This window comes from Methylophilus sp. 14, from assembly GCF_015354345.1.
Lineage (GTDB): Bacteria > Pseudomonadota > Gammaproteobacteria > Burkholderiales > Methylophilaceae > Methylophilus.
This window is the reverse complement of the sequence record NZ_JADKYS010000003.1, coordinates 1-115,343: the sequence shown is the minus strand read 5'-3', so window position 1 is coordinate 115,343 and position 115,343 is coordinate 1. Positions and strand designations below refer to the sequence as shown.

General features: G+C 48.7%; 115 protein-coding genes, 1 other RNA gene and 1 pseudogene (1 of these 117 running past the window's edge). 36 read left to right on the top strand and 81 right to left on the bottom strand.

Going from position 1 to position 115,343, the window contains the following annotated elements:
- Positions 1 to 311, top strand: the 3' end of a protein-coding gene (gene pgi / locus INP78_RS08910; protein WP_194741864.1) for a glucose-6-phosphate isomerase. It extends 1,342 nt beyond the left edge of the window; only the last 311 of its 1,653 coding nucleotides appear in the window; the start codon falls outside the window, past its left edge; the stop codon is at positions 309 to 311.
- A 60-nt stretch (positions 312 to 371) separates the two neighbouring features.
- On the opposite strand, the gene INP78_RS08905 is transcribed toward pgi, so the two are convergent.
- The 3 genes from INP78_RS08905 to INP78_RS08895 all read right to left on the bottom strand — a co-directional run bounded on the left by INP78_RS08905 (position 372) and on the right by INP78_RS08895 (position 4,122).
- A complete protein-coding gene (locus tag INP78_RS08905) occupies positions 372 to 1,010 on the bottom strand; it encodes a response regulator transcription factor (protein WP_194741863.1) in 639 nt (212 codons plus the stop codon).
- A 74-nt stretch (positions 1,011 to 1,084) separates the two neighbouring features.
- Complete coding sequence (locus INP78_RS14715; RefSeq protein WP_194741862.1) at positions 1,085 to 2,221, bottom strand: sensor histidine kinase; 1,137 nt, start codon at positions 2,219 to 2,221, stop codon at positions 1,085 to 1,087.
- Positions 2,222 to 2,313: 92 nt separating this feature from the next.
- Positions 2,314 to 4,122, bottom strand: coding sequence for a GGDEF domain-containing protein (locus INP78_RS08895; RefSeq protein ID WP_228522766.1), 1,809 nt, complete (start codon positions 4,120 to 4,122; stop codon positions 2,314 to 2,316).
- 183 nt (positions 4,123 to 4,305) lie between these two features.
- On the opposite strand from INP78_RS08895, the gene ffs reads away from it, so the two are divergent.
- The 5 genes from ffs to INP78_RS08870 all read left to right on the top strand — a co-directional run bounded on the left by ffs (position 4,306) and on the right by INP78_RS08870 (position 9,989).
- Positions 4,306 to 4,402: signal recognition particle sRNA small type (gene ffs, locus INP78_RS08890), an RNA gene on the top strand.
- Between the two features lie 132 nt (positions 4,403 to 4,534).
- Positions 4,535 to 6,397: a DNA polymerase III subunit gamma/tau gene (gene dnaX / locus INP78_RS08885; protein WP_194741861.1), complete on the top strand. Its 1,863-nt coding sequence runs from the start codon at positions 4,535 to 4,537 to the stop codon at positions 6,395 to 6,397.
- Between the two features lie 24 nt (positions 6,398 to 6,421).
- Complete coding sequence (locus INP78_RS08880) at positions 6,422 to 6,730, top strand: YbaB/EbfC family nucleoid-associated protein (protein ID WP_194741860.1); 309 nt, start codon at positions 6,422 to 6,424, stop codon at positions 6,728 to 6,730.
- A gap of 14 nt (positions 6,731 to 6,744) precedes the next feature.
- Complete coding sequence (gene recR, locus INP78_RS08875) at positions 6,745 to 7,344, top strand: recombination mediator RecR (RefSeq protein ID WP_194741859.1); 600 nt, start codon at positions 6,745 to 6,747, stop codon at positions 7,342 to 7,344.
- Between the two features lie 263 nt (positions 7,345 to 7,607).
- Positions 7,608 to 9,989 carry an EAL domain-containing protein gene (locus INP78_RS08870; RefSeq protein ID WP_194741858.1) on the top strand — a complete coding sequence of 794 codons (2,382 nt, stop codon included), beginning with the start codon at positions 7,608 to 7,610 and terminating at the stop codon, positions 9,987 to 9,989.
- A 15-nt stretch (positions 9,990 to 10,004) separates the two neighbouring features.
- Here the strand turns inward: INP78_RS08870 and INP78_RS08865 are convergent, their stop codons facing one another.
- The 16 genes from INP78_RS08865 to gltX form a co-directional block, all read right to left on the bottom strand.
- The gene (locus INP78_RS08865; protein ID WP_194741857.1) at positions 10,005 to 10,649 is read right to left on the bottom strand and encodes an HAD family hydrolase; all 645 of its coding nucleotides are present in this window, start codon (positions 10,647 to 10,649) and stop codon (positions 10,005 to 10,007) included.
- A gap of 11 nt (positions 10,650 to 10,660) precedes the next feature.
- Positions 10,661 to 11,359 (bottom strand): bifunctional 2-polyprenyl-6-hydroxyphenol methylase/3-demethylubiquinol 3-O-methyltransferase UbiG, encoded by a 699-nt coding sequence (gene ubiG / locus INP78_RS08860; protein WP_194741856.1) that lies wholly within the window; start codon positions 11,357 to 11,359, stop codon positions 10,661 to 10,663.
- 37 nt (positions 11,360 to 11,396) lie between these two features.
- Positions 11,397 to 12,734, bottom strand: a complete 1,338-nt coding sequence (locus tag INP78_RS08855; protein WP_194741855.1) for a TRZ/ATZ family hydrolase — start codon at positions 12,732 to 12,734, stop codon at positions 11,397 to 11,399.
- Between the two features lie 104 nt (positions 12,735 to 12,838).
- Positions 12,839 to 13,939 (bottom strand): OmpA family protein, encoded by a 1,101-nt coding sequence (locus INP78_RS08850; RefSeq protein ID WP_194741854.1) that lies wholly within the window; start codon positions 13,937 to 13,939, stop codon positions 12,839 to 12,841.
- 138 nt (positions 13,940 to 14,077) lie between these two features.
- A complete protein-coding gene (locus INP78_RS08845; RefSeq protein ID WP_194741853.1) occupies positions 14,078 to 14,785 on the bottom strand; it encodes a (5-formylfuran-3-yl)methyl phosphate synthase in 708 nt (235 codons plus the stop codon).
- An 8-nt stretch (positions 14,786 to 14,793) separates the two neighbouring features.
- Complete coding sequence (locus INP78_RS08840) at positions 14,794 to 15,369, bottom strand: DUF447 domain-containing protein (protein ID WP_194741852.1); 576 nt, start codon at positions 15,367 to 15,369, stop codon at positions 14,794 to 14,796.
- A 5-nt stretch (positions 15,370 to 15,374) separates the two neighbouring features.
- Positions 15,375 to 16,832 carry a DUF6513 domain-containing protein gene (locus INP78_RS08835; protein WP_194741851.1) on the bottom strand — a complete coding sequence of 486 codons (1,458 nt, stop codon included), beginning with the start codon at positions 16,830 to 16,832 and terminating at the stop codon, positions 15,375 to 15,377.
- A gap of 4 nt (positions 16,833 to 16,836) precedes the next feature.
- Positions 16,837 to 17,424, bottom strand: coding sequence for a flavoprotein (locus tag INP78_RS08830; RefSeq protein ID WP_194741850.1), 588 nt, complete (start codon positions 17,422 to 17,424; stop codon positions 16,837 to 16,839).
- A gap of 18 nt (positions 17,425 to 17,442) precedes the next feature.
- Positions 17,443 to 18,777, bottom strand: coding sequence for an adenylosuccinate synthase (locus INP78_RS08825; protein WP_194741849.1), 1,335 nt, complete (start codon positions 18,775 to 18,777; stop codon positions 17,443 to 17,445).
- 41 nt (positions 18,778 to 18,818) lie between these two features.
- Positions 18,819 to 19,973 carry an ATP phosphoribosyltransferase regulatory subunit gene (locus INP78_RS08820; RefSeq protein WP_194741848.1) on the bottom strand — a complete coding sequence of 385 codons (1,155 nt, stop codon included), beginning with the start codon at positions 19,971 to 19,973 and terminating at the stop codon, positions 18,819 to 18,821.
- 123 nt (positions 19,974 to 20,096) lie between these two features.
- A complete protein-coding gene (locus INP78_RS08815; RefSeq protein ID WP_194741847.1) occupies positions 20,097 to 20,276 on the bottom strand; it encodes a DUF2065 domain-containing protein in 180 nt (59 codons plus the stop codon).
- Positions 20,277 to 20,292: 16 nt separating this feature from the next.
- Positions 20,293 to 21,162 carry a protease modulator HflC gene (hflC, locus tag INP78_RS08810; RefSeq protein WP_194741846.1) on the bottom strand — a complete coding sequence of 290 codons (870 nt, stop codon included), beginning with the start codon at positions 21,160 to 21,162 and terminating at the stop codon, positions 20,293 to 20,295.
- 23 nt (positions 21,163 to 21,185) lie between these two features.
- The gene (gene hflK / locus INP78_RS08805) at positions 21,186 to 22,379 is read right to left on the bottom strand and encodes an FtsH protease activity modulator HflK (RefSeq protein ID WP_194741845.1); all 1,194 of its coding nucleotides are present in this window, start codon (positions 22,377 to 22,379) and stop codon (positions 21,186 to 21,188) included.
- A gap of 26 nt (positions 22,380 to 22,405) precedes the next feature.
- Complete coding sequence (gene hflX / locus INP78_RS08800; RefSeq protein ID WP_194741844.1) at positions 22,406 to 23,533, bottom strand: GTPase HflX; 1,128 nt, start codon at positions 23,531 to 23,533, stop codon at positions 22,406 to 22,408.
- 3 nt (positions 23,534 to 23,536) lie between these two features.
- On the bottom strand, positions 23,537 to 23,779 hold the full coding sequence (gene hfq, locus INP78_RS08795) for an RNA chaperone Hfq (RefSeq protein WP_019882148.1): 243 nt from the start codon (positions 23,777 to 23,779) through the stop codon (positions 23,537 to 23,539).
- A gap of 111 nt (positions 23,780 to 23,890) precedes the next feature.
- The gene (gene gltX, locus INP78_RS08790) at positions 23,891 to 25,297 is read right to left on the bottom strand and encodes a glutamate--tRNA ligase (protein WP_194741843.1); all 1,407 of its coding nucleotides are present in this window, start codon (positions 25,295 to 25,297) and stop codon (positions 23,891 to 23,893) included.
- A gap of 68 nt (positions 25,298 to 25,365) precedes the next feature.
- Here gltX and INP78_RS08785 point away from each other — a divergent pair, with 68 nt between their 5' ends.
- Positions 25,366 to 25,761: a hypothetical protein gene (locus tag INP78_RS08785; protein WP_228522765.1), complete on the top strand. Its 396-nt coding sequence runs from the start codon at positions 25,366 to 25,368 to the stop codon at positions 25,759 to 25,761.
- 64 nt (positions 25,762 to 25,825) lie between these two features.
- Here INP78_RS08785 and rimO read toward each other — a convergent pair whose 3' ends face one another.
- The 6 genes from rimO to rluD form a co-directional block, all read right to left on the bottom strand.
- Positions 25,826 to 27,160, bottom strand: a complete 1,335-nt coding sequence (gene rimO / locus INP78_RS08780; RefSeq protein WP_194741842.1) for a 30S ribosomal protein S12 methylthiotransferase RimO — start codon at positions 27,158 to 27,160, stop codon at positions 25,826 to 25,828.
- A 12-nt stretch (positions 27,161 to 27,172) separates the two neighbouring features.
- Entirely contained in the window at positions 27,173 to 28,090 is a 918-nt protein-coding gene (locus INP78_RS08775) for a ZIP family metal transporter (protein WP_194741841.1), read from the bottom strand.
- A 110-nt stretch (positions 28,091 to 28,200) separates the two neighbouring features.
- On the bottom strand, positions 28,201 to 28,626 hold the full coding sequence (locus INP78_RS08770) for a hypothetical protein (protein WP_194741840.1): 426 nt from the start codon (positions 28,624 to 28,626) through the stop codon (positions 28,201 to 28,203).
- Positions 28,627 to 28,637: 11 nt separating this feature from the next.
- A complete protein-coding gene (locus tag INP78_RS08765) occupies positions 28,638 to 29,285 on the bottom strand; it encodes an HAD family hydrolase (protein WP_194741839.1) in 648 nt (215 codons plus the stop codon).
- A 117-nt stretch (positions 29,286 to 29,402) separates the two neighbouring features.
- A complete protein-coding gene (pgeF, locus tag INP78_RS08760; protein WP_194741838.1) occupies positions 29,403 to 30,131 on the bottom strand; it encodes a peptidoglycan editing factor PgeF in 729 nt (242 codons plus the stop codon).
- On the bottom strand, positions 30,131 to 31,240 hold the full coding sequence (rluD, locus tag INP78_RS08755; protein ID WP_194741837.1) for a 23S rRNA pseudouridine(1911/1915/1917) synthase RluD: 1,110 nt from the start codon (positions 31,238 to 31,240) through the stop codon (positions 30,131 to 30,133). The genes pgeF and rluD overlap by 1 nt, the downstream gene beginning before the upstream one ends.
- A 47-nt stretch (positions 31,241 to 31,287) precedes the next feature.
- On the opposite strand from rluD, the gene INP78_RS08750 reads away from it, so the two are divergent.
- On the top strand, positions 31,288 to 32,121 hold the full coding sequence (locus INP78_RS08750) for an outer membrane protein assembly factor BamD (RefSeq protein ID WP_194741836.1): 834 nt from the start codon (positions 31,288 to 31,290) through the stop codon (positions 32,119 to 32,121).
- Positions 32,122 to 32,175: 54 nt separating this feature from the next.
- Here INP78_RS08750 and INP78_RS08745 read toward each other — a convergent pair whose 3' ends face one another.
- From INP78_RS08745 to aqpZ, 9 genes are all read right to left on the bottom strand, one after another.
- Positions 32,176 to 32,589: a hypothetical protein gene (locus INP78_RS08745; RefSeq protein ID WP_228522764.1), complete on the bottom strand. Its 414-nt coding sequence runs from the start codon at positions 32,587 to 32,589 to the stop codon at positions 32,176 to 32,178.
- A gap of 1 nt (position 32,590) precedes the next feature.
- Positions 32,591 to 32,908, bottom strand: coding sequence for an MliC family protein (locus tag INP78_RS08740; RefSeq protein WP_194741835.1), 318 nt, complete (start codon positions 32,906 to 32,908; stop codon positions 32,591 to 32,593).
- Complete coding sequence (locus INP78_RS08735; RefSeq protein WP_368667984.1) at positions 32,905 to 33,237, bottom strand: YnfA family protein; 333 nt, start codon at positions 33,235 to 33,237, stop codon at positions 32,905 to 32,907. The genes INP78_RS08740 and INP78_RS08735 overlap by 4 nt, the downstream gene beginning before the upstream one ends.
- Positions 33,238 to 33,318: 81 nt before the next feature.
- Entirely contained in the window at positions 33,319 to 33,705 is a 387-nt protein-coding gene (locus tag INP78_RS08730) for a hypothetical protein (protein ID WP_228522763.1), read from the bottom strand.
- 3 nt (positions 33,706 to 33,708) lie between these two features.
- Entirely contained in the window at positions 33,709 to 34,014 is a 306-nt protein-coding gene (locus tag INP78_RS08725; RefSeq protein ID WP_194741833.1) for a hypothetical protein, read from the bottom strand.
- 108 nt (positions 34,015 to 34,122) lie between these two features.
- Entirely contained in the window at positions 34,123 to 35,322 is a 1,200-nt protein-coding gene (locus tag INP78_RS08720) for a PQQ-dependent sugar dehydrogenase (RefSeq protein WP_194741832.1), read from the bottom strand.
- Positions 35,323 to 35,506: 184 nt separating this feature from the next.
- Positions 35,507 to 35,734: a hypothetical protein gene (locus tag INP78_RS08715; RefSeq protein ID WP_228522762.1), complete on the bottom strand. Its 228-nt coding sequence runs from the start codon at positions 35,732 to 35,734 to the stop codon at positions 35,507 to 35,509.
- Between the two features lie 71 nt (positions 35,735 to 35,805).
- A complete protein-coding gene (locus INP78_RS08710; RefSeq protein ID WP_228522761.1) occupies positions 35,806 to 36,438 on the bottom strand; it encodes a hypothetical protein in 633 nt (210 codons plus the stop codon).
- A gap of 274 nt (positions 36,439 to 36,712) precedes the next feature.
- A complete protein-coding gene (aqpZ, locus tag INP78_RS08705) occupies positions 36,713 to 37,402 on the bottom strand; it encodes an aquaporin Z (RefSeq protein WP_194741830.1) in 690 nt (229 codons plus the stop codon).
- A gap of 299 nt (positions 37,403 to 37,701) precedes the next feature.
- Between aqpZ and INP78_RS08700 the strand changes: the two genes are divergently transcribed.
- Positions 37,702 to 38,187, top strand: coding sequence for a helix-turn-helix domain-containing protein (locus INP78_RS08700; RefSeq protein ID WP_194741829.1), 486 nt, complete (start codon positions 37,702 to 37,704; stop codon positions 38,185 to 38,187).
- Complete coding sequence (locus INP78_RS08695; protein ID WP_194741828.1) at positions 38,180 to 38,845, top strand: nucleotidyl transferase AbiEii/AbiGii toxin family protein; 666 nt, start codon at positions 38,180 to 38,182, stop codon at positions 38,843 to 38,845. The genes INP78_RS08700 and INP78_RS08695 overlap by 8 nt, the downstream gene beginning before the upstream one ends.
- Before the next feature lie 92 nt (positions 38,846 to 38,937).
- Here the strand turns inward: INP78_RS08695 and INP78_RS08690 are convergent, their stop codons facing one another.
- From INP78_RS08690 to INP78_RS08635, 12 genes are all read right to left on the bottom strand, one after another.
- The gene (locus INP78_RS08690; RefSeq protein WP_194741827.1) at positions 38,938 to 39,306 is read right to left on the bottom strand and encodes a VOC family protein; all 369 of its coding nucleotides are present in this window, start codon (positions 39,304 to 39,306) and stop codon (positions 38,938 to 38,940) included.
- A 29-nt stretch (positions 39,307 to 39,335) separates the two neighbouring features.
- Positions 39,336 to 39,668 (bottom strand): hypothetical protein, encoded by a 333-nt coding sequence (locus INP78_RS08685; protein ID WP_194741826.1) that lies wholly within the window; start codon positions 39,666 to 39,668, stop codon positions 39,336 to 39,338.
- A 147-nt stretch (positions 39,669 to 39,815) separates the two neighbouring features.
- Entirely contained in the window at positions 39,816 to 40,199 is a 384-nt protein-coding gene (locus INP78_RS08680; RefSeq protein ID WP_194741825.1) for a DUF2306 domain-containing protein, read from the bottom strand.
- 49 nt (positions 40,200 to 40,248) lie between these two features.
- Positions 40,249 to 40,620: a hypothetical protein gene (locus INP78_RS08675; RefSeq protein ID WP_194741824.1), complete on the bottom strand. Its 372-nt coding sequence runs from the start codon at positions 40,618 to 40,620 to the stop codon at positions 40,249 to 40,251.
- A gap of 57 nt (positions 40,621 to 40,677) precedes the next feature.
- On the bottom strand, positions 40,678 to 41,046 hold the full coding sequence (locus INP78_RS08670) for a hypothetical protein (RefSeq protein WP_194741823.1): 369 nt from the start codon (positions 41,044 to 41,046) through the stop codon (positions 40,678 to 40,680).
- 213 nt (positions 41,047 to 41,259) lie between these two features.
- A complete protein-coding gene (locus INP78_RS08665; RefSeq protein WP_194741822.1) occupies positions 41,260 to 41,844 on the bottom strand; it encodes a hypothetical protein in 585 nt (194 codons plus the stop codon).
- Between the two features lie 83 nt (positions 41,845 to 41,927).
- Complete coding sequence (locus INP78_RS08660) at positions 41,928 to 42,278, bottom strand: DUF2185 domain-containing protein (RefSeq protein ID WP_194741821.1); 351 nt, start codon at positions 42,276 to 42,278, stop codon at positions 41,928 to 41,930.
- A 441-nt stretch (positions 42,279 to 42,719) separates the two neighbouring features.
- Positions 42,720 to 43,340, bottom strand: coding sequence for a hypothetical protein (locus tag INP78_RS08655; protein ID WP_194741820.1), 621 nt, complete (start codon positions 43,338 to 43,340; stop codon positions 42,720 to 42,722).
- Between the two features lie 124 nt (positions 43,341 to 43,464).
- Positions 43,465 to 44,040 carry a hypothetical protein gene (locus tag INP78_RS08650; RefSeq protein ID WP_194741819.1) on the bottom strand — a complete coding sequence of 192 codons (576 nt, stop codon included), beginning with the start codon at positions 44,038 to 44,040 and terminating at the stop codon, positions 43,465 to 43,467.
- A gap of 58 nt (positions 44,041 to 44,098) precedes the next feature.
- Positions 44,099 to 44,479, bottom strand: a complete 381-nt coding sequence (locus tag INP78_RS08645) for a hypothetical protein (RefSeq protein ID WP_194741818.1) — start codon at positions 44,477 to 44,479, stop codon at positions 44,099 to 44,101.
- A 428-nt stretch (positions 44,480 to 44,907) separates the two neighbouring features.
- On the bottom strand, positions 44,908 to 45,519 hold the full coding sequence (locus INP78_RS08640; protein WP_194741817.1) for a hypothetical protein: 612 nt from the start codon (positions 45,517 to 45,519) through the stop codon (positions 44,908 to 44,910).
- Positions 45,520 to 45,665: 146 nt separating this feature from the next.
- Positions 45,666 to 45,908: a hypothetical protein gene (locus tag INP78_RS08635; protein ID WP_194741816.1), complete on the bottom strand. Its 243-nt coding sequence runs from the start codon at positions 45,906 to 45,908 to the stop codon at positions 45,666 to 45,668.
- Positions 45,909 to 46,053: 145 nt separating this feature from the next.
- Between INP78_RS08635 and INP78_RS08630 the strand changes: the two genes are divergently transcribed.
- Complete coding sequence (locus tag INP78_RS08630) at positions 46,054 to 47,037, top strand: integron integrase (RefSeq protein WP_194741815.1); 984 nt, start codon at positions 46,054 to 46,056, stop codon at positions 47,035 to 47,037.
- Positions 47,038 to 47,047: 10 nt separating this feature from the next.
- Here INP78_RS08630 and INP78_RS08625 read toward each other — a convergent pair whose 3' ends face one another.
- From INP78_RS08625 to INP78_RS08600, 6 genes are all read right to left on the bottom strand, one after another.
- The gene (locus INP78_RS08625) at positions 47,048 to 49,231 is read right to left on the bottom strand and encodes a bifunctional diguanylate cyclase/phosphodiesterase (protein WP_194741814.1); all 2,184 of its coding nucleotides are present in this window, start codon (positions 49,229 to 49,231) and stop codon (positions 47,048 to 47,050) included.
- Positions 49,232 to 49,362: 131 nt separating this feature from the next.
- Positions 49,363 to 50,289: a rhodanese-related sulfurtransferase gene (locus INP78_RS08620; RefSeq protein WP_194741813.1), complete on the bottom strand. Its 927-nt coding sequence runs from the start codon at positions 50,287 to 50,289 to the stop codon at positions 49,363 to 49,365.
- A 108-nt stretch (positions 50,290 to 50,397) separates the two neighbouring features.
- On the bottom strand, positions 50,398 to 51,069 hold the full coding sequence (locus INP78_RS08615) for a formylmethanofuran dehydrogenase subunit C (protein WP_194741812.1): 672 nt from the start codon (positions 51,067 to 51,069) through the stop codon (positions 50,398 to 50,400).
- Positions 51,066 to 51,992 carry a formylmethanofuran--tetrahydromethanopterin N-formyltransferase gene (gene fhcD, locus INP78_RS08610; RefSeq protein WP_194741811.1) on the bottom strand — a complete coding sequence of 309 codons (927 nt, stop codon included), beginning with the start codon at positions 51,990 to 51,992 and terminating at the stop codon, positions 51,066 to 51,068. The genes INP78_RS08615 and fhcD overlap by 4 nt, the downstream gene beginning before the upstream one ends.
- A 2-nt stretch (positions 51,993 to 51,994) precedes the next feature.
- Entirely contained in the window at positions 51,995 to 53,659 is a 1,665-nt protein-coding gene (locus tag INP78_RS08605; RefSeq protein WP_194741810.1) for a formylmethanofuran dehydrogenase subunit A, read from the bottom strand.
- Positions 53,656 to 54,864, bottom strand: a complete 1,209-nt coding sequence (locus INP78_RS08600) for a formylmethanofuran dehydrogenase (protein WP_194741809.1) — start codon at positions 54,862 to 54,864, stop codon at positions 53,656 to 53,658. The genes INP78_RS08605 and INP78_RS08600 overlap by 4 nt, the downstream gene beginning before the upstream one ends.
- Before the next feature lie 248 nt (positions 54,865 to 55,112).
- Here INP78_RS08600 and ndk point away from each other — a divergent pair, with 248 nt between their 5' ends.
- The 12 genes from ndk to der all read left to right on the top strand — a co-directional run bounded on the left by ndk (position 55,113) and on the right by der (position 67,135).
- Entirely contained in the window at positions 55,113 to 55,517 is a 405-nt protein-coding gene (gene ndk / locus INP78_RS08595; protein WP_055825381.1) for a nucleoside-diphosphate kinase, read from the top strand.
- A 133-nt stretch (positions 55,518 to 55,650) separates the two neighbouring features.
- The gene (gene rlmN / locus INP78_RS08590) at positions 55,651 to 56,775 is read left to right on the top strand and encodes a 23S rRNA (adenine(2503)-C(2))-methyltransferase RlmN (protein ID WP_194741808.1); all 1,125 of its coding nucleotides are present in this window, start codon (positions 55,651 to 55,653) and stop codon (positions 56,773 to 56,775) included.
- Positions 56,776 to 56,778: 3 nt separating this feature from the next.
- Positions 56,779 to 57,579, top strand: coding sequence for a type IV pilus biogenesis/stability protein PilW (gene pilW, locus INP78_RS08585; RefSeq protein ID WP_194741807.1), 801 nt, complete (start codon positions 56,779 to 56,781; stop codon positions 57,577 to 57,579).
- Complete coding sequence (locus tag INP78_RS08580) at positions 57,580 to 58,833, top strand: RodZ domain-containing protein (RefSeq protein WP_194741806.1); 1,254 nt, start codon at positions 57,580 to 57,582, stop codon at positions 58,831 to 58,833.
- A gap of 2 nt (positions 58,834 to 58,835) precedes the next feature.
- Complete coding sequence (ispG, locus tag INP78_RS08575; RefSeq protein WP_194741805.1) at positions 58,836 to 60,116, top strand: flavodoxin-dependent (E)-4-hydroxy-3-methylbut-2-enyl-diphosphate synthase; 1,281 nt, start codon at positions 58,836 to 58,838, stop codon at positions 60,114 to 60,116.
- 3 nt (positions 60,117 to 60,119) lie between these two features.
- Positions 60,120 to 61,379, top strand: a complete 1,260-nt coding sequence (gene hisS, locus INP78_RS08570; RefSeq protein WP_194741804.1) for a histidine--tRNA ligase — start codon at positions 60,120 to 60,122, stop codon at positions 61,377 to 61,379.
- Positions 61,380 to 61,403: 24 nt separating this feature from the next.
- Positions 61,404 to 62,159, top strand: a complete 756-nt coding sequence (locus INP78_RS08565; protein WP_194741803.1) for an SIMPL domain-containing protein — start codon at positions 61,404 to 61,406, stop codon at positions 62,157 to 62,159.
- On the top strand, positions 62,156 to 62,980 hold the full coding sequence (locus INP78_RS08560) for an ABC transporter ATP-binding protein (protein ID WP_194741802.1): 825 nt from the start codon (positions 62,156 to 62,158) through the stop codon (positions 62,978 to 62,980). The genes INP78_RS08565 and INP78_RS08560 overlap by 4 nt, the downstream gene beginning before the upstream one ends.
- Positions 62,981 to 62,990: 10 nt before the next feature.
- A complete protein-coding gene (locus tag INP78_RS08555; protein ID WP_194741801.1) occupies positions 62,991 to 63,800 on the top strand; it encodes an ATP-binding cassette domain-containing protein in 810 nt (269 codons plus the stop codon).
- Positions 63,801 to 63,839: 39 nt separating this feature from the next.
- Complete coding sequence (locus INP78_RS08550; protein ID WP_194741800.1) at positions 63,840 to 64,478, top strand: tetratricopeptide repeat protein; 639 nt, start codon at positions 63,840 to 63,842, stop codon at positions 64,476 to 64,478.
- 6 nt (positions 64,479 to 64,484) lie between these two features.
- Complete coding sequence (gene bamB / locus INP78_RS08545) at positions 64,485 to 65,699, top strand: outer membrane protein assembly factor BamB (RefSeq protein ID WP_194741799.1); 1,215 nt, start codon at positions 64,485 to 64,487, stop codon at positions 65,697 to 65,699.
- Complete coding sequence (gene der / locus INP78_RS08540; RefSeq protein WP_194741798.1) at positions 65,699 to 67,135, top strand: ribosome biogenesis GTPase Der; 1,437 nt, start codon at positions 65,699 to 65,701, stop codon at positions 67,133 to 67,135. The genes bamB and der overlap by 1 nt, the downstream gene beginning before the upstream one ends.
- A gap of 95 nt (positions 67,136 to 67,230) precedes the next feature.
- Here der and INP78_RS08535 read toward each other — a convergent pair whose 3' ends face one another.
- The 5 genes from INP78_RS08535 to INP78_RS08515 all read right to left on the bottom strand — a co-directional run bounded on the left by INP78_RS08535 (position 67,231) and on the right by INP78_RS08515 (position 70,984).
- Entirely contained in the window at positions 67,231 to 67,689 is a 459-nt protein-coding gene (locus INP78_RS08535) for a GNAT family N-acetyltransferase (protein ID WP_194741797.1), read from the bottom strand.
- A gap of 77 nt (positions 67,690 to 67,766) precedes the next feature.
- A complete protein-coding gene (locus INP78_RS08530) occupies positions 67,767 to 68,747 on the bottom strand; it encodes a S49 family peptidase (RefSeq protein WP_194741796.1) in 981 nt (326 codons plus the stop codon).
- Positions 68,748 to 68,833: 86 nt separating this feature from the next.
- The gene (locus INP78_RS08525; protein ID WP_194741795.1) at positions 68,834 to 69,184 is read right to left on the bottom strand and encodes a Rieske 2Fe-2S domain-containing protein; all 351 of its coding nucleotides are present in this window, start codon (positions 69,182 to 69,184) and stop codon (positions 68,834 to 68,836) included.
- Complete coding sequence (locus INP78_RS08520) at positions 69,181 to 69,834, bottom strand: HAD-IA family hydrolase (RefSeq protein ID WP_194741794.1); 654 nt, start codon at positions 69,832 to 69,834, stop codon at positions 69,181 to 69,183. The genes INP78_RS08525 and INP78_RS08520 overlap by 4 nt, the downstream gene beginning before the upstream one ends.
- 31 nt (positions 69,835 to 69,865) lie before the next feature.
- Positions 69,866 to 70,984 (bottom strand): pseudouridine synthase, encoded by a 1,119-nt coding sequence (locus INP78_RS08515; RefSeq protein WP_194741793.1) that lies wholly within the window; start codon positions 70,982 to 70,984, stop codon positions 69,866 to 69,868.
- A 617-nt stretch (positions 70,985 to 71,601) separates the two neighbouring features.
- On the opposite strand from INP78_RS08515, the gene INP78_RS08510 reads away from it, so the two are divergent.
- Entirely contained in the window at positions 71,602 to 74,349 is a 2,748-nt protein-coding gene (locus INP78_RS08510) for an Rne/Rng family ribonuclease (RefSeq protein WP_194741792.1), read from the top strand.
- Between the two features lie 86 nt (positions 74,350 to 74,435).
- On the opposite strand, the gene crcB is transcribed toward INP78_RS08510, so the two are convergent.
- The gene (gene crcB / locus INP78_RS08505; protein WP_194741791.1) at positions 74,436 to 74,813 is read right to left on the bottom strand and encodes a fluoride efflux transporter CrcB; all 378 of its coding nucleotides are present in this window, start codon (positions 74,811 to 74,813) and stop codon (positions 74,436 to 74,438) included.
- Between the two features lie 89 nt (positions 74,814 to 74,902).
- Here crcB and glgA point away from each other — a divergent pair, with 89 nt between their 5' ends.
- Positions 74,903 to 76,354 carry a glycogen synthase GlgA gene (gene glgA / locus INP78_RS08500; RefSeq protein WP_194741790.1) on the top strand — a complete coding sequence of 484 codons (1,452 nt, stop codon included), beginning with the start codon at positions 74,903 to 74,905 and terminating at the stop codon, positions 76,352 to 76,354.
- A gap of 147 nt (positions 76,355 to 76,501) precedes the next feature.
- Here the strand turns inward: glgA and orn are convergent, their stop codons facing one another.
- Positions 76,502 to 77,086 (bottom strand): oligoribonuclease, encoded by a 585-nt coding sequence (gene orn, locus INP78_RS08495; protein WP_019882075.1) that lies wholly within the window; start codon positions 77,084 to 77,086, stop codon positions 76,502 to 76,504.
- Positions 77,087 to 77,187: 101 nt separating this feature from the next.
- On the opposite strand from orn, the gene INP78_RS08490 reads away from it, so the two are divergent.
- Genes INP78_RS08490 through rsgA form a run of 3 tightly spaced genes read left to right on the top strand, consistent with a single transcriptional unit; the run spans position 77,188 to position 79,608 of the window.
- Positions 77,188 to 78,435, top strand: a complete 1,248-nt coding sequence (locus INP78_RS08490; RefSeq protein ID WP_194741789.1) for a M48 family metallopeptidase — start codon at positions 77,188 to 77,190, stop codon at positions 78,433 to 78,435.
- Positions 78,432 to 78,731, top strand: coding sequence for a cytochrome c (locus INP78_RS08485; RefSeq protein WP_194741788.1), 300 nt, complete (start codon positions 78,432 to 78,434; stop codon positions 78,729 to 78,731). The genes INP78_RS08490 and INP78_RS08485 overlap by 4 nt, the downstream gene beginning before the upstream one ends.
- A 1-nt stretch (position 78,732) precedes the next feature.
- Positions 78,733 to 79,608, top strand: a complete 876-nt coding sequence (gene rsgA / locus INP78_RS08480; protein WP_194741787.1) for a ribosome small subunit-dependent GTPase A — start codon at positions 78,733 to 78,735, stop codon at positions 79,606 to 79,608.
- Positions 79,609 to 79,709: 101 nt separating this feature from the next.
- On the opposite strand, the gene INP78_RS08475 is transcribed toward rsgA, so the two are convergent.
- Positions 79,710 to 81,581 carry a PQQ-binding-like beta-propeller repeat protein gene (locus tag INP78_RS08475; protein WP_194741786.1) on the bottom strand — a complete coding sequence of 624 codons (1,872 nt, stop codon included), beginning with the start codon at positions 81,579 to 81,581 and terminating at the stop codon, positions 79,710 to 79,712.
- A gap of 365 nt (positions 81,582 to 81,946) precedes the next feature.
- Between INP78_RS08475 and INP78_RS08470 the strand changes: the two genes are divergently transcribed.
- Complete coding sequence (locus INP78_RS08470; protein ID WP_368667980.1) at positions 81,947 to 83,065, top strand: GntR family transcriptional regulator; 1,119 nt, start codon at positions 81,947 to 81,949, stop codon at positions 83,063 to 83,065.
- Positions 83,066 to 83,400: 335 nt separating this feature from the next.
- Here the strand turns inward: INP78_RS08470 and INP78_RS08465 are convergent, their stop codons facing one another.
- On the bottom strand, positions 83,401 to 83,928 hold the full coding sequence (locus tag INP78_RS08465; RefSeq protein ID WP_194741785.1) for a PepSY domain-containing protein: 528 nt from the start codon (positions 83,926 to 83,928) through the stop codon (positions 83,401 to 83,403).
- A 178-nt stretch (positions 83,929 to 84,106) separates the two neighbouring features.
- A pseudogene (thyA, locus tag INP78_RS08460) lies at positions 84,107 to 84,391 on the bottom strand (thymidylate synthase); the annotation flags it as partial.
- Positions 84,392 to 84,631: 240 nt separating this feature from the next.
- Here thyA and INP78_RS08455 point away from each other — a divergent pair.
- Positions 84,632 to 85,483, top strand: coding sequence for a thymidylate synthase (locus INP78_RS08455; RefSeq protein ID WP_194741784.1), 852 nt, complete (start codon positions 84,632 to 84,634; stop codon positions 85,481 to 85,483).
- A gap of 380 nt (positions 85,484 to 85,863) precedes the next feature.
- Here the strand turns inward: INP78_RS08455 and INP78_RS08450 are convergent, their stop codons facing one another.
- Together INP78_RS08450 and INP78_RS08445 are read right to left on the bottom strand one after the other, a co-directional pair.
- Complete coding sequence (locus INP78_RS08450) at positions 85,864 to 87,777, bottom strand: UvrD-helicase domain-containing protein (RefSeq protein ID WP_194741783.1); 1,914 nt, start codon at positions 87,775 to 87,777, stop codon at positions 85,864 to 85,866.
- Between the two features lie 3 nt (positions 87,778 to 87,780).
- On the bottom strand, positions 87,781 to 89,742 hold the full coding sequence (locus INP78_RS08445) for an ATP-dependent endonuclease (protein WP_194741782.1): 1,962 nt from the start codon (positions 89,740 to 89,742) through the stop codon (positions 87,781 to 87,783).
- Positions 89,743 to 90,254: 512 nt separating this feature from the next.
- Between INP78_RS08445 and INP78_RS08440 the strand changes: the two genes are divergently transcribed.
- The 4 genes from INP78_RS08440 to INP78_RS08425 all read left to right on the top strand — a co-directional run bounded on the left by INP78_RS08440 (position 90,255) and on the right by INP78_RS08425 (position 93,822).
- Positions 90,255 to 91,763, top strand: coding sequence for an LA2681 family HEPN domain-containing protein (locus INP78_RS08440; protein ID WP_194741781.1), 1,509 nt, complete (start codon positions 90,255 to 90,257; stop codon positions 91,761 to 91,763).
- Between the two features lie 450 nt (positions 91,764 to 92,213).
- Positions 92,214 to 93,302 (top strand): DUF4238 domain-containing protein, encoded by a 1,089-nt coding sequence (locus INP78_RS08435; RefSeq protein WP_194741780.1) that lies wholly within the window; start codon positions 92,214 to 92,216, stop codon positions 93,300 to 93,302.
- A gap of 208 nt (positions 93,303 to 93,510) precedes the next feature.
- On the top strand, positions 93,511 to 93,633 hold the full coding sequence (locus INP78_RS14710; RefSeq protein ID WP_194741779.1) for a YHYH domain-containing protein: 123 nt from the start codon (positions 93,511 to 93,513) through the stop codon (positions 93,631 to 93,633).
- 12 nt (positions 93,634 to 93,645) lie between these two features.
- The gene (locus tag INP78_RS08425) at positions 93,646 to 93,822 is read left to right on the top strand and encodes a hypothetical protein (protein ID WP_194741778.1); all 177 of its coding nucleotides are present in this window, start codon (positions 93,646 to 93,648) and stop codon (positions 93,820 to 93,822) included.
- A gap of 65 nt (positions 93,823 to 93,887) precedes the next feature.
- Here the strand turns inward: INP78_RS08425 and INP78_RS08420 are convergent, their stop codons facing one another.
- The 15 genes from INP78_RS08420 to INP78_RS08350 all read right to left on the bottom strand — a co-directional run bounded on the left by INP78_RS08420 (position 93,888) and on the right by INP78_RS08350 (position 113,297).
- Positions 93,888 to 95,282: a multicopper oxidase family protein gene (locus INP78_RS08420; protein WP_194741777.1), complete on the bottom strand. Its 1,395-nt coding sequence runs from the start codon at positions 95,280 to 95,282 to the stop codon at positions 93,888 to 93,890.
- Between the two features lies 1 nt (position 95,283).
- Positions 95,284 to 96,663 (bottom strand): TolC family protein, encoded by a 1,380-nt coding sequence (locus INP78_RS08415; RefSeq protein ID WP_194741776.1) that lies wholly within the window; start codon positions 96,661 to 96,663, stop codon positions 95,284 to 95,286.
- Positions 96,653 to 97,918 carry a DUF2231 domain-containing protein gene (locus INP78_RS08410; protein ID WP_194741775.1) on the bottom strand — a complete coding sequence of 422 codons (1,266 nt, stop codon included), beginning with the start codon at positions 97,916 to 97,918 and terminating at the stop codon, positions 96,653 to 96,655. Before INP78_RS08410 ends, INP78_RS08415 begins: the two co-directional genes overlap by 11 nt.
- A gap of 120 nt (positions 97,919 to 98,038) precedes the next feature.
- Positions 98,039 to 98,419 (bottom strand): hypothetical protein, encoded by a 381-nt coding sequence (locus INP78_RS08405; protein WP_194741774.1) that lies wholly within the window; start codon positions 98,417 to 98,419, stop codon positions 98,039 to 98,041.
- Positions 98,420 to 98,490: 71 nt separating this feature from the next.
- A complete protein-coding gene (gene cueR / locus INP78_RS08400; protein ID WP_194741773.1) occupies positions 98,491 to 98,895 on the bottom strand; it encodes a Cu(I)-responsive transcriptional regulator in 405 nt (134 codons plus the stop codon).
- A gap of 61 nt (positions 98,896 to 98,956) precedes the next feature.
- On the bottom strand, positions 98,957 to 99,151 hold the full coding sequence (locus INP78_RS08395) for a heavy-metal-associated domain-containing protein (RefSeq protein WP_194741772.1): 195 nt from the start codon (positions 99,149 to 99,151) through the stop codon (positions 98,957 to 98,959).
- 86 nt (positions 99,152 to 99,237) lie between these two features.
- On the bottom strand, positions 99,238 to 101,724 hold the full coding sequence (locus INP78_RS08390) for a heavy metal translocating P-type ATPase (RefSeq protein WP_228522760.1): 2,487 nt from the start codon (positions 101,722 to 101,724) through the stop codon (positions 99,238 to 99,240).
- Positions 101,725 to 102,164: 440 nt separating this feature from the next.
- Positions 102,165 to 103,238: a DMT family transporter gene (locus INP78_RS08385; RefSeq protein ID WP_194741770.1), complete on the bottom strand. Its 1,074-nt coding sequence runs from the start codon at positions 103,236 to 103,238 to the stop codon at positions 102,165 to 102,167.
- A gap of 36 nt (positions 103,239 to 103,274) precedes the next feature.
- The gene (gene flgB / locus INP78_RS08380) at positions 103,275 to 103,703 is read right to left on the bottom strand and encodes a flagellar basal body rod protein FlgB (RefSeq protein WP_194741769.1); all 429 of its coding nucleotides are present in this window, start codon (positions 103,701 to 103,703) and stop codon (positions 103,275 to 103,277) included.
- Positions 103,704 to 103,770: 67 nt separating this feature from the next.
- On the bottom strand, positions 103,771 to 106,020 hold the full coding sequence (locus INP78_RS08375; RefSeq protein ID WP_368667978.1) for a heavy metal translocating P-type ATPase: 2,250 nt from the start codon (positions 106,018 to 106,020) through the stop codon (positions 103,771 to 103,773).
- 98 nt (positions 106,021 to 106,118) lie between these two features.
- Positions 106,119 to 109,208, bottom strand: a complete 3,090-nt coding sequence (locus tag INP78_RS08370; protein WP_194741768.1) for an efflux RND transporter permease subunit — start codon at positions 109,206 to 109,208, stop codon at positions 106,119 to 106,121.
- 9 nt (positions 109,209 to 109,217) lie between these two features.
- Positions 109,218 to 110,399: an efflux RND transporter periplasmic adaptor subunit gene (locus tag INP78_RS08365; protein ID WP_194741767.1), complete on the bottom strand. Its 1,182-nt coding sequence runs from the start codon at positions 110,397 to 110,399 to the stop codon at positions 109,218 to 109,220.
- Positions 110,400 to 110,408: 9 nt separating this feature from the next.
- Complete coding sequence (locus tag INP78_RS08360; RefSeq protein ID WP_368667977.1) at positions 110,409 to 111,686, bottom strand: TolC family protein; 1,278 nt, start codon at positions 111,684 to 111,686, stop codon at positions 110,409 to 110,411.
- A 66-nt stretch (positions 111,687 to 111,752) separates the two neighbouring features.
- Positions 111,753 to 112,118, bottom strand: a complete 366-nt coding sequence (locus INP78_RS08355) for a hypothetical protein (RefSeq protein ID WP_194741766.1) — start codon at positions 112,116 to 112,118, stop codon at positions 111,753 to 111,755.
- Between the two features lie 729 nt (positions 112,119 to 112,847).
- Complete coding sequence (locus tag INP78_RS08350) at positions 112,848 to 113,297, bottom strand: hypothetical protein (RefSeq protein WP_194741765.1); 450 nt, start codon at positions 113,295 to 113,297, stop codon at positions 112,848 to 112,850.
- A 107-nt stretch (positions 113,298 to 113,404) separates the two neighbouring features.
- Between INP78_RS08350 and INP78_RS08345 the strand changes: the two genes are divergently transcribed.
- Both INP78_RS08345 and INP78_RS08340 read left to right on the top strand, forming a co-directional pair.
- Positions 113,405 to 113,686 (top strand): helix-turn-helix domain-containing protein, encoded by a 282-nt coding sequence (locus tag INP78_RS08345; RefSeq protein ID WP_194741764.1) that lies wholly within the window; start codon positions 113,405 to 113,407, stop codon positions 113,684 to 113,686.
- A gap of 21 nt (positions 113,687 to 113,707) precedes the next feature.
- Entirely contained in the window at positions 113,708 to 114,097 is a 390-nt protein-coding gene (locus INP78_RS08340) for a hypothetical protein (protein ID WP_194741763.1), read from the top strand.
- 1 nt (position 114,098) lies between these two features.
- Here INP78_RS08340 and INP78_RS08335 read toward each other — a convergent pair whose 3' ends face one another.
- Positions 114,099 to 114,596 carry a hypothetical protein gene (locus tag INP78_RS08335; protein WP_194741762.1) on the bottom strand — a complete coding sequence of 166 codons (498 nt, stop codon included), beginning with the start codon at positions 114,594 to 114,596 and terminating at the stop codon, positions 114,099 to 114,101.
- Positions 114,583 to 115,158 carry a hypothetical protein gene (locus INP78_RS08330; protein WP_194741761.1) on the bottom strand — a complete coding sequence of 192 codons (576 nt, stop codon included), beginning with the start codon at positions 115,156 to 115,158 and terminating at the stop codon, positions 114,583 to 114,585. The genes INP78_RS08335 and INP78_RS08330 overlap by 14 nt, the downstream gene beginning before the upstream one ends.
- Positions 115,159 to 115,343 lie beyond the last annotated feature (185 nt).

The window sequence follows — 115,343 nt, the reverse complement described above, 5'->3', positions numbered from 1 at the left end:
AACAAGGCATGAGCGGTGCAGCACTGGAAGACCTGCTGCCACACAAAGTATTTGAAGGTAATCGCCCGACCACCTCTATCGTGTTCAAGCAATTGACGCCTTACACCTTGGGTAAGCTGATCGCGCTGTATGAACATAAAATCTTCGTACAAGGCATCATCTGGGACATCAACAGCTACGACCAGTGGGGCGTGGAATACGGTAAACAAATTGCCAGCCAGATTCTGCCACAGCTGACCACGCCTGATGCCGTCACCAGCTTCGACAGCTCAACCAATGGCTTAATCAATTACGCGAAGAAAATCTCCTAGTAAATTGATTAATAAATAAAAAGGCCTCTTATAGAGGCCTTTTTATTGTGTTTTCAATGATTATACCAACTGGTTTTTAATCGCATAATGCGTGATATCCGCATTGTGTTTCAATTGCATTTTTTCCAGCAAGCGTGCGCGATACATGCTGACAGTCTTCACCGACAAGGCCAGTTTATCGGCAATTTCACTCACCGAATTTCCTGAAGCAATTAACCGCATGACCTGGAACTCGCGATCAGACAACGCCTCGTGTGGCGCCACAGCATGGTCGTTACCGACCTGCTCGGCCAGAATCTCTGCCACATTAGGCGTAATGTATTTTTTGCCTTTGGCCAGTGTGTGAATCGCCGTGAGCAACTCTTCTGACGCCGTATGCTTGCACAGATAGCCAGAGGCACCAGAACGGATGGAACGTACGGCATATTGCTCTTCCATATACATGGACAGCATGAGGATGTTCAACGCCGCATTTTCACGTTTAATCAATTTAAGCGCTTCAATACCGGTTTTGTCCGGCAAGGAAATATCCAGCAGCATGACGTCGGCAGGTGTCTCACGCACGCATTTAATGGCCTGCGCCACATTTTCCGCCTCCCCTACCACTTCAATATCACCACTGGCGATCAATATCTGCTTGATGCCAGAGCGTAAAATGGCGTGGTCATCGACAATAATGACTTTAATTTTTGTATCCAAGCTATTCCCTCAACGTTGCCAATGTGACATTGGTCATTTTATGACTGCGATTGTAAAACGCATCTGCATTTCTGTCACGACGCGATCGCCATGAATGGCGCACGCACATGTATACAAGTACCAGGTCCACTTGATGAGGCCTCTATATGACATTCACCACCCAACGCAGCCGCACGCTCCTGCATGCCGCGCAAACCAAACGAATTAGGTTTGATCTTATCCGCAGGGGCGATGCCCACGCCATTATCAGAAATCGTCATGAACAAGGCTTGGTCCACCAGTGACAACTCGACAGACACCTGGTCCGCCTGCGCATATTTGGCAATATTGGATAGTGCTTCCTGGCAGATACGGAACAGCGCCATAGACTGGTCTGGATCACACTCCAGATCGTGGCAATTGGTCACAAACCTGGCAGTAATGCCTAATTGCTTTTTGAACTGGCTCACCTGCCATTCCAACGCATCCACTAATCCCAGGTCGAGGATATTGGGGCGCAGGTTGCCAGAGATACGATGTACAGCATCAAACGTTTGATTGATGATGGCTTGCAGCATGGTAGCCTGCTCCATGTTGACCTGCTGGCTATCTTCGATTTGCTGAATAATGGTCGACAAACCCAGCTTCATGGCGGTGAGGTTACCGCCCAGGTCATCATGAATCTCACGCGCAATACTGACACGCTCCTGCTCTTTGACCTGGTGAATATGGGCGGTTAGCGCCTGCAAGTCACGCCTGGCCTGCTCGATTTCCTGCTTTTCTTGCTTGCTCTGGCTGATGTTGAGCATAATGCCATCCCACTGCACAGCACCTTGTCCTAAATCCTGCACAGTGGCACGGATATTGACCCATTTCATGTCCTGCCAGTCAGCAATCCAGATTTTACCTTCCCAATCCAGCCGCTTATGCTGCCGGGCCGATTTTTGCAAATTGTGCCTGAACTGGCTGGCGGAGTGCTCCTCCATCGCATTGAACAGCGTTTGCGCATCCTTGAGCAAGGCCGCGGCTGGAATCCCCAATAACGCTTCACAGCCTTCGCTCAAGTAGGTAAAGACTACTTGCGCATCTGCCGTCATATGCATCTGGAACACCAGGCCGGGAATACTGGAAACAATGGCGGAAAACCGGCGTTCGCTTTCGTGTAACGCGTCTTTGACGCTATCCGCCGGCGAGCCCGCAGTGGGAGGAGTATGGAGAACAGGAGTGGTCACATGGCACCTCGATCAAGATGCCGCTTAGCATATCATGACCAGGCGCGACTGGGTATGCCTGCCAGCGCCCGGGTTGACACCTCTTGCCTAACCTAAGGGTTGGCCTGCAGGTCAACCTCAGTCATGACACGGTTTTTACCACGTTTTTTGGCCAGGTACATGGCCTGGTCAGCGCGTGACAGAATGGAATTGACGTCATCTTCAGTCTTGAACAAGGCCACCCCGGCGCTAAAGGTAATCAGCAGCTTCTGGTTATTGCCGAGAAAATACTCCTTGGTCAGCGCACGTTGTAAACGGCTCATCGTCACCACAGCTTCTTCAAGGTTAGTATTCGGCAAGATGACCACAAACTCTTCCCCGCCCATCCTGGTGACGATATCGGTCGGCCGGACAGCACGTTTCACCACACCAGCCAGGTGTTTAAGTGCAGAGTCGCCAGCCGCATGCCCATGCTGGTCATTCAGCATTTTAAAATTATCGATATCCAACAAAGCAATACTCAACAATTCACCACTGCGGCGATAACGGGCAATCTCCGTGCTAAACGCTTCGTCCATGCCTCGGCGGTTGAGCACGCCCGTCAACTGGTCGATACGTACCACTTCACTCAACTGCTGCAACTCTTCCTGCAGTTTTTCCATGCGTTGCTGAGTATCCACTGCCACGCGTTGCTGATTGAGCAAATCATCATGTGAGCGCATGATATCGGTCTGCATCACCGAGGTATCACGCATCAAATGATTGACCAGTTCGTTGATTTTAATCAGGTCATCTGTCTGCGACAGCTCCTGGGCATAGCTCTCAATCTTGCCGCTGTAGAGCTCACTCGCTTCACCCATGTATTTCAGCTTATCAATAAAGGTACTGATCAAGGTTTTAAACGAGTTTCTGGCCTCAACCAGGCTATGTTTGACCAGGCCCTGCTTGTAAACCACTTCTTTCAGGCTTTTTTCCGCCTGTTTGAGTTTGGCGCGATCAAGCGGGCCGCTGATAATCGATTGCACAGCATAGACCTGGCCACTCAACCAACTGTCTTCAGCCACCAGTTCGCCAATATTCGATAGCAGCAAATGCAGCAAATCAATAATGTCCCCACGGACATCGTCTTCTTTGGCACCAATCACTTCCACGCGCATCAACAAAGCCTTGAGTGCTTTGGCCAAGGCCTCCCACTCTTTCAACTTTTTGGCGCGCTCAGTACTTTCCTGCAGAGCGACGGCCTCTGTTTGCAAGTCAGGGTAGCCCTCCAGGCGTGGGATTAACCCCAACTGCAAGGTCTGTTTGAGCAAGGTTTGTAAAATGGTAAACGCACCATGAAACTGCTGCACATCCGCCGGCAATGTCTCTGTATTGGTCGATTCAACGGCTGCGGCTGGTGTGGCGGCATCAGAAATATCTGTTAACTGAATGCCATCACCACCTCCGCCACCCGGCAACCAGTGATTGGCCATGCCGATCAGCTTGTCAGACAAAGATTCATCATTACCAAAATTAATCAGCACGCGCTCCAGCGTTTCGCGCTTTCTGGCAACATCGACACCACTGCGTTTGTCATCCCAGGCCTGTAACAAGGTGCGGATCGCTTTGGGCCATTTGGTAGAATGACTTAACTGCTGCTGCATGGATTCCGTCAGCAACTCACCCAAGCCCTGCCAGTTATCCTGTTTGAGCAGTTTTTCCCAGCGGTTAATCCAGTTGGTCTGCTCCAGCGTATCATGTGGTAGTTGCTTGAGTGCTTTGCGTAATGCGCTGGCCGCATCTTCTTTGGCCGGTTTACCCGCAATCTCAAAATAAATTTGCGTGTAATTATCCGGCGTCGGCTCTACACGGCGAACAGCCATTTGTTTAATGGTTTCACGTGCAATTTCCGAAGCGGTCATCGAAGGTTTATTCGCTGCCATAGTCAGTCAAGTCATTCACAGTTGGAAAATATGGCTTATTATGCAGCGAAAAATAGAGGCCTGATGCCACTATAAGAAGGTAGATTATTGGTCATTTCCGGCACTTGAAAGTAGCGGCTTGCTACGCCAGCCAGATTGCAAAAAGAAAGCGATAGAAAATGCTTTTTGCGTTACAATATCGACCGCGGGCCTCCCCGCATTGTAAGGTAGCCAACCTGGTCAGGTGCGGAAGCAAGCAGCCACAACTATCAAGCAAGTGCCGGGGGTTGGGCTCGCCCCTCCCCATTCCTGCCCTCTCGGTTGACAAGCTGCCACACACGTCTCAATTAAGTTGGCATTGAGTCAAGCATGAGCAGGTAATTTAAGCTAAAGTACGGGTTTGCCTTATAGCATTTAATCAGTAGAGTGCGCGATGTCTTACCAAGTATTGGCGCGTAAATGGCGCCCAAAATCCTTTAGTAGCCTGGTCGGACAAGACCATGTGGTTCAAGCATTAAGCAATGCGCTGAGCCAGCAACGGCTGCACCATGCCTATTTATTTACGGGTACGCGCGGTGTCGGTAAAACCACCCTGTCGCGTATTCTGGCCAAATCACTCAACTGTGCCACCGGCATTACCGCCACCCCTTGTGGTGAATGCGAAGCCTGCCGTGCCATTGATATTGGCCGCTATGTCGACTATGTAGAAATGGATGCGGCCTCTAACCGCGGTATTGCCGATATGGTCAGCCTGCTCGAGCAGGCGATTTATGCACCGTCTTCCGGCCGTTTCAAGGTCTACATGATTGACGAAGTGCATATGCTGACCAAGGAAGCGTTTAACGCCATGCTGAAAACGCTGGAAGAACCGCCTGCACACGTCAAATTCATTCTGGCCACGACTGACCCACAAAAAGTACCGGTTACTATCCTCTCGCGCTGCCTGCAATTTAACTTACGCCAAATGGCTAGTAGTACGATCACGGCGCATTTGCAGGATATCCTCGGGCAGGAACGGATCGCATTCGAACCGCCCGCGTTGCAATTGATCGCCCGTGCCGCCAGCGGCAGTATGCGCGATGCCTTGTCACTCACAGACCAGGCGATTGCCTATGGCAACCAGTCTGTGCGCGAAAGCGATGTACGCAGCATGCTGGGCGCGATTGACCAGAGTTATCTATACGAATTATTGCGTGCACTGATTGCCAATGATGCGGCCACCCTGCTCAATATTGCGCAGCAAATGGAATCTCGCAGCATAGGCTTTGAAAGCGCATTGAATGACCTGGCAGCCTTGCTGCATTTGCTGGCCGTGGCGCAATATAGCCCGCAAGCCATTGCTGATGATCACCCGGAGCGCCAGACACTGCTGGACTTGGCCTCGCAACTCACTGCTGAAATGCTGCAACTGTATTACCAGATCTGTATTTTAGGTCACCGTGACATTGGCCTGGCACCCGATGCTTATGCAGGCTTCACCATGACCCTGTTGCGCCTGCTGGCATTTAAAGCAGATGCCATGACACCATCCGCAGCGCCAGCGACTGGCGGTAGTAGCCCCACAGAAGGCACGCCGCGTGGCAATGCTGGTGGCAACGCCCGTGCAGCGCTGGCACAAAGCCGCCAGATGAGTGCTGCGAGCGAGCCTATCCCGGCAATGCCTACGCCACCAGACACGCCTGCCACACCGAATGTAACCGCATCACTGAAAACAACATCATTCACACCTTCAGCGCCTGTGGCTGAATCAGCACCAATGGCGGCGCCTATCGTTAACCCAGCTAATCCAGCGGTCATGGCTGATCAAGGTTCAGACCGGGCGATAGCAGACCAAGCAATGCCCGCCCTTGAACACATTCCACAACAGGCCTTTTCACAGCCGGTGGTGAGCAGTGGTGAGTCAGCCCCGTTGGTTTGGGACGGCAACTGGCGTGCACTGGTTGAAAACCACCTGAGCAAGCTGGGGTTGGTGCGCGCACTGGCACAAAACTGCGAATTGGTCAGCTACGATGACGATACCATGACCTTGCGTATCAGCGAGGCACATAAACACTTAGCCAGTGCCAATTACCTGGAAAAACTGAACGGTGCATTGAGCAGCCATTTTGGCCGCCGCTTAAAACTGAATATTGTCACTGGGCAAGAAGCCAACACGCCTGCCAGGCAGTTAGCGGTTGAGCGCGCTGAATTACAAGATCAGGCAACACAAGCGATTATGGATGACCGTTTTGTGCAAGGCCTGATGCAGGAAATGGGTGCAACCATTGTGCCCAACTCGATTAAACCCTTACATTAACCACAATAATTTTAGGAGCAGACGATGATGAAAGGTGGCATGGGCAATATGATGAAGCAGGCCCAGATGATGCAGGCCAATATGCAGAAAGCACAAGCCGAACTCGCAAACACTGAGGTCGAAGGTGTTGCCAGCAATGGCATGGTTAAAATCACCATGACCTGTAACAATGATGTCAAACGCGTACAGATTGACGATGCCGCCATGGACGACAAAGAAACCCTGGAAGACCTGCTACTGATTGCGCTTAAAGATGCCAGAGCCAAGGCCGAAGCAACCAGCGCAGCCAAAATGGGCAACGTGATGCCCGCTGGCTTCAAACTGCCGTTCTAATTTCAGGAAATCGCTTGAGCAATCCCGCCGTCCTCGAACAGTTGATTAGCGCCCTACGCTGCTTGCCGGGCGTTGGCCCCAAGTCGTCTACGCGCATGGCTTATCACCTGTTACAGCGCGATCGGGAAGGCGCGCAAAAACTGGCCGCCAGTTTGCAGCAAGCCCTGGACAAACTGGCCCATTGCGACTACTGCAACAACTTTAGCGAACACAGCGTGTGCGGCCTGTGCCAGGATACTGGCCGCGACAAATCCATCTTGTGCGTGGTAGAAATGCCGACCGACCTCATGATGCTGGAAAACACACGCAGCTACCAAGGCCAGTATTTTGTATTAATGGGCAAACTATCGCCCATGGATGGCATAGGCCCCAAAGACATTCACCTCGACACCTTGCTCAAACGCGCACAAGACCGCGCGATTCACGAAGTCATCGTCGCCACCAACTTCACCTCAGAAGGCGAAGCCACTGCCCACTACATTGGCCAGATGCTCAAGTCGCGTGGCATCCGCGTCAGCCGTATCGCCCGCGGCTTGCCCATGGGGGGTGAAATCGAGTATGTAGACAGCGGCACGTTATCCACGGCATTGCTGGAACGTAAGTCAGTCACTTAAGCATCCGGGCCGCTGTTTTTCACCCCCGAAAGATCACCCTCTCAGCGTCGTGCTCGATGGACGTGCTCTTTCCGCACCAAATTGATGCAGACAATTAGCTTGTTTCATGGCTTTTATGCCCGCTCTTCGCATAAACAAACACCTTCCTTAGTCGTTATAGTAGTCATGCGATCGGTCACAGAACCAGCGCAGCAGTTGCCAGGTTCTGTGAGCTAGCGCCATAAGCAAGCCTGCACTCAACCTCACAAGCAAAGTGATTTCTCATGGAACTATTTCTGCATATTTTCGATGCCAACAGCCATGCCAATATGGAAAGCCCGCGCTTTTCAGGGCTGAATCAGACATCATTACGCTACCAGACTGAAGCCGAACTACTGCAGATATTAGACCAGATGATTGCCGAAGAGTCCGCGCATACGCTTAAGGATACCTGGGTACTGGTTTCTGAGGATCAGCAGCCCATGAATCCCCTGGCGGCTCTACAGGCGACCATGCCTTTTAATACCTTTTACGCACGTCACAAATATCCCTGGCTATTGTCTGAGCTTGAACCGCATGTACAAATGCATTACCAGCCGATTGTCGATTTTGGCCAAGGCGGCAAGGTGTTTGGTTTTGAGGCCTTGTGCCGCTTAAAAACGCCTGAAGGCAAATGGCTGAACGGCATGGAGGCATTTGCACTGGCAGCCGAAGTCAAACGCACCCACGAATTGGATTTGGCCTGCCAGCACCTGGCCTTGATCGGTAAATCGCAATCGATTTCTGCGGATAAACCCATCTTTATCAACGTCTTGCCACAAACCATCATGAGTCCTGGCTGGCTGGATTTTATTTTAAAAATCCTGCTCCAGCACAACATTGATAAACGCGACGTTGTGATAGAAATCGTGGAAAGCGAGAAAACTAATCCGGAAGTCCTGGCACGCTACTGCGACGAAATCCGCATGCATGGCTTACGTATTGCGCTCGATGATATGGGATCTGGTTTTAACGGGCTGCGTATTCTGGCCGAGGTGCGTGCAGACTTTATCAAAATTGACCGCGCAATTGTGCATGAAGCACAAGGTAGCCGCGTCAGAACCGTGCTGCTGGAAGCGATTATCTCCATGGCGCAGCGCCTGGGCTGCACCATTATTGCCGAAGGCCTGGAGCGGGTGGAAGATATTACCTACTGTCAGGACTTAGGCTTGCATTATGCACAAGGCCATTATTTTGCCCATCCGCAAAGCAGCCCCAGCGACCAGGTTACTGCGCTACCTGCGCGTGATGAGTCCCACCGCTCACATGTGCCGGATGACTTTCATATCGGCGAATTTATCAGCCACGGCCTGACCATTGATGTCAGCAGCTCCATCGCAGAAGCCAGAAGCTTATTTAATACACATATTGATGTCGCCATCGCCGTTGTTCTCGATGGTAAAACGCCGCTGGGCGTGTTGCGACGTGGCAAGGCGTTTTCGAAAAAAGTCACCGGCCTGGGCGCATGCTGCGACCCATTGCCCAAGGTGATCAATCACCTGATGCCCTCCTCTGTGCTGGCACGTTTATTTTACCTGGACCGTGCGAATACCGATATCTGGATTACCGTCAATGAAGAAGGCGCTTATGTCGGCATTCTGCAACCGATGGAAATCATGGCACAGTTGATCAGCCGTAAAGCCTCTACAGGCAATTTACATCCGCTAAGCCATCTCACCACCGGGCCAACCTTAAGGCAGACGTTGGACAACAGTTTGCGTAACAACCCGAATACGCAACTGGTGTATATCGACCTCGATCACTTTAAGGCCTACAACGACCGCTACGGTTTTATCCGTGGCGATGCCATGATCAGGCTATTGTCTGAAATCATCCGCCAGGAGTTTCAGGACAAAACCGGCGTGATGGTCGGCCATATTGGCGGCGATGACTTTGTGCTGATTTACGACCACAATGCCCCAACGCTCACCGACATACTGCTACACATTATTAGCCAGTTCCAGGCGCTGGCAGTTCACCTGTATGACGCGACTGATCTGGAACGCGGCTTCTTCACGACCGAAGATGGTAAAGACCACCCTGTCGCCAGCGTCTCTATCGCGGTAGTGAATGGTAAACAAGGCTTGCTGGAGAATAGTGTCATGGCAGCTGAACGGGCGGCCGTGCTTAAGAAAATTGGCAAAGCCAATATCGGCAGTATCGTGGTGGTAGAAGATACGCCACCACAAACCATCTTACCTAAAAAAGAATTCTACTCTGACTGGCAACACAGGGCGTTATCTGCCCTGCAATCATTGCTGAAAATCCAGCGTTCAACAGGGTCGCATGACCTGGATAGCTGCTTTGCAGAATTCCCTTATTTTGAAGTCATCTTCGAGCTTGAACCCAATGGCGTACAGCGCTACGCTAACTGGATCAACCCGAACATGTATGGAAAAATCAAGGCAGGTGGCGCTGGTATAGACCGCAGCCAGCAAGCCTATTACCAACGGGTGGCAGAATCACATGCGCCGTATATTTCCACCATCTACCTGTCTACGGCGACCGAGGATTTCTGCCTCACCGTGTCCTTGCCGATTCTGAATGAACAAGGTGCACTGGAAAGCATCCTCGTTGCAGACATTAATATTGCAGCCATGGCTGTACTCAGTAGTGCACGCAAGTAATGCGCTGACCAGCGGTTATAAATACGCGAGCAATTCCTGAGGCTGCTGGATGCAGCCATCAGCGCCCCATGCCTGAGGGTTGTCTGTGGCAGACAAATAGCCGAACAAAGCCACCAGCGTTTTCATACCAGCGGCTTTGCCCGCCTGTATATCACGCTCGGCATCCCCAATATAAAGCACGGTTTGCGGGTCTATCGCCATACGCTCGCAAGCGAGTAGCAAGGTTTGTGGCGAGGGCTTGGGCTGTGGTGCATCATCGCCACTGATCACGGCACCGGCACGTACATCCAGGCCCATATGCTCCACCATCGGCATGGTAAAGCGGCGCGGTTTGTTAGTGACGATGCCCCAACGCAAACCGCGTTGCTCAATCGACTGCAAGGCCTCTGCCATCCCGTGAAACAAGACAGGTTGGCGCGTCATCACCTGTGTGTACAAGTCCAGATATTCGGTGCGCATGGCTTCAAAACTGGCATCGGTCGGCAACAAGCCAAACCCGATTTCCAGCAAGCCGCGTGAGCCATGTGACGCATATGGACGGATAGTCTCTTCTGGCAAAAATGCCAGGCCATGACGCTCGCGTTGCAAATTAAGGGCATAGCCTAAATCGGGGGCAGTATCGACCAGCGTTCCGTCTAAATCAAACAATACAGCTTGCATTTCACTTCCTGTTAGACTTCTTTAATCGCATGCAACATGTAATTCACGCTGGTATCTACCGTCAGCGCATACTGTTTACTGAAGGGATGATAGGTCAAGCCAGTTTGATGCTGCAACTCCAGCCCCGATTGACGCATCCATGCTGCCAGTTCAGAAGGCTTGATAAACTTGCTGTAATCATGCGTGCCTTTAGGCAGCAAATTCAGCACATACTCCGCGCCCACCACCGCCATCAGATAAGCCTTGGCATTACGATTTAACGTGGAAAAGAAAACATGGCCACCCGGTTTCACCAGGGCGGCACAAGCGCGCACGACACTGGCCGGGTCAGGCACATGCTCCAGCATTTCCATGCAGGTCACCACATCAAAGGCCTGTGGTTTTTCTTGCGCCAAGGCCTCGACAGCCACACAACGATAATCTACTTGTACATTGGCTTCCAGTGCGTGTAATTGTGCGACCTGCAAAGACTTTTCTGCCAGGTCTATGCCCGTCACCTGCGCGCCACGTTGCGCCATGGACTCACTCAAAATTCCGCCGCCACAACCCACATCCAACACCTGCTTGCCCGCGAGTGATGCTCGGCTGTCAATATAGTTGAGGCGCAAAGGATTCAACTGATGCAAAGGTTTAAACACCCCCTGTTGATCCCACCACTGGTGCGCCAACTCAGCAAACTTGTTCACCTCTGCGACTTCCACATTCGCCATGATCGCTCCTTTTACTTGATCTTTAATTGCTCACGCATTAGCTATTGGCAGATTGCAGTTTAAGTTGCCACTGCAACGCAATAGAGCGTAATTCTTCTGTTTCCATGCCTGCAAACTGGCTTTGTCCATCAACAGTGCGCTGATAACGTAACTCACCATCCACCCAGGTATGGGTGACCTGCTCGCGCCCGGCAACGTAAACCAGATGCGAAACAGGGTCAAAGCAAGGCAAACTGTTTAAATCATCCAGTTTTACTGCCACCATGTCAGCCTGCTTGCCGACTTCAAGGCTACCGACTTTGTCTTGCAATCCCAAAGCACGTGCGCCATGTAGCGTGGCCATTTCCAATGCCTGATAGGCAGGCAATGCTTCCGCATTCTGGTCGGCCACTTTAGCCAGCAATGCCGCAGTGCGCATTTCTTGCCACATATCGACACGGTTATTACTAGCAGCGCCGTCTGTGCCCAGCCCCACATTAACGCCTGCCCTTAACGCAGCGGCCACTGGCGCAATACCACTGGCCAGTTTTAAATTTGAAGACGGACAATGCGCGAGATGCGCGCCCTGGGTTGATAACGTTTCCAATTCCTGCGCGTCCAGATGCACGCCATGCGCCAATACGGTGGCGGGGCCAATGATGCCCAGCGCGAGTAAACGCTGCAAGGGGCGAACGCCGTATTGTTCCAGGCTTTGCGAAATTTCGGCCTGTGTCTCGTGCAAATGGGTATGAATGCCCAAATTCAACTGTTCAGATAAGGTAGAAATTTGCTCAAAAGTCTGGTCACTGACGGTATAAGGCGCATGTGGCGCAAATGAAAAACTGATCTGTGGATCAGATTTATATTGGTCCCGCACCTCAGTACCTAGCCGGATGTAATCATTGGCCGTAGCTGCATAATTGGTCGGGAAATCCAATACCGTCAGGCCGATATGCGCGCGCATACCAGCACGTTTCACCGCCTCAATCGTGGCTTGCGGAAAAAAATACATATCATTGAAAGTGGTCACGCCACCACTCAACATTTCTGCACTGGCCAGCAAACTGCCATCATGCACAAACGCTCTGGACACCCAGCGTTTTTCTGCTGGCCATATATGGTCATTCAACCACGGCATCAATGCATAATCGTCCGCATAACCTTTCAACAGGTTCATGCTGCTATGTGCATGCAGATTAATCATGCCTGGAATCAAGGCATGTTGAGAACAATCTACCACAGGCCAATCGGCCGCCCATGCCGGAATGTCGGCTTTGGGCACTATGGCTTTAATTTGACCCGCTTCCACCAACACTGCATGTTGCTCTAACAGGGTATGGTTCGCATCTACGGGAATCACCCAGCGCGCTTTAATAATAAATTGTGTGTCAACCATAGCTGAATTATAACTGAGCCAGGCAGACAAAATGCTGACGCAACACAACAGGTATAAAAAAAGCCACGCTGACGCGTGGCTTTTTTATTCAGACTTAAATCTGATTATTGGCAACCAACTTGTTTAGTGCCTTCAGCGCGGATATCAACGCGGCGGTTAGGTTGCAAGCAAGAAATCAGTTTTTTGCTTACTTTTTTACCTTCGCATTGAACCACTGGCTCAGTTTTACCTTTACCTTCAGAAGTGATGATATTGCTATCAACACCTTGAGCAATCAGGTAGTCAGCAACCATTTTAGCGCGACGCTCAGACAACTTCTGGTTGTAAGCATCAGAACCAATACGGTCTGTGTGGCCGGTTACGATCACAGCAGTAATTTCTGGGTTAGCTTTGATCTTAGCAGCTGTTTCTTCCAGAACTTTACGGCCTTCTTCACGCAGGTTAGCTTTGTCGAAACCAAACAGTTTTTCAGCACTTACTGTCACTGTTTCGTTTTGTGGCTTACACACTGGTGCTGGTGCTACTGGAGCAGGTGCTGGTGCCGGTGCTGGCTCAGCCGCTGCCAATGGTGCTGGTGTTGGCTCTGGTGTTGGCTCTTCAACCACTGGTGCTGGTGCACCAAAGCGGAAGATACCGCCGATGTTGAACAGTGTGTTGCCAATTGTTTCGTCAGCATCTACTGTACGAGCAGCGTTACGTGCATCCGCACGGCTCCATTGGTGACGCAAATCAGCCTGAACACCGAACTTGTCGCTAAACAAGTATTGTGCACCCAGACCTACGTTAGCCATCCAGGAAGTATTTGATTTGTCTGACAGACCAACGTTGCTGTAGTCAACGTTGTTACGCGCTGCGCCAATACCTGCCAACAGGAATGGACGGAATTTTTCGCGGCTGAACATATACAATGCATCCAGACCTAAAGCAGTTTGCTTGTATTTGCCACTTGCGCCAGCAATGCCAGTGTCTTCGTCAGCACGGTTGTAACCCAAACGGCCTTGAATGTCCCAGTGCTCGCTCAGCTCTTTACCAATAGACAGAAAACCGCCACGGCCATTGTCAGCTTCGAGATCATTGTCAGTGTTCATGTAGGTTGCACCTGGAACAACATACCAAGCGCCACGGTACATGTCTTCAGCCTGCGCAACTTGCGATGCAAATACAAATGCAGAAGCAATTGCCAAGCCTAAAAAACTTTTTTTCATTCATTGACTCCTTTGTTATTGGGCATTTTCGCCACATCTTTGAAAATACTTACAAGTTGAACTATACGCAAAGCGTTGGGCTGGTGCAACCCTAACGGGCATTTCATTCACGTATTTATTAGCTTGGAGACCAATTATTCAACAAATTTCAGACACTCGCGCAACGAGCTGTTGCACCTTGCTTGTTAACAATCCTTGTGCTCTTTGCCCATCAATACACAAACCACTGCGGTAGCCGACATAATCAGCGCCCAGTGCAGCCAATGGCTCCACATGTGATAATGAGAGACCTCCAGCAAGGCCGACAAACAATTGCGCTGCTTTTGCCGCCTGTACAAAATGAGCGAGCACTAAGGGAGATACCATTTCTGTTAAAGGGCTGGATTTCAGCGTGGTGTCTACCATTGCCCCCCAATAACCCTGTTGCGCCAGAAACTGCACTCGCCCAGCCATACGCGCCTCAGACAGACTGGCTGGCGTCAGAACGGCAATAAGCCTAATACCCTGCTCAAGAAATGCCGCTATCGTAGGTTGATAGGAAGGATCGTCCCAAATAGTTTCTGGCAGCTTAATCACCTCGACACCAAGATTGAGGCGGCTTTCAATGCGTTGAATTAAATCCGCCACAGAAGTACAGTGATCACCGACGGTAGCACTGATAATAATCCCGGTTGCAGCGAACTGCTGGCGATACGCATTTACGGTATCCACAATGGCTTTTGAAACATCCAGGTCTAACGCGGCCAGCGCGCCGTGACTGGTGTCCTTCAAATCAATTAATGACACGCCTGCAGAGAGCACCAGTTGCGCCTCTGGCACTGAGTTGACACTGACTAATACTTGCATAGCCTGACTCACGCTTGCTGCAGGCCGCTTTGTTGCGCCAGGTGATTATTAACGCAATCCACCAGCCATTGCCAGGCCTCTTGTTCGCGTGGCCCGGCTGTTTTATCGATGGCGATTTGCAGGTATTGCATTTCCTGGGTGATTTTTTCAGCAGGCAACATATGCAAACGACTGACCAGTACTGCCAACTCAATCACCGCCGCCTGCGCACGGTTAAAGCCCATAAATGGCGCGTGCGATGCACTTTCGACCACTTGCATCCATAACCTGGGACGCATTTCATCTTCCTCGACCTGCTGCAAACGTAATACATGATGCGCCAAGCAATCTTTCAGCCTGACGCCTTGCCCGGTGGCGATAGGCTCAGTGGCAAACGCCGCCTTCTTGGCAATCGCCGCGGCAAATACGCGAACATCATCCGTGAGGTTTAATACCGCAAAACCGGTTTGCAAAATATTCTGCAAGGTCGTCGATGGTTTGAAAGGCATGATCAGCACCCTGCCCTCGTGCCATTGAATACCAAATGGCGCGACATGCACATCCCCATCCGTCGAACTGGTCGTCACTATCGTTTCGTAAATCATGAAAATTATTCCGTGCCTGGTGAAGAACTACCAGGCATTGTGTTGTCATTAGATTTGGTGCGTGCGTTTTCCAAACGCTCCTGAATAGAAGCCTCGCGATGGGCTACTTTAGCCTGTTTGTTTTGCTGCACCGAAGCCACACCCCACTCCAGCAACTCGTCTTGTACATAGCGTTTTTTCAGTTGCCAGGCAATTTGCGCACGCGCCAGCTCCACACCGAGGTAAAACGCATGCGATGCGTCATCTTGTACATTAAGTGTTGGATAAAAACGGTAAGGATCCGTGTCGTGCTGGATACCATCCCGATTATAAACATGCACACCTTGCTCGCTGACCATGATCCTAAAACTCGGGTCTTTAATCTGGCTGGCCATGGTCATGATTTCTTCGGCGCTATAAGGGAAAGGCTTACGATCATGCAAGCCTAACAGCCCATTAGAATACCCGCGTGGCAGGCGCTTATCCTGGCTGGCGCGATACATCACACGTCGCGCGATATCTGCCTCAGCCACAGCTTCACTGGCGTGTGGGCTGACAGACGTTGCCAGCACGGCATTGATATTCAACTCACTGATCATGCCAAACAGCATGGCATTGACACCAGTGGTATCCGCATCGGTCAATTCAGTCAGGTTGCCTACCCCCATCATAATGGCAATATCAGGATACTTTTTGCGCAACTTGTGATAACGCACAATGGAGTCGGTCAGACCAAAATGAATAGGATCCAGAATCGGGTCGGCGATAAAACGACGCCCCCGCTTTAAACAATGCTCAATGGCGCGTTGCAAGCTGGCAAAACTCCCCGGTTTGGCTGGAATCAAAATAGGCGTAGATGCCACTTCATCGGCAATCCACAGGCTTTTTTCATGCAGGCTCAGCAAATAATCTGCTCCCGCCTTACCCGCAGCCAGCAAATCCTCTTCGCGCATGGAGTCTACGCTGACCTGAAAGCCTTCGGCTTTAAGCGCCTGCACGGCGTCTGTCATATGCGCAAAGGCTTTGCTTGGCAGGCAACCTAGGTCGATGACATCAGCCCCCTGCTGCCGGAAATGCTCAGCTCTGGCAACAATTTGTGGGATGGTCAGATCAGGCGCATCGACAATTTCGGCAAAAATAGTGACGCTATGTTGGGTCAGGTCAGGTGCTTTACCTTGTTGACCAAAATATTGCGGCAAATCTTTCAAGTCTTTTGGCCCCCGCTCCACTGGCACGCCCCACTGCGCCTCCAGGGGCGCCAGATCCCCTTGGCATAAACCGGGCAAAATCACCTTATCTATATTTTCCACCTTTGCCAGACGGCGCGCAATTAAAGGCGGTGTCATCAAAGCGGCAACAGAGACGCCGATTTGCTTGACCTCATATTCAAACGGAGACTGTTTACTGTCAGCCTGGATAGACTGCAATATCTGACGCAGACTGTGCTCTGCCAGTTTTCCGGTGAGAAACAGCAGCCGAGTCATCGCGTTAGTCGGTGACTTGATCTAACACCTGTACGCCATCGTGCAAATGCAGGTCATGCAATGCAGCCAGACGCTGCATGATGGCATCTTGCAAGGCAGCCATGTCTTCTACGACGCTAGTGTCGGCAAACTGCTTCAGCCTGGCCACGTTTTCAAGGTCAATCTGGCGCGGGAATACTTTAACAACATTATCCCGTGGCGCTTCCGACTCTAACTCTGGCGCCGTATCACAAGCGAATAAAATGCTGTGCACGCGCGTTTTACCGGCTTGTGCAAACAGGTTAGTCACCAGGCTATCAGAAAAACCATAAGCCATTTTGGCAATTGTATTAGACGTGGCAGGCGAAATGACCAGCGTATGGTAGACGCCTTCATAAAAGCGTTCAACTGGCACACTACTGGCGGTCTTATCCTGGTACACCTTGTGGCCTGTGGCTTCGAGGGCTGCCTGAAAACCATATTGCTGGATAATTTCGGCCGCTGCGCGGCTCAGGTAGATATCGACATCCTGCAAGGTTTGCAGGATAGCCAAAGACTCACGCAGATAATGCCCGGAACCAGTAATTGCCCAGGCTAGCCGTTGTGCACGCATGTCAAACTACTCTGACGATTAAGCAAAAGGATGTTGCAAGACGATGGTTTCGTCACGCTCTGGGCCGGTAGACACAATCGCAATTGGCACACCGCACACTGCCTCCAGGCGCTTGAGATAGTGCTGCGCATTTTTAGGCAGCGCGTCCCAGGTTTTGACACCAAAAGTGGTTTCAGTCCAGCCAGGTACGGTTTCGTAAATAGGCTCACAACGCGCCACATCATCCGCGCCCACTGGCAACATATCAACGATTTTGCCATCCAGCTTGTAACCGGTACAAATATCCAGCGACTCAATGCCGTCCAGCACATCCAGTTTGGTGATGCACAGACCGGTTAAGCCATTGATACGCGCGGAACGACGCAAAGCAGCCGCATCAAACCAGCCACAACGACGCTTACGGCGTGTCACGGTACCGATTTCCTGGCCTTTGTTAGACATCTGGTGACCAGGTGCGCCTTCGGTGTCGATATCCAGTTCGCTCGGGAACGGCCCGCCACCCACACGTGTGGTGTAAGCCTTGGTGATACCCAATACATAGTGCAGCATATTGGCGCCGACACCGGTACCCGCAGAAGCCTGGCCTGCGATACAGTTACTGGAAGTCACGTAAGGATAAGTACCGTGATCGACATCCAGCAAAGTGCCTTGTGCACCTTCAAATAACAGGTGTTCGCCACGCGCATTCGCTTCATACAGGGCAGCAGAAATATCGGCCACCATAGGTTTCAAGGCCACTGCGTGCTGCATGCTGGCATCGTATTGCTGCTGGAAATCCACTGCAGCCGCGCCCAAGTAGTTGGTCAGCACAAAGTTGTGGTAATCCATGACTTCGCGCAGTTTTTCAGCAAAGCGCTCAGGGTGGAACAAGTCATAGACACGCAAAGCACGTCTGGCCACTTTGTCTTCATAAGCAGGGCCGATGCCCTTGCCTGTGGTGCCGATTTTTTTCTCGGCGCTACGCTTGGCTTCACGCGCCAAATCCACAGCCACGTGATGGGACAGAATCAATGGACAGCCTGGGCTGACTTTCAGGCGGTTTTTAACATCCAGGCCGCCTTGTTCCAAGGTGGAAATCTCATGCAGCAAATGCGTGGTATCCAGCACAACGCCGTTACCGATGTAACAGTTAACGCCATCACGCACGATGCCCGAAGGCACCAGGTTCAGCTTGTACACTTTTTGTGCCGCACCCTGACCAACCACCAAGGTATGACCAGCGTTATGGCCGCCCTGAAAGCGCACCACGCCCTGGGCGTGATCCGTCAGCCAGTCTACAATTTTACCTTTACCTTCGTCGCCCCATTGGGTGCCAATCACAACGACGTTTTTTGCTTGCTTAGATTGTGTCATGTTCAATTAATATCTTGTAAAAACAAAAATAGCGGGCTGACTTATACAGCCACCACTTGCCAGCGACCATCGATCTTTTGCAGAGTGCGGTCACAAGCCAATTCAGAATAGTTCACAGGCATATCTGGCAATGCTTCCACCACAATCTGCCCTTGTGAACGCAAGGTGTCGATCAAAGACAATAGTTCTGGTTCTGCCGCCACCGGCGCCAGAATCCCTTTATTCAGTGTTGCCGGACCCAATGCCTGCAACGCGCCACGCAAATCCAGGCTAAAGCCGGTTGCCGGACGTGCACGGCCAAACGCTGCACCGACTTCATCGTAACGTCCGCCCAATGCAATCGGGCCTGCATAGCCTTTGGCATAAGCGGCAAACACCATGCCACTGTGATAGTGATAACCGCGCAGCTCGCTCAAATCAATAGTCACGGTGACATCATCCGTGGTCAGTGTATTTGCCACGGTTTCCAGTTCTCGTAACGCCTGTGCTATCTCTTCAGATTCCGGCAAAATATCATGCGCTTGATCCAACACTTCTACGCCACCATTCAGCTGGGTGAGTGCGACAAAGGCCTGGCGGGATTTTTCCGGCAGATTCGCTACCAGTTGCTCTACCAGCGTAATGTCTTTTGCCTGCAACGCAGCTTGCAGTGCCTGCTCCTGCTGTACGCCCAACTGCGCCATATGTGACAAGCTGGCAAAAATAGTCGCGTGGCTCAGGTCAACGAACAATGTGCGCATACCTAATAACTGCAATGCTTTGACCATCAGGCGCTGCACTTCGATATCACTCTCAATGCCCGCGTGGCCATACAATTCAGCGCCCAGTTGCAAAGGCTCGCGCGTACGCGCTAATCCATCCGGCTTGGTGCGCAACACCGTGCCTGCATAACACAGGCGTGAAACACCCTGGTGGTTCAACATGTGTGCATCAATGCGTGCTGCTTGTGGCGTCGTATCTGCGCGCAAACCCATCAGGCGCCCGGTCAACTGATCTACCACTTTAAACGTCGCAATATCCAGGTCATGCCCGGTGCCAGTCAACAATGACTCCACATACTCCATCATGGGTGGCATCACATATTGATAGCCATGCACGCGGAACAGGTCCAGCAGTTGTCGGCGGTAAGATTCAAGACGCGCCGCATCTGCGGGCAATACATCTTCAATATATTCAGGAAGTAACCAATTATGCATCCTGCCATTATACCCGCAAACCCCTACCTAAGGCACGGCTTTAGCAGTCGTGATGACACGGCATGGTGAGTGACAATAAAAAAGCACGCAGGGTTGCGTGCTTTTTTAACTCCAACCAGTGGCTCAACGGTTCAGCCACAACACCAGCAATCCGGCGACCACTGAAGCAAATCCCACAAAACGGATCTGCCCATCGCGCAATTGCAGCAGTTTTTCAAAGGTCTGACGCCATGCCCGGGTAAACAGCAGTGGCATCAAACCTTCAACCAACAGCACACCACCGATCAGCCACCACCAGTTCATACGGCATCAGGCAAAATTACTTCTTGCCACTGCTACGCATGTATTTAAAGAACTCCGAGCTTTGGTCAAGCACCATCACGTCAGATTTACTTTTGAAGCTGTTTTTATAAGCTTCCTGGCTGCGGTAAAACGCATAAAATTCCGGGTTTTTACCAAACGCCTGTGCAGAAACCTCAGCCGCTTTGGCATCGCCCTCACCCTTTACCTTTTGTGCATCACGGTAAGCTTCGGCAATAATCACTTCGCGTTGCTTATCCGCATCGGCGCGAATTTTTTCCGCGGCCGCTGCACCTTGTGAGCGCAGTTCGTTCGCCACAGATTTACGCTCAGCTTCCATACGCTGATACACCGATTCGCTGACTTCTTTTGGCAAATCGACACGACGCAGACGCACATCCAGAATCTGGATACCCATCTGACGGCTTTCCTTATCGGCACGCTGGCGCAGGATTTCCATGATCTCGGAACGCTCGCCTGACACCACATCATGAATCGTGCGTTTACCAAACTCGGCGCGCAAACCATCGTTCACCATTTGCGACAAACGTCGCTCAGCCTGTACCTCGTCACCACGGACTGATACATAGTACTTGGACGGGTCAACAATACGCCATTTTACAAAAGAATCCACCAGCACGTTTTTCTTTTCACTGGTGATAAAACGGTCTGGCTCTTCCCAGTTCAGGGTCAGGATACGCTTATCGTAATAGCGGATGTTTTCCACCATAGGCATCTTGAAATACAGCCCAGGCTCGCTCTTAACCGACACAATTTCACCCAGACGGAACACCAGTGCGTATTCGCGCTGGTCTACGGTATAGGCCGAAGAGGTAATGATCACCAGTAGAACAAACACCCCGATTAACAGACTTCCAATATTTCTCATAATGTATTTTCCTTCAGGGCAATCTAGCGGTATTCGCGATCACGGTTACGCATCGCATCACGCGAGCGATCCGAGGTGCTTGAGTCGGCTTGCGTCTCCTGCACAGGCTTGTCAGCCACTGCCGCAGGGGCAGATGCCGCATTACCGGCTGCACCGCTCATGCTCATGAGTTTATCCAGTGGTAAATACAGCAGGCTGTTACCGCCCTTTTGGTCCACCAGCACTTTGCTGGTATTCGCCAGCACATGTTCTTGCGCATCCAGATACAGGCGTTGACGGGTCACTTCTGGTGCCTTGTTATATTGCGCCAGAATCTGCTCGAAACGGTCAGCGTTACCCTTGGCTTCGTTTTCTACACGCAACTTATAACCTGCAGCCTCTTCAGACAAGCGGGCGGCGGTACCGCGCGCCTTAGGAATCACGTCATTCGCGTAAGCCTGGCCTTCATTTTTCTGGCGTTCCAGATCCTGCTTGGCTTTGACTGCATCGTCAAACGCCGCTTGCACCTGTTCTGGCGGCTGCGCATTCTGCATGGTCACGTTGACAATATTGATACCGGACTTATACCTGTCCAGCATTTCCTGCATGAGTTTTTTCGCTTTGGCAGCCACGTCATCACGGCCTTCATACAGCACAAAGTCCATTTTGCTCTTACCGACGATTTCGCGAATCGCAGTTTCTGCCACGCCACGCACACTCTCTTCGGTAGAACGATTGCTAAACTGGTAATCCTCCACCGACTTCAGGTTGTATTGCACCGCCACCTGCAAGTCGATGATGTTTTCATCATCTGTCAACATGAGTGATTCCCTGAGCTCTTTGCTGCGGCCAGACTCACTGTCAAACGAACGGTAGCCCATTTCTATGGTACGCACCTGCTCCAGGTTGACGTTTTCTATGGTTTCAATCGGGAACGGCAAATGCCAGCGCGGACCAGGCATGGTGGTTTCCACATGCTGGCCAAAGCGCAATACCACGCCACGTGAACCCTGGTCGACAATATAGAAGCCTGAACCTAACCAGATCAAGGCGACTAAACCAAGAATCGGCGCTACTGGCAATGGTTGTGGTGCAGGCGAACTGCCTCTAGGGCCGCCACCCTGGCCGCCTTTGTTGCCAAACAAACGATTCAGCTTTTGATTCAAATCCTTGAATACCTCATCCAGGTCAGGCGGGCCTTCGTTATTCTTATTCCAAAAGCCGGGGAATTTTCTCATGCTAGTACTCCGTGTTTTTTGATTTTTTAAACATAAGCACTTTCTTCCGTGCTCAGTTTTTTCAAATATTGCTGATGTTGTAACAGCGCCTGGCGCAAATCCTCAATACCAGTACCCTCTCGTGCCGAGACACGCACCGTACGGATGTTACCATATTCGTCCAGGTCGACTCCGGGCGCCATGCCCATGCGGTCAATCTGGTTCAACACCAGAATCTGTGGGACATTAGCAGCGCCAATCTCGTTCAGCACAATATTGACCTGCTCAATCTGATTGTCGCGATTCGGGCTGGCCACATCGACAATATGCAGCAACAAGTCGGCCTGCGCCGCTTCTTCCAGCGTAGCACCAAAGGCTTCAATCAAGGTGGTAGGCAAATGCTTGATAAATCCAACGGTGTCAGACAACACCACAGGGTAGCCATCAGGCAAGTGCATTTTTCGCGAGGTGGTATCCAGCGTGGCGAACAGCTGATCCGCCGCATAGACGCCAGAGTGCGTCAATCGGTTAAACAAGGTAGATTTTCCGGCGTTGGTGTAGCCAACCAGCGACACCGTCATTAGGTTAGAGCGCTTGCGCGCACGCCGCTGCATACCGCGCTGCTGTTTAAGCTTATCCAGCTTTTCACGCAACTGCTTGACGCGTACGCGCAGCATACGTCTATCCAGCTCCAGCTGTGTTTCACCTGGGCCGCCACGCACACCGATACCACCTTTTTGCCGCTCAAGGTGGGTCCAGCCACGCACCAGCCGTGTTGACAAGTGCTCCAGTTGCGCCAGCTCGACCTGCAATTTACCTTCGTGCGACTGCGCGCGCTGGGCAAAAATATCCAGAATCAGGCCGGTGCGGTCAACCACACGCGCTTCGAGCAGTTTTTCGAGGTTGCGTTGTTGCGACGGGCTCAAGTCATGATTAAAGGCAGCCACCTTGCTATCATGTGCTGCCAATAAGGCCTTGAGCTCATCAGCCTTACCAGAACCGATGAAGTATTTGGGATCGGGAGCCTGACGCTTGCCTTCCAGCGTCGCTGAGATATTCAATCCGGCAGTGCCGGCGAGGTGGCGGAGTTCTTGCAAACTTTCTTCGTAGTCAGCATCACCAAAGTTGACGCTGACCAGAACGACGGCATCTCCGCCGCTTGGTCTATCAAACATGCATTAAGATTCTTGTGCTGTTTCGTGTGGCGCCAGACTCACTGGACGCGCTGGAACAATGGTTGAAATCGCGTGTTTGTATACCATCTGGGTCACTGTATTTTTTAACAAAATCACATACTGGTCGAAAGAGTCGACTTGACCTTGCAGCTTGATACCATTAACCAGATAAATAGACACTTGCACGTGTTCTTTTCTTAAGGCGTTCAGAAAAGGGTCTTGTAACATTTGGCCTTTATTATTCATAGAATTGCTCCTTGTTTGTTTTAATCGTATTGGAGTTTTTATTATCTTGAACACCAATCCATCATAATGACTATGATTGTACTAATTTGTTCCAATTTCAATCCCCGCACCTTATTTTTTTGGAAATAATGCGCGAATACGCTGCAAACAGGCCTCTTTACCCAGAATAGACATCACCTGATCAATACTGGGTGACTGCGCGATACCGATTAAAGCGACCCGCAATGGCATGGCCAGTTTGGGGAACTTGATCTGTTGCTCAGCCACGACCTGATTTAGCGCATCGTGTAATTTATCGGCAGCCCAGTCGGAATCTTGAGTCTTCTCCAAGAAACTTTCTATATATGCAGCCGTTTCTTCCTGGATATGCTTGGCGGCATCAGCCTCATTGATGGTAGGCGCCTGGTAGAAGAACGCAATTTCTTTCGCCAGTTGATTGAGGTTATTGGCGCGCTCACGGTATAAATTCAGCACCGCCAGCAAGTCTGGGGACTGCGTCTCCGTCACGCCCAGGGCAGCCAGGCGTGGCTTCACTTCATCCGCGATGCGCTCTAATGGCAACGTTTTAATATAGTGTGCATTGAGCCAGTTGAGTTTTTCGGTATTAAACTGCGCAGCAGAAGGCGTGATATGGTCGAGGTCAAACCAGGCACAGAACTGCTCCATGCTGAATACCTCATCATCACCATGTGACCAGCCCAGACGCGCCAGGTAATTGAGCACCGCTTCACGCAAGTAACCGTCTTCGTGATACTGCATCACACTCACGGCACCATGGCGTTTGGAGAGTTTTTGGCCGTCATCGCCCAGAATCATGGACAAATGCGCATATTGCGGCACTTGCGCCCCCAGGGCTTGCAACATATTGATCTGGCGCGGCGTATTATTCACATGGTCATCACCACGAATCACCTGCGTCACGCCCATTTCCCAGTCATCAACAACAACACAGAAGTTATAGGTTGGCGTGCCATCGGCGCGCGCAATAATCAGGTCATCCAGCTCGGCATTGGCAATTTCAATGCGGCCTTTGACCATATCATCCCAGGCCACCACACCAGTGGTTGGGTTTTTGAAACGCACGACTGGCGGGATATCTTTGGGCGCGTCAGGCAAGGTCTTGCCTGTTTCCGGGCGCCAGCGGCCATCATAGCGTGGCTTGATCCCCTGCTGCATTTGCGTTTCACGCAAGGCGTCCAGCTCTTCTTTGCTGCAATAGCAATAGTAGGCATGGCCGTCATCCAGCATTTTCTGAATGATTTTTTTGTATGTATCCATACGCTGCATCTGGTAAAACGGGCCTTCGTCATGGTCCAGTTGCAACCATGCCATGCCATCCAGAATCGCCTGTACCGCCTCTGGCGTTGAACGTGCGACATCGGTATCTTCAATCCGCAAGATAAACTGTCCGCCATGGCGCTTGGCATACGCCCATGAGAACAAAGCAGTACGTGCGCCGCCAATATGAAGATAACCGGTTGGACTAGGGGCAAAACGGGTTTTAACAGGGTGTGACATGAATAACTTTCTGAACGCTCAAGCCCGCCATTTTAACATGGCAGCCGCACTCCTGCCTGCATCCACCTTTGCGGCAAAATGGCGGCGGCCAGATTGAAGCCAGCGCGCAAACGCGATATGATGCAGCCATGACGCAACTCCCCTCTTCCAACAGCGATATTCATGTCGGCGAGCTTTATGGCAAACCGGCTGCACCAGGCCAAACCAGCGCGATTTACCATGTGGTTGCCGTGCACAAGCTAGGCATTACCTTGCAAAATATGGATAACCCGCTGAGTCAGTTTGAGACCACCGCCAGCAAATTGCTGCAATCAGGGTATGTGCGTTTAAGCCAAACCCCTTATGTCAACCTGCAACAAACAGGCAAACGCAAATCAGCGCAACAAAAACTCAAACGCTGTCCGTTTACGCTGGATGTGTTTGCCGAGCGCGCCGACTGTGAACGACCGGCAGTGACCGCCTAAGCGAAATGAGCAATAAAAAATGCCGCGATTGCGGCATTTTTTACGTGTTTTATATCCAGCTGGCTTAAAACTCAGGCGGCGCGCCAATCAAGTCGTGACCTTGCGAGTCAACGATTTGCACATCGACAAAATCACCCGGATTTAAGCCATCTGCATCTTGCAGGTAGACGATACCGTCAATTTCCGGCGCATCGCTTTTGGTCCGCGCAATGGCGATCACGTTGCCGTCATCATCTTCAGTCAGTTCATCCACCAGCACGGTTTGCAGGCTACCAATCTTGGCCGCCACTTTAGCCGCACTGATGCGCTCCTGCACCTCCATAAAGCGGCTTAAACGCTCTTGCTTGATTTCTTCTGCCACTGGGTCAGGCAAGGCATTGGCCGCTGCACCATCGACTGCTGAATAAGCAAAACAGCCTACGCGGTCCAACTGTGCTTCTTCCATAAAGTCGAGCAACATTTTAAAGTCATCTTCGGTTTCACCCGGGAAGCCAACAATAAAAGTACTGCGGATCGCAATCTCAGGGCAGATATCACGCCAGGCCTTGATACGCGCCAGGTTGTTTTCACTGCTGGCCGGGCGTTTCATGGACTTGAGGATACGTGGGCTGGCGTGCTGCAATGGCACATCCAGATAAGGCAAAATCGCCCCCTCTGCCATCAGCGGAATCACATCATCCACATGCGGGTAAGGATACACATAATGCAAACGCACCCACACACCTAACTCACCCAGCGATTTACTGAGTTCCGTCATATGTGTTTTCACCGGACGGCCATTCCAGAAACCTTTGCGGAACTTCATGTCCACGCCATAAGCAGACGTATCTTGTGAAATCACCAGGATTTCTGACACACCGGCATTGACCAGACTTTCGGCCTCATTAAGCACATCACCAATCGGGCGGCTGACCAGGTCGCCGCGCATGCTAGGGATAATGCAGAAGCTGCAACGGTGGTTACAGCCCTCTGAAATTTTGAGGTAAGCATAATGCTTGGGCGTCAGACGAATCCCTTGTGGCGGAACCAGGTCTGCAAATGGATCATGCGGCTTGGGCAAATGCGTATGCACATGGCCCATCACCTCTTCCAGCGCATGCGGGCCGGTCACGGCCAATACGCTAGGGTGCGCGCCAGTCACTACGTCTTTTTTGGCCCCCAGGCAGCCAGTGACAATTACTTTGCCGTTTTTATTAAGCGCTTCACCAATCGCATCCAGCGATTCCTGCACGGCCGAGTCAATAAAGCCGCAGGTATTAACGACCACCAGGTCTGACTGCTCGTAGCTGTTGCTGATTTCATAGCCCTCAGCACGCAGCTGGGTCAAAATACGCTCGGAATCCGACCCCGCTTTGGGGCAACCCAAGGAAACAAACCCGACTTTAGGCGAACTTTGCATAGTGATTCTCTCTTAACCTTCTACCAACCATTTGGTCAGGGCGACCGATGCCACGCCCAACACAATTAACAATATCTGACTCAGGGTATCGCGCAGTGCCGTGCGTTTATGCAAGCCAGGAATCAAATCAGCCACCGCCACATACAGCATGCTCGCCGCTGCCAGGCTTAAAATGTACGGCACCCACTGCTCAACCAGATTCAACGCCAGATAGGCAATCAGCCCACCCGCCAGCGTCGCCAGGCTGGACGCAATATTAAACAAGAATGCTTTTTTCTTGCTGTAGCCGGAGTGCAGCAAAATCAGGAAATCACCCACTTCTTGTGGGATTTCGTGCGCAATAATCGCTAATGCCGTGACCAAGCCAACTTGCATATCGACCATAAAGGCTGCACAAATCAGGATGCCATCGACAAAGTTATGGAAAGTATCACCGACCATAATCATCAAGCCACTACGGCCACCATCGTGTGCATGCGCATGATGATGCCCCACCACCTGCGCTGGCGCAGCCTGCGGCAATTTGAACTTGATCGCGCCTTGCGGCTTTTTAGTTGCCTGCTGTTCCGGATGTAACTCAGGGCAATGCGCCTCATCATGCATGGCATGCATTTCACAATGCTCACCGTGGCAATGCCGCCACAACACCAGTTTTTCCAGGGTAAAAAACAGCAACACGCCGAACAGCATGGTGGCGGTCATGGCCTCGATATTGGGGCTGGTTTCAATCGCATGCGGCAAGATTTCGAGAAACACCGCGGCCAGCAAGGCGCCAATGGCATAGCTCACCAACAAAGGTACCCAATGCTTTTTGGCATTGAGCGCAAACACCGCCGCCACACAGACGCTTAAGACACCGCCCAGCAAACAAGCCAGCACCATGCCGGTAAGCGGTGAAATCGTTGAAAATAATAAAGACAAATGAGCCATGCCGTGTTTATTGCGGGAAGCCGCGCATTATACGTGAGTTATCAAAAAAACAAAGCATAAACAAACAGTTATGCTTTATCAGTCGCCAGGGACTATCAGGCGATTAAGCCTTAAATAAACTGTGCCACAATATAACCGATGACAATGCCGATCAACAAAGCCATGGTCAGCCCGCGATACGTCAGCACATCACGCGAATAACCGCGGCGGATGGCGATATAGGACACCAGGTAGCCCATAGCATTGAGCAACCAGATAAAACCGAAACTGAGCACTTTAACGATAATGGGACCGATGAGTGGCACCAGGCCGATAATGCCGACCAGCCAGACAAATAGTCCTGTCACCAAACCAACCAGCACGGTCACACCTGCTAATACGCGGGCATCCCAATCCAGATACATGCCTGCAGCGATTAATGCCGTCAAGCCTACTACCAGCAAGATATTCGGCCAGACCCGTTGACCACTCAACAAAGGGTCGACACCTGTACTAAAGCTTGCCGGATGGCGTCGAACACGTAATCGCTTGAGCATAATAAAAGAATCTATAAAGTTGAGATTAAACCAGCAAGGTCCTGCACCTTGGTGCAGCTATGCCAATGCGGTTTGCGCATGGCAACATCACCGGCATAGCCCCAACTGACCAGGGCAAAATCCATCTGGTTGGCATCGGCCGACATCCCGTCTTCCAGGCGATCACCAATATACAAACAATCCTGTACGGTTAGCGCGTTATCAGCCACCACGCGACCTATCATCTCGGCTTTGGATTTGAGTGGCGGATTAAAATAATCCAACGCATAGACCCCGGTAAAAAACGCCTGCCAGCCCAAATGCGTCATGATTCTTTCAGTCGGGTAAAAACGCTTGTTGGTCGCAATATACAACTGGTAGCCTAGGTCTTTGAGTTGCTGCAGCATGGCTGACACGCCATCAAAGACGACAGACTGCAGGCAACCTGTACTGTCATAATGCTGTTTGAATGCCGCGGCCAGCGTGTTCAATACCGTGGTATCTTCGCTCCCGGAAAGCCGTTTCAGCGTTTCCATCAACGGCGGGCCAATGACATCCTGCGTCAGCGGTGCCGCCAATGGCGTATTGGTGGTGCTAAATGCCAGACCAAAACAATGCAAAATGCTGGGTGCAGAATCGATTAATGTGCCGTCTAAATCAAAAATTAAATGCTGTTTCATAAGAGTGTTTAGGTTTGTTTTTATTTAACCGCCGATAAACGCCGATGCACGCCGATAAAAAATCCGTTAGCAGTATCGGCGTGCATCTGCGTTTATCGGCGGTCAATTAGAATTTGTTTATTCCAGCCAGATAAAACACCCCATGCGGCCTGTATCGCCATCGCGCCTGAAGCTGAAAAAGGTCTCAGGTTCATTAAATGTGCAGCGGCCGCCACCATACACCTGCGTGATACCGAGTGTTTGCAGGCGCTGGCTGGCAATCGCATATAAATCACCTAGCCATTTGTCACCCTTGGCTTTAAAGGCGAGCTCAGCCTGAGCGTCTTGCGCGATAAACTGCGCCCTCACCTCGCCACCAACTTCAAACGCCTCAGGGCCAATGGCAGGCCCCAGCCAGGCCATCAATTGATCAGCCTGCACAGGCATAGCGTTGACAGTCGCTTCAATGACGCCGTCACACAAACTGCGCCAACCAGCATGAATCGCCGCCACAGCCGTGCCAGCCTGATTACACAACAACACGGGCAAACAATCCGCGGTCATGGTCACGCACACCACCTGCTTACGCGTAGCAAAACTGGCATCTGCACTTTCCAGGCAAGACGACAAAGCCGCGTCGATCACACGCACGCCATGCACCTGGTTGAGCCATATCGGCTCACTGGGCATGTAGCCGCTCAGTAATTGCCGATTAGCAGCGACGTGCTGCGGATGGTCTTTGACATGATCACCCAAGTTCAAGCTGGCATACACGCCCGTACTCACGCCACCATTGCGCGTGGTCTGCATGGCTTTCACATTGGCAGGCGCAGGCCAGTCAGGGGTGATGAATGTCAGGCCTGCCATCACTCGTCCTCATCGCCCCAATCTTCGTCCAGATCGTCCTCGGACTCATCAAAGTCGTCGTCGCCCCAGTCTTCGTCATCATCACCGATAAACAGGCCATTTTCATCGACATTAAAATCAGGTGGCGGCAATTCCTCTACCGGCTTGACCACGCGCATGGCTTCCAGCAGCTCACGCATATCGTCGGCCAATTCAATCTGCCATTCCATAGGCTCATTGGTCACCGGGTGGATCAAGCCCAATTTAATAGCGTGTAACGCCTGGCGTTTAAAGTTACCAATCACCTCACGCAGCTCTGGCGTCATCATCTTGTGCGGAATAATATTGCCGATGCCATACATCGGGTCACCGACCATAGGCGCTTTTAAATGCTGCAAATGCACGCGGATCTGGTGTGTACGGCCAGTTTCGAGGTTACAGCGCAGGTAAGTATTGGTGCCAAAGCGCTCCAGAATCTCATAATGCGTGATGGCCGGGCGACCACGGCGAATCACTGCCATCTTGGTGCGGTGATGCGGGTGGCGGCCAACAGGCTGGTCGACCTTGCCGTTACGCCACAACTGGCCCCACACAATCGCGCGGTACTCACGTTTCACCGTACGTGCCTGTAACTGGCGCACTAGGCTGGTTTGCGCCTCCAGCGTTTTGGCCACCACCAGCAAACCGCTGGTATCTTTGTCCAACCGATGCACAATACCCGCACGCGGCACTTCTTTTAAAGCAGGCCAATGGAACAGCAAAGCGTTGAGCAAGGTGCCGCTCCAGTTACCAGCGGCCGGATGCACCACCAGCCCGGCAGGCTTATTAATAATGATCAGGGCGTCGTCTTCGTAAACAACGTCCAAAGGGATATCTTCAGGTTCAAACGCGTTTTCCTGCGCATTTTTAGGCGGCGTGATGTCCAGTTTTTCACCGCCCCAAACCTTGGTTTTGGCGGTGGTAGCCTTGCCATCCAGCAAGACAAGTTCCTCTTTGATCCATGCCTGCAATCGGCTACGGGAATGGTCGGGCAACATTTGCTGCAAAGCCAGATCGAGACGCTGCCCGCCGAGATTGCCAGGAACGACCAGATGTAAGGAGGCGCTTTCTTTCATATTTTCAAACGGCATCAGTTATAATGCCCTGAGTTTCCTTTGATAAAACAACATTAAACAACATGCTTCGCATTTTACCGCTTAACACCCTGTTCACGCGTGCTTTTATTTTAATCACCGCGCTGGCTTTGAGTGCTTGTGCCATTTTCGGCAACCCGAATCCACCGGATGAGACCAAAGGCTGGGCAGAACAACGCCTCTACGCTGCAGGCCAGGAAAAGATGGCCGACAAGAACTACGACAAGGCGATTGAGTATTTCCAGAAGCTTGAAGCGCGTTATCCGCATGGGGCTTATGCCACGCAAGCGCAGCTCGAAGTCGCCTATGCCTACTATAAAAAAACTGAACCGGTGTTGTGTTTATCTGCCGTTGACCGTTTTATCAAGCTGCATCCTAACCACCCTAACCTCGATTACGCCTACTATCTCAAAGGCCTAGCCACCTTTAACGAGCGTGGCATCATGGAGAAATATACCAAGCAGGAAATCAACGACCGCGACCCAAAAACCTTACGCGTGTCATTTAACGCATTCAAAGAGTTGGTCGAGCGCTTTCCTACCAGCCGTTATGCCAAAGACTCGACCCAACGCATGGTCTACCTGGTCAATACGCTGGCCATGCACGAAATGCACGTTGCGCGTTACTACATGCAACGTAAAGCCTATGTCGCAGCCCTTAACCGCACCAGATACGTGTTGGAAACTTACCCGAACTCCAGTTCTGTTGAGGATGCGTTAGTCACGATGATCAGCGCCTATGACGCCATGGATATGGCTGACCTGAAAGCCGATACATTGCGCATCCTGAAAACCAACTACCCTGAAAATCCAATGATTACCGGCAAGATCAATGAAGATGAAAAGGTTTGGTGGAAGTTCTGGGAAAGCCTGTACTAAGCCTAGCATTACAACAAAAACGCCAGCATTGCTGGCGTTTTTTATTGCCTCTGTTTAAGGCCGAGTATCACACTCCTTGGCCGACTGCGCCTCAGCGGCAAACGCCTCTCGCTCAAACGGATTGTCATAATACGCATGTCGTCCACAAATGGCTTGCCAGGCACCCGCCAACAGATAGGCCGGAATAAACAATATCCCCCAGCGCTCAGCCTGACGGACATGCACATGTTCATGCGCACGCAACTGTTGCAAGCAATCAACAGAATGCCCGAGTACCACATGCCCCAAGGTTAACGCAGAAAAGCTGCTGAGATGCGTCAGTTTGCTTGCCAGCCAACCGCCAGATACCTCCAGCACACCATCCACTGTACGCGCACCAGCACCGGTGACCAATAACAAGCTAGCGCATAACAGCCCCAACAAACTGGTGGGCGATGCCCAGGCATAACGCAAGTAACGTTTCAGCAAACTACGACCTTGCCTGGCACTGAATAGGCAGCATACGGCCAATTTCCACCGTCAAGGCATCGCCTTTACCACGGATGGTATTCGGCCCGTTGCTGTAGATAAATCCAGAGCCACTAGGCTGCTGTGGCAAGCTGATTTCACTTTGTGCGCGCATCAGCACCGCGCTGGCAGGTTCGGCCACAAAGCGTACGCGCAAGACTTCCCCATTCTGGCAATCAAACACCACGGCCTCTGGTCTTGCCAGCGGCGGCTTGGCAACACAGCCTGCAAGCATCACAGCCAAACACGCATGGATACCAACAACCATCGCCCTACTCATGCTGGCCTCGGTGCACACATAATAATGGCCATGCCCAACATGGCCACTGCCACCCCCAGCATATCCCAGCCAGTCGGTTTAATGCCGTCTACCAGCCATAACCAGATGATGGCCACGCCGATATACACGCCTCCATAAGCAGCATAGACACGGCCAGCCGCCGTCGGGTGCAAAGTCAGCAACCAGGCGAACAATGCCAAGCTCAGCGCGGCAGGCACCAATAGCCAGGCACTTTTACCGGCTTTGAGCCATAGATAAGGCAGGTAGCAACCGACAATCTCGGCCACGGCTGTCAGTGCAAATAAAAACAGTGTTTTAAGCAAAAGAATCCCTTTTATAAAGTAGCAAGCAATGGTGGATGCCACGGACGAGCAAAGCTGGTGATATGCGAAATTGGCAGCGAAATCTGCTTAAGGCTGTTGCTTTAATCGATGCTGCAACCAATACAATACGACCCCCACTACCAGGTTCAGGCTGGACTGTAACAAGGGCAGAAACAGAAAAATCAGGCTTCCCTGCGCATCTGGATACATGACCAGGGTTTGCATATAAATCCACGCCACCACACATACCTGGAAGAGGCTGAAGTTGCGCCATCGTTTCTGGATTTCACTGCGGTCAAAGAAATAGCGGCCTGCGAACATAATCACATAGGGCATCACTGTCCATAATGTCATCAGCAACCCAGTACGGTAGCTGAGAAACTGCAAGCCACTGGCGGCATAGATCTCAAAACCAATGGCGGCTAATGCCCCAGCCAGGGCGGTCAGGGTGATGGACAGGTTAATACGCATCATGACTCAAGAAAGTTGTACCCAACGATAGTTTTTTATTTTACCTGGCGGCAAATCAAACGAGCGTGCGCCAGACAAGGTAAATGAGGCCCCGGTTGCGACCGACGTTGGCGCATCAATCACCGCGGTCGGTTTGGATTGATCTACCACAATCACATCCACCGTCGCCGGGTCAGACTGATTGCCAGCATCATCTTCTACAATCAGCTGAAAACGATGCCTGCCAGGCGGTAAGGGGTTCGCCGCATCAATAGTGACTTCAATGGTAGAGGTATTGGTCCTGATTTCCTGCCCGGTCGTAAACTTTGCCATGCCAGCCGCTCCTTTTTGATTCAACAAACGTAGAAATTACATGCCTGACAATGTATGCCAGATTGCCTTCGCGGGCAAGCAAGGCCCGCAAAAACAAACGCTTGCAGATTATTCCTGTTCTGAAATCAGCAGTTGATTATGGTCGGTTTTGAGGTAAAACGTACCATTCTGGTCGATCTGGATGGCACGTATGCGATAGCCACTCAACACCGGCTCGGCATACACCAGCGCACTACCCTCTTTACGCACACGGTACAAAGTAGTGTTGCCCATGCCTGCAACAAACAAATCGTTATCCCAAAAGTCATTGCGGCCGGTAGAAGGATATTTCACCAGCGGGCCGATGCCGATAGAAGGCACGAAGGTCATCGCCGGTTTTTCGTAGCCCTCATGGCTATTGAATTTGTTGCCGTAATAGCCGCTCATGCCATCGCGCTCATAAATGGTGCCATAACTGACAATCGGCCAGCCGTAGTTTTTGCCGCGTTTGATCAGGTTAATTTCATCGCCGCCGCGCGGGCCGTGGTCGGTGAGCCACAACTCATTGCTTTCACGGTCAAAATACAGGCCGCCAGAAGGCGAGCGAAAGCCTGAGGCATAGACTTCGGCATTCAGGCGTTGCAAATCAATGCGCACCACTTTACCCAGCGAGGTTGTTTTGTCTTGCACGCGGTCAGGCTTGGAGAAATCCCCCAGGCTAAGGTATAGCGTGCGCTCATTTTCACCCAGCGCCAATTTGCCACCCACCTGGTGGCCCAAAATCGGCTCTTTAATCGCCGGGCGGCTGATATAAATCTCGCGATTAAAACTGACTTCGCTATTTTCAACATCGACCTCAAACTCGCTCACCGCTAGCCGCACGCCATTACTCGCCTCGTCCCAGGCGGTATAAGCCACATACAACGTTTTGCCCACCAGCAAAGAGTCTTTCACGCCAGACAATTCGCGGCAATACACCAGTTGCTTGCTGCTGCTTTCGTCAGAGGATGTTTCGCCGCCAGGGATAAACTTGGCCAAGGGTTTGCCAGGTTTCACCAACTCCATGCTGTCGTTTTGGCGGACGAAAAAAACTTCGCCGCACTTGCTGATAAACAGGAATAATTTTTTATCCAGCCGCTCAAAGGGGCCGGAGGGATACTGGTCTTCAAACGGTAATTTGTACTCTTTAAGGGTTTGCGTACCAAACACCGAACTGATTCTTGGAGGCTCGGGGGCTTTATTGGCTTCTTTGTCAGCCTCAGCCGCCTCGCTGCCAGACAGCAATAACCTGGGTACGACATCGTCACCCGCCAGCGCGGTAACTGGCATGACACAACTGAGACAAAAGACAACAACACTGAATGCCCTAAGGGCAGAGGTCGCGATTGAACATCGCTGATTAGAATAATGCAAAACAAGACTCTCCGTTAGCTAGCTTCTTTTCGAGTCCCCCATCCCAAAAAAGTTTATACAGCCTTAAAAATTTGAATTTAAAACAATATAAATCAATATTTTATTTATTTTTATTAATGTAATTTGTGACTATAATTTTTAATACCAAGGCAGAAATCATCACGCCCCAGGCGGCTAATGTCAACTTGATAAACGCTGCAAAGGCATCCTGCTGGCAAACTGCTTGCAAGAAAGAAAATGTATCCTCACAGCCAAAGGCCACCACTGCAAACGCAAAACCTGGCCCCAGGTGCAAAATACTCAATCCATAAATCAAACCACGTAACAACTCAGACTCCAAACATCCAACAATAAAATACCTTTAATGCCACCGAACGATGCCATCCCTGCCTGCAAGGCTTACTGCATGCCTTTAAATATCTGGTAACTACCGCCGGTGTAATTCCCTTGAAAGGAAGTGGCCCTCACGCCAGCAGCGACTTCCATTTCGAACGGCATCCGCTCATAAGCATAAAAGTAGCGCCCTTTTTGCACGCAACGATCACAAGGGCTATTGTCATAACTATACACGTCAACCTGCGCATCGCCGACCCCTTGAATGCGCTGTTGATGATAGCCCGCCAGAATGACTTTCTCTATCACCACGCCAGGCGTGGTTTTAATCTGCCAAGTCACTGCTTCATAGGACATCAGGCCTAAAATAATCGGCGTTGTCTCATCACTGATATTCACGGTAACGGTGCGCTGATCCCTGCCAGGGCTCAATAATGTCCGACACGCACTCACGGTAGAAGGCTCTGGTTTATCTGCAGACTCACTCATCGCCTGGCATTGTGCCCACCATGGCCGTTTATCAGCCGTTTCCGGCAATTGCCCCTGATAAACGCCTATCACGTGCAAAGCCGCTTTCGAGGCAGACTGTGGCTTCACAACAGGCACTTGAGTGATCGTGCTAGGGACAGTACTGCAACAAGCCGCTACCAGCAGTGGCACAACTAACAGATAGCCCAATAATCGACGCTGATTCGTCATCCTTACTCTTTCTGGTCTGCGAACACATATCACTTTCTTACTGCCAGTAAGCTCAGCGATATCATAAAAAAGGCCCCTATCGGGGCCACAAGGTTTGAAATAGCCAACCCTGTTTATAAATGAATCACCCAGCTTTGCAATAGCCAGTTTGAGCTATGCCAGATATCCTTAACGCTTGATCGCCAGCACCAGCACAGCCAATCGCGTTAGAGAGATGACCGTTACATAGAAATAAAAAAGACCGGCCGCAGCCAGTCTTTTTTAATTAAAACAATTATTTGTCGTCGCTACCGATAAAGCGATAAATCACCGCACCTAACACGGCGCCTATAATGGGTGCCAGCCAGAACAACCAGAGTTGCGAAATTGCCCAGCCATCGACAAACACCGCGACACCCGTGCTACGCGCAGGATTCACCGACGTATTGGTGACCGGGATAGAAATCAGGTGGATCAAGGTTAAACACAAACCAATCGCGATCGGGGCAAACCCTTGCGGTGCGCGCTTATCAGTGGCGCCCATGATCACCAGCAGGAACATCATGGTCATCACCACTTCGCTCACAAACGCAGCCAGCAGGCTGTAGCCGCCTGGTGAATGCGCATCATAGCCATTAGACGCAAAGCCTGCGGCCACATCAAAGCCTGCTTTGCCACTGGCAATCACATACAACACGCCACCGGCCACAATCGCGCCCAACACTTGCGAAACGATATACGGCAGCAACTCTTTGGCCTGAAAACGGCCACCTGCCCATAGCCCGATAGACACGGCCGGGTTGAGGTGGCAACCAGAAATGTGGCCGATGGCAAAGGCCATGGTCAGTACAGTTAAACCAAACGCGAGCGATACCCCTAGCAAGCCGATCCCCACATCCGGAAAAGCCGCCGCGAGCACCGCACTGCCACAGCCGCCTAGTACCAACCAAAACGTGCCAAAAAATTCCGCTACATATTTTTTCATTGCGCCCTCTCCTTTTTTGAATAGCCCATGGTTTGCTCAACGCGTCACAGCCTGTCACTACGCCCGGTGGCAGGACGTTGAGCGCTCAATATAGCAAACTATCGTCACTTAAAATGCAGTTTGTTAAAAAATATTAAATAAACCAATTTCAATACAATATGGCATGCATCACACACCCAAAATAAAAAAGGCTGAATACGGTTAGGTAAGTCACGCAAAGTTAACGCTATCCGGGTTCTAAACCATTATAAAAGTAAAGTTTACTTTACACTTTAAAGAAAGTATTGCACAATAAAAACATGAACATTATGACGATTGGCATGTTGGTCAAAAGAGAGAGGAAGGCTACCGGCCTAAGCCAGAAGGCGCTTGCTGCGGCTTCTCACGTCTCCAGAGTCACCATCGTCAATTTAGAAAAGGGGAATGTTGGAGATATTGGGATAGTAAAACTCTCAGCCATTGCTAACGTGATTGATTTACCGATTTTCTCCAGCAAACATCAGAAAGACTATGCCAAGATCGCCCTTGGTAATATCAATACGAGTTATGCGCGCGCCATGGATATACACTCGTTAGAAGAAGTCATGCTAAAGGGCATCATTGCCCCGGGATTTGAAGCGCAAGTGGTGCATCTGATAGATGAAACGCCGACCGCGATTGTTGCCGGAGCAGTCAAGCAGATTGCCAATAAAAACAATGTAAAGCCGCAATTGATTTGGCGTCACTTATCATCCATTGCACGTGAGATTCACTCCCCCAATCAGTTCTGGAGCAACATTGAATAATTTACCTTTAAGTTTTCCAGCAGGCCCATGGCAGACATTGCTTGCAAAAGCATATTCCCTCTTAGATGCAGTTGCCGCGGAAAACCCCGGCATGCATACGCCGGAATGGACACTTGGCGGCGGCACTGTGCTGATGTTTTACTATGCACATCGCATCAGTAAAGACATTGATATTTTTGTCTCAGAAGCGCAATTTTTGGGCTATTTGAATCCTAGACTAGGTGGCCCTGCAGAGGCGCTTACAAGGGAGTACGCAGAGGGGGCTGAATTTCTGAAGCTAAACTTCGCAGAAGGTGAAATAGATTTTGTTGCCTCAACGCCGCTCACTCAACAGCCCTTCAATCACTACGTCGTGCTCGGCAGAGAGGTCAAATTACAAACCCCGGTTGAAATCGTTGCAAAAAAGATCTGGCATCGCGGCAATACTGCCACCGCACGTGATTTACTTGATCTCGCATTAGTCATCGAAAAACACTATGACGACATTTTAAACAATAAAGAGATATTTCAAAAAAACATCATCGAATTTACCAAGCAATGCCAACATCGAAAACAATTCTTGCTGCCTATTTTCAACGCCATAGAAAAAATAAACTTCAGCCTGAATTATGAACAATGCCTGGATCTTGTGAATAAGCTTAAAGATGATGTTACCTGATGAATCTTTAAAAGCCTGGCTAGAATGTAGTCACACGCGCCGCGGCTGAAGCGCTCTTCATGTTCGAATGCTGCAGCCTCTCACACCGGGGATTAATCCACATTCTGCCCAATGCGCCACAACACTCCTGAGGGGTCGGTGATACAAAAATCACGCATGCCCCAGCTTTGTAGCTGAATTGGCCATACCTTAACGCCATAAGTCTGAATAATGCCGCTATGGTGTATGTTGTCCCACCAGGCATCCACATCCTGCACCAGCAGATGCATCATAAAATTCTCGGCCAGGTTTTCAGCACAAAAATCCTGCAACAGAAAACTCGCGTGCGCGTAATGAAAATAAGCCACACCGCCACCTTCTGACGCCATGGTAAAGCCCATGTCTTTATAAAACTGCTTGGAAAGCTCAAAGTTTTTGGCGGGCACAAAGGCTTTGATTTCTGTGACGGTGAGATTAGACATGGTTGAAAGCTCCATTTCATCATTTGCAACTAGCGCAATAACAAATAAATACAAAGCAGCGCTGACGTCATCGACAAGCCAAACGAAACAAACAGCATCGTCTTATAAGCCGCCACCTGTTTTTTTGCCGCCTGCCCTGCCTCATCCAACGCCTGAATCGCCAGCTGCATTTTTTCTGCCAGCAAATGAATAGACTCTGCATTCTGAATCGTCGCCGCCTGCAACTCCTCGATCTGGCTGGTCAATACAGGATCCACCTTGGCGGCCTCAGGCTTGGCAGTAAACGCAGGGATTGCCGCCGTCGCCACCTGCGCAATATAAGGCGCCACTGCCTTAAGAATCGGTAAAAACTGAATAGCCACGCAACACCTCACTCATTGGCATAAATGCAAGAGCCACCAATAGTAAAGCCTATGCTTTCAGGCGTCCACTCTGGTGTGCTTAACATGATGGAGGTGCCATATCCTCAAGCGGTGGGTCGGTATGGATGGTTTGCCCAGCATTGCCAATTAAAACAACCATGAGTGCAACAACCGCCCGGGCAAAAATGCAAAAGCCCCCGCAATTAAAAGGCCACCCACATAAACACCAATTAAATTGGCTTTATGTTTGGCTAAATTCCCTTGCCTTATTGCAAAATAAGCCGACGGCACTGCATAAAAAATCAACAAACAAAACAAATGGATAAAACCAAAATGCCCTAAAAGAGTTGGGCCAATCTGCGCAGGCATGCATAAGGCAATCAGCGCAGTTAACAACATCAGCACCATAAAAAACTTGCCAACTAAACGGTGCAGCACAGTGCCCTTTTTCTGCAATAACAAAAGCGTGCCAAGCACAAAGGCTAGCATCACAGTTGCGAGATGAATGTAGGCTAAAGTTAAATATGTCACGTGGAGGCTAAGGTTTGACACAAGGGGTATGGGTTAGCACATATACACATCATTTGTTTTTAATCTCTGTGGCAGTTACTACTTTATTGAATGAATAACCACCCTCAATATAACCCTCGTTATCTTTTAAAACTGTGCCATTTTCAAGCTCTGTTTCGATTGTAAAGCTACCTTCACCGGCTTGATAGAATCGAATAGTTATCATTTTTTCAGACGTCTCAGGTTCGACTTTAATTGTGCCTTTTGTTTTATATCCAGAATAAGAAATAGCTATAGATTTCAAGGGTTGCTCCGACTCGTTCGTGATGTGAACAACCACAGGTTTTTGCCAAAAGTTTGATAGCTCATCATAGAACCTTCCAGCTATGAAGCTAACCCCAACAAGTAGTGTAACTCCTACAATCCGAACTGGTGATTTCATAAGCTCTAACGTTTGCCATAACGGGCACGCTTTAACACTCCCCGCTTGATAGAAGTGTTAGGGTTTGGAAGCGTGACCACAAATGCCCCCTGAGATTACGCCGATTAAAGCAATAACAATCAATAGCATTAAAGATTTAGTAATACCGAATATAACAATTATTGGTAAAACCGCTAGTAGACCAGACAATGCGCCAATGTGTATTTCTTGATGTCGTTTTGATTGAGCGTAACTTGGCATTAATGAGTTAAATACCAATCCAGCCAAAAAGGCTGGGATTATTCCGATTAAGTAGGCAAAGATAATAACTATGAAGCCTTCTTTATATGCACTAGGTGTAATTAGTAAAAAGGGAACGGCACCAACAAGCGGCCCCAAAAAAGTAAAGGTTATAAAAGCACGGTGCTTTGTATGCGCAAAAAACATAGTGCTTTTTGTTTTAGCTGTACTCGGTATGCTAGCAAAATGACTTAGAGTATTTTTACAGTTTGGACAGATATTGAATTGATTCGCTAAATCCCAAGACTTATCCGATTCAGGGATGCTGAGATGGCATTTCTCACATGTGACTATTCTCACATTTAACCCTAACGTTTGAATTAATGGGCTGGCTTTAGCCAGTCCCGCTTGAATGATGGGTTAACCATTAACTTTGGCCATTGCATAACTGCATGCACCCTCTTGGTTTTGAAATGGGTATTTGATCTCGTCCAGGTAAGTATCGTGAAGTAATCTACGGCTTATGCCAAAACCTAAATACCGATAAATACTTACACTTAGACCACCTTGGCTACCAGCAACGCCAAATTGATTCACCTCACAGTAAAAAGTGGGCGTTAATTTTATCTGGTTTGTTTTTCCATCAATGGCAAAAGACAAAATACTGCCTAGAGCTATTAATAATGACAACACCAGAACTGCAAGACCAAGTAATAAGCCGAGTGAGCGAGGCTTAATAGTAAAAACAAAACCTGCTAAATTTAAGTAAGAGCCAAGAGCAATGAATTGTAAAACGATATTTGCGGCATTGGATTGAAACCGAAGCCCAACAAAATAAGCAGCAGCAATGAAAATAACAAAGGTTGAAATAAGTACGTACCTTTGCACTATGTCTCGCGCAACACCAAAATACTTAAATCTTTCAATCGACGCCACAAATGGAGCAAATACAGGAATGCTTAAAAGCACCGATAGACTAAGCAAAACTGAAGCGTTTGATTGCATATATGGCTAACGTTTGAAGTAAGGGGCTGGCTGAAAGCCAGTCCCGCTTGACTGAGGGGTTAGGGCCTTTAGTAAATAAACAATTATTCATCAGATGGTGCCCAATCAGTAACGATAGACCACTTTTCTCCATCATTTGATTTCTCAAATGCACTTCCGATAGGTGCTTCAAGAACTGGAATGATGCTTGGGTCGTAGTTCGCAATAGTGTTTACACCATAAATGCCTATATTGCTTGGGGTGTTGGCGAACTCATCACTTTCATAACCGGAAAAAAATCGCCACCCACTGTCAACATCGCGCTCCGGTGTTTCTCTATACATGAAACGAACAGGATGCCCATCAACCGTAATCATGTCGGATGCGAAGCATGCCCCGAAGCCGCTAACCAAAGGTTTTATTTCATCGGCTGAAAGTTTAAATTTTTTGGTCATATGGCCCTAACGTTTACATAAGGGGCGCGCTTTAGCGCGTCCCGCTTGATGGATGGGTTAGAGCGCATTTTGCAGCATGCCTTCAAAAGCTGACCAAGATGGCGCTATAGTTAAAGCCACTGCTGGATCCATACCAATGAAAGGTAAACATACTATTGAACCCGTGGGCGAAATAGCGAACATCTCACCGCCACCGTTTGTGGCAAAGCCAAAAAACCCCTGGCGCGTACTGTGGCACTTCATACTCTAAATTATATTGATTTAACTCTGCTTTCGGCCAGAACTCGCAAAGGTATGGATTTATATCTAGCTCGCAAACCATTGGCTTACCAGATAAGTAATATGCGATCAGTTCTGATGAAGCTAACGACATAGTTGCGCTCTAACGTTTGACATAAGGGGCGCGCTTTAGCGCGTCCCGCTTGATGGATGGGTTGGGCATTACCAAAACCGCCACCAAGGTTTGGTAGATTGTGAATCTGTAATATCACTTTCGATATTGTTTGTTGAAGCAGCAGACGCTTTGGCTTGGCTTGACCGTTCCATGACCGCAAATGGATTACTATCCTCATCTTCTCTAACATCGTCATGACGGAACCCAGTGATGCTTTTACAGACCTCGGCGGGCACATCAAATAAGTAATCACATGGCTCTTCATCCGCATTCAGTTGAGCTAGCAATCGATTTTTAATTTCCTCGTAGCAATCAGGAAGATCTCCACTTACATCTAGATGCGTAAGTCCCTGTTCTGAGTCATGGACGATAGACCATTTCTCTTTACCGTTGGAGAGATAGCTTGCCATTGAGACCATAGAGGTTTCTTCAATAACACACTTTACAACTTCAGCTCCCATTGATAGTGGGCCTAGAATCGCAAGCTCTAGCTCTGGCGGTAATGGGTCGTTGAAATGTAAAAGGTACCATCCAGAATTGAGCTTGAGTGCATCTACATCAGTTTCTGGGTAAGGGCTTTGCTCATCGGTGTCTTGTAAATTTAATTCCGAGCAAACCTGTGCAGGTGATTTTCCATTTACAGCTACCCAAGATATATGAAAGCCCACTTAATTCTCCTTTTAATATGCCCAACGTTTGAGATAAGGGGCTGGCGATAATGGTGACACAGCCATTGTTATTAAAATTGTTTCCATAGATGCTTGTTTTCGCCAGTCCCGCTTGATGGATGGGTTAGAACATATTACTGATAAATTTAGCATTATTTTCAATACCTACTTGGTTAGTAGCAAACTTGTGCCCAATAAAGCCTATGTTTTTTATTGATAGAAATGCTGCCACTTGTGATGCCAAAAGAGCAGCTTCTGGATTTTCAGTTTCAATTTCAAGTGACCAGAAATTTTTACCACCACATGGTAAAAAACTGGATAAAAACAGACCTCGATTACCATCTGAAGTAACAAGCTCAACTATGTTTCTTGCACCTTTACCATGCGTGATGTATGACCGGATTGAGCTGAAGTTGCCTAAGGGGTAGTTTTTGTATTTTTGAGTACCAAAAATAGAAAACTCAGTAATTTCGATTTGCTCGGTTGATTTGTTAATTAGAACTTGCCGTTTAGAGTGTATATGTAGAAACCATAATGCAAAAACTGTAAAAAATATTGTAAACGCTAGCATTGCTTGAGTTTGAGCAGAAAATCCAGAACCCAGATAACTTGAAATAGTGAAAAAAGTAAAAACCAATAAAAACATGACAGGCAGTGTTTTTAAGGCACCTTTATTTTGCTTTATCAATAGTTCGTTCATAAAGTTCTAACGTTTGACATAAGGGGCGCGCTTTAGCGCGTCCCGCTTGATGGATGGGTTAGGCATTTTGTTCCTTACGAAAACTATAACGCCATAGTGCATAAGCGACTGGCACCTGAAAAGCGGAGCCAACTAGCCCCCAAAGTGAAACCATCTGTTCAAACATTGAGAGCCATGGATATATATTGGGTATGAGGATATACCAAACAAATAAAAGCCTAGCTGTAAAGAAGGAGGCAATGATTACCCATATGAATGAAAAGCTGACGGTATTTGTGCGAGCAAACTTATAAAGCCCAATTAGAGCCAACACATCTAAACTTAAAGAAATAATTGATAAATCTTGGCCTTTATAAATTGTGAATATTGATAGCGATATGAATAACAACAAATATACAAAGAAGTAGAGATACCAACCACGATTGCTTATATTTTGCATTTGTTCTGTTTGCCTAACGTTTGAAGTAAGGGGCTGGCTGAAAGCCAGTCCCGCTTGACTGATAGGTTAGGGATAAAAAGCCACAATAGACTACACACATACCGCACCTCAACCATAAAAAAGCTCTGCAAAGACCGCAAAGCAACCAATTAAACACAGAACCAAAAAACTCGCTCAAGCCCCAACAACAAACCATCAGACCGCGGCTTGCCACGCCAGAGGTGGGGCAAACGCATTACGGCAGACTGCCAAAACCCCTACCCTAACATTACGCGCCAAACCAGAACGTTACCTAAAACAATTGCACTCACAAACTGCAAAAACCTACCAGGCACACAAACTTAACCACGGCGAAATAACAAGACCCCTAACGTAAAGGTAACCGGCCTTGCGCGGCTTTATGCGCAAGGTCTGCGTTGACCGCAGGGTTAGCCCACATGCTGTTCGTATAGCGCATTTGCGATTGCGTCAAACCAAAGGTTGGGTTTCTTGCCAGCCGTAACACTCTGTTGCTCTGCTTCGCTACTACCGAGAGCAGTAAGCGCTACAACGCTACTGCCCATCTCGTGATATATGGCCTTCCAAATCTGGTACGCCATTTTTGAGTCTTGGTCATCGACTCGGTATAGCCGTAGCGCTTCATCGGCGACGGCATAATCAAAATCGTACTTGAGGAGCAAATGCGCCCAAACGGTGCGCGTGTTTGCGACCCAGAATGTTGAAGGCTTCAACATCATCGCCATTTCAGAACCCACGCTCACCTTCAGCCACGGTATAGCCGCCGCATAAATTGTGTCGAGCATTCCGGTTGCCGTATTGCAGGACGCAAGCTCGGCTGCAAGGGAAAACACGGGCTCTGGTGTTCTTTGACTAAGAATGCGAGAGCCTAGGTTGTGTTCCCACGCGCTGTAGTTTCCTTCTGGTGCTGTGATTCCAAGTGCAAGCAAAACATAGGTGTCAATTGAGCCAGCATTGAGCAGCCGCCGAAGTTCCTTTCCCACAGCAATTCGCTGGAGATAGTGCTTTCGCACATCTTGCATGACTAAGCTGCGGAGAGGTCTGGTTTTCATGTGGGCTAACGTTTGAAGTAAGGGGCTGGCGACAATGATTGCTCAACCCTCGTTATTAATAAACACTTCATAAAATAACCTTTTCGCCAGTCCCGCTTGACTGATGAGTTAGGCTTTTACTTACTAGCTTTAAATACATAGCTAACAATAACCAACACTATACCCAGCACAATAAGAATATAAATGAATGAACTATCATTCTCAGTAGGGACCACTCTCATAAAATGCGAACTATTACCCTGAAAATGATTTTTCAACGAAGCCCAAAAGCCAACAGGCAATAAGTCAGCAATTGGCGATAATAAAATCGCCCCCAAGGCTGCAATTGCTACGCCAATCCAAAACAATATGTTTGCCACGATTGAATGCCTAACGTTAATTAGACCCCAAAATCGACAATAATATTTTATTTAGTCTGGGGGCTATAAAATTTATAAATTTATTTATCATAATAAAATCAATGAGGAGTATCTTTATATTACACCTGATTTTAGGAGTTGCGCTATGGAAAACACACCTGAGGTTAAGCCAGCACCAAAGTTGTTTCCTTCTATTGTAGAGCGCTTGCGAGTGAAGCACTACAGCAAGCGTACTGAAGAGGCTTATGTTCAATGGATTAAACGATATATTTTGCACCATGGCAAGCGACATCCGCGTGATATGGGCGTGGCTGAGGTAGAGGACTTTTTAACGCATTTGGCGGTGGCACGCAATGTGTCTGCTAGCACGCAAAATCAGGCGAAAAGCGCTCTGCTGTTTTTGTATGACGAGGTGTTGGAGCAACGATTGCCTGCGCTTGAAAACGTCACCAAAGTGGTGGCGAAAAAGCAGTTGCCGGTGGTGCTGAGCACACAAGAGGTGCAGGCAATCCTTTCACGGCTGGATGGTCATCTGTGGTTGTTGGTGAGCTTGCTCTATGGCAGCGGCTTGCGGGTCATGGAGTGCTTGCGTTTACGGGTAGCGGATATCGATTTTGCCAGGCTGGAAATTTTGGTACGTGATGACCAAGGGCATAAAAATCGCATCACGTTGTTGCCTGTGAGTTTGGTTAACCCATTAAAGACGCACTTACAATCTGTGGCGGCGTTGCACGCCGAGGATTTAGCCAAGGGCTTTGGTGAGGTACGCATGCCCGCTAGCTTGTCAATCAAACATCCTGACTCAGGCAAGGACTGGCTATGGCAATATGTGTTTCCATCCAGCAGGTTGTCGGTCGAACAACAGTCCGGCCTGGTATATCGCCATCACGCTGATGAGAAGCCGATACAGCGTGTGGTGAAAAAGGTGGCTGCAGAGGCAGGTATTAAAAAGCAGGTGACGCCTAATACACTGCGGCATAGCTTTGCCGCACATTTGCTTGCAGGCGGCCAGGATATTAAAACCGTGCAGCGACTCATGGGACACGCTGATGAAAGTACAACCATGCTATATACCAAAGTGGTGAATGTTGGCGGGCGTGGCGTGGCCAGCCCGCTGGATGTGATTTAAATCGTATGGATTAAGCCGCAGATGAGTATTGGTTCATCCCAATCAAATGTGCGAACTGCTCTGCAGGCATGGGCTTGCCAAACAATTCCCCCTGCCCTTCTTCACAGCCTTTGGCGCGTAAATACTCATATTGCGGCTGGGTCTCTATGCCTTCTGCAATAGCTTGCAGATCAAAAGCATGCGCAATATCCAAGGTCGCACTGACGACGGAATCGTCTTTCTTTTGCTCCAGCATGCCTTGCACAAAGCTGCGGTCAATTTTAATGCGCGTTAGTGGGTAGGTTTTGAGCAAACTGAGTGATGCGTATCCGGTACCAAAATCATCAAACGCAATCCCAACGCCGTATTCCTTAAGTCGGCGCAGGATATTCAGCACCACTTCGTCGCCATCGAGTGCGATATTTTCTGTGACTTCCAGCTCCAGTGCTGAAGGCGGCAGACCATGTCTTGCCAGGGTGGAAACAACCTCGGCATATAAGTCTCCCGCCTGAAACTGTGCCCCAAACAGGTTGACGCCAATACGCAGCTCAGCGCCAGTATGCCTGCGCCAATATGCCACTTGCGCACAGGCCTCATCCATCACCCAGGCGCCGACGGTAGCGGCCAGCGTGCCATTTTCAAGCGCAGGCAAAAACGAAATCGGCGCCAGGATGCCGCGCTTGGGGTGACGCCAGCGGATTAAGGCCTCAGCACCGGTCACTGTGCCAGTGGTCAGGTTAACCTGTGGCTGGTAATAGAGCAAAAACTCGCCTTCATTTACTGCACGATACAACTCCATGGCATACAAGCGTCTGGCGACGGCCTCGAGGCGTAATACCGGGCTGAATACACAGGCGCGCCCTCGCCCCATGGCTTTGGCTTTAAACAAGGCCAAATCGGCATCGCTAACCAGTTCTAGGGTTTCGTGTGCGTGTATCGGTGCCAGCGCCACACCGCAGCTCGCAATCACACGCACTTCGTCTTCATGTATCACAATCGGCTGTGCAATCAGGTTAATGGCCTGCTCAGCCAGTGCTAAGGCATACTCTGGGCTGGCGACATCCAGCAGCACAATCGCAAATTCGTCGCCGCCTATGCGTGCCACGACACCGGCCGTGCCGACCATCTGGCTCAGGCGGTGTGCCATTTCTTTAAGGATGTGATCGCCGCAGGCATGCCCCAAGGTGTCATTGATATCTTTAAAGCTATCCAAATCAATCATGAGCACTGCGATGGGGATATTGGCGATAATCGCGTCCTCGACCACCCGGTAATATCTGGCACGGTTGGCCATGCCAGTGAGTGGGTCCAGCGTGTTCTGCTGATCAATCTCTGACTCGGCCAATCGCTGCGCAGTAATGTCTTTCAGGATGACCTCAAAGCGCATTTCACCGTCGGCTTTCCAGCCAAACAAAGAGAAGCCTAATTGAAACTCGCCGCCCCCTTTGCGCAAACCACGTGCTTCAAAAGACACATCAAGGTCGTCCAGCGACCCGGCGACCACTGCGCGCGAGATCATATCGCGGAAAGTTGCGCGGTCACGCTCAACCAGCAGCATTTCAACCGGCTGGCCTATACCCTCAGCCAGGCTGTAACCATGAGATTGGGCGGCGGCTGTGTTCCAGGCGGTGATTTGTCCGTGGTCATTAAACCAGACCACAGGCGTGGAAGAGTGCCCGGCATAAGAAGCAAAATCCGGGCGGGAACGATTGGTCTGGGTTTCAATACGCTTGAGCTCCAGCCGGTCGGAAACCATTTGCGCAAGCTCTTGCAAGCGCCGCTGGTCATCGGAAGAGAAATCGAACCGTGGCCGACTATCGACCACACACAAGGCGCCCAGTGCGAGGCCATCGGGCGAAAGCAAACGGACGCCGGCATAAAACCGCAACTGAGTATCGCCAGTGACGAGTGGATTATCATGGAAACGCTCATCCTGCCTGGCGTCGGGCACCACCATCACCTCAACCTGATTAATGGCATGGGCACAAAAAGAAACGTCGCGCCGCATATCTACTTCACCGACCCCAGTCACCGCGGCAAAAAAGACATGATCGCTACCTATCATATTGACGGCAGCCACCGGCATATCAAACATACGCGCAGCAATCTGGACGACGGGATCCAGGCTTTTTACTAAACCTTCACTATTCAATCCATGGTCATACAAGGCTTGCAACCTTGATTGTTCATTGGCCAGTATTGCAGGGCACTTCATCACAATCTCCTTATTTGAGAGCTTTTGACTGATGTCTTGGTGGTCTAATGTAGCGGTTTAATTTAGCATAAATATAATTATTTTAAATAGTTCCTCACAAAAAATGCGTATGCCGACTGACTTGAATAGCGTTAGTCTTGAGATTTCTGACTATCCCCAATATGGCTCTGGCCACGCAACCTGGCCAGTTTGACTTGCTTCTGGCGCTCACGTAGCGACTCTTTTTTATCGGCAGAGAGTTTGTCGAAGCAATACGGGCAAGAGATACCCGCTTCGTATCGCTCGCTTTGCATTTCTTCCTGGGTGAGCGGCATACGGCAGGCATAGCATTGGTCATGGTCGCCCACTTCCAGGCCGTGTTTCACGGCCACGCGCTGGTCAAACACAAAGCAGTCGCCCTCCCACAGGCTTTGTTCTTTAGGGATGGTTTCAAGGTATTTGAGGATACCGCCTTGCAAGTGATAAACCTCTTCGAAACCCTGTTGCTTCATATAAGAAGAGGCTTTTTCACAGCGGATGCCACCGGTGCAGAACATGGCCACTTTTTTGTGCTTGGTTTTGTCCAGGTTGTCTGCCACGTATTTGGGAAACTCACGGAAGGTAGTCGTTTTCGGGTCTACTGCATTTTTAAAGGTACCAATATGCACTTCGTAGTCATTGCGTGTATCCAGCACAATCACGTCCGGGTCAGAAATAATCGCATTCCAGTCTTCTGGTTTCACATAAGTGCCGACGACCAGATTCGGGTCTACCTCGGGCACGCCCATGGTGACGATTTCTTTTTTCAGCTTGACCTTCATGCGGTAAAACGGATGTCTGTCGGCCCAGGACTCTTTATGTTCGAGGTCAGCCAGACGCGGATCCTGGCGTAAATGTGCCAGAATGGCGCGGATGTCATCCGGCGCACCGGCGATGGTGCCGTTAATGCCCTCTTTTGCCAGTAACAAGGTGCCTTTGATATGCAGCTTCTGGCAAGCCTCTAAAATCGGTTGTTGCAGGGCTTGGTAATCATCCAGCGTGACAAATTTGTAGAGGGCGGCAGTAAGAAATTGACTCATTTGAGAACAGGCTTTATTTCAAAAACGCGATTTTACCACTGTAACCCCCTGATGCAAAAAGAAAAACGGGCACTAGGCCCGTTCATCTCACATCGTTAAAACAGCCCATCAGGACTGAATCACCAGAATTTCCGCTTTGCCCAGGCCGCCCATATCGCCCATCCAGCGTTGCACACGCTGGCTGCTGATCTGCGCAAAACGGCTATCGAGGCGCTTGAATGACTTATACAGAATATTGAGGAAAGGTAATTTATGGAACCCGCAGTCTACCCAGGTCGCTTGCGCGGCGGGTGTGTGGGCCAATAACAAAGTACCGCGCTTCATGCCATAACCCAGGTGCGCGCCCGTGGTGCCCAGCACGCCCAGCGTGCCCGCCATCATGTCAGAGCCACAATAATCCCCGGCATTACCTTCAATCAGCAACATGCCGCGGCGCATACGGTCACCCGCCCGAGCCCCCGCGTTGCCTGTGCAAATCAATACACCATTTTGCAGTTGTGCGCCTAAAAAGTCACCGGCGTCGCCAACCACGTTGATTTGGCCGGTGGTCATGCCAAAGCCTATGTATTGATGGGCAGACGTGGTGTTTTTAAAAGTCACCGCCGCCGCTTCTGAAGCTGTGTCTACGCTAACTTCAAACACATCGGCCACGCTTAGGTTAGCGGCCAGTTTGATACTTGCGATCTCAGCCACTGTTTTGCCTTGCAAGGCTTCTGGCAACAACGCTCGGCAATCAACGCTACGTGCAACGGCTTTTGCCGTTAAAGTGATATGGCTCATGCGCTGACCTCCCCGCTTAAAATTGGGCGTAACTTAAAGTGATGCTGGCCTAGCTTGCCGCCATAGTTACCGGCAGAAATACGCAAAATGCCATTGTCTTTGCCCAGGCTGCAAGCCGCCTCAATCCCGGCTTTCATGGAAACCGCAATATCCTCAAACGTCAGGCCGTTGACCACGATTTCCATCACGCTTTCTACACGTGGATCGAGCTCGCTCTTGACCACGCCTTTGAGGGTCGGGCAAAAAGCATCATTGGTACTGGCAAACATTTTCGGGTATTTACTACCGACCTTGGAGCCGGAACGCACCACGCCACCTGGGAAAGGCATAATCACGTTGGGTAATTGACGCATGGCATCGATCGCCGCTTCACAGGCGGTGAGCACTTGCGCCTGGCTGGCGCCCAATACCAAAAAGTTGCCGCCACCAATGGCGCGCACCATACCGGTGGTTTCTTCGGTCAAAAATTCGCCATCCATGACGGGGATACGCCAGTAGCGTTTGAGTTTGCCGTTGGCATCCGGAATTTGCTTGGAGACCTGGTAACCATCGCCAAAAAAGCGCAAATGCTTGCCCAGGCTAATCATGTCTTCAGACTCAATACCAGCAAATGCCGCCGCCGTTGGACATGTGAGAATACATTGCCCCATACGCGTTTCCAGCTGTTGCATCAGCACTTTGCTGCCCATGGCAAACATGAGTACGCTGAGGCCAGGACGGCCATCAGGCGTTTCGTCCTCAGTCAATTCGCGCTCTATGCCCGCCTCTACGCCACAACCAATCACGCTGGTGGCAAAGCCGGTCATGGCATTGGCAGCGTTATAAGCCCAGCGCAGGTTTTGCGCGGTAATCAGGATACGCGTGCCGCGCATATTGAATGCTTCGGCAAAGGTATCGTCTATCTCTACTCCGTTAATCACCATAATTACCCCTGCGCATGGTTAATGACATGGTTGCGGCCATCTTCCGCAATATGGTCATTCGAAATTTTAAAGTTGTTCATTTGCATGGTGTGGTAGCGGTCAAAATACTGTTTGATGTCTTTTTCCACGCCCACATCAAATGCTGGTTTGGCAGTATGCGTTGCACCCCACACCACCTTCACCACTTTGCCCTCTTTCACCACCAGCTCGCCGTCTTTAAACACCAGGTCTGGCTTGGCAAACATGGCTTCTTTGTCGGCCTGGTCGGTATACACCGTAATATCAGCCGCCGCACCTACGCCCAAATGCCCACGGTCTTGCAGGCCGATCAACTTGGCTGGCGCTGAACGTGTCATGGTGGCGATTTCATACAAGCTATATTCACGGTCCAGCGACTTCAGGTTGCTCATGGCTTGCGCATCCAGGTTGAGCTTGTCAAACGCATCGTTACGGAAGGTTTTGTCCATAAGCAAGCGAATCAGGTGCGGATAGCTGGTAAACGGTGCGCCGTTCGGGTGGTCAGTGGTTAAAAACACGCGCCAAGGGTCATCTACACTTAAAAACACCTCGAGGCCAATCGCCCACTGCAAGGCATTCACATAGTTCTGGTCGCGATATTTAAACGGTACCACGCCACAACCGGCATCACATTCAATGTCCATAATCACTGACTTTTTCGGGTTGGCGACTTTGGCATTTAAATGCTGCATCATGTTATCGCCAGAAGCCGTCACGGTTTGCCCGAACAGGATCTGGCCAACATCGGCAGTGATATGTTTATTGCTATTGATCGCCTCAGCAATATTGGCCGCGGCAGAAGAAAACTTTTTATCGCCCTCTGTGCCGTAGCTGTGAAACTGGATATGCGTGAGATGCATGGGTAAGCCATCGCTTGCGCCCATGGTGTCTAAAGTGGTCTGGAAGTTACCCGCCACGCCCAGGTTATTACAGTGCACATGCAAAGGCTTGGCAATGCCAATCTCGTTCACCGCACGGCTTAAGGCCTGCAAAATACGGCGCGGCGTGATGTGGTAATGGCTGTGCTGCTGGTCTAAATCCTGGCGACGCTCATTGAATTTAAAGGCAGAAATACCGCCCGGATTGACCACTTTAATGCCTATGGTTTGTGTCGCATGCAGCGTCCAGGCCACGTAATCGTTAATGGTTTTCTGGTCAGCATTCTGGCTGAGCAAACGTAAAAAGTAATCGTCATTGCCCAACATGGCGTAGCCGCCTTTGTCGATCATGGGCGTATCACCCATTTCCATATGTGCCTGACGCGCATTCACGGCCAAAATGGCAGGCTCAAATGCGGCGGTGTAACCCATTTCGATATAGCGCATGCCAGTATCGGTGGTATTCGGTGTCGCATGATGACTACAGTTGGCGCCGCAGATATGTGCTTCCGGCTCTTCCAGGCGACGCATGGCCTGATATTCTGGCAGCAGCATACGCGCAATATTCACTTTGCCGCCACCAATATGGCTGTGCATGTCTATGGCACCAGCCATGACGATCTTGCCATTCAGGTCATGCACCTGGCCGATTTTTTCACTGTCAGCCGGTTTGGCAATAATACGGCCATCGCGAATATAAATATCCTGCACCACGCCATCTTTGTGGTTGGCAGGGTCTATCACTTTGGCATTTTTGAGTAGCGTAATCATGCCAAATCTCCTTGTAATTGGGCTTCTATCAGAGCCACCACTTGCGATAAAGTCGGCAAATCGGAAGGTTTGGCAGCAGTCAGCGGCAAGGTCACAGAACCATCGACGCGGAACTGCTGGCCATTACAATCCAGCCCTGGCGTCGCCACTGGAATAAATACAGCAGGCGTGGCATCAAACTGGCTGTCAGGCGCGCCCAGTACAATGACCGGGCCCGTGCCAGCCGGTGGCATGGCGTCCGGGCTGTAACTATTCACCCACACGACCGCATCATGGCTCTCCCACTCAGGTGCATCAATAATGACGCCGTTGAGCCAGGTATGCGCATAATTGACGCTGGTGTCGCCATCGCTACCACCTAACGACAAGCCCATGGCGCGGCTCTTCTGGTTGAGCGCGACCACGGTTTCGGTAATATTTTCAATGGTGAGTTCAGCATGGTCGTAATGCAGGTCTTTAGACACCCAGACCAGCGTGGCATATTTAGCTGCCTTCAAGGTATCAGCCAATGTTTTTAAGGTGCTGACGGCAATACCGGCCACTGAGGCCGCCGTCACTGGTTTATCCATCACCAATGCTCGCAAAGTCGCTACTACCTCGGGTAAATGCTCAGCAGCACACGCGATCACTTCCGGCGCACGACCATCGGGTGACACACCCGGTTTGGTACTCAACTTATCGCCACCCAGGTAAATAATCTTGCGCGCAGCAGGGTCGGTAAACATGGCGTCATCCACCCAAACGATGCGATCAAAGAAACGCGTATTGTGGGTCACCACATCGGTGCCTATCATCAGGATGACATCTGCACGGTTACGTACCTCGGTCAGCGTGGTGGTTTGCCAGCCGCGGTGCTGCAACACTTTCATATTGCGCAGCGTGCTGCTGGCGTTCATGTGTGTCATCGCTGAACCAGTCTGCTGGGCCAGGCGCACCAAGGCGCGCGCGCCATGCACATCGGTACTACTACCAGCCACCAGTGGTGTGTTTGCCTGCTTGAGCACGGCAACCGCGGCAGCAACCGCGTCTGTCAGCGACGCAGCGCGTCCGGCAATCTGTGGTTGTGCGCCCGTGCTGACCCGCGCATAGAATTTTGCTGCCTTGCCACACGAAAATTGCTGCCTGGCAATGGCATCCCCCGAAATATCGTCACATAGCAAGCCACAGGCCGGGCATGCATGCATACTGTCTTGTTGATTTGTCATGGCTTATGAGGTCTCTCGTTTTGATCGTCCATTTATTGAAAACGAATATACACGTGATCGTTGGAAACCAACACATCATAAAACATCTATGTTGGATAGATAAAAAAAATAAAGCAATGAATGCCTGCTATTTAAAGCAATAAACTGACAAAAGTCATCACTTAGATATATCAATGCGGTTTATCAATCACGTTAAAAATAGTAGAATGCTCGTTTGTTTTCTTGTTAATTAACTTATTGGAGTTCTCATGGCTTTAGAGCGCACACTCAGCATTATCAAACCAGACGCAGTTGCAAAAAACGTGATTGGTCAAATCTACACCCGTTTTGAAAACGCCGGTTTGAAAATCGTGGCTGCTAAATTCACGCAATTGACACAAGCTGAAGCTGAAGGCTTTTACGCTGTGCACAAAGAGCGTCCTTTCTTCAACGACCTGGTGAAGTTCATGATTTCCGGTCCAGTGATGATTCAAGCACTGGAAGGCGAAAACGCTGTGTTGAAACACCGCGAACTGATGGGTGCAACCAACCCTAAAGATGCAGCGCCAGGCACGATTCGTGCTGACTTCGCTGAAAGCATTGATGCGAACGCTGTGCACGGTTCCGACTCACTGGAAAATGCAGCGATCGAAATCAAATACTTCTTCGGTTAATCAACTAATCTTCGTCATGATACGGCGTTGCTTGCAAAAAATGATTTCCTTGCATACGCATATGTATGTGGCGTCATCATTTTTTACGCGCGCCTTGTCTCATTTAGAAGCTTAATTGATTTTGGTATAAGAAATGAATCCGGTTAATTTACTCAATCTTAACCAACCGCAACTCGCCGAGTACTTTGCAAGTCTCGGCGAGAAGCCTTTTCGCGCCAAGCAATTAATGCGCTGGATGCATCATTTCGGGGTACTAGACCTCGACCAGATGACCGATATTGCCAAAACCCTGCGCGAAAAACTGCGTCAGGAAACCGAATTCAAATTGCCTGACATTCAGCTGGAGCAAGTGTCTGATGATGGCACACGCAAATGGCTGGTCGGCACCAACAACCTTAAAGACGGCACTGCCAATAGCGTAGAAACCGTCTTTATCCCTGAAGATGACCGTGGCACGTTGTGCATTTCCAGCCAGGTGGGCTGTGCTCTGGAATGTACGTTTTGCAGTACCGGCCGCCAGGGTTTTAACCGTAACTTAAACGTCTCCGAAATCATTGGCCAGTTGTGGATCGCTAATCACGCCTTGCGCCAGGCGCCCGGCTACGATTTGCTGCCGCCCGGCGAACGTATTATCTCCAACGTGGTGATGATGGGTATGGGCGAGCCACTGGCCAACTACGACAATGTCGTCACCGCCATGCAAATCATGCTCGATGACAGCGCCTACGGTCTCAGCCGCCGCCGCGTCACCTTATCGACCAGCGGCATGGTGCCAGCCATGGACCGTTTGAAAGAAGACTGTCCGGTAGCCCTGGCGGTGTCATTGCATGCGCCTAACGACGCCCTGCGCGACGAAATCGTGCCGATCAACAAGAAATACCCGATCAAAGACCTGATGGCTGCGTGCGAGCGCTATCTGGTCAAGGCACCGCGCGACTTTGTGACGTTTGAATATGTGATGCTGGACGGTGTGAACGACACGCTGGAACACGCCAAGCAACTGATTAATATTGTGCGCAATGTGCCGTGCAAATTTAACCTGATTCCTTTTAACCCGTTCCCGAACAGCGGCTACGGCACTTCCAAACCGATGCAGGTACGCGCGTTTCGTGATATGTTAATGCAGGCTGGGTTTGTCGTCACCGTCCGTAAAACGCGTGGCGATGATATTGATGCGGCCTGCGGACAACTCGCAGGCAAAGTATTGGACAAAACCAAACGGTCAGAAAAAACCATCGCGATTCATCCGGAACAGTAAGCCATGAAAACAACCTTCTTCACGCCATCCGCGGTCATGCTTACCTTGGCCTCTGCGCTGTGGCTGGCGGGTTGTGCACAAAACCCGTCGTCTAGTAGCAATAACTCTCCGTATGACCAGCAACCCATAGGCCGCGAAACTGGCGATGTGGAATCTGCTCGCGTTCATACCGAGTTAGGGGCTGAGTATTTCCGCCTCAGACGTTACGAAGTGGCGCTGGAAGAATTTAACACCGCGATTGAGCGTAGCCCAAACTATGCGCTGGCTTACAATGGCCTGGGCCTGGTGTATGCGGCGATTGGCGAACAAGGCCGCGCTGAAGAAGCGTTTAAACGCGCTATCCAGTTACAACCAGCTAACTCCGAATCGCATAACAACTATGGCCGCTTCTTGTGCGACCAGGGTAAATATGACGCCTCACAAAAAGAGTTTATGCAGGCGGTGAAAAACCCGCTCTACAAAACTCCGCAAGTGGCGCTTTACAACGCAGGCGTGTGTGCGTTGCGCGCACAGCAAAAAACACAGGCAGAAAACTATTTCTTCCAGGCTTTGCAAGTTGATCCATTGGCACACGCCAGTGCTTATCAACTGGCCAACCTGCAATTTTCACGTGGCGAACCAGCGCTGGCACTGAATACCTTGCAAAATAGTGTGAACGTTGCCCCCACACCAGAGTCATTATTTTTGGCAGTACGCATTTGCCGTGCATTACACATGCCGGATGATGCCAGCTACTACAGTGTGCAATTGCATAAATTGTTCCCGAATGCCAACGAAACCAAACAATTGCTGAAAATGGAGTAAATGCGCGTGACGTCAGAAGACAAAACCAACGTCAACCCTGTACCGGCAGAGGCAGCAGACAAACCTAAACGTGGTCGCAAACGCAAAACGGTGACCGAGCCTGCCCCTGAGCAGGCCTATCAGGTCGCCATGGAAAGCCAGGGCATAGAGAGCCAGCAAATGGATAGCCAACAGGCGCAAGCCAGCAGTGATGTAACGCAGGCCACCGCTGCCGAACACCTGGACGCCCCCGAAGAATATGGCGCAGCCATGGCCTTGGAAAGCGCACCACAACCCGCCAGTGCCACGCTGGCCTATGGCTCTGGTTGCGGCAACGTGCTGAAAGCAGCGCGCGAGGCGCAAGGCCTGAGTATTCATGAGGTGTGTAGCCAGTTGAGACTAGGCCTCAAACAGATCCAGGCCATTGAACAGGATGACTTTGACAAGCTGCCACAGCCAAGTATTGTGCGTGGCTTTATTCGCAACTACGCCCGCTTGCTCAATATTGACGTCAACCCGATTCTTGAGGCCTATCAACGCATTGTGCCCAATAAAGCACCGCTGCCACTGAGCGTGCGCTCCAACGCCAGCCGGTCAGTGATAGATCAGCCAGCGCCAGGATTCCGTCCGCAACGATTGCTGACATTCCTGATTTTTCTGGTATTGGCAGGCATTGCAGCGTATTTTTATATTAACCATATTAAGCCACAAGCCTTAAAAGATGCGGCTTTGGCCTTGGATGTGGATGAGATTGCTGAGACCACTGGGCAGGAAATCCCGATTCCTGTGCCTGAAGCAACGCCCGCGCCAACTGACATTGCCCCTGTAGCACCGGCGGCGCAAAATGTAGATGCCAGCGCAGCAGCCGTGGATAATTCTGCAGTTGCTCCAGCAACGACTGGCAATGATGCAAGCGCAAATGCAACAACGGCATTCCCTGCGAACAACTCGGTGACAAATAACACCATTGTCAGCACACCGACACCAGCCACCACGCAGGCAGCAGAAGGCACGACATTACAGGCAAGCGAGCCGCAAAAAGCCAGCCTGGTATTTAAAGTCAATGAAGACTCCTGGGTGCGTATTGAAGACCTGCAAGGTAAAAAAGTCTTTAGCGAAGTCATGCCCGCAGGTTCCGAGCGCCAGGTCACGACTGAAAAACCAGTCAACATTACTGTAGGCCATGCCAGCGGCACCCAATTGACCATTGATAACCAGCCTTATGATTTAACCCAGGCTACCCGTGGCCGCGTGGCACGCATTCAATTGAAATAACCATGATATCCCGTAGAAACACCCGTCAGGTAATGGTCGGCCATGTGGCAGTCGGTGGCGGCCTGGATGGCACGATCGTCTCCCCGGTCGTCGTGCAGAGTATGACCAATACTGATACCGCCGATGCTGCGGGCACCATTGCTCAGGTATACGAGCTGTGGCAAGCCGGTTCAGAAGTGGTGCGCATTACCGTAAACAGCGCCGAAGCTGCCGCCCAGGTCTCCACCATTCGCAAAGGCCTGGATGCCTTGGGTTGCCATGTACCATTGGTGGGTGACTTTCACTTTAACGGCCACAAGTTGCTGCAAGCTTATCCTGACTGCGCTGAGGCACTGGCTAAATACCGTATCAACCCTGGCAACGTCGGCAAAGGCAGCAAGCGTGACGAACAGTTTGCCGCCATGATTGAAGCCGCCATCCACTACAAAAAAGCTGTGCGCATCGGCGTGAACTGGGGCAGCCTGGACCAGGCAAAAATGGCACAAATGATGGATGACAACGGCAAAGCCGCCAATCCTTTATCTGCCGATGCCTTGATGCGTGAAGCCTTGATTCAGTCTGCGCTTGAAAGCGCACAACAAGCAGTAGACCTGGGTTTAAATCCCAATCAAATCATTATTTCTTGCAAAGTGAGCAATGTGCAAGACTTGGTCCTGGTATATCAGGAGCTGGGCAAACGTTGCGACTACCCTTTGCATCTGGGCCTGACCGAAGCAGGCATGGGCTCCAAAGGCGTAGTCGCCTCCACCGCTGCCCTGGCCATTTTGCTGCAACAAGGCATAGGCGACACCATACGCGTGTCACTCACGCCTGAGCCTGGAGAATCCCGCACCAAGGAAGTCGTGGTTGCTCAAGAGATTTTGCAAACCATGGGCATACGCTCGTTTACCCCCTTGGTGACCGCTTGCCCAGGTTGTGGCCGCACCACCAGCACCTATTTTCAAGAGCTGGCGTTGCAAATCCAAACCTGGCTACGCACCCAGATGCCGGTCTGGCGCGCGCAATACCCTGGTGTGGAAACCCTCAATGTGGCCGTGATGGGCTGCGTGGTCAATGGTCCCGGTGAGTCCAAATTGGCCAATATCGGCATCAGCTTGCCAGGCACAGGCGAAACCCCAGTCGCACCCGTCTTTGTCGATGGCGAGAAAACCGTCACTCTCAAGGGCGACCATATTGCCGAAGAATTTCAAGACATTGTGGACGAATATGTCCGCACGCACTACGCCGAAGGTGGCAAGCTACGCGCTGCCAAAGCCAGCGTGATTCCTATCGTTGCTATTTAGTTTATGACGCAAAAATTTCAATCTATCAAAGGCTTCTACGACATCTTGCCGGAAGCCACCCCACTCTGGTTTAAACTCGAAGATACTGCCCGCCGCATTTTGGGTCAGTATGGTTACAACAATATCCGTATGCCACTGGTCGAACCGACTGAACTGTTTGTGCGCAGTGTCGGCGAACATACTGATATTGTTGAAAAAGAAATGTATGCCTGGGAAGACAAGCTCAATGGCGACAAATTGACCCTGCGCCCAGAAGGCACCGCCGGTTGCGTGCGTGCCGTGGTTGAGCATAACCTCACCTACAATGGCCCACAGCGCCTGTGGTATATGGGCCCGATGTTCCGCCACGAAAACGTGCAAAAAGGCCGCCAGCGTCAGTTCCACCAGATTGGCGTCGAGGCTTTTGGCTTTGATGGCCCGGATGTCGATGCCGAACAAATCGTGTTATTGGCACGCTTGTGGCAAGCCCTGGGCATAACCGACGTTGAATTACAGTTAAACAGCATCGGTGATGCGGACGAGCGGGCGCAATATCGCCAAACACTGATTGCCTATTTTGAGCAGCATGCAGACTTGCTGGATGAAGATGCCAAGCGCCGTTTGCATAGCAATCCTTTGCGCATTCTGGATACCAAGAACCCGCGCATGCAAGCCATGTGCGAAGCCGCGCCTAAACTAATGGATTGCCTGGGAGAGACTTCCAAGCAGCACTTTGCGCAATTACGCGCCCTGCTCGACCATGCGGGGATTGCGTATACCATTAACCATAGATTGGTGCGCGGCCTTGATTACTACAACCGCACCGTGTTTGAATGGGTGACGACCAAGCTGGGTGCCCAGGGTACGATTGCTGGCGGTGGCCGTTACGACACCCTGGTAGAGCGCATCGGCGGTAATGCGACTCCGGCCTGCGGCTTTGGCATTGGCCTGGAACGTGTGTTCCTGCTCATGCAAGAATACGGCGTGACCGCCGCCAACCAGGCGGATATTTACCTGGTCAATGTCGGTGAACTGGCCGAACAAAAAGCCTTTACCATCGCCGAAAGCCTGCGTAGCATGGGCTTAAGTGTGGTGCTGCACGCCGGTGGTGGCAGCTTTAAATCACAAATGAAAAAAGCCGACCGCAGCGGTGCCAAATTTGCCGCCATTCTGGGCGATGACGAAGCCGCCGCGAACGAGCTCAGCCTGAAGCCCATGCTGGGACAGGGCGAACAAGCACGCGTTAAACTTGATCAGGTGTTGAGCATCGTTCAATCCAGTTAATCGCTTCACGCCACAGGAGGCCAGATGTCAGAGCAAAAACACTTTTTTAATGCCATGACGGCATTGGGCCTGCTTCTGGCAGTGGGCATGGCATCGGCAGCCTTTATTCTGGGCGTGCAGGCAAAACATGCCGTTTCCAGCCAGCAATCCATTACCGTGAAGGGCCTGGCAGAAAAACCAGTCAAGGCAGATCGAGCGCAATGGACGATTAACATCGGTGTGGTCGCGCCCACGCAGGCAGAAACCCTGCAAGCCATAGACCGTGAGCGTGCCGTTCTGGCAAACTTTCTCGACCTGCAAGGCCTGGATGCCAGCATGCGCACGGTAGATGTGCAAACACTGGGGCCGCATTACGAAGAAGAATATATCCACGACAGCCCACGCCAGGTACAACGCGGTTTTGAGGGCTATCAAAGCGTGCATATCAGCAGCAAAGACCTCAAGAAAATCGCGGCAGCCAATCAGGCCATTTTAACCTTGCGCGCCGATAACCATCCAGTCACCTCCCAACCACCCGAATACCTGGTCAGCAATCTGGAAACCGTCAAAATGTCACTGATTGCTGATGCGACTAAAAATGCCCGTACGCGCGCGACCGAATTCGTGAAGCAGGATGGCGTGAAAGTAGGCGTTATGAAATCAGCCAGCCAGGGCGCGTTTTATATCTTGCCTGCGACAGGTGGTGAAGACAGCGACAAGAGCTACGGTGGCATTTATGACAAATCCACCGTGGATAAAATTGCCCGTGTGGTAGTCACCGTGGTGTATAACATCGAATGACTGAAATTTTACGCATCGATCAACTCAGCATCTCGCCAGCCCATGCGCCTGAGCGCACACTGGTCAAGCAGGTGTCTTTCGCGCTGCAAAGAGGCAAAACCACTTGCATCGTCGGCGAATCCGGCAGTGGCAAAAGCCTGACTGCGCTGAGTGTGATGAAACTGCTTTCACCGCAACTGCGCATGCAAGGACAAGTGTTCTTTCAGGGCCAGGACATCAGCCAGTTGAGTGAAACCGCCATGCAACGTCTGCGTGGTCGGCAAATGGCCATGATTTTCCAGGAGCCGATGACGTCACTCAACCCAGTGCTGACCATAGGCTTTCAAATCGGCGAGCCATTGCAAACACATCTGGGACTCAAAGGCCAGGCGCTTAAACAAAAAGTCGCTGCCTTGCTGGAACAAGTCGGCATAGACCCAGCGCGCGCAGACAGCTATCCCGACGAGCTCTCTGGTGGCCAGCGCCAGCGCGTGATGATTGCCATGAGCATTGCCTGCGAACCTGCCTTACTCATTGCAGACGAACCCACCACGGCACTGGATGTCACGGTACAGGCGCAGGTATTACGCCTGCTGGACGATTTAAAAACCCGCCTGCACATGGCCATGCTGTTTATCACCCATGATTTTGGCGTAGTCGCTGACATTGCAGACGAAGTCATCGTCATGTTCCGCGGTGAAATCGTCGAATCCGGCAGCGTGGCGCAAGTATTACAATCGCCGCAACATCCTTACACCCGCGCCCTGCTGGCCTGCGTGCCCGATGCCGAAGGCAAAAAAGTACTACAGCCCATGACTTACGACTGGCTTGCGCCCGCCTGATGGAGTCACCATGACGGATATATTGCTGCAAGCACGCCACCTCAATAAAACCTACAGCCAACGCACAGGCACGCTGGGGCTCAATAGCCATACCATACATGCCTTGGCTGATGTCAACCTGCAACTCAAACGCGGTACGACGCTGGCCGTGGTTGGGGAATCCGGCAGTGGCAAATCGACGCTGGCACGCGGTATTTTGCGCTTGCTGCCATTAGATAGTGGCGAAGTGATTTTTGACGGCCAGGATTTTTTGGCGCTGGATAAGAGCGCCCTGCGCACCGCACGCCGCCATATCCAAATGGTATTTCAGGATCCGTTTGCCTCGCTGAACCCGAGAATGCGCATTGGCGACATTATTGCGGAAGGCCTGGTCATCCATCGTATCGGCAATGCGCAGCAACAACATGACAGCGTCGTACAGATGCTGGAAAAGGTTGGGCTGCACGCGGATGATGCGCGCAAGTATCCGCATCAGTTTTCCGGCGGCCAGCGCCAGCGTATTGGTATAGCCCGTGCGCTTATTTTGCAACCAAAATTGCTGGTTTGTGACGAACCGGTATCCGCACTGGATGTGTCAGTACAAGCGCAGATATTGCTTTTGCTCAAGCAACTACAGCAGGAAATGGGACTCAGTTATTTGTTTATCACCCACGATTTACGCGTGGTCAGGCACATTGCCGACGACGTACTGGTGATGCAAAAAGGCAAAGTAATTGAGCAAGGAAGCGTAGAAACCATTTATAATGCTCCCCAGCAAAAATATACACAACAGTTACTTAGCGCGATTCCCGGCCATGGGCTACGCGCTATAACCGCTTAATCTCACCCTCATTCAATAAGAATACGCAGGAACATTGCAATGGCATACGATTTGGAAGAACAGGAACAACTGGACGAGTTTAGAGCCTGGTGGAACAAAAATGGAAAACTGGTCACCCGCCTGGTGATCGCCGCGGCTGTGGCTTATGGTGGCTGGCAAGGTTACCAATCCTGGATGAACAGCAAGGCAACTGCCGCCTCAACCGCCTACCAAACGCTGGTCAGCACCCCATTGCTGGACGTAGATAGCAAAAAAGCCGAACAGATCAGCAAAGACGCTGAAGCCATTGAAGCAGATTACAGCATGACACCGTATGCTGGCCGTGCTGCCCTGTTTGCTGCGCGTGCATTGCATGAAGCCAACCAATCCGAAGCCGCCGAAAAGCAATTACGCTGGGCCATGGCAGAAGCCAAAGAGCCTGCCATCAAACACATGGCAGCCGTTGAAGTTGCCGGCTTGCAAATTGAACGTAACGCGTTGGATGACGCCAAGAAAACCTTGTCGGCGATTGATGACAAAGGCTTTGATGGCATTAAAAACGCATTGCTTGGTGACATTTACATTGCCAACAAGCAAGAGAAAGAAGCCAAAGACGCTTATAACAAAGCATTGCAAGGCCTGGACCCTGAAGGCAAACTGTTTTACCTGACCCAGCAAAAGCTGGATGCCTTGGGGTAATTGCCAATGAGGTCTCTCTTTCCTGCTCTGCGCCACCAGCCGCAATCCCTTAAACATGCGACGCTAGCCGCCTTGTTCCTGCTTGGCAGCGGACTGTCTGCGTGCACGGCATTCAATGATGTTAAAACCAACCTCAGTGAAAGCATTTTTGGTGCAGAACCGGCCAATCCGCCTGTCGAGCTGGAAGAGATCAAGTCCTCTTATGAAACCCGTATCCAATGGTCTGTGGATGTAGGGAACCCTGGCCGCTTTACCTATGCGCCAGTGCTAGCAGACAACCTGATTTATGCGGTCAACGCTGAAGGCAGCGTCATGCAACTGTCAGCTGAAACCGGCAAAACCATCTGGGAAACCGAACTCGGTGAGCCTATTAGCAGTGGCGCAGGCCTGGGTGGCGGCCTGGTATTGGTCGGCACCAGCAAAGGTCATTTGTTTGCGTTAAATGTCAACGGTAAAAAATTATGGAGTGCCGTCCTCAGTAGCGAAGTACAAGGACAGCCACGTTATTACGATGGCACGGTGATTGTCCGCACCAGCGACCATCATATTTACGGCATTGATGCCGCCGATGGCCGCCGCAAATGGTCCTATGAACGCGCAACCCCTTCACTGTCACTTAAAACGCAAGCTGGCATTGTCGTCGATAGCGGCGCCGTGTATGCCGGGTTTCCAGGCGGAAAACTGGTCGCGATTCGTGCTGACAATGGCAAACTGGTCTGGGAAGCCACCGTGGCCCAACCCAAAGGCGTGACAGAAATCGAGCGTATTGCTGATATCACCAGCCTGCCGTTTGTCGATGGGCCGGTCGTGTATGTTGTCGCTTATCAGGGTAAAGTGGCCGCCGTTGACCGCCAGCGCGGCCAGGTGGTATGGAACCGCGATATTTCCAGCTATGTCGGCCTGACCGAAGATAATAATAAAGTGTATTTAAGCCATACCATGGGCTCTGTCTACTCACTGGACAGCACCAATGGCAAAACCTTCTGGCGCCAGGGGAACCTCGGCTACCGCAACCTGACCGTCCCGCTGCCATTGAGCAATGTGGTCGCTGTCGGCGATCTCGAAGGGTATATCCATTTACTTAGCCAGGATGATGGCAGCTTTGTTGGCCGCCTGCAGTTGGGTTCCAAACCCATTATGTCACTGATTGCGGGCAGCAATGCCAATCAATTCTTTGCGCAATCGCGTGACGGCCACCTTTACGCAGTCACATACAAATAATGCTACCTACCATCGTACTTGTTGGCCGACCCAATGTCGGCAAATCTACTTTATTCAATCGCTTGACCCGGTCACGCGATGCGCTCGTGGCTGACCTGCCTGGATTAACCAGAGACCGTCACTATGGCCGCGGCCTGGGCGCCAGCCAACCCTACCTGGTGATTGATACCGGCGGCTTTGAGCCAACGGCAGACACCGGCATTCTCAAAGAAATGGCCAAGCAAACTCTGCTGGCAATCGACGAAGCCGATGTGATTATCTTTTTGGTCGATGCACGCGCGGGTCTGACGCCACAAGAATTTACCATTGCGCAAACCTTGCGTAAGGCACAGCGCCCTATCCTGCTCGCCGTGAACAAAACCGAAGGCATGCGCAAAGCCATTGTCAGCGCAGACTTTCATGAGCTGGGCATGGGTGATCCGTTGTCTATTTCCTCTGCGCACGGTGAAGGCGTACGCGACCTGATCGAGCTGGCACTGGAAACTATCAGCGAAAAAGAGCCTGAAGCCGCCGAACCGGTGAATCATGACACGCCAAGAATCGCCATTGTCGGCCGCCCCAACGTTGGTAAATCAACGCTGGTGAACGCCTTGCTGGGCGAAGATCGCGTGATTGCTTTTGACCAGCCCGGCACCACACGCGACTCCATCGAAATCGCGCTTGAAAAGAACGGCAAGCAATACACGATTATTGATACGGCCGGTGTGCGCAAACGCGGCAAAGTGTTCGAAGCCATTGAAAAATTCTCCGTCATCAAAACCATGCAGGCGATTGAAGATGCCAATGTGGCTATTCTGGTCGTCGATGCCAAGGATGGCATTACCGAGCAAGATGCGCACGTCGCAGCTTACATTGTCGATGCCGGTCGCGCACTGGTGGTTGCCATTAACAAATGGGATGGCCTGCAGGATGATGAGCGCGAGTGGATCAAGCGTGAAATCGACCGTAAATTACAGTTCCTCGACTTTGCCAAGTTCCACTATATTTCAGCCCTGCGTAAAAAAGGCCTGAATGAATTACTGGGCTCAGTAGATGTGGCCTTCAAGGCCGCCATGGCTAAACTGGCAACCCCTCAGCTGACACGCGTGCTGGGAGAAGCGACAACGCAACACCAGCCGCCCATTAGCAAAGGCATCCGCCCAAAACTGCGTTACGCCCACCAGGGTGGCAGCAATCCGCCGATTGTGGTGGTGCACGGTAATCACGTCGATGGCGTCAAAGCCAGCTATACCCGCTACCTGGAAGGCATTTTCCGCAAAGCCTTCCAACTGGTAGGTACGCCGTTACGTGTGCAATATCACCAAGGCGAAAACCCGTTCGACAAACAGGAAGATGAACGCAAAAAAGGCGAAGGCCTGGTCACCATGCGCCGTCGCAAGAACGAAATGCGCGCCAAATTGAAACAGCGCAACGAGCAGAATAAAACTAAAAAATAATACTGACATGGTGGGCAACGCCTTGCTCACCACAGTTTTTGCTGTTTATTGAGACAATTAGTTTCTGTAAATTTAATTTCACCGGCAATTTAATTTCACAATTTAATCTCATAGGTTTGCCAATACGTGTGTTCAGCCAGTTTGTCATAACAGGCTCGTGCACGCAGGTTATCTGACGCAGTCATCCAGCGAATCACTGACCACTTATTTTCCCGCCCAATATGGGCAACCGCCTGAATTAACTGCTGCGCAACCCCTTGCCCCCTGGCCTCCGGCACCACAAACAAATCATCCACATACGCGCCGATTGATGCCGCTAATGGCCGCGCAAATAGCCGATAATGTAAAAAACCCAATATCTCGCCTTCTGCATTCACGGCCACCAAAGCATAGATGACGGGCGGGGATTGCTGCAACCATTGCCAAACGTGCTCGCGCATGGCTTGCGTCTGGCTGAACGCATAAAACGCGGCATAAGCGCCATATAACAGGCACCAGCAATCATAATCTTGTAAAGTGATCGGCCGCACTGTGACCAGTGATTGTGTAAGCATCTCATTTCGCCTGAGTGAGTTAAATATACTGACAATAAAAAAGGGACCATGCGGTCCCTTTTTATATATTGCCCAGGTTATCGCAGTGTCGGTAACAGTTGCTTGGCGCTGACGCCCAGCTCCTGCGCCATGCTGGCACCCAATTTTTTGGCAAAACGATCCACCACAGTTTCCTGATAAGTAAAATCAACAATATCAGATTCCTTGATTACTTCGCGTGCGACATACTCAGCACTACCTTGTGCATCTGCCAGGCCCAACTTGATACTTTCCTCACCATTCCAGAACAAACCACTAAAGGTGTCTTCATTTTCCTTCAGGCGACTGCCTCGACCCTCACGCACGACCGTAATAAACTGCTGGTGAATCTGATCCAGCATGCTTTGCGCAAGGGCTTGTTGCTTTGGATTCACCGGTGAAAATGGGTCCAGCATGCCTTTATTAGATCCGGCGGTCATCAGGCGGCGCTCAACGCCGACTTTTTTCATGACTTCGGTAAAGCCATAGCCATCCATGAGGACGCCGATAGAACCAACGATACTGGCCTTATCGACAAAAATCTTGTCAGCGGCCACCGCAATATAATAGCCACCGGACGCACAAATGTCTTCCACCACCGCATACACCGGGATTTCCGGATGCAATTTGCGCTGACGATGAATTTCGTCATTAATAATGCCAGCCTGTACCGGACTACCACCTGGGCTGTTAATGCGCAAAATAATGCCTTTGGTGCCTTTGTTGTCATAGGCGTCGTTCAGGCTGCTGATCACGGCATCGGCATTCACCGCCCCGCCCGCTTCAATCACTCCGGAGAGGTCAATCAGGGCCGTGTGTGCGGTAGAGGCATTTTTGTTTTGACCCACCCAACCCAGAAACGTCATGAGCAAGAAAAACAGGTAAATAAAAGTCAGTGACTTGAACAACACTGACCAACGTCTGGCGGACTTCTGCTCTTGCAGACCGGCCAGTGCAATCTTTTCTACCGTACGAATGGCCCAGTCTGGCGATTGATTCGCTTGTTTCGGGTCAGATGACTGCTGATTCTCTTCTTGCATAACTCAACTTTCGTCAATAAATTTTAGCTATTCTAACAACTTTTAGCGGCTTGCCAGGATTCTATTTTTAATCCGTGTACAACCGCCTAGAACTGGTCCAGGTGTACGGTAATCACACCCGCCTCCTCTGTCACCGGAATCGCGGATAAACGCTTGCCCTGACAAGGTCCCACCACGCAGTGACCGGTTTGCGGCGCATACATGGCGCCATGCGTGGCACAGATAATCCACTCTTGCGTCATATTAAAAAACTTGCCATGTTCCCAGTCCAGTTCCACCGGCACATGCGCGCAGCGATTCACATAGGCATAGGCCTTACCCTCAAATCGCACCAAAAAACCAGTCGCATGCGGCCCCAGCACTGGCATGGCAAACCGCAGGCCATCGCCTTTTTCCTGCAACTCAGTGCTATTAAATGTTAATACGTGATCACTCATATTTGTTCCAGCAACCAGGCGCTTAATGTTGCCACATCGTGAAACAGGTAATCCGGCGAATACTGCTGTAAATGGCTGGCTGTTTGCGAGCCATAACTGACCGCCGCTGTGATGACCCCGGCATTTTTACCCATTTGCATGTCATATTGCGAGTCGCCTATCATCAGCGTACGCTCGGGCATCACCACCAGTTCGTCCATGAGTTCATCCAGCATTTGCGGATGTGGCTTGGAAAAGCATTCATCCACGGTTTTGCTGGCATTAAAAAACTTGGATAATCCAGATAGCTGCAACGCCGCATTTAATCCACGCCGCCCTTTACCCGTGGCTACCGCCTGTTTGCAGCCTTTGCGGTCTAGCGTTGCAATGGTTTCCGCGATGCCTGCAAACAATAACATTTTGTTTTCATTGGCATAATAAAGACGCTGGTAGTTGCTTGCCAGCGCCTGCGCCTGAAACTCGGGGATGTCGCCATACAACACCTCAATTGACTCTCGCAAACCAAGGCCAATAATGCTGCGGGCACGTGCTTCACTCAGTTCAGGCAACCCGGCCTCTTCAGCCGCTTTAATCAATGCCTGCGTAATCATGCCGGTAGAGTCGGCAATGGTGCCGTCCCAGTCCCATACGACCAAATCAAACTGTTTCACTGACGCTTTCCTAAATAGAGTGCTTAAAAAATTACTTTATCGGCTTAAGTTGACGCTGTTGTTGCAGAAAGTGCTCTAATTCCGCAGGCAAAGGCGCCACCAAATGCAAAGGTTCGCCAGTCAAAGGGTGTGCAATCCGTGTTTCGCTGGAATGCAAAAACATCCGCTTTAAGCCTTGTTTGCTGAGCAACTTGTTCAAGGCGAAGTCACCATATTTGTCATCACCTAATATAGGGAAACCCAAATGCGATAATTGCACACGCAGTTGGTGCGTGCGGCCCGTAATTAACTTGGCTTGCAAAAAGCTGCATTGCCCCAAGACTTCCTGCAGGTAAAACCAGGTTTCAGACACTTGCGTTTCTACTTCAAACTTGCCTTTGGCGGCATGCCGCTTGGCGACCAGGCCACTGGCTTTGAGTGATTTCCTGCCACCGGGTTCAGCATTGAGCAAAGGCTCATCGACCACCTGCACGCGGCGCTCGCCGCTTTCCGTCACGTATTTTTGCAAATCCAGCGTGACTTTCTTTTTTGCTTCCTGCCATTGCCCTTGCACCAGTATCAGGTAGCGTTTGTCCATATGATGATGACGCATGGCCTCATGCAGTGCCGTCAACGCCGAGCGTTTTTTCGCAATCATTAATACGCCCGAGGTTTCACGGTCCAGCCTGTGCACCAACTCCAGGAACTTGGCTTGTGGCCGTTCCAAACGTAGTTGCTCAATCACACCCAAACTGATGCCGCTGCCGCCATGCACGGCCATGCCAGCAGGCTTATTCAGCGCCAGCATGGCATCATCTTCATAAATCACCTGGTCAGCCAGCCTGGCTTTCATCGTCGTTACTGCGGGCTTGGCAGCAGCTTCTGCAATGCGGATAGGCGGCACCCTAACCTCATCTCCCAGTTGCAAACGGTATTCAGCGTCGACGCGTTTTTTATTCACGCGCACTTCGCCACTACGCAAAATACGGTAGATATGGCTCTTGGGGACGCCTTTGAGCATCTTGGCTAAAAAGTTATCGACACGCTGCGTTTCTGAGGCCTCATCCACCTGCAAATAAGTGACACGATCACTGGCTGGCCGCCCTTCAGGCGCAAGGCTGGAGGCCGTTGCCGCAGGGGGTAATGACGAGGATTGAAATTGTGAGCTCATAGTTGCAGGTCGTGCTTTGCTTTATCAGGACTTATAGATATACTGTCGAGATTCTGAATCATCGCTCTTTCAGTCGATAGCGGTCACATGTACACAGGCTATCGTCATCGCTGACATCCAATCCCAGATTTTTCAGGGCCCAGATTTTAAAAGCCCGGTTTGCCTGGCTAGTCAGTGCATTCAGAATCAAAAAAATTTTGGTGAATACCGCTCGCCATCAAGTAGCGATAATTAATTAGAAATGATTTAACGCGAAGCTCACGCAGAATAAACAAAGAAATGAGCTCGGCGTTTGCCAAACCCGAATTTTAACGAAATTACCCTCTGTTTAGGGTTTTATTTTTGCAGTCAACCGCGATGGAAAATACAGGTGACCACTTACCTGCCACGCACTCACTGCACCCTTGCAGAAATCGAGTATCCAGCGGGCAGTCACACACTGCGCTTTGACACTCAAACGTGTGCATATTGATGCCTGCCATGCTGCGCTGACATTCAGCCGTTAGCATCGCAAAAGCCATTGCACATACCCCCCTCGTTAAGTTCTGGTGGTTAACTCACAACCACGGCCCGCCCTGCGCTCATGTCTATTCTGTGGCTTCGATTAGGAGCCTTACATGAAAAGAATGTTGTTTAACGCAACGCAATCAGAAGAATTGCGCGTTGCGATTGTTGATGGACAAAAACTCATCGACCTGGATATTGAACACGCTGGTAAAGAACAGCGCAAAAGTAATATCTACAAAGGCGTCATTACACGCATTGAACCTTCGCTGGAAGCCGCGTTTGTCGACTACGGTACTGACAGACACGGCTTTTTGCCTTTTAAGGAAATCGCTCGCAGCTATTTCCAGGACAAACCTGAAGGCCGCGCCCGTATTCAGGATGTGATCAAAGAAGGCCAGGAAGTCATTGTTCAGGTAGACAAAGACGAGCGCGGCAGCAAAGGCGCCGCCCTGACTACCTTTATCTCACTGGCTGGCCGTTACCTGGTGCTGATGCCGAACAACCCACGCGGAGGTGGTGTTTCACGCCGTGTGGAAGGTGAAGAGCGCAACGAATTGCGTGACACCATGGCACAACTGGAAGTGCCTAACGGCATGAGTATTATTGCGCGTACAGCCGGTATTGGCCGTAACGCAGAAGAGCTGCAATGGGATTTAAACTACTTGTCCCAACTATGGCAGGCGATTGAAGATGCTTCTAACTTCCAGCCTGGCGCCTACCTGATCTACCAGGAAAGCAGCCTGGTGATTCGTGCCATTCGCGATTACTTTAGCGCTGACATTGGTGAAATCCTGATCGATACCGCTGACGTCCACGAGCAAGCATTGCAGTTTATGAACCACGTGATGCCGGGCAATGTGACCCGCGTCAAACTGTATCAGGACGAAATCCCGCTGTTCTCACGCTTCCAGATCGAGCATCAGATCGAATCTGCATTTGCGCGTGAAGTCCGCCTGCCATCCGGCGGCGCGATTGTGATTGACCATACCGAAGCGCTGGTCTCTATCGACGTCAACTCCGGCCGCTCGATCAAAGGCGCGGACATTGAACAAACTGCGTTCAACACTAACCTCGAAGCCGCTGAAGAAGTGGCACGCCAGATGCGCCTGCGCGATCTGGGCGGCCTGGTGGTGATCGACTTTATTGACATGGAAAACCAGCGCAACCAGCGTGAAGTGGAAAATGCATTGCGTGACGCCCTGCACCACGACCGCGCCCGCGTTCAAATGGGTAAGATCTCACGTTTTGGCTTGCTTGAAATGTCTCGCCAGCGTTTGCGCCCAAGCCTGGGTGAAACCAACCACATGACCTGCCCACGTTGTAACGGCACGGGTCATATCCGCGGCATTGAATCGACAGCATTGCATATTCTGCGTATCACGCAAGAAGAAGCCATGAAAGAAAACAGCGCGATTATTCAAGTGCAGTTGCCAGTAGAAGCTGCGACGTTCCTGCTGAATGAAAAACGCGCAGACATCCACAAAATCGAGCAGCGTACTGGCGTTGAAGTCGTGCTGATTCCAAACATTCATCTGGAAACGCCTAATTACAACATCTTGCGCATTCGCCTCGATGATGTGAATGAAGACACCATGCAGGCCAGCTACAAAATGGTAGACCTGCCTAGCGAGTCTGATTACCAGCACAGCCAGCAACAAGCCGCTGCGCCAGCCAAGGCTGAAGCCGTGGTGAAAGGCATTACGCCAGCGACTGCTGCGCCGATTGTGGAAGAAAAACCTGTTGCGGCACCCGTGGCTGAGCAGAAAAAATCATTCTTTGGCGTGATTAAATCCTGGTTGGGCCTGGAAGAAAAAGAGGCCGTGCAGGAAGTTGCAAAACCAGCCCGCGAAACCAAAGAGCAAGGCCGTGACCGTAACAAGAATCGTAACCGCCAACGTGATCGTCAGCGCGAACGCCAACAGGACCGCAATGAGCGTCCAACAGGTGAACGCCAGCCTAAAGAACAGAAAGATCAACAGGAAAACGCGCACAAGCCTCGCCAAGAGCGTCAACAACAAGACCGTCAACAACAGGACCGTCAGCAACAAGACAGACCAGCGCAGAAAGAAAGACAGGACCGTCAACAGCAGCAATCACAAGAGGTGAAAGCAGATGCCAATCAACCGGCATTGACCTCACAAAGCGGTGACAACAAACAGGAGCGTGGTGAACGCGGCAATCGTCGCAACCGTCATGGCCGCCGTGATCGCCGTCAGCGTGATGATGCGCCCAACCAGGCCAATGCTGAAGCAACAATCAACGCCGTAGCGACCGAAACAGTTGCAGCAGCGCCAGTGGTTGTCGCTGAAACGGCACCAGCCGTTGCGCCAGCAGCCCCTGTTGCCAAAGCAGAAGCAGCAGCGACTGAGCCTGTAGCAAAAACACCTGAAGTGAAAAAACCAGCAGTGAAAGCGGAAGCTGCCGCGGCAAACACCGAGGTAGTAGAGACGACTGGCCAGGCTACGGCTGAAGATGCAGTTGCGGAGAAGTCACCGCGTAGCCGTTCACGTGGTGGTAAAACCAGCAAAGCACGTGGAAAACGCGTGGCAGACAGCGCCGATGCGCCAGCGATTGAGTTAGTGGAAACAGCGGCAGCAACCGTTGCGAATACTGAGGCAGCATCAGAAGCGCCGCAGAAAAAACCGGCGCGCAAACGCAAAACCACCACCAAAGCAAACGCCACGACTGAAGGCGCCGCAGATGCAGGTATTCAATTGGTAGAAACCAAGTCTGAGCCTGTCGCTGCGCCAGCAGAAACGGTAGCCAAAGCGAAAAAACCGCGTAACGCTGCCAAGTGGAAGAAAGACGAAAAAGCGGCAGAAGAGCCAAGCCTGGTCATGGTTGAAACCCAGAAATAATCAGTGCTTCGCAGATCACTGCCATAAAAAAGAGGGCCTCACGGCCCTCTTTTTTTACATCCCTTCTGTTTATATCCTTTAGTGGCTTATGCCCCTTGCCAGCGAATCACGCACCAATAACCGATGATGGTCAGCAGTATTGAAACCACCACATGGGTGAAAATATGCAGCCCTACCCACATATAGGCTTGCTTTTGCAGCAACACAAACGCTTGTGCCGAAAAAGTGGAAAACGTAGTCAACCCGCCTAAAAAACCCATGGCAATAAACAGGCGCCACTCATGGGACAGTTGTGGCATAGTTTGAAATAAAGCCAACGCAATCCCCATTAAAAAACCACCAATCGCATTGGCCATCAGGGTGCCTAATGGAATCATGCCTATCGAATTGAGCCAGGCAGACAGCCCCCAACGCGCCCACGCGCCCAATGCCGACCCTAATCCGACCATCAACCAAGATTTCATTTTATTGTCCTTCTAAAACGTTAGCAGGCAATGTATCATAAGTTTTAAACCATTCAGCTCCCACCGCCTGTTGATTTAAAGAGATTGCCTTGCGTTTACTATTTGCTACCTCAGAAATTTTCCCATTAATCAAAACAGGAGGCTTGGCAGATGTCAGTGGTGCGTTACCCGCCGCCCTGGCGACAGCAGGCGTAGATGTCCAGATTCTGCTACCTGCGTACCGCGGCATTCTGGCGCAATGTGATGCCCCCCAGCGGCTAGGCAGCCTGCAAGCCTTTCATGACGTACGTTGTGACATCTATCAGACCACCCTGCCCGGCACCCGTATCCCGCTGCTTCTGATTGATTATCCGGCCCTGTATGACCGTTATGGTGGTCCTTACCATCATCCGCAATATGGCGACTGGCAGGATAACCCGCTGCGTTTTGGCCTGCTATCCAAAGTCGCCGCCATGCTGGCAGTCCCTAACATGCTGCAATCGTGGCAACCCGATATTGTGCATTGCAACGATTGGCAAACCGGCCTGACGCCTTACTATATGCAACAAATGGGCAGCCTGGCAAAGTCTGTGTTCAGTATTCACAACCTGGCATTTCAGGGCAACTTTCATGCGGACTGGCGTCATCGTCTCACCCTGGACGATCAGGACTTTCAACCTGCCGGTTACGAGTTTTATGGTCACCTGTCATTTATGAAAGCAGGCTTGTATTACGCCACAGCGCTCTCCACTGTCAGCCCGACCTATGCCAAAGAAATTCAAACCGAACAATTTGGTTTTGGCTTTCAGGGATTATTGCAGCATCGCGTAGACGATCTCACTGGCATACTGAACGGCATAGATACTCAGGTCTGGGATCCGGCAACTGACCCTTACCTGCCTGCCAACTATGATGCCAGCACACTGCAAGCCAAAAGCACCGTGAAACAGGCACTGCAGGCAGAATTGGGATTGCAGCCATTGCCCAATGCACCATTACTCGGGGTGGTCAGCCGGTTAACGCACCAGAAAGGCCTGGATATACTGGTCGAAATTGCACACGAACTGCTTGCCAGCGGTTGCCAGTTGGCGGTTTTAGGCAGTGGTGAACCTGTGCTCGAGCAGCAATACCTAGCGCTGATGCAGCAATATCCAGGTCAGGTTGCCGTCACCATCGGCTATAACGAACCCTTGTCCCACCGCATCATGGCCGGGACCGATATTTTTGTCATGCCATCCCGCTTTGAACCATGTGGTTTAAACCAGATGTATGGCCTGCGTTATGGCACTATCCCGGTGGTCGCCAATACAGGTGGGCTGGCAGACTCGGTGCAAGGGGGAGCGCTTGCCGCGGACGGCACACTACCAGACACCATGACAGGATTGGTACTAGCGGAAAATAATCCATCGACACTTTTGGTCACATTAAAGCAAGCGATACAGATTTATGCCAATAATGGTCAGTGGAAACAGCTGCAAAAACAGGCCATGCAACAGGATGTGAGCTGGGAAACCAGTGCAAAACACTACTTGGATTTATACCAGGACTTGTTAGATATTTAAAAACAATTACTTACAGAGTTTCACGAAAAAGTGAAGGAAAGTTGGCACAGAAGGTGCTTATTACTAATCAAGCTTCTCCAAAGCTAACTTCTCCTCCCTCAAGACGCCAAATAGGCGTCTTTTTTTTCGCTTGAATCTCTTGAAACCTTATTCCGCTTTGGCAGGCGGCGTCATATTCAAAAAGTGTTCGCGGTAATACTTGAGTTCATCAATCGACTCATAGATATCGGCCAATGCTTCATGACGGCTGGCCTTTTTAAAGCCAGCATAGATATCCGGACGCCAACGGCGGGATAACTCTTTAAACACACTCACATCCAGGTTACGGTAGTGGAAAAACGCTTCCAGGCGCGGCATATAACGCGCCATAAAACGGCGGTCCTGACAGATGGAGTTACCACACATCGGTGACTTGCCTGCTGGCACATGTTCTTTTAAAAACGCCAGCATGGCATCGGTCGCGGCTTCCTCGTCCAAAGTAGAAGCTTTGACTTTATCGATCAAGCCGCTGCGGCCATGCGTGCCTTTGTTCCAGGCATCCATACCATCCAGCACAGCATCCGACTGATGTACAACCAATACGGGTGACTCCGCAATCACATTCAATTGCGCATCGGTGACGACGGCAGCCAGTTCCAGAATGCGGTCTGTGTCAGGCAGCAAACCACTCATTTCCATATCCAGCCAGATTAAATTGTCCTGATTACTTGCCAATTGAGTGCCTCTCGTCATGATTTCCATTAAAATGAAACATTATATTCAGTTCAGTGAACAAGGTGGAGTTAAATCCATCAAAATAGCTAACTGTCACCACTTACAAACCATCCTTTGCTATGTCCGCACTCTTTACTCAAATTTTTGTCGCCGTGATTATCGTCAGCCTCGCTATCCGTGTCTGGCTGGGCTTGCGCCATGTGCGTCATATCCAGCAACACCGCCAGCAAGTGCCTGCCGCATTTAGCCAGACCATTAGCCTGGAAGCGCATCAGCGCGCCGCCGATTACACCACGGCCAAGGTCAAATTGCGTTTGAGCGAAACTGTGATCGAAGCCGTGGTTTTGCTGGCGTTGACACTGGGTGGCGTCTTGCAGGTGCTGGACCAGGCCTGGCAACAATGGTTACCCGCACACGATATTATTCGCGGCGCACTGGTGATTTGCTCCGCCATGCTGATTTCTGGCGCAGCTACCCTGCCGTTTGATTACATCCAGACCTTTAATGTCGACGAAAAATTCGGCTTTAACAAAATGTCGCGCGGCATGTTTTTTGGTGACCTGGTCAAGCATACGATTGTTGGCCTGCTGCTTGGCGGCCCTATTCTGTTCATTGCGCTGTGGCTGATGCAAGGCGCTGGCGACTGGTGGTGGCTCTACCTGTGGCTGATCTGGAGCGCCTTTAACCTGTTTATGCTAGCGGTTTATCCAATCTGGATTGCACCGTTATTTAACAAATTTACGCCCATGCAAGACCAGACGCTGAAATCACGTATTGAAGCGCTGTTACAGAAATGCGGCTTTGCCAGCCAGGGCCTGTTTGTGATGGATGGCTCGACACGTTCTGGCCACGGCAACGCCTACTTTACCGGTTTTGGCAAAAATAAACGCGTGGTGTTTTTTGATACCCTGCTGGAGAAACTCAGCGCCGACGAAATCGAAGCCGTGCTGGCGCATGAACTGGGCCACTTCAAGCATCAGCATGTGATCAAACGTATCGTCATGATGTTTGGCCTGAGCCTGCTGGGCCTGGCCCTGCTGGGTTACCTGATCAAACAAGAGTGGTTTTTTACCGGTCTGGGCGTAGCAGAAGCTAGCAATCATATGGCTTTGTTGTTGTTTGTGCTGGTATCCCCGGTATTCATGTTTATTCTGCGTCCATTGCTGGCGGCCTACTCTCGCACCAACGAGTTTGAGGCCGACCACTATGCAGCACAGCAATCCAGGCCTCAGTTTTTGATCGATGCGCTGGTCAAGCTCTATCGCGACAACGCCTCTACGCTGACACCTGATCCGCTACATTCAGCGTTTTACGACTCGCACCCACCTGCCAGTCTGCGCATTGCCAAATTGCAAACCTACGCATGAAACGCCTCCTGCTGATCAGCTTATTGCCGGCGCTTGCAAGTCTCAGCGCAAGCGCGGCAGATAACACGCTGCAAGCAGGACAAAAACTGGTCAACACGCATTGCATCAGCTGCCATGCCAGCAGTTATGGCGGCGATGGTAGCGGCATTTATACCCGCGATTACCGCAAAGTACGTTCACTTAATGGGCTCAAAGCCCAGGTCACCAATTGCAACACCATGTTGAACCTGAAATGGTTTGATGATGAAGAGCAGCAAGTGGTACAGTATTTAAATCACACCTACTATCATTTCTAGCATGTCTCAAGAAGGTCTTATCGTCGCTGCCTATGGCAAGCGTTATAACGTTGAATTACCAGATGGCCGCATTCTCAGCTGCGTCACCCGCGGCAAGAAAGTCGATAACGCAGCAGGCGACAAGGTCACGGTCACGCTCACCTCAGAAAATGAAGGCGTCATCGAGAAAACCGCCGCCCGCAACACCCTGCTCTACCGCAGCAATGCGTTCAAAAGCAAAATCCTGGCGGCGAACGTCACGCAAATCCTGATTGTGCTGGCCACACAACCAAGCTTCTATGAAGACCTGTTGAATCGTTGCCTGGTCGCGGCTGAAGCCGCAGGCATACGCGCGGTGATTATCCTCAACAAATGTGATTTACCTAACCCGCAAGCGATGCAAAAGCTGGAGCAATATGCCGCGCTGGGTTACCTGACGCTGCAACTCAATGCCAAAGCGTCTGTAGATAGCCTGAAACCCTTGTTGAGCGGTCACACCAGCGTGCTGGTCGGCCAGTCCGGCATGGGAAAATCCACCATTATTAACAGCCTGTTACCAGAAGCTCGCAGTAAAACGCAAGAAATCAGTGCTACCCTCGATAGCGGTAAACACACCACCACGGCGACGCATTTGTATCACCTGGACAGCGATAGCGCCATTATCGACTCGCCCGGCTTGCAGGAGTTTGGCCTTTACCACATCGAAGAAGCAGATCTGGAATATGCATTTGTCGAGTTCAGGCCCTTGATTGGCCATTGCAAATTCAACAATTGCACACATACACATGAACCAGAGTGCGCTATCTTAGACGCCTTTAAAAACGGCCAGATTGCGCCAGAACGCCTGCAGATTTTCCAGCAAATCCGCACTGAAAACACCGTACAAATCTACGGTTAAACGCACATTTTTCAAGTTTAAAAAACAAAAAAACACCCTGCCTAAGCAGGGTGTTTTGTGTGACTAACGTATTACTACGTGTAACTTAAGACAAACTCAAATTACAGTGAGAAAACGTTCAGTGCACCGCCGCCAGGCGCAGCGTTGTACTTGGTCAACTCTTTGTAACCACCAGCAGCACCCAGTGCGTCTGTGTCACTTGTCATACCCAAGTTCATCGCAACACCAGCCCAACCACCGATACCTGAGAAGATACCAACGTATTGTTTGCCTTTGTTACCGTAGGTGAATGCGTTACCAATCGCACCGGAACCCACTTGGAACTTCCACAGTTCTTTACCGCTTTGCGCATCAACCGCTTTGAACCAACGATCCAAAGTACCGTAGAACACGATGTTAGAAGCGGTCGTCAAGGCACCACTCCAGGCAGAGAATTTCTCTTTGTTGTACCACACTTTTTTGTTGGTCATTGGATCATAAGCGCCGAAGCCACCCATTACGCCGTCAGGACCAGCAAACATAGTCAATGTCGCACCAACCCATGGTTGACCAGCAACGTATTTAGACTCAACTGGCTCGTATGTCATACATACGTGGTTCAGTGGAGAATACATCAAACCAGTTTTTGGTGAGTAAGCCGCAGGCTGTTGGTCTTTAGTACCCAACGCAGCCGGGCAGATACCCTTGGCGTTGTAGTCCTGGTGAGTAGAATAACGACCATCTTTGCTTGGCACACCTGTTTTCAGGTCAACATCAGCCGCCCAGTTAACAAATGGATGTACTTTTTCAGCAGCAATCAGCGTACCAGTCACAGCATTCCATGTGTATGCGAAACCGTTACGGTCATGGTGCCATGCGTATGTTTTGCCACCTTTGTCGAACAGGATCACTTCGTTCACGCCGTCGTAGTCCCACTCATCGTGTGGTGTCATTTGCATCGCCCATTTAGCCACGCCAGTGTCCAGATCACGTGCAGTCACTGTCATAGACCATTTGTTGTCGCCTGGACGTACGTCCGGGTTCCAAACGGATGGGTTACCCGCACCGTAGTAAACCAGGTTTGTACGTGCATCATATGGCCACCAGCCCCATACGGAACCGCCACCATGCTGCCAGCCGTCTTTAATCGCTTGTGGTTTCAACCAGGTACGTGTACCCAATTCTTTTTCGCCACCTTTGATCTGGTCAGCAGACAGACGCTTGAAAGAACCGCCTTCTTTGTTACCACCGTTCACGTCTTGATAAACAGACAGTGCGTTGTACAGTGGGTTGTCTTTGTTGGTGTTTGCGTCATGCAATGTTTCGCTGTCTGGGCCTGTTGAGTAGGCTTTCCATGCAGTAGAACCATCTTTGATGTTGTAAGCCTGGATAAAGCAACGTACGCCGAACTCAGCACCTGAGCAACCGGTCAATACTTTGTCTTTGATCACGTGTGGCGCGTTAGTGTTGGTTGCACCGACTTTTGGATCAGTGTTTTTAACATCCCACAGTTTTTTGCCGTCTTTGGCATCCAATGCCACCAGCATACCGTCGTTTTGTTGCAGGAAGATTTTGCCATCGCCAAAGCCCAGGCCGCGTGTCACGTTGTCACAGCACAGCACCGCTTGAACGCTTGGGTCTTGTTTAGGGAAGTAAGACCAAACGATTTTCTGGTTGTCGTTCAGATCCAGCGCGTAAACGTTGTTTGGGAAAGCAGACACCAGATACATCATGTTGCCGACGACCACTGGAGAACCTTCGTGACCACGGTTTACACCGGTTGCGAATGTCCAAGCCATTTTCAGGTTTTTGATATTGCCTTTGTTGATCTGTGCCAGGCTGCTGTAACCCTGGTTATTGTGTTGACCACGTGGATGCACCCAGTTGTTTGGGTCTTTCATCGCTGTTTCTTGATCAGCGGCGGCTGACGCCAGTACTGGCATGGCAAGCGCTACGCTGGCAGCAATACCAAAAGCAGTTTTGATTTTCATCATAGTTATATCTCCGGAAGAAACATCCTGAATAAGGATAAATCACAAATTGCAATTCAAAAAATTGCGCTGTGCTTAAATTGCCACTGGCACTAGGATTTCCAGAGCGGTCGATTATCCTGTTAAGGATAGCTGTCACTTTATTAAGCGACTGTAACTGTAATATAAATAGCCCGAGGTGGCAGCCAGCCAGTTTTGGGTTTTATTCATGGGCCAGATGGGGAATTTTTCCGAAAACTTTATTCAATTGCTTTTTTTTTGTATCATTTTGGTTTCGAAGGCCATGTCCTAGTGTGCCCTTCAGGTAATGATCGCGCCAAGCGTTATGGCGACGTCATTTTACTTGATTTTAAAGGTAGACACAGACTGTGCTGAGACCCTGGCATTACTCACTGGTATTGGATAAAGACTCTCCAAACACCATACACCAGCAACTGATTCAACATTTCCGCGAGATGATACAAGGTGGCTCCTGGCTAGGTGGTAGCGCCCTGCCAAGCTCGCGCGACATTGCACAACGCCTGGGGATTAACCGTAAAACAGTTTCCCGCGTGTATGAAGAGTTATCGGCACAGGGCCTGATTTACACCCAACCCAAACGCGGCACTTTTGTTTCTGACGCCCCTCGTGCAGCCAGCACAGCCACGCAACAAACCCACTCCCTGGCCCAGCGCCCGGAGAGAGACCATACGACCGTGAGCGTGGACCAGTTGATCCAGAAAAGCAGCGTACACCATATCCGCCGCGCCGCACTGCATATGCACAAACTACGCCCGCACGACTACGATGCTACCGGTTTGTTTAACCTGAAACATATGCTGGCCAACTTACTGGCCCACGAGAGACGTTACCTGGTCTCCCCTGATCATATCGCCTGCGGTGCAAGCACCACCCTGCAGAACGCGTTGATACACAGCCTGCACCTGGGTAATGGACACCTGCTACTGGGGCACACCATGAGCCGCACCCTAGAAAAAAGCCTGCAAAGGCACGATGTCGCCGTGCTAAGGCTACCGGCGATTGCCGCTGGCGAAGCAAACGTGTTTATTGAGCAGGTGGAAAAATATTGCATTAACTATCCGGTTTCTGCCGTGTGGTGCGACACCTCTACCCTGTTTCAGGCAGACGATATGGAGGCCGGGCAAGCGCTGGTGGCACAAAAACTGTCTGATTACAATCTACTACTCATAGATGACCAGCGTACACAACTTCCCTTTGTGCAAGAAAGCCTGCTGCTACCGACCAGATATGCCAGGAGCATGCTGCTTGGCAGCCTGTATGGCGAATACTGCGACATGTTCAATCTTTGCTATGTCGCCAGCAACCTGGGCTTTTCAGCAGATTTCACCGACGAACTCAATCTGCAACAGCAACAGCCTGCCTTATTAAACATGCTGGCACAAAGCGAGCTCATCAAACGCGGTGAATATAAAAAACTGCTGACCACCATACAACGCGCCTTCAATAACGACCTTGCAGCCTTATGACGCTAACCGCACTACCGGCTTAAAAAAGACATACGGCTCAGGCCACCCAATCACAACCAATATGGCTGCAAGCAGCCACCGAAAATACGGGAAAAATTCCCATTTACATAAAAAATTGATAATTAAATCAGTTATTTAAAACAAATCCTGGAGATGGCATGCTAAATGCTACTAACTAACAGGGGGTGAGCTATCACTAGGACCGATACCAGCAGACTGCATATCCGCCGGTATCGGGGTAGACACTCCCTCACTTGCAGATTGATCTCATGCAAAAAAGGCACCGCAATGCGGTGCCTTTTGCTTGGTCGCTACTTAAATGAGCGAGCCAATAATTACTCTTGGCCGATTTGATACACTTCGTAGCTGGTTTCTACGATTTTACCGGTCGTTGCGTCAACTTCGATTTTCACTTCTTCGTTGTCAGCTTCCAGAATGTCAAACTCGTATGACGCTTTGCCATCCGGCTCTAACTCATACTCAACTTCAACCACTTTGCCTGGATGTGCAGCCAATGCGGTGGCTTTGGCGTCTTCTTCAGACACTTTAGCTAAGGCCTTGAATCTTTCATCATCGGCGGTCACTTCTTCTTCTACTTCAGTGATTTTGCCAGTTTTGGCGCTGCACTCGATATCCCAGGCTTTACCGTCGTTAGACTGCACGTCAAACTCGTATACCAATTGCTTGCGCTCAGACTTGGCTTCCAGCTTAACGATTTTGCCGTCGTGCTTTGATAATGCTGCTTTGACGCACTTGCCCAGGCTGTCGTAAGCCTTTGGTTTGATGGTTTCGTGGTCGGCGAATGCTTGACCAGATAACACACCGCATAATGCGGCTGCCAGTAATGACGCTTTCATTTGCATAATGATCTCCTTGTTTAAAGTCATGAACAAAAAAACACGAAACACCCGCTAGGGACGCATGCTTCGTGAATTCATAACGCGAAAAGGATAACAAAAACGCCGTAAGCTTTTGAAAATATTACACCTTATTAACAAAATGGCTACAGTCAGCCATTTAATCAACCGTCAAACTGCTGGACTACACGGCGACTGGCGCCTTGATGGCTGGATGCGGGTCGTAATTTTCCAAGGTGAAGTCTTCAAATTTGAACGCGAACAGGTCTTTCACATCTGGGTTAATGCGCATATGCGGCAATGCACGTGGCGTACGCGACAATTGCTCTTTGACCTGCTCCATATGGTTGCTGTAAATATGCGCGTCGCCCAGCGTGTGCACAAAGTCACCCAGTTGCAAATCACATACCTGTGCCACCATCATGGTCAATAAAGCATAAGACGCGATATTGAATGGCACGCCGAGAAAATTCTAACCACCATGAATGTGTTCATTACATACACATATCAATACCAACTCATCAGACTATCATTGTACAAAATATATAAAAATTGTACAAAACATAGACTCTTATAATTCCTATTCAAATTTGAAATAATGATTCTATAATTTCTGCCGTAAATGTTGAGAATTCCAGAGTTGGTATAATGATCAACCTGGCGATAGGCCTCTTAATTTAAATCAGCAACTTCCCCTTAAGGTTTTCAAATGAAGCAATATTTAGACTTGGCAAAAAATATTATTGACAATGGGGTTTGGGTGCAAAATGAACGTACAGGCAAAAGATGCCTTACATTAATTAATGCGGACTTAACTTATGACGTTGATGAAGGAAAGTTTCCTTTAATAACCACTCGAAAAAGCTATTACAAATCCGCAATTGCTGAAATGCTCGGCTATATTCGCGGCTATGACAATGCTGCGCAGTTTAGAGCCATCGGTACGAAAACATGGGATGCAAACGCTAATGAGAATAGTGCTTGGCTTTCCTCACCTTTCAGAAAAGGAGAGGATGATTGTGGATTTATTTACGGAAAAATAGGACGGAATTTCCCTAAACCAGACGGCGGTAGCATAGACCTCCTTAGAAAGATATACAACGACTTAAGAGCTGGTTTAGATGATCGCGGTGAAATCTATACTTTTTATCATCCAGGAGCTTTTCATATGGGTTGTTTGCGCCCATGTATGTATAGTCATCACTTCTCGTTACTTGGAGACACACTGTACCTCAATAGCACTCAAAGAAGCTGCGATGTTCCATTAGGACTGAATTTCAACATGGTTCAGGTATATTTTTTCTTAGCAATTATGGCTCAAATCACTGGCCACAAGCCCGGTAAGGCCTATCATAAAATCGTTAATGCACACATATATGAAGATCAATTAGATCTAATGCAAAATGTACAATTAAAACGTGAACCATTTGACTCCCCAACACTAAAAATAAATCCAAATATAAAAACTTTAGAAGACCTGGAAACATGGGTAACAGTAGATGATTTCGAAGTTATTGGATACCAATACCATGACCCAATTTCGTATCCTTTCTCTGTCTAAGACTTGTGGTTAAACACAAAGTCGAAACTAGGTTAAATCAGCCCCCTCGATAAACCCGTGATTTTCTGTGAGTTATAACATTTTAGAGAATAATAAAGCCCTCAATGAGGGTTTTAAAAACAACAACTCCTACACGCTCGTGGCATTGAAGGTGAATTCAGAAGCGAATTAACCGGCTTGTAGATTCTGCAGAATACCCACAAAAACAGCTACCGGTTATCCTCAGTTTGGTCATTCTGCCCATTGCTCGTTAGCAAAAAGTTAAGCGTGAACTTGATATTCATAAATAGCCAATAGTGAGGTTATTGAGCATCGCATAAAGCTTCTTACCTCACGTTGTTGTTGAAGCCATAGTGATTTTGTTAAACCATCCTGTCGGCTTATTGCTCTACTACCCACCCTTTTTCAATTAAAGCACTCAAGGTTTGTGGGGCTATACGTGTCTCATTCACTGCAAGACAGAGAAAGTGCGTTGGGCGAGACATTGCAACATACAAATTCCTGAGTTGACCTCGCTGCAATTTACTAAGGCTAGCTGGATTTTTCTTAATCCCTGCAACATATGGAAGTGCCATTTCCAAATCAAACTTCTTACTATTACCACCATAAGATTCCATTACTAACGAGGCAATGTGGGTTTCACCCTTCATGCTTGCCACTGTCCCTATTGTGTAATTTATATCTCGACCCATATGAGAAACTGCACAAAGATTTGGAAGTTGTGCTGGGTTTAACAAGAAAAAGGCCTGATCAAATGTGGACAGATTTTTGAAGGATTGAAGCAGAGTTCCCGTTGGAAGATAAGATTTTAAACGCGTATAAATGTAATCTATCAAAACATCGCGCGCTGCAGGAGTGGCATATAAATCAGGTTTTAGTATAAGATCTTGAACTAATAGATGTATGGGTAATGCAGTTCCAGTTTGCTCAGTGACTGCCTTTATTAAAGCATTACTATCTCTGATGCTCTCAACGATTGGAGAGCCGGCTTCCCGCATGATTAGCAATATTGCTCGTCGAACTTGAGCTACCCTTCCGAAAAGAATAGATTCATTATTGTGGTTAGGTGGGGGCAAGAGAGCCTGCCAGAAATTATCATTTGAATTAGTTGCCCCCGTCTGAGTTTGCGCAAACGCGGGCCAGTAATCACCTAAGTGTCGTCCAGGAACCACGTCTCCACTTCCGACTTTACGCGTGCACATGCCACGGACTGATTTTTTCTCCAACTCTAGGTCAGTAAAACGATCAATTACTAACTGACCAAATTTGGTTAGCACTTTCTCAACGTCAGCAGTCTTATATAGCAATAATACTGGCGGCATTTCTTGATTTGCTTCTCCAATCACAGGAAGCTGGGATAAGCGAACACTGGCTACTGCTTCAGCAATTTTGTTGCCAAATCGTTTACTAGTACTAATTACTTTATGACCTGCCCGGGGGAATGTGCAATTAACAATGCCTTCATCGTCCGTGAGGATTTTCTGATCAATATCTCCAAATCGTTGAACAGTGGATTTGTTTTCAAAGATGCTATTTAGAATACTTTCCTGTGCCCAGGAGGTATCTTGCATCTCATCAATAAATACTAGTGGAAAACGTCGGAAAATTACGTCCAGAAGATTCGGGTTACTTTTTAAAGCGCTCTCAGCAAAGGCAAACATATCTCGGTGCCGAAAGATTCCTGCGTCTAAAAGTGAATATTTCAGTTCTCGTACTTGTTTCCCAGATGGAGTGGTAGCGTTGGTCAGAGTTCCACTTTCGGTCGATATTTCCAATTCACTACCTTTAAAGTAGAGTGTATTGATTAATTCGTCTGCATTTTCCTGGTATTTTAGCCAACCCCGTAGTGTCTTAAATTTGTATTGCTGAAGAAGTTTCTGCGCTTTTTTTGCAAATGCATCGTCATCAATAATCTCAACTTTGATGCCCGCACTTCGGAGTGCCGGTAAAGCTATATATTGGTTCACAAAGCCGTGAATCGTCCCGATATAATGTGGGTAGGTTAAAAGTTTTTGGCCGTCGGCATTTAATTTTAAACGCCTAGTGATTTCTTCTCGAGCAACGTTTGTATGACTGAGTACGCAGAGCCCCTTCTTCTGCTGATTCCATTTTCTTGCAATTAGTAAAAGTTTTGCTGCAAGCAGTGATGTTTTACCACTTCCTGGGACGGCATTGAAGTCCCGTGAAGTTGTTTCTAGAATAGCTTCTTGTCTCTCAGTATCGCTAAAGTCCAAATCTGGACTGACTTCCTTTAACCACAAAAGATCAGCAGTGTTTAAATCAATAACTGACATAATTTAATTCACCGCCGTTGTCTCGGTTTTTGTTGCTGGTTTACTTTTATCCCCGGTTAGATGTATGAATGCCTTTTTTAGATACGGCGGAAGGCGATTGAAAAGTTCATCACCAGAACCAAACTCACCAGACAACAAAAGCTCTGCAGCATATTGGGCTACGATTGCCTTCGAAGCTTCTTTATTGTACAGAGGCTTGAAGATTTGATTTGCCAACTCCTCCTCAGTCAAACCTTTGGTTTCTAATTCCTCCCAAGATTCTTTTGCTGCTTCCTTGGCTTTAGTTTCATCAGCATCCTCTAACCTTTCACCTTTAGTTTTAGCTTTCCTTCCGAGCTGGATGGCGTAATACATGAGTTTTGCGCACCCAAAATAAGCGAGATCATATTCAAGCGTCCATTTGTCGGAAATACACACGATAGTGCTGCCTCCCTGCGCCCGATTACTCTTGTCTAGTAAAAACTTTGCAAGCTCTTCTTCGTTATAATCAGAAGTGAAACGTTTCTTTCCTTCCCCGGGGGCAGAAACAAATGTTTTAGCCGATTCAGGAACAATATCTCGATCAGTTAAGCAGACCACAGGAATTTTTAGCTCTGGTCCAGCACCTTCAACCTGCAAAATTCGAGCATAGTGAAAAAGCCCCGTATGACCTACATTTACCAGTGAAACACCATGTTTGGACAATGAGCGATCACAGACTTCTGCTAAGGTTGGAAGTAGGATAGCTTCAGCCGGACCTTCCACCATCATGACCCCTCTTGCAAAGAAGAGATTGGCTTTCGTCGCTTCTATAAATCTACGTAAGAATGAGTAGTCAGTTTTTTTCAGTTTAGTATTGCCAGCGGATAACGGGAAGGTCTGAGCCTTATGCACTAAGGTCATGTTCTCTATGTCTGTATGGGAAACTAATGATGGGCTGTGAGTAGTCATCACTACTTGTACTTGTCTTTCATCAGTTTCTTTGGTTTTAGAGTGATTTTCAAGCAAGTCCATTACTCTATATTGCAATTGCGGGTGCAAATGAGCTTCAGGCTCTTCAATTAATAACAGCGCAAGATCATCACCTTCTCTCAGCAAAACTAGTTCAGTTGCCATGAATAACGCATTGTTATATCCCAACCCGCGAGCACATCTGGCATTTGGATCCACATCACCTCCTGGCAACAAAGCTAATTCAAATTTTTCCAAGATTGGTGTCAGTGATAAATCTGGAGTGATACGAATCCGAGACTGCAACTTTTCACTCTCAAATGAAAACTCTTCTAAATAGTTTTGGTTGATGTCCTGTTCAACGCTTTTGATCACTGTATGCTCACCAATATGGTGCTGAGAAAATGCCATTAAACCTACAATATTCTTTGGAACGTCATTAGGATTGGCTGTTTGGAAGTCGTTGACTTCCTGTCCATCAATATTTTTGTGTGCTGCAAGTATTTGCGACAAGCGGGATTGTCTGCCGGGGCGCAGCTCCGCTTCAGCATCCCTTAATGGTCGCAGATAGGTTGCACGGATTAGCTCACGAACTGTGCTGCCTATTTCTTGGCCAATTCCCTCTTTCCCTGCACGTACAGAAAACTCAACTCGCGCGCGTTTGTTTGGCTGTGGAGGAATCCACCTTGCACTGAGGTGGATAATTAGTGAACAAGATCCATCGCTCTCATGAGTTAACCATTCAAGAACACTAGCTTGTTGTTCGCTCGATAGATCACATAAAGTAGCCTCAATCCAAAGGCTAGTCGCACGTTCTGTTCCATGTATATGAAAATCATGTTCATAGAGCCGGATGTTTTCGTAACTGGTAGTAAGAAGTATTTGCCTTATAGCATCGACTATTGTTGTTTTGCCAGCATCGTTTTCACCCACCAAAATATTAAGACCAGGCCTTAAAGCCCAATCCAGTGCAGGAGCCTTTTTACCATCTCCAAATGCTCGAAAATTATTGGCTCGAATGTGCTTTAGATACATATCTCTCTCTTATTTTGTTATTAATTTTTTATTTAAGCTATGGACAAAAAATAGCCATTTTTTAATAATAAATCATAGTCAATGCAAATTATCTTCAAACGGTCTAAACATTCAGGGAAAAACTCGACTTAGGATTATTTTGGCATTTCATAACTAATATCCGAACATTACTAAATCACATCAAGATGTCACTCCCAATAGTCAATACTTGTATTACTCTGCTTCAATTATTTTCAGCGCTGTTTCTGATTTCTGATGCTTATCTACCAGAACAGAAAAGTGCTGATTAAGATAAACATGTTCTAAAGTTATTTGGTAATTTTCGGGACTCTTAAAAAACCATCTCAGCCTCATCAATATATTCTTGCGATTCCCATTCTGCTATGGTTTGGCTAAGGCATCGAAGGGACCAATCTATGCATTTGGATTTCTTCTTTTAGTTTTTTCTCATCTGATAAAACTGCTTATGGAGTATTTCAAATAGGCAGCCCTAATTTAACGTTGAGAGTGATATGAGTGACATTAGAAAGTTAGCATCTAAAATTGATTTAGCTTGTGATAGAAATGATCACGAGACTCTCAACGAAACACTTGATGAGATTGGCAAAATTAATCTAAAGCCTCTCTCTCCAGTGGAATGCGCTACCCTAAACTACTTTATCGCCAATGCCCACTCCGGGATAAGACGATCTGTAAAACAAAAACAAAACTGGTTAGGCGATCAACACCACCGAGAAAAGGAAATTCTACATTTAAGATTAGCGCTTTCTGACTTAGGCGAACTTACTGATGAAGAAATTCGAACAGACCTCAAATCTCGGATAACCACCAATCTTGCAAATGCTTTAAACAATATTGGCAGATTCGTAGAAGCCATTCAGCTTTGGGATCAAACATTAATAAGCTATCCATATTTCCCAATGGCAATGGGAAATAAAGCTTCAACAATGTTCGAATATGCAAGATATGCCAGCAAAGGTTACGTTCAAGCCATATTTCTCCAAGAAAGCTATAAATTGCTCAAATCAGCTTTGGAAATTGGTGTAGAGAAACAGGCGAGAAATGAGATGTCTGCTTTAGCTGACCACATAAACACCTTTGGAGACTGGGATTGGAACAAAGTTGAAATTCCCCTGCCAGCCTATCGTAAAGGGCGTACCAAGAAAGAAAAAACATATAGAAAGTGGTGCGTTGAGAATCAACTCTATCTTGATTTCTTGAATGACGTTTCTAGAGACTGGACCTCATTAGAAGATACTCTAACCTTGCCCAATATGGTTCAAGACATCTTGGAAGAGGATGTTTATTTACCTGCCCCATATGCTATTTTCAATCAGCTCAAGCAAGAGTACGTTTCTGCAAGGTTTTTAATTTTCGAAGCAATACAAGAAAAAGATAAACCGCTACATTTTTCAGATAGATGTGTAAAACTGTATGACGCTCTTGATTACAGGTATTACAGATTATGGGTTGAAAGACTAAAAATGTCGTTCCTTTCAATCTTTGCTATTTTCGACAAAATTGCATACTTGGTGAATGATTACTGGAAACTTGAGATACCCGTTAGAAACTTAAGCTTTCAGTCAGTATGGTTTGAGGACAGAGGTTTAACTAAAATCCGGGAGCAATTTTTGATTTCAGAAAATAAGCCTCTGCAGGGCTTATTTTGGTTGAGCAAAGATTTATATTACCGATCAAAAGATGTGCAATTGATTAGCCCTGAAGCCAAGACTCTAACTGATATCCGCAATCATATTGCTCATAAGTACTTGCGGGTCCATGATCACTATTTAAACAATCCCGCTCAAGAACGTAAAACTAAAGGAAAGGAATTAAGTTTCCCTGTCAGTGATATAGAGTTGGTTGAAGAAAGTATTAGATTATTAAAGCTTGCTAGGAGCGCGTTAATCTACTTAACCACTGCGATTACCTATGAAGAAAGTAAAAAGAGTGCGGACTCAAACTCAGAATACACTTTTCCAATGACAATACACTCAGTAAATGACAATAGTCGATTATGACCTTACAGGTTTAAATCAAGCCTTACTATAATATTTGATTGGATTAAGTCGACTTGCCAAAAGGGCCAATGGATTTAGTTATATCTCATTTATGCCCTGCTGTGGCCAGCATACTGTTTTGGCTGAAAAAAACCACACCGGAATAGCAATATCAGCAAGAGTAATTGACGCCAAAAGTGACAACACAATGACTATCTGGCAAGCAATCATCCGATACCTTGCATATTACTTGTCTGGAGCTGCACTAGGATTAGGGTTGTTTTGGATTGAATTTGATAGGCGCAAAACAAGGCTAGCAGGATAAGTTGGCTGGCACAGTTGTAGTTATAGCTAAAACCAGTGGATCGGGCTAGCTTACGTTTAAAAGTAACAATTACTGACTTTAGAGTTGGCTACAAAAACGGCAAATGCTGCCATTAGCAGAAAACTCTAGTTGCAGGTGACTTTCTTATGGCGTCCAATAAAAATCAACATTTTGTACCTCGTTGCTACCTTCGGCCATTTTCCCAGAATGAGGGTAAAACAATAAGCTTATATAACATTGACCGAGACAAAGCGATATTTGATTCCGCTTTGAAAAACCAATGTTCAAGAGATTATTTCTATGGAAAAGATGACAACCTAGAAAGAGCCATTCAGCAAGTCGAACGCCTTTACGCCAGTCTACTGCCGCACCTACTTCAACCTGGCTTCGTTTTGAATACGGACGCATCCAGCATTCTTTTCAGATTCTGGCTGCTACAACATCATAGGACGGAAGCTGCATCAATTCGTATGGCTCAAATGACTAATGAGGCAAATGGATTGCTTGGGGATCCAGGAATGTCTGTTGCTATAGAAATTAAGCAGGCAGTACAAATCTCAATGCAGACCTTTGCAGATTATATGTATTCGCTTGATGATCTAAAAATAGTGCTAATAGAGAACAAGACTGATACACCATTTATTACATCTGATGATCCAGCTGTGATGGTCAACCGTTTTGCTGACAGTAGGCGATTTGATGAGCGAAGTTATGGCTTGAATGCAGCTGGACTGATTTGTTTACTCCCACTGTCCCCTAAAGTCTGTTGTATGTTTTACGATGACTCTGTTTATAGCATTAAAAGTAAAAACAACTGGACATCGATAAAATCAACTATGGATGTAGACTCGCTTAATGCAACCCAATACTTAAATTGTTTTGCAAATCTATATTTCAAAGAAAAAGATGATTCCGGTATTTTCTCTAATTTACGAAATACAAATCGAAATATTAGGCCAGTCGAACGTTACCGAATTCATTATGCTATTAAAACCAAGACTGAAAATGACCACGAAGTTTTCACTGTAGTTGATAAAAAGAACATCCCAGCTCACACGCATGCATTACTACATCTGCTAGCTGTTCATATCAAACCACGTAATTGGCCAGGTTTCCTAAGATGGAGACCAGGTGGATATTATTATTCAAACAAGTTTGGGAGGGTATGTGTACGTAAAGCGCATGTTGTCAGTAGAGACTCGTATCCTTATATGAAAGTCAAAACTGGCCAATAAACTCCACATTGTGTATTGCATTCATTTTGAGCAGTCGTTCCAGTTCTAATGATCAGCCCATATAACTCCTGCTAAATATGTTTTATTGCAGTTAAAGACTCAAATCTTTATTATGCTGCAAGGTTCTATAGAACCTACTTAAGTAACTAGCTGTTCATGCTTCTTCAACTTGAAACACATTAAACATGTTCAAAAAGGGAGTTTTGCTATGAAGGGGATTATTGCTGTACTCATTATTGTTTGCTCAAGCCTTGCCCATGCTCACTCTGGCGGTACAGATAAAAATGGCTGTCATCATGATCGCCAAACGGGTACATATCACTGTCATTAATTTGGAGGGTATATGGCTACTTTTAAAATTAAGGCACCCAAACCTCCTAAGCCACCAAAACCACCGGATCGATTACAAAATTTACAAACGGTACGCCCGCTCGGTAAAACAAAATGGGTTAAAGCACATTGGCGTTGGAATTATGGAACGCACCAATGGGAATGGGTACTAGGCCATTGGAGTAAATAACAAAAACGACTTGCAAATGTGCAAGCCGTTTTTGTTTTAGTTAAGGCCAGAGGCCGATCACTTCACTAATGACCAGAATGGTTAATCGGCTTCCTGACATTGACCTCCAACTCACCGTCAACGTGAGGCTTTTGACGTTCAATCTTAGTTAGATCCACTTCAACTATATGTGCTACCGTGCCGCTTGGATGTTTATAATCACCAGGATTTTTATAGTCATTTCGGGCAAGTCCGTCTCTCACTTTCACTGTCGTGAACATTCCACCCATCTCAAGTGATCCAAATTGTCCGTTGCCCATCATCATTGGCAATGTATTTTTAGGTAATGGCATATCCATCATCTCAGACATATCAGTCATTTCAGACATGCCCGTTTCACCCATAGGCATGTAGTCAGGGACGAGGTTGGTGATCTTTTTCATCAGATCACCCTGTTTCACACCTATCATGGTGGGGAAACTGTGCCCCATGGCATTCATGGTGTGATGGCTTTTGTGACAGTGAAATGCCCAATCGCCAGGCTCGTTTGCAACAAACTCAATGGCACGCATTTGACCAACGGCAACATCAGTCGTTACTTCTGGCCAACGTGCGGTTTTTGGCACCCAACCACCATCTGTCCCTGTGACTTCGAACTCATGCCCATGTAAATGGATGGGATGATTCGTCATGGTCAGGTTCCCTACGCGGATGCGTACACGATCACTTTTACGAACAACGAGAGGATCAATGCCTGGGAATGCGCGACTGTTCCAAGTCCATAAGTTGAAATCGAGCATGGTGTTCACTTTAGGGGTGAAGCTGCCAGGCTCGATGTCATAGGCATTAAGCAGAAATACAAAATCACGATCCACAGGCATAAATTTCGGGTTCTTGGGGTGGGTAATCCAACTGCCCATCATGCCCATGGCCATTTGCAGCATTTCGTCCGCATGAGGGTGATACATAAACGTGCCTGGCCGTTTGGCCTCGAACTCATAAACAAATGTTTTGCCAGGTTCAATGGCCGGTTGCGTTAAACCACTGACACCATCCATACCATTAGGCAAGCGCTGGCCATGCCAGTGAACACTGGTTTTCTCGGGCAAGCGGTTTGTCACAAAGATGCGGACGCGATCACCTTCAACGACTTCAATGGTTGGGCCAGGGCTTTGACCATTGTAGCCCCAGAGATTTGCTTTCATCCCTGGTGCAATCTCTCTTACGACAGGTTCCGCAACAAGGTGGAATTCTTTGACACCGTTGTTCATCTTCCATGGAAGGCTCCAGCCATTCAAAGTGACTACCGGCTGATATGGGCGTCCTGTATCTGGGTAAAGTGGCTCTTGTGTATTAGCCACCTCAGAGGTGATGATTTCCGGAATAGCAGCTAATGCAACCTTGCTGACCGCACTGACGGCAACGCCAGCCATGCCAAGTCCAGCATATTTAAAAAAGTTTCTTCTATCCATTGTTGTCATCTTATTGACCTTCCATCAAACGAGGACTGGCGACTAAAGTAGCTTGCAATTCAGCATCAGCTAACCAAAAGTCACGTAATGATTCGATATAGCCTTTGACGCTTTGCACTTGCGCCCTGGCATCGCCAAATAATTCAAATGGGCTTGTGAGCATGCCGTTATAGCGCAATTGATCTTCGTACAATATACGTTTACGTAATGGCACAATCTCATCGCGAATGTGGCGTGTAACATCATGTTTGGTGCGATAGGTGTTATACCGCTCGCGTATCTCAGATTGCGCATTAGTCACCAACTGTGCAGTTTCCTGTACGGACTGCATATAAATAGACTCTGCCCGTGGCACCTTGGCTTGGCCCCAGTCAAACAACGGGATCTCGAAAGCGATATCGATACCTTTCTTGTAAGGCTCACTTCTTCTGCCTTCCAGTACTCTTGCCGGGCCTAACTCGATCACATTGATGAACCGCGTGGTTTTGGTCAGTCCTAGCTGCTTAGCCAAAGCATCCATTTCAGAGCGCTTAACCAGCAGGTCTAATCGTTGTTCATAGGCATTCTGTTCAAAGGCTTGTAACTCTGAAAGTGACTTAGGCAGATCAGGTAACCGAGATTGGATTTTGAGTTGTGCAGCTTTCACACCTAATTGCCTTGCCAAAGCCTCATATGCCCGAATTTCAGCATTTTTCGCATTAGCATATTCTAGTGCGGCATCTGCATAGAAACTTTGCTCACGTGACTGCTCTAAACGATTCCAGTTGCCGGTCTCATGCAATCGTTTAGCCAACTCAGCACTGGCCTCTGCAGACTCTTTCACTTGTGCGCTATATCTCGCCAATTCAGTCGCGGCAACCGCATTGAAATAAGCTATACGTGTCTGATAGGCAAGCTTCAGGACCTCAATAGCGGTAGAGGCTTGTGTCTGGGCAAAACGTCTTTTCTCAACCTCTACAGCTTTAGGCATAGTGATCAATGAGAAGACGTTGAACGTGAATGCCTGCTCAATCTTATACTCACCACCATTCCGCGCATAAAGCATAGAGAAGCGCGGATTAGGCAAACGGCCTGCCTGGACAAGATCTGCTTCTGAGATACCCAGCTCGTAGAATGAAGCCTGTAGTCCCTTGTTGTTATAAAGCGCGACCTGTACGGCACCTTCCACATCCAAGGGCTGTGCAAGCAATGCCTGCGTCTTGTCCTGCAGGGACTTTTTAGACTCTTCTGTCTTAGCCCATTCATACGCTTGCTTCAGGTGCGGCTGAGTTTGTTTTTGTACCTCATCCATACCGCCATCTTTTGAGAAGGTCGCGCACCCACCTAATAACAAGCTTACGGCAACAAGAATGGCACTGCGTGCTCTGAGATTTACAATATTAGTGCTCATGTGCACTCCCTTCAGATGATTCATGCTGATGGCCTGAATGGCTGTCTTGAGACGGTATTGCTGATTCACTTGCCTCACCATGGCGGTGTCCACCATGCTGATGGCCACCAGATGCAGGTAAAGATAGGACACCAATGCCATGGCGATAGACCACTTCACCACCCAGCCACGCCGTTGTCGCTACAGACATGGACAAACCCGCCAGGCAAACTAATACAGGAATAGACATCGGGCTGTCCTGATGCGATTTAACCGAGTGCCAGATTGCAAGGAGCACCAATCCAACAGCAGTAGGGATTGCCCAGGCTCGATGCAACAACATGGCAGCATGGCCAGCGTCATCGTGATTCATGGTTGAGTTGAATGCCAGCCAACCAAAACCAACGGCAGCCACAGCACTTACACCGGCTAGCATCAATGCGTAATATCCTGCGGCGGCCAATGCCGTGGATGATGCAGATTGGCGGAACAGGCGGGCAGCAAGGCCTAAAATGAAAGCCACCATAGTCAATGCAATTGGGAAATGCACCACTGCCGGATGCAGGTTTGGAATAATTTGGAAGCCGGTGTGTTCTGAGGGCGCTACTGGTTTAGCAGCTTCTGAAGGCTCATGGATATGGCTTGAGTGATCTTCTTCCGCAAGTTCACCCACCGCATTTCCATGCTCATGGGGCGTTGATACAACCTCTTCACTATCACCTTCTGAATGATTCATATTTTGCATGGCGTGATGATCCATACCCGCATGGTTCATCATTGCATGGTCGTGTATGTGTCCCGACATTTCAGGGGAAGATGATTTGTGATCCATGCTCGCCATACTGCCGCCCATATCCTCAGCCTGACTATTCATGTCATGCATTTTGCTATGGTCCATTCCCGGCATGCTGTGATGGTCCATGCCTTTCATATTGCCGTGATCCATGGGGGGGATCTGAGACTTTGAGTCATGTGAAGCATGCGTATCGCCATGAGAGATGCTATGTCCCATCGCTTCATGATTCATTGGTTGATCAGAGGAGTGCTGCATCCCCGACATTTGATGTCCTTGGTCTGCAATCGAAGAGTCTAGTGATGTCCAATCTGTTTGATTGTCACTATTTGTCGCCTTGTAATCTTCAAACGTGGACTGGTAAGGCGCGGAGCTTTCTTCCGCAAATGATGCGCTAATACCCAATGCTAATGTCATTGCAAGACACAATAAGTATTGATAGAGGGAGGCAAGCCTGACTCTCTTTAAGGTAGGAAATTTCATATAAACCTCTCATTTAGAATTCCCAACATCTATTGGAAACTCATTCTTTTGCTTGCCGCAAGCAGGCAAAAGCATAAGTGTGGTGGCTAAAGACCTGATAGGACTTTAGCCAATAACATACTAAATGAGGGTAAAGCGCGGAGGTCGCTCAGGACCGGAGGATATGTGGCTACTGAAATCTGGAACGATAAAACCGATGGCTGTACCGGCAACAATCAAATGATGCTTCAGCCCATCACTCGAAGTTGCAAAGGCGAAACCAGAGCAACAAACTGAACATTTGGAGCAATGGTTACAAGCGTGTTTAGTATCATCTTGATGTTTGTGAGCATGACTCTCCGCAGCACCTTCGTGATGTTCATGGCTATGACCACTTACACCTTCATGGTTGTGCTGGCTTTGTGGCTTCTCGCAATTCATCATGCTGACCGCTGCAATTCCCTGCACCGGTAGAATGATTGCGATGAGCCAAATAGCGAAGATTTGAATGAGTTTTCTCACGATGAGATTATGATACCCCTAAATTAAAAATGATTCAGTGCCAAATTGAAATTTTCCTGTTCTGAAATATCCTATATTTGATTAAGCGCAAGTTGCTCCAGGATGGGGCACTCTGGGCGATCATCTCCATGACAGCAATGTACAAGCTTTTGTAGCTCTGACTTAATCGACATCAGGCTTTGAATCTTTTGGTCTAAGGCCTCAACATGGGCATTTGCCAATTCTTTCACTTTACTGCTTGGCCGATGCGGGTCTTGCCATAAGCTTAATAATTCCTCAATTTGCTTGATAGAAAAGCCTAAGTCGCGGGAGTGTCGAATAAAACTCAGCGTATGGATCTCTTTTTCAGAATATTGACGATATCCAGCAAAAGTTCTTGAAGCAGCAGGCAATAAACCAACGCTTTCATAATGCCGGATCATTTTGGTCGATATGCCTGACGCCTTAGCCGCTTGCCCAATGTTAAATAAACTCATCTTTCATACCCAAGTAATAGATAAAAATGCCTGCTGAGCTAAATCAGCAGGCAGAAGAGCGTTATTCACTCGCAGGTGGAAACCCAGCATCTACAAGCGCTGAAACGATCTCGCTTTTTGCGATGCTGGTTTCAACCTTGACTGTCCTGGTTGGCGGATCCGTTGTAATGCTTGCTTCTGGATCGATTGCTTTGATTGCGCTTGTGACACCTCTTGCACATCCACCGCAGGTCATATTTTCAATATGAAATTGCATATCAGCTCCTTAGTCAGTAATGGGTAGTGATGTAAGCTTAAAGCTTCCAACAATGGTAAGGTCAAGCATTATTTATGCTATTGATTTTAACGGCTGTTTAATTCGACTAAAGGTGGTTTGAAAGTCCGTAAGCGCAAGGCATTCCCTAAAACGAACACGCTCGACAAGGCCATTGCTCCTGCAGCAAATACTGGTGAAAGTAATAAGCCCCAGGCAGGATAAAGTGCCCCAGCCGCTACCGGAATCAAAGCCGTGTTATAGGCAAATGCCCAGAACAGGTTTTGATGAATATTGCCTATGGTCGCTTTGGATAAAGCAATCGCATTTGGCACTCCTTGCAGATTGCCAGACATTAAGACGACATCTGCTGATTCTACAGCGATATCTGTACCGGTCCCGATTGCCAGGCCCACATCTGCTTCAGCCAGCGCGGGTGCATCATTAATGCCATCCCCGACAAAAGCGATCTGTCCGTAAGTAGCTTTCAAGCGGCGTATAGTGTCAACTTTCCCCTCTGGCATGACCTCAGCAATGACTTCATCAATGCCAAGCTGGCGGGCGATTGCATGCGCGGTCTTGGCATTATCCCCAGTAATCATAGCCACTTTGAGCCCCAGCTGATGCAGTGCGGCAATCGCTCCTGGTGTAGAGGTTTTTATAGGGTCGGCGACTGCAATAATGCCAGCCAACTGACCATTAATAGCGGCGTATAAGGGTGACTTACCTTCTTGACCTAATCGCTCAGCAGTTAGCCCAAAGACGTTCAAATCTAACCCCAGTTGTCGCATGAATCGATCAGCGCCCACTTCAACGAGACTCCCCTCCACAAGTGCCCTTACGCCCATGCCGGTCACAGACTCAAAGTCTGTTAAAGACGGTAGCGATTGTCCATTTTCAGTAGCAGCGGCCACAATAGCGCGGGCAATCGGATGCTCAGATTTAGATTCCACTGCCCCGACTTTTGCTAAAAGGCTGTCACGCTCAAAGCCCTCAGCAACTTCAAGGTCGGTCAGCACTGGCCGTCCCTCTGTTAGCGTACCGGTCTTGTCAACTGCAACCACTTTGGCATCCTTGAGTAACTGTAATGCTTCGCCTTTTCTGAACAATACGCCTAGCTCGGCACCTCGCCCCGTTCCAACCATGATTGAAGTCGGTGTGGCCAAACCCATGGCACATGGACAAGCAATGATCAACACGGAAACTGCATTCACTAATGCGAAGGTCAACGCAGGGGATGGACCAAAGATCATCCAGCTGATAAATGTGAGCAAAGCAGCGCCCATGACAGCAGGTACAAACCACATAGTCACTTTATCTACGAGCGCCTGTATTGGTAGCTTAGACCCTTGTGCCTGTTCCACCATACGTATGATCTGAGCCAGCATGGTTTGATGACCTACGGCTGTCGCACGCATCTCCAAAATCCCTTTCTGATTGACGGTGCCGCCGACTACAGAACTACCCATGGTCTTCTCGACAGGAATAGGTTCTCCAGTGATCATGGATTCATCAACGAAGCTTCTACCATTGGTGACTACACCATCTACCGGCACTCTTTCACCGGGGTGAACTTCGAGCACATCATTGAGCACCACTTCATTGATAGGGACATCCAAAAAGCGATGATTGCGCATCACATGCGCTTCTTTGACCTGCATTTTAGCCAGTCGCTTGATTGCTTCGGAAGTACGCCCCTTGGCACGTGCCTCCAAAAATCGGCCAAGTAATATCAAAACGACGATGACTGCAGCCGCTTCATAATAGACATTGACAGCTCCTTCCGGTAACAGTCCGGAGGCGAAGGTCGCGACGATGGAATATCCAAAGGCCGCAGCAGTACCTACCGCGACGAGTGAGTTCATGTCAGGGGCAAGCCTAAGTAGCGCAGGAAAGCCTTTCTGGTAAAAGCGTCTACCAGGGAAAGCCAGTACCAGAGCAGTCAACACAAACTGCATGTACCAACTAGGTTTCATGCCGATAGTGTCCATAATTAACTCGTGCACACCTGGTATCAAATGCGCACCCATTTCCATGAGAAATACTGGTAACGACAGTGCTGCTGCCAGTATGAGGTCTCGCTTCAATTTAAGCAGTTCAACTTCTTTTTGACTCTCGGCTACACCTTGTAAGGAGGATAGAGAGTCAATGATCTTAGCTTCGTAACCAATACGCTCAATCGCGGAAATCAATTCTGCGGGGCCGACAGAACCAATAACTGATGCACGCTCAGTGGCCAAGTTAACTGTTGCTTCAAAAACTCCCGGTACAGATCTGAGGGCTTTCTCAACACGACCAACACATGACGCACAGGTCATGCCAATCACATTGAGTTCTATCTTGGATGTTGGAACTTCATAACCAGTTTTATGAACAGCTTCGATCAAGGCAGTGGGATCAACACCTTCGGTAGCTTGAATCGTCGCTCGCTCGGTTGTGAGGTTAACTGAGACATTTTTTACCCCAGGGACTTTTGTTAAGGCGGCTTCAACACGACCAACGCAGCTGGCACATGTCATCCCTTCAATGGGGAGGGAAATATCTTGAATGGCATCACTTAAAGTCTTTTTAGACATGCTCATAATCCGAAACTTGTATTAGATGCAAATCAGTCTAAAGCTTCCTACAATTGGAAGGTCAACTGATTTTATTCTAAATTAAAGAATCAGGTCAGTTTAGGCTTTAAGCTAGATCAAACAACGCCTCCGTTGTGGGCCGCATGGTGACAAGAAGTGCACAATGGAATGAGATCTCCTATTTGAAAAATTATAATCTTAGCCAAGGCAGGCAGCTAAAAATGAAAAAACTAGCGTTCGCTGGCTTTCCCCCAAAGGTCAGAGTGGTCAAGCCACTATATACTATGGGTCAGTTGTTATCAGAAAAATATTGGGTTTACTTCGTTCAGTCAAGTTGGCTTGAAATTGAATATCATAATCGCCTATTAAAGCGGTGAAGTCCAATATTTGGATTGAGTTCAGGGTAGCATTTCACATTATCGTACTATTTGATCTAGAAATTAGTGCTTATGTTGATGATGCATATCTGGAAAATGCGGGTGACTATGACTTAAGTTCTTATGCTCATGTGGGTGCACATGTGGTTCGCCTCCATCCCAATCGAACTCATGAGTGTGATGATGGTGTTCATCGTGAAAATGACTATGTTGATGTAGTAATTCTTCGTGATGATGCAGATGAGCATGATGCTCGGTTAAATGGAGCCAAACTCCAATCAGCATTAAACAGGTAGCCAACCAGAACAAGGTATCAGGTTGCTCATGAAGCAATAGAAAAGAGCAAGCTACACCAACAAATGGAGCAACAGAAAAATATGCTCCTGTTCTGGCAGTGCCAATGAGCCGCAAAGACATAACAAATAATACGAGACTAACCCCATAGCTGAGAAAGCCTATCGCGGCGGCACTCATACCTACGGTAAAGACAGGTAAAGCATTACCAAGGCTTAATGCAATTCCCAGATTAATCAAACCAGCCACTAACCCTTTGATACAAGCAATTAGAAGGGCATCATTTGCTGCAATCTTCCTGGTAAGGTTATTATCAATCGCCCAGCAAGCGCAGGCACCCACGATGGCCAAGGTGTCAAATGGAAAAGCTGAACTGAGCTGTTTAGGCCATGATAACAATAGGCTGCCCACCAAAATGCAAGTCATCCCAATCAAAATTCGCCGATCAAAGTGCTCCTTGAATATGAGCCAGGCCATCAGCGCAGTGAAAACACTTTCCAGATTAAGTAATAGTGACGCCATAGAGGCGGGTGTAGCGCGCAAACCCTGCATAAGCAACAAAGGTGCAAGTACGCCACCAAATAAAATACCCCCTGATAGCCAGGATAGATCTGATGCCTGTATAGAGAGGTGTTCACTATTATTTTGTTTAAACAAGCGAATTAGCGCATATAGGAGTAATAGGCCAATCCCACTCCCTGAATACAATAATCCAGCCAACATTTGTGGTGAAACATCACCAATTAGAAGCTTGGCGACAGGCGTCGCCAAACCAAATAAAATGGCAGCTAGTATGGCAAATATTGCTTCCGGATGTATTTTGAGAGAGGGCACATTAGCCATTTATGTTATCCCTTTATCTTATGGTTAGCGGCAAACTTACGAGCCATTGCCATTAATTGCAGCCATCACTTCTTTAAGTTTGTCCGTCACAAAAGTTAACCCGGCTTCATAGCGAATTCCATTGTCCACATAGGCATTTCGTTCAACATCCATGTCTACCGTATTACCATCTACAGAGCCTTGTACTAAAGAACGGTATAGGGTATCTCCCGAATTGGTTTTCACCGCGTTTAAATGTGATTCATTAGTCTGCTGCAACAGGCCTGCATGTTGGCCTGTTGGATTTTTACCTGACATTTGCTGCATCGCAGATTGCATTGCCGCTTTAAAATCTATGTCTTTCGCTTTATATTGTGGTGTATCGGCATTTGCAATGTTAGAAGCAAGTAACTCTTGGCGCTGACTACGTATCCGTAAAGCAGCCTGCTGCAAATTCAATTCTTCATCCAACTTTTTGAGCAACATCTTTTCTCTCCCTAAAATGCTTCGACAAATGATTAGCTGTGAATATCATTAGCAATTATTTCCGAAATCAGCTTTTTGACTTAGGTTTGAAAGTAATCAGTCGCAAGCCATTAAACACCACTATCAAACTTGCTCCCATATCCGCAAATACGGCCATCCACATGGATGCATTTTCAAATAAAGCTAAAAACAAAAATACAAACTTGATGCCTAAGGCGAGTACGATGTTCTGCCAAAGAATGGCGTGCGTTTGTTTTGAGAGTCGAATAGTTTCAGGTAGCCTACGTAAATCATCATTCATAACTAAAATATCCGCTGCTTCCATCGCGGTGTGCGTGCCAGCAGCGCCCATTGCAAAACCGATGTCTGCCCTTGCTAAAGATGGGGCGTCATTGATTCCATCACCGGTCATGGCGGTCACACCGAATTGTTTCTGAAGAGATTCAATTTCCTTCAATTTATCTTCTGGTAAAAGATTACCTTTTACCTCAGTAATACCCGCCTGGACACCGACCGTTTTTGCTGTGGCCGCATTATCCCCGGTCAACATAATTGGCGTGACACCAAGTAATATTAGTTCTGAAACTGCTGCTTTGGAGGAGGCTTTGATCGTATCGGCAACCGCACAAACTGCCAGCACCTTTTCGGTAGTAGCTAACAAACTGACTGTACGACCAGTGTTTTCCAATATTGATAATTGAGCTTCAATTTCTGGAGTGCAGAGTTCAAGCTCTTCAATCCATCGATGATTACCCAGGAAGTAAGTAGTATCTGCTATTCGGCCTTGGACGCCGCGTCCTGCAATAGCTTTGAAGTTTTTTACCTCCTTTGCCTGCGCAGATAAACCTTCTGCAATCGCTTTGGAGACCGGATGGTCAGACCTGCTTGCCAAGCTTTTTGCAATGCCCTTCAATTCGGCTGAGTCAGCCTGCAAATCGAATACTTCGAAATTAGATAACTTAGGCTTCCCTTCGGTAATTGTGCCGGTCTTGTCCAGTGCGACTGCTTTGATCTTGCGTGCCTCTTCAAGATACACGCCACCTTTGATGAGTATTCCTCTCCTCGCTGCCGCAGCAAGGCCACTCACTACAGTCACTGGGGTGGATATCACTAATGCACATGGGCAAGCGATCACCAGTAAGACCAAGGCTTTGTAGATTGACTTCATCCATGTCCATTCCAGCAAGAATGGCATCCAGAGGGCTACGATGAGTGCAAGCACAAAGACCGCCGGGGTATAGAATGCCGCGAATGCATCTACAAATCTTTGTGTAGGTGCACGGGCCCCTTGGGCTTCCTCGACCGCATTGATGATTCTGGAGATTGTGCTATTCGAAGCAAGTGAAGTGATTCGAATCTCTAGTTCTGCGGCCTGGTTGATTGTCCCTGCAAATACCTCGTCATTGGGAGATTTATCAACCGGTAAGCTTTCACCGGTAACAGGCGACTGATCTATTGCACTTTGACCAGAGATAACGATGCCATCCAGTGGAATACGCTCCCCCGGTCGAATGCGTACCTTTGCATCGATAGGGATGTCTTTGACTAATTCACGCTTCCAAGCCCCATCCGGTTGCAAAACTTCGGCATCCTCTGGCGTTAATTCCATCAAACTCTTAATCGCATTCCTGGCTCTATCCACGGCCTTGGCTTCAATTGCTTCTGCAATGGCATATAGCGCCATGACCATTGCGGCCTCTGGCCATTGACCAATGAGGAAGGCGCCTGTGACAGCAACTGTCATTAATGCATTGATGTTTAAGCGGCCATCACCGAAGGCTTTTAGGCCTTTTACGTAGACATCCAGTCCAGCGAGTATGATGGATATGCTGGCTAAAGCCATTCCAAGATATTTAATTTCTTGAATATCCGGATATGCAAACTCAAGGACTTCAGCAATCACAGCCAAGATTAGACCGCTGATTGGCCTGCCCCATGTATTCCAGAATCCTTTTGATAGCTCTGAACCGCTTTCAAAACTCTCTGCATCAGAAATTAACTCTGAATTGAAACCTGCCTTTTTGATTGCCTCGACGGCAAGTTGGATGCTGTCAGCGTCGGCATTAATGATTAACTCCCGCGCCCCCAGATTAAATCTTAAGCTTTTAATTCCATCAATCTTAGCGAGTGCACGCCTGATTTCAGACTCCTCTGAGGCACAGTCCATGGAAGGTATACGAAATCTTGCGGCATTATCGTCTGCAGAAACTGAGTGGAGTGATGAGTCCTCTGAGATTCCAGCTACCTTTGTTGATCCTTTATCCATGCAGTCCGGGCACGGCACATTTTCATTTTTATGATTTTTAGAACTATTCACGATGTTCTCCTAGATGGAATCATGAAACATGTGTTTAAGATGACCAGGCTGCCCAAACGGCAACCTGGCACAAGCGATTGATTAACCAAAACTCCAAATCAATTGGTGATTTTGGCTTCGTTGAGCTCCCTTCTTGTTTCCATCCAGTCGTATGCAACTGGCAGGAAAACCAGAGTTAATGCAGTGGCTGTTAACAGACCTCCGATGACTACAACAGCAAGTGGTCTGAGGATTTCTGAGCCCACACCGGTTGCCAGTAGGAATGGAATTAGACCGAAAATCTCAACCATCGCTGTCATCATCACCGGCCTTAGTCGGAGGGTTGTACCTTCCAGTACAGCTTCATCTACGGTTTTACCTTCTTCACGCAACCCGTTGATAAACTCCACCAAAACAATACCGTTCAGCATGGCAACCCCGAATACGGCGATGAATCCAATCGCCGCAGGCACTGAAAGGTACTGCCCGGCAATCGCCAGCGAGAAAATTCCGCCGATAGCTGCAAAAGGTACGTTGGCAATAATCAGCCCGGCATAACGGAGTGAATGGAAGGCTGTATATAGCAGCACGAATATCAAGCCAATCGTGAGCGGCACAATAATTGCCAGCTTAGTCATTGCTCTTTGCTGGTTCTCAAATGCACCACCCCATTGAATCCAGTATCCACTTGGGAGTTTTACTTGCTGTTCGATCGCGGCCTGGGCCTCTTTAACAAAACCATCAATGTCACGGCTTTGAACATCCATTTGGATGACGGCGTAACGTTGCAATTGCTCACGTCTGACAAATGAGTAGCCTTCCTCCACATCGACACTTGCAACTTGCGACAGCGGAATCAATGCACCTTGAGCTGTAGAGATAGGAATATCGTTAATCGCTCTGATATCGCTGCGATACTCAGGCTGCAGCCATACTTGTATGGCAAATCGTTTAACACCATCAATCAAGGTAGAGACTGGCTTGCCACCAATCCCGGATTGCACGACCTGGAGTACGTCATCAGCATTGATGCCATAACGAGCAATGGCCTCACGATCAACATTAATAATGAGTTGAGGTTTGCCTATATTGGCCTCCAAAGCCAAATCAGTGACGCCGTTAACCTTGGAGACCACTGCTCTTACTTGGTTAGCGATGCGATCAATGGTTGCAAGATCTTCGCCATAGACTTTAGCTGATAATGTCGCCCTTACACCTGAAATCAGCTCTTCTACACGCGACTGGATAGGTTGTGATGCTGAAATGACAGCTTCAGGTACATCTTTCTCAACTTGCTCCTGGAGCTGCTGTGCGAGATCGCCATAAGTGATTTGTTCTGGCCATGCGTCTACAGGTTTTAAATGCACCAGAATTTCCATGTAGTTCACATCAGCGGTTTCACCTTTCTCGGCACGCCCAATCATCGCCAGGCTGCTTTGCACCTGAGGCATTTTCTTCAGGCTTTTGGCCACACGGTCAGAGACCGAAATAGACTGCTCAAGCGATGTGGAAGGAATACCTGTCACTCTAAAAAGGATGTCTTGCTCCTGTAGGTTAGGCATAAACTCTTTACCCAAGAATGGAAACATCGCTAACGCGGCTATGAAGGCAATACCAGTTGAGCCGACGACTAATTTTTTATGTGACAAACACCACTTTAACAGTGAGACATACTTCGGCTTTATCAAGCGTATCAGCCAAGGGTCTCTCTCCTCTTTTGGTTTCAATGCCAGAGAGCACAACACCGGGATCAGTGTAAGCGTCAGAATCATTGAGCCAATCATGGCGAAAGTCATATTGATGGCGAGCGGCTTAAACAGCTTCCCTTCCAAGCCAGTCAAGGAAAAGATAGGCAGGAAAACCACAGTGATGATCAGTACACCGAAAGTGATGGGATTGATCACCTCACGTGAAGCATCCAGTACGATTCTGGATCTATCCACCTTCTGACCAGCGAAGTGCGCCAGGCGCCTGAAGCAATTCTCAACAAGTACTAACGGCCCATCAATGGTCATACCCAAGCCAATGATGAGGCCGCCTAATGACATCAAATTTGCTGAGATGCCATATTTCTCCATAAAGATAAAAGCAATCAGACGACCCATAGGAATGGCGACAACCACGACCAGAGCGGAGCGGACTTCGCCAAGCAGCATGAATAACACGGCAATCACTAGTAATGCGCCTTCAATCATGGCGCGGTCTGCCATACGAATGGCTTTGTCGATAATCGCGGTGCGATCATAAACCGTTTCCAGCGTCACGCCTTTAGGCAAAGTGGCCTTAACCAGATTCAGCTTCTCTTTAGCGGCGTCAACAACTTGCTGAGCATTCTCCCCGATTCTGGCAAGCACCATTCCCATCACGACCTCTTTGCCATCTTGCGTGACAGCACCGAAACGAGGGCCTGCGCCTTCAACGACTTTGGCAATGTTTTCTACATAGACTGGGGTACCTTGATTTTCAGAGACAACAATACGCTGAATGTCACGACTATTCTTCACTAGTCCTAAGCCACGGACCAAGAACTGTTCTTGACCTATGTTGACATACTGTCCTCCGACTTGATGGTTATTAGCGACTAAGCGCTCAATGACTTCAGAAAATGTCAGGCCATATTTGAATAACTTTTGCGGATCAATTTGCACCTGAAATTGTTTTTCGTTACCACCCCAGGAGGTGATGTCATCTACGCCAGGGACGGTCCGCATCACCATACGCACATTCCAGTCATGCAATGTGCGCAGATCCATGGTGGATTGCTTGTCAGACTTCAAGGTGTACCAAAGTACCTGGCCTAGCCCAGAAGTGTTAGGTCCTAGCGTTGGTTCGCCATATCCTGCCGGCATTCTGGAGCGGGCGTCAGCAAGTTTCTCACCCACCAAGAAACGTGCCTGTTGGATATCTGTGGTGTCAGAAAAATACACACTGACATACGACAATCCAAACAATGACACTGAACGAATTTCCTCAATGCCTTTGAGGCCTGCCAGTGAACTCTCTACCGGGAAGGTAATGAGTTTTTCAACATCTTCAGAAGCAAGACCGGGAGATTCTGTATATACGTTTACCTGTACAGGGGTCACATCCGGGAAAGCATCTAAAGGGACTTCCTGCCATGCCTTTGCACCGAAAAAAACCACGACCACAAATGCCAGAATGACCAGCAGCTTGTATTTAAGAGCAGCATCTAATATCCAATTCAACATGCTGTTCTCCTAGTGCTCATCACTGATTTGTGATTTGAGTTGCCGAGCTTTAAGTGCGTATACACCGGTCTGAACGATACTTTCATCCTCAGTCAGCCCTGTCTTAATTTCGACGTACTCGTTATATCGAGCACCAAGTTCGACCGCCCTTGCTTTGAAACCACCTTCCACGCTAACGTAAACATTGGGTATGCCCTGGACCATCACAACGGAAGTATTAGGCGCGACCAGAACTTCCTTGGTACCAGAATGATTCAGAACAACTTTGGCGAACATATCAATGCGGAGTTTTTGATCTGCATTTGGGAGCTCGATACGTGCCTTCACCGTACGCGTGGTTTTGTCTACGACACTGGATAGATAACTTACTTTACCGGTAAAGACCTCATCAGGATAAGCGGTCACGGTTACACTCGCTGTTTTGCCAACCTCAAGATATTGCAAGTCTCGCTCGGGGACATCAGCATCAATCCAGACAGTGGACATATCGGCAATCGTGAAGATAGTATCTGCTGGATTAGCCAACTCACCAATGACCGCATTTTTCTCAATCACAATGCCGTTGAATGGTGCTTTCAAGACGTAAGTAGAACCACTCGGCTGCCCCAGCCCGCCATACATTCTCAATCTTTCGGAATCTGCATAAAGTGCCGATTTAGCTCGCTCCAATGCTGACTGTGATTCGATAAATTGCTTTTGTGGAACAACCTTATCCTCATACAGCTTGGATATACGGTCGAAGTTTGCTTGGGCGAGCGCTAGATCAGTTTTAGAGCTTCTGAATTGGGCACGCGCTTCACCCATCTGGATACTGTCAATTTCAGCCAGAGTCTGGCCTGTTTTGACATGATCCCCAAGATTGGCAATGACTTTAGACAGCTTGCCTTCAATACGGGGCGTCACGTGCGCCAGCTTGTTCTGATTGGCCAGAATATTAGCCGTAAAACTGAGTTGATCCTGTATGGGTTGTTTGGTGACTTTAGCAATAGTGACACCGCTTTGCTGAATCTCTGAGTTGCTCAGTTTGATTAAGTCTTCGTCAGTCTTGGCCTCTGTGGCAACTGTTGAAGGTTCTGTTTTTGCTCCTTCAGCTTGGTTGCTTTTCGAGCTGCACCCGCTTAAAAGTATAAAGAAAATGATGACTGAGCATGCCAGCGCTACGACGTATAAATTTTTGAAGAACTTTAGCATTTTTATTTCCTAGTTTTGATTGGCCGCAGCGATAGGGGATAACCAGCCAGAGATATATTCCAGTTCAATCTGCACAAGACGAAGCTCCCTCTGAGCGTCAATAATGTCCCGCTGTGCATCAACAACTTGTCTTTGAACAATTAACAACTGAGGCAGACCAATTTCACCGTTTTCAAACGCTAATTTAGATAGATTCAGATTCTCTTCGAGCTTTGGATATACCTCGCTATCCAAACGTCTGACACGGTCTTTGATGTTTTCACGCCGCAGCCATGCCGCCTCTACAGTCGCTTTTGCATTACGAGTGCCAGAGGCACGATTGATTTCAGATTGAGTGAGTTCAGCCGACGCCCGACCAATACCTGCTGCATTTCGGCGGAAAATAGGCAAAGGCATAGATACACCAATGGAAGAGATATTGTCGCTACCTGCCAGGCTGGCCTCGGTCGTATTGATCAGACTGACTGTTAAGTCTGGGTAACGCATGCTCTTTTGCAGTTCTAAACGAGAACGTGCAGAAGCCTCTTTACTGGTAAGTGCCTGGATGCCTGGCCGTGTATCTAGCTTATTGAAAAGATCTTGCAGCGTATATTGCGTTTGATTTGGCGTTAACTCGCCCATGACTTCAGGAAAGTCATTTGCATTAAGCTGTAGTGTTGCAGCCAGTTGAGTTCTGGCACGCAATAGTTGCTCATTGAGGGAGATTAGCTGATTTCTTGCACGTTCTGCGTCCACGATGGCCAGATTGCCATCAAGCAAACTATCCTCGCCGGCACTAACTCGCTTACGTGAGAGTGAGGTGTTCTGCTCGATGAGTTTGAGAATGCGCTTTTCAACGTCTATACGCTTTTGTACGGCAAGCACGTTAATGAACTGCTCTTCTAATTGTGCATGCAAGAGCCGGTACTCTTCAGCGATATCCTGACTAATGGCCGTTTTGCTTTCTTCGGCCGCTTGTCTACGGAAGCCTTGTTGGCCTGCAATCTCAAAGGTTTGTGAAACACCAATACCATACTCGCCGCGATATGGGTCTGAACCACCTGTTTGCGCAATTCGGCGCGTTCTGGCTTCCAAACTCAGTGTTGGGTTGTAATAAAGTGGACCGGATGCGTCCTGGAATTCGCCGGCAGGAATACTCTGGTTGGCGATCAAGCGCTTCAGATCTGGGTTGTTCTGGGCAGCGATATTCCAAGCTGCGTCCAGTGTTAATGGTTCAGCCTGTATAGATGGGGCTGACAAGAAAGCTATTGAAACCAATAGCCATCTTCTAAAAGATGATTCAAACACGGTAAGACCTCTCTCGTTAGATCAATGATCAAGACGCCGAATAAATCGGCATCTTAGAAAAATTGATTAAGCGAGCGCAGGAGGTCGGTAGAGACTTTTCAGGACAGGATTAGTGAATTGATCTTTAGATTCGATTTTGAAAATCGTTGTATTTAATTCTGGTAGTGAATTAATAATTTCACTGGTTTCAATGGCCGTCATATGTGCAGAGATATGGCAAGCATGATTACAGAACTGCTCCGGCATTGGCACATTCTCATTATCCGAAATGGAATTAACATGCGACTTATTAATCAAGTGCACATCTTGCATCACGGCTTGAGACGTCGTTGCATCATCAAACAAAACTTCTGGCGAAAAAGCCCACACTGATGAACTCATCACTGAGATCAGCGCAAGAAAAACCATAAATTTTCTGAAAATTTGATACATGCTTTTTTAAATCTAACAATAACTTATTGATTAGTCAATTTTTTCAGTGTAACCAAATGTACGAGAATCCAATTGAGGGGTAATGCGTGGAGTCTCTACCTCAATGTCTATGAATTAATCAGTTACCGCAATGATGTTAAATCTGCAGAGTTTGCAGTCTCAGGATCGTCCTTCTGCAAAAAATGCATAATATGCAATATAAAAAATGGAATAAATACTTAAAATCAATGGGTTAAAAAATGGCATCCGAATTGCTTATTGGGAACGATAATCATTAGAAGATACATACAATGCTCATAAGTACTTTCAAAACAGGGATTGGAAAATACTTTTCTGTACCAGAAACACAAACCAGGTGGATAGATGATAAGGGCGCTTCAAGCTAAAAACAGTTTGAGTTATTGGTCCCAGTTAATTAGGGCCAACACCCACTCCATTCAAGTTTGGTTTGCCGTTTTCCTAAACAGTAACCTCAATTTTCTCGCGGAAAACGAAGTGCCAAACAATCCAGCTGATGTGTATGGTGTGTAACCAAGGTTGAGGCTTAATATTAAAGAGTGTCAGATTTACTAATTGAACCCAAAGATGGCTTTGAGAAGTTGCCAGCAAAAGGTAGATCTACATGCACCTTGCCCCATGAGCATACGAATACTGTTTATATCGGGCTAGGATATAATAGAACGGCCACGTAGTTCTTTTCAAGCATTTTATAAGTTTGCTTATTCTCTTCTAATAGAACACTTCAAGCACACCAAAAAATGCTCCCCAGTTATCTCGATGAGCCACACTGCAAATATGCAAAAGGAAATCTAATTTTGGCTCTCCTATTAGATAACTCTCTATAAGATAATACGATCCTGATGCCGTCAGAACTGCATTATTTTGCTTATCGAAATACTTTATCGGAGAGGTATGATAAGCATTTTTACCTTCATCATTTTGAATAAATCCTACTAAAAAAACGTGTTCAATTGGATGTGCCGATATCACTCGTTTGTAAAAAAAGGCATCTTGGATAACGCCATTAATACAGGTAAATTTCAGATTTGAGTTTAAGTGTACCAAATCATTTAGTGACACTCTCTCCAATTTAAGCTGATCTCGATTTCTTCTGATTACGTCATCTAAACTCTTAGGGATTAAATCAATTCCAAAACTCTCTTCATTCAAATTCGTCATCTTCATACCTCGAAAATTTATTTTATTTGTTGACACTATATATAGTGTAATGCTACTCTTGAGAAACTCGCAATATCCTATACTCCCAGCATCAGCCTGGAGTACATATGGATACCAAAATTGCGTTCGGAATTACTTTGAAGGGATTTAGAAAGTCAAACGGGATTACACATAGAGACTTTGGTACTAGTCGTACATATATAGGTTCTATTGAGAAAGGTCATGTTTCTCCAACTTTAGAGAAAATTGATGATATAGCCAAAGTTGTAGGTGTCCATCCTATCAGTTTGATTGTCCAGACTTATCTAAACATGGATGTGAATCATTCGTTTGAATATCTGATTTCCATAGTTAAAGAGGACCTAGCTAAATACCATTCAGATCTATGACTTACTATTTGGATAGCATTTATGTTTTTTTCTTTTTATCAAAAAAACAGTATTGAACTTGTTGACTATTCCCCTTGGTTTCTTTGTGAGGTGAGAGAGGAGGAAGGTGTTTCTGGAGATATCAGTTTTTCTAAAACTCATTTAATCGCAGATTTTATAAAGCTAACTGACTTTGCTTCAGGAAATGAGATAAACAAAGCATACGTCGTTATTCCTTACTGTTTGAATAATACAAGCGATTGGAGTTTGGCAAGATTAAGAGGAGTATCACTTGCACAATATTTTCATGAAGGAATTGAAAATATAGTATATCGCTATGAATTAGCTAACGAAGATACTTTTTTAGTTGACTCTTTAGGATTCAAAGTTGAAAGCGAATTAACTTTTAAACCGATTATAAAATTCAAGTAATCTAAATTGGTTTTATTGTATTAAACTCAATTACATTCTTTAAAAGAGGATCGTTTGAATTCTCTAGGTTAGACTGCAATAAGTTGACTCTTCTAGTCTGAACTTCAAGAAGATGTCTTAAGTGCTCATTGTCTTTGGCATACTGATCTGCTTTTGTTTTCCAAACGCGAACTTCCTCACGGCTACAATTCAGGCGCTCTTCTAAGCTTAGGCTCGGCAGAGGTGGGATTGTACTTTCTTTCTCACTCTCAACGAGTTTTACTAAATCTTTTCTTTGGCTTTTGATCTCTTCAAGCTTTTCTAAAGGCCAAACTCTATTATTTAGAGTACCTCTGCTAACCTTGGACAATCTAGCAAGCACTGACTGTGTAGGTTTGAGTTTAGGATTAGAGGATATTTTCTGTAAAGCATCAGAAATCCTATTTGTAACCGTAATAAAGTCAGCTTGATTTTTTTCTTCAAGAGCCTGAGGAAGACTTGATTTGTTAACTATTTTCAACTTTTTCTCCGAGACTTTCTAGAACCATCTTAGCTTCTAAAGCAGCAGTTAAATGAACGTCTTTAGCGTGAGCGAAAGCATCATCATGAGCCATCTGTATATTTTGCTCATAAATTCGCTTCCACTGAGGCACATGCGTTGATGTAATAATTGCTTGGCTACACTTTCCTGGATTACATTGAAGCGAACCAATGCAGGGACTTGTCTCTTTTGTCCCGTCTTTCAGTAAACGATCCCTACGACCTCCGCAATAGCCAGTGCCGACACTAGCAAAAGGAATACCTTGTTTTGAAAGCTGAGCCATTAGCATTTCTTTGGACCAGCCTTGAGCGGCCATGCCTTGAAAATATACCCTTCTTCTTTGTTTGAATTCCTCAGCCCCACCTCCAGCAACTGGCGTATCGGGATCATAAAGGCTTGAAGCAATCTCGGTGTATGCGTTAGTCGTCTGCCTCGCTCTTTGAGCAGAAATATCAGCAATATTCCCATACATCAAAGTAACTGACGGGGGTATTGCATTCAATGCAGAATATAAATGTTTCAATTGATGGGCAATAAACATTAAACCCAAATCAGCTCTAGCAAGTTGGTTCGCAAGACTATGACGAAGTTGGTGAGAACTGATAACCCAACTTCGCCATCTTTCTGTGGTATCGATTTCCCGCAAATATGAATCGACCCGGCTAGCCTAGATATTTTCGAGCCTCTCGAAATACCGCCGTTCAAACTCTGCGGGAGCGAGTTGAT

Bases quoted from the DNA above. Each gene is read 5' to 3' on its own strand.
- INP78_RS08895 (WP_228522766.1), bottom strand. From the start codon at position 4,122: ATGGCAGCGAATAAACCTTCGATGACCGCTTCGGAAATTGCACGTGAA.
- dnaX (WP_194741861.1), top strand. From the start codon at position 4,535: ATGTCTTACCAAGTATTGGCGCGTAAATGGCGCCCAAAATCCTTTAGT.
- INP78_RS08880 (WP_194741860.1), top strand. From the start codon at position 6,422: ATGATGAAAGGTGGCATGGGCAATATGATGAAGCAGGCCCAGATGATG.
- INP78_RS08870 (WP_194741858.1), top strand. From the start codon at position 7,608: ATGGAACTATTTCTGCATATTTTCGATGCCAACAGCCATGCCAATATG.
- INP78_RS08865 (WP_194741857.1), bottom strand. From the start codon at position 10,649: ATGCAAGCTGTATTGTTTGATTTAGACGGAACGCTGGTCGATACTGCC.
- ubiG (WP_194741856.1), bottom strand. From the start codon at position 11,359: ATGGCGAATGTGGAAGTCGCAGAGGTGAACAAGTTTGCTGAGTTGGCG.
- INP78_RS08855 (WP_194741855.1), bottom strand. From the start codon at position 12,734: ATGGTTGACACACAATTTATTATTAAAGCGCGCTGGGTGATTCCCGTA.
- INP78_RS08850 (WP_194741854.1), bottom strand. From the start codon at position 13,939: ATGAAAAAAAGTTTTTTAGGCTTGGCAATTGCTTCTGCATTTGTATTT.
- INP78_RS08845 (WP_194741853.1), bottom strand. From the start codon at position 14,785: ATGCAAGTATTAGTCAGTGTCAACTCAGTGCCAGAGGCGCAACTGGTG.
- INP78_RS08840 (WP_194741852.1), bottom strand. From the start codon at position 15,369: ATGATTTACGAAACGATAGTGACGACCAGTTCGACGGATGGGGATGTG.
- INP78_RS08835 (WP_194741851.1), bottom strand. From the start codon at position 16,832: ATGACTCGGCTGCTGTTTCTCACCGGAAAACTGGCAGAGCACAGTCTG.
- INP78_RS08830 (WP_194741850.1), bottom strand. From the start codon at position 17,424: ATGCGTGCACAACGGCTAGCCTGGGCAATTACTGGTTCCGGGCATTAT.
- INP78_RS08825 (WP_194741849.1), bottom strand. From the start codon at position 18,777: ATGACACAATCTAAGCAAGCAAAAAACGTCGTTGTGATTGGCACCCAA.
- INP78_RS08820 (WP_194741848.1), bottom strand. From the start codon at position 19,973: ATGCATAATTGGTTACTTCCTGAATATATTGAAGATGTATTGCCCGCA.
- INP78_RS08815 (WP_194741847.1), bottom strand. From the start codon at position 20,276: ATGAACTGGTGGTGGCTGATCGGTGGTGTGCTGTTGGTTGAAGGTTTG.
- hflC (WP_194741846.1), bottom strand. From the start codon at position 21,162: ATGAGAAATATTGGAAGTCTGTTAATCGGGGTGTTTGTTCTACTGGTG.
- hflK (WP_194741845.1), bottom strand. From the start codon at position 22,379: ATGAGAAAATTCCCCGGCTTTTGGAATAAGAATAACGAAGGCCCGCCT.
- hflX (WP_194741844.1), bottom strand. From the start codon at position 23,533: ATGTTTGATAGACCAAGCGGCGGAGATGCCGTCGTTCTGGTCAGCGTC.
- hfq (WP_019882148.1), bottom strand. From the start codon at position 23,779: ATGAATAATAAAGGCCAAATGTTACAAGACCCTTTTCTGAACGCCTTA.
- gltX (WP_194741843.1), bottom strand. From the start codon at position 25,297: ATGTCACACCCTGTTAAAACCCGTTTTGCCCCTAGTCCAACCGGTTAT.
- rimO (WP_194741842.1), bottom strand. From the start codon at position 27,160: ATGCAAAGTTCGCCTAAAGTCGGGTTTGTTTCCTTGGGTTGCCCCAAA.
- INP78_RS08775 (WP_194741841.1), bottom strand. From the start codon at position 28,090: ATGGCTCATTTGTCTTTATTATTTTCAACGATTTCACCGCTTACCGGC.
- INP78_RS08770 (WP_194741840.1), bottom strand. From the start codon at position 28,626: ATGCTCAAGCGATTACGTGTTCGACGCCATCCGGCAAGCTTTAGTACA.
- INP78_RS08765 (WP_194741839.1), bottom strand. From the start codon at position 29,285: ATGAAACAGCATTTAATTTTTGATTTAGACGGCACATTAATCGATTCT.
- pgeF (WP_194741838.1), bottom strand. From the start codon at position 30,131: ATGGCAGGCCTGACATTCATCACCCCTGACTGGCCTGCGCCTGCCAAT.
- rluD (WP_194741837.1), bottom strand. From the start codon at position 31,240: ATGCCGTTTGAAAATATGAAAGAAAGCGCCTCCTTACATCTGGTCGTT.
- INP78_RS08750 (WP_194741836.1), top strand. From the start codon at position 31,288: ATGCTTCGCATTTTACCGCTTAACACCCTGTTCACGCGTGCTTTTATT.
- INP78_RS08740 (WP_194741835.1), bottom strand. From the start codon at position 32,908: ATGAGTAGGGCGATGGTTGTTGGTATCCATGCGTGTTTGGCTGTGATG.
- INP78_RS08730 (WP_228522763.1), bottom strand. From the start codon at position 33,705: ATGATGCGTATTAACCTGTCCATCACCCTGACCGCCCTGGCTGGGGCA.
- INP78_RS08725 (WP_194741833.1), bottom strand. From the start codon at position 34,014: ATGGCAAAGTTTACGACCGGGCAGGAAATCAGGACCAATACCTCTACC.
- INP78_RS08720 (WP_194741832.1), bottom strand. From the start codon at position 35,322: ATGCCAGTTACCGCGCTGGCGGGTGACGATGTCGTACCCAGGTTATTG.
- INP78_RS08710 (WP_228522761.1), bottom strand. From the start codon at position 36,438: ATGACGAATCAGCGTCGATTATTGGGCTATCTGTTAGTTGTGCCACTG.
- aqpZ (WP_194741830.1), bottom strand. From the start codon at position 37,402: ATGAAAAAATATGTAGCGGAATTTTTTGGCACGTTTTGGTTGGTACTA.
- INP78_RS08700 (WP_194741829.1), top strand. From the start codon at position 37,702: ATGAACATTATGACGATTGGCATGTTGGTCAAAAGAGAGAGGAAGGCT.
- INP78_RS08690 (WP_194741827.1), bottom strand. From the start codon at position 39,306: ATGTCTAATCTCACCGTCACAGAAATCAAAGCCTTTGTGCCCGCCAAA.
- INP78_RS08675 (WP_194741824.1), bottom strand. From the start codon at position 40,620: ATGAAATCACCAGTTCGGATTGTAGGAGTTACACTACTTGTTGGGGTT.
- INP78_RS08670 (WP_194741823.1), bottom strand. From the start codon at position 41,046: ATGTTTTTTGCGCATACAAAGCACCGTGCTTTTATAACCTTTACTTTT.
- INP78_RS08665 (WP_194741822.1), bottom strand. From the start codon at position 41,844: ATGCAATCAAACGCTTCAGTTTTGCTTAGTCTATCGGTGCTTTTAAGC.
- INP78_RS08660 (WP_194741821.1), bottom strand. From the start codon at position 42,278: ATGACCAAAAAATTTAAACTTTCAGCCGATGAAATAAAACCTTTGGTT.
- INP78_RS08650 (WP_194741819.1), bottom strand. From the start codon at position 44,040: ATGAACGAACTATTGATAAAGCAAAATAAAGGTGCCTTAAAAACACTG.
- INP78_RS08645 (WP_194741818.1), bottom strand. From the start codon at position 44,479: ATGCAAAATATAAGCAATCGTGGTTGGTATCTCTACTTCTTTGTATAT.
- INP78_RS08640 (WP_194741817.1), bottom strand. From the start codon at position 45,519: ATGCAAGATGTGCGAAAGCACTATCTCCAGCGAATTGCTGTGGGAAAG.
- INP78_RS08630 (WP_194741815.1), top strand. From the start codon at position 46,054: ATGGAAAACACACCTGAGGTTAAGCCAGCACCAAAGTTGTTTCCTTCT.
- INP78_RS08625 (WP_194741814.1), bottom strand. From the start codon at position 49,231: ATGAAGTGCCCTGCAATACTGGCCAATGAACAATCAAGGTTGCAAGCC.
- INP78_RS08620 (WP_194741813.1), bottom strand. From the start codon at position 50,289: ATGAGTCAATTTCTTACTGCCGCCCTCTACAAATTTGTCACGCTGGAT.
- INP78_RS08615 (WP_194741812.1), bottom strand. From the start codon at position 51,069: ATGAGCCATATCACTTTAACGGCAAAAGCCGTTGCACGTAGCGTTGAT.
- fhcD (WP_194741811.1), bottom strand. From the start codon at position 51,992: ATGGTGATTAACGGAGTAGAGATAGACGATACCTTTGCCGAAGCATTC.
- INP78_RS08605 (WP_194741810.1), bottom strand. From the start codon at position 53,659: ATGATTACGCTACTCAAAAATGCCAAAGTGATAGACCCTGCCAACCAC.
- INP78_RS08600 (WP_194741809.1), bottom strand. From the start codon at position 54,864: ATGACAAATCAACAAGACAGTATGCATGCATGCCCGGCCTGTGGCTTG.
- ndk (WP_055825381.1), top strand. From the start codon at position 55,113: ATGGCTTTAGAGCGCACACTCAGCATTATCAAACCAGACGCAGTTGCA.
- rlmN (WP_194741808.1), top strand. From the start codon at position 55,651: ATGAATCCGGTTAATTTACTCAATCTTAACCAACCGCAACTCGCCGAG.
- pilW (WP_194741807.1), top strand. From the start codon at position 56,779: ATGAAAACAACCTTCTTCACGCCATCCGCGGTCATGCTTACCTTGGCC.
- INP78_RS08580 (WP_194741806.1), top strand. From the start codon at position 57,580: ATGCGCGTGACGTCAGAAGACAAAACCAACGTCAACCCTGTACCGGCA.
- ispG (WP_194741805.1), top strand. From the start codon at position 58,836: ATGATATCCCGTAGAAACACCCGTCAGGTAATGGTCGGCCATGTGGCA.
- hisS (WP_194741804.1), top strand. From the start codon at position 60,120: ATGACGCAAAAATTTCAATCTATCAAAGGCTTCTACGACATCTTGCCG.
- INP78_RS08565 (WP_194741803.1), top strand. From the start codon at position 61,404: ATGTCAGAGCAAAAACACTTTTTTAATGCCATGACGGCATTGGGCCTG.
- INP78_RS08560 (WP_194741802.1), top strand. From the start codon at position 62,156: ATGACTGAAATTTTACGCATCGATCAACTCAGCATCTCGCCAGCCCAT.
- INP78_RS08555 (WP_194741801.1), top strand. From the start codon at position 62,991: ATGACGGATATATTGCTGCAAGCACGCCACCTCAATAAAACCTACAGC.
- INP78_RS08550 (WP_194741800.1), top strand. From the start codon at position 63,840: ATGGCATACGATTTGGAAGAACAGGAACAACTGGACGAGTTTAGAGCC.
- bamB (WP_194741799.1), top strand. From the start codon at position 64,485: ATGAGGTCTCTCTTTCCTGCTCTGCGCCACCAGCCGCAATCCCTTAAA.
- der (WP_194741798.1), top strand. From the start codon at position 65,699: ATGCTACCTACCATCGTACTTGTTGGCCGACCCAATGTCGGCAAATCT.
- INP78_RS08535 (WP_194741797.1), bottom strand. From the start codon at position 67,689: ATGCTTACACAATCACTGGTCACAGTGCGGCCGATCACTTTACAAGAT.
- INP78_RS08530 (WP_194741796.1), bottom strand. From the start codon at position 68,747: ATGCAAGAAGAGAATCAGCAGTCATCTGACCCGAAACAAGCGAATCAA.
- INP78_RS08525 (WP_194741795.1), bottom strand. From the start codon at position 69,184: ATGAGTGATCACGTATTAACATTTAATAGCACTGAGTTGCAGGAAAAA.
- INP78_RS08515 (WP_194741793.1), bottom strand. From the start codon at position 70,984: ATGAGCTCACAATTTCAATCCTCGTCATTACCCCCTGCGGCAACGGCC.
- INP78_RS08510 (WP_194741792.1), top strand. From the start codon at position 71,602: ATGAAAAGAATGTTGTTTAACGCAACGCAATCAGAAGAATTGCGCGTT.
- crcB (WP_194741791.1), bottom strand. From the start codon at position 74,813: ATGAAATCTTGGTTGATGGTCGGATTAGGGTCGGCATTGGGCGCGTGG.
- orn (WP_019882075.1), bottom strand. From the start codon at position 77,086: ATGACGAGAGGCACTCAATTGGCAAGTAATCAGGACAATTTAATCTGG.
- INP78_RS08490 (WP_194741789.1), top strand. From the start codon at position 77,188: ATGTCCGCACTCTTTACTCAAATTTTTGTCGCCGTGATTATCGTCAGC.
- INP78_RS08485 (WP_194741788.1), top strand. From the start codon at position 78,432: ATGAAACGCCTCCTGCTGATCAGCTTATTGCCGGCGCTTGCAAGTCTC.
- rsgA (WP_194741787.1), top strand. From the start codon at position 78,733: ATGTCTCAAGAAGGTCTTATCGTCGCTGCCTATGGCAAGCGTTATAAC.
- INP78_RS08475 (WP_194741786.1), bottom strand. From the start codon at position 81,581: ATGATGAAAATCAAAACTGCTTTTGGTATTGCTGCCAGCGTAGCGCTT.
- INP78_RS08465 (WP_194741785.1), bottom strand. From the start codon at position 83,928: ATGCAAATGAAAGCGTCATTACTGGCAGCCGCATTATGCGGTGTGTTA.
- INP78_RS08455 (WP_194741784.1), top strand. From the start codon at position 84,632: ATGAAGCAATATTTAGACTTGGCAAAAAATATTATTGACAATGGGGTT.
- INP78_RS08450 (WP_194741783.1), bottom strand. From the start codon at position 87,777: ATGTCAGTTATTGATTTAAACACTGCTGATCTTTTGTGGTTAAAGGAA.
- INP78_RS08445 (WP_194741782.1), bottom strand. From the start codon at position 89,742: ATGTATCTAAAGCACATTCGAGCCAATAATTTTCGAGCATTTGGAGAT.
- INP78_RS08440 (WP_194741781.1), top strand. From the start codon at position 90,255: ATGAGTGACATTAGAAAGTTAGCATCTAAAATTGATTTAGCTTGTGAT.
- INP78_RS08435 (WP_194741780.1), top strand. From the start codon at position 92,214: ATGGCGTCCAATAAAAATCAACATTTTGTACCTCGTTGCTACCTTCGG.
- INP78_RS14710 (WP_194741779.1), top strand. From the start codon at position 93,511: ATGAAGGGGATTATTGCTGTACTCATTATTGTTTGCTCAAGCCTTGCC.
- INP78_RS08425 (WP_194741778.1), top strand. From the start codon at position 93,646: ATGGCTACTTTTAAAATTAAGGCACCCAAACCTCCTAAGCCACCAAAA.
- INP78_RS08420 (WP_194741777.1), bottom strand. From the start codon at position 95,282: ATGACAACAATGGATAGAAGAAACTTTTTTAAATATGCTGGACTTGGC.
- INP78_RS08415 (WP_194741776.1), bottom strand. From the start codon at position 96,663: ATGAGCACTAATATTGTAAATCTCAGAGCACGCAGTGCCATTCTTGTT.
- INP78_RS08410 (WP_194741775.1), bottom strand. From the start codon at position 97,918: ATGAAATTTCCTACCTTAAAGAGAGTCAGGCTTGCCTCCCTCTATCAA.
- cueR (WP_194741773.1), bottom strand. From the start codon at position 98,895: ATGAGTTTATTTAACATTGGGCAAGCGGCTAAGGCGTCAGGCATATCG.
- INP78_RS08395 (WP_194741772.1), bottom strand. From the start codon at position 99,151: ATGCAATTTCATATTGAAAATATGACCTGCGGTGGATGTGCAAGAGGT.
- INP78_RS08390 (WP_228522760.1), bottom strand. From the start codon at position 101,724: ATGTCTAAAAAGACTTTAAGTGATGCCATTCAAGATATTTCCCTCCCC.
- INP78_RS08385 (WP_194741770.1), bottom strand. From the start codon at position 103,238: ATGGCTAATGTGCCCTCTCTCAAAATACATCCGGAAGCAATATTTGCC.
- flgB (WP_194741769.1), bottom strand. From the start codon at position 103,703: ATGTTGCTCAAAAAGTTGGATGAAGAATTGAATTTGCAGCAGGCTGCT.
- INP78_RS08370 (WP_194741768.1), bottom strand. From the start codon at position 109,208: ATGTTGAATTGGATATTAGATGCTGCTCTTAAATACAAGCTGCTGGTC.
- INP78_RS08365 (WP_194741767.1), bottom strand. From the start codon at position 110,399: ATGCTAAAGTTCTTCAAAAATTTATACGTCGTAGCGCTGGCATGCTCA.
- INP78_RS08355 (WP_194741766.1), bottom strand. From the start codon at position 112,118: ATGTATCAAATTTTCAGAAAATTTATGGTTTTTCTTGCGCTGATCTCA.
- INP78_RS08350 (WP_194741765.1), bottom strand. From the start codon at position 113,297: ATGACGAATTTGAATGAAGAGAGTTTTGGAATTGATTTAATCCCTAAG.
- INP78_RS08345 (WP_194741764.1), top strand. From the start codon at position 113,405: ATGGATACCAAAATTGCGTTCGGAATTACTTTGAAGGGATTTAGAAAG.
- INP78_RS08340 (WP_194741763.1), top strand. From the start codon at position 113,708: ATGTTTTTTTCTTTTTATCAAAAAAACAGTATTGAACTTGTTGACTAT.
- INP78_RS08330 (WP_194741761.1), bottom strand. From the start codon at position 115,158: ATGTTTATTGCCCATCAATTGAAACATTTATATTCTGCATTGAATGCA.